General features: G+C 72.3%; 99 protein-coding genes, 1 tRNA gene and 1 pseudogene (2 of these 101 only partly in view). 44 read left to right on the plus strand and 57 right to left on the minus strand.

Annotated elements, in window-relative coordinates; genetic code table 11:
* The 3 genes from OG514_RS35350 to OG514_RS35360 all read right to left on the minus strand — a co-directional run.
* Nucleotides 1-796: the 5' portion of a LacI family DNA-binding transcriptional regulator gene (locus OG514_RS35350; protein WP_266901783.1), read on the minus strand. 239 nt of this gene lie to the left of the window's left edge; the window shows 796 of its 1035 coding nt (coding positions 1-796); the start codon lies at nt 794-796; its stop codon lies beyond the left edge, outside the window.
* A gap of 115 nt (nt 797-911) precedes the next feature.
* Entirely contained in the window at nt 912-1241 is a 330-nt protein-coding gene (locus OG514_RS35355; protein ID WP_266901785.1) for a putative quinol monooxygenase, read from the minus strand.
* 45 nt (nt 1242-1286) lie between these two features.
* On the minus strand, nt 1287-2048 hold the full coding sequence (locus tag OG514_RS35360; protein WP_266901787.1) for an IclR family transcriptional regulator: 762 nt from the start codon (nt 2046-2048) through the stop codon (nt 1287-1289).
* Nucleotides 2049-2166: 118 nt separating this feature from the next.
* On the opposite strand from OG514_RS35360, the gene OG514_RS35365 reads away from it, so the two are divergent.
* The 3 genes from OG514_RS35365 (at nt 2167) to OG514_RS35375 (ending at nt 5572) form a co-directional block, all read left to right on the plus strand.
* The gene (locus tag OG514_RS35365; protein WP_266901789.1) at nt 2167-2427 is read left to right on the plus strand and encodes a hypothetical protein; all 261 of its coding nucleotides are present in this window, start codon (nt 2167-2169) and stop codon (nt 2425-2427) included.
* A gap of 217 nt (nt 2428-2644) precedes the next feature.
* Nucleotides 2645-4420, plus strand: a complete 1776-nt coding sequence (locus tag OG514_RS35370; protein WP_266901791.1) for a VanW family protein — start codon at nt 2645-2647, stop codon at nt 4418-4420.
* A gap of 120 nt (nt 4421-4540) precedes the next feature.
* Nucleotides 4541-5572, plus strand: coding sequence for a serine hydrolase (locus OG514_RS35375; protein WP_266901793.1), 1032 nt, complete (start codon nt 4541-4543; stop codon nt 5570-5572).
* Between the two features lie 166 nt (nt 5573-5738).
* Here the strand turns inward: OG514_RS35375 and OG514_RS35380 are convergent, their stop codons facing one another.
* Nucleotides 5739-6281, minus strand: coding sequence for a hypothetical protein (locus OG514_RS35380; protein ID WP_266901795.1), 543 nt, complete (start codon nt 6279-6281; stop codon nt 5739-5741).
* Nucleotides 6282-6484: 203 nt separating this feature from the next.
* The gene (locus OG514_RS35385; RefSeq protein ID WP_266901797.1) at nt 6485-9484 is read right to left on the minus strand and encodes a BTAD domain-containing putative transcriptional regulator; all 3000 of its coding nucleotides are present in this window, start codon (nt 9482-9484) and stop codon (nt 6485-6487) included.
* A gap of 137 nt (nt 9485-9621) precedes the next feature.
* Here OG514_RS35385 and OG514_RS35390 point away from each other — a divergent pair, with 137 nt between their 5' ends.
* The 5 genes from OG514_RS35390 (at nt 9622) to OG514_RS35410 (ending at nt 14654) form a co-directional block, all read left to right on the plus strand.
* Nucleotides 9622-11067, plus strand: a complete 1446-nt coding sequence (locus tag OG514_RS35390; protein ID WP_266901799.1) for a glyceraldehyde-3-phosphate dehydrogenase — start codon at nt 9622-9624, stop codon at nt 11065-11067.
* A 148-nt stretch (nt 11068-11215) separates the two neighbouring features.
* Nucleotides 11216-12112: a DUF817 domain-containing protein gene (locus tag OG514_RS35395; protein ID WP_266901801.1), complete on the plus strand. Its 897-nt coding sequence runs from the start codon at nt 11216-11218 to the stop codon at nt 12110-12112.
* Nucleotides 12113-12236: 124 nt separating this feature from the next.
* Complete coding sequence (locus OG514_RS35400) at nt 12237-12440, plus strand: cold-shock protein (protein ID WP_030218719.1); 204 nt, start codon at nt 12237-12239, stop codon at nt 12438-12440.
* Nucleotides 12441-12674: 234 nt separating this feature from the next.
* The gene (locus OG514_RS35405) at nt 12675-14120 is read left to right on the plus strand and encodes a DEAD/DEAH box helicase (RefSeq protein WP_266901812.1); all 1446 of its coding nucleotides are present in this window, start codon (nt 12675-12677) and stop codon (nt 14118-14120) included.
* Nucleotides 14121-14294: 174 nt separating this feature from the next.
* Nucleotides 14295-14654, plus strand: a complete 360-nt coding sequence (locus OG514_RS35410; protein ID WP_266901814.1) for a MazG-like family protein — start codon at nt 14295-14297, stop codon at nt 14652-14654.
* On the opposite strand, the gene OG514_RS35415 is transcribed toward OG514_RS35410, so the two are convergent.
* From OG514_RS35415 to OG514_RS35430, 4 genes are read right to left on the minus strand one after another with little or no spacing between them, the layout of a single operon-like run.
* Nucleotides 14641-15834, minus strand: a complete 1194-nt coding sequence (locus OG514_RS35415) for an ABC transporter permease (protein WP_266902299.1) — start codon at nt 15832-15834, stop codon at nt 14641-14643. The two genes, OG514_RS35410 and OG514_RS35415, sit on opposite strands and share 14 nt — an antisense overlap.
* A 32-nt stretch (nt 15835-15866) precedes the next feature.
* Nucleotides 15867-16649, minus strand: a complete 783-nt coding sequence (locus OG514_RS35420) for an ABC transporter ATP-binding protein (RefSeq protein WP_266901816.1) — start codon at nt 16647-16649, stop codon at nt 15867-15869.
* Nucleotides 16646-17743: a peptidoglycan-binding protein gene (locus OG514_RS35425; protein WP_266901818.1), complete on the minus strand. Its 1098-nt coding sequence runs from the start codon at nt 17741-17743 to the stop codon at nt 16646-16648. Before OG514_RS35425 ends, OG514_RS35420 begins: the two co-directional genes overlap by 4 nt.
* Nucleotides 17740-18405 carry a hypothetical protein gene (locus OG514_RS35430; protein WP_266901820.1) on the minus strand — a complete coding sequence of 222 codons (666 nt, stop codon included), beginning with the start codon at nt 18403-18405 and terminating at the stop codon, nt 17740-17742. The genes OG514_RS35425 and OG514_RS35430 overlap by 4 nt, the downstream gene beginning before the upstream one ends.
* A 133-nt stretch (nt 18406-18538) precedes the next feature.
* Here OG514_RS35430 and OG514_RS35435 point away from each other — a divergent pair, with 133 nt between their 5' ends.
* From OG514_RS35435 to OG514_RS35445, 3 genes are all read left to right on the plus strand, one after another.
* The gene (locus OG514_RS35435) at nt 18539-19234 is read left to right on the plus strand and encodes a response regulator transcription factor (protein ID WP_266901822.1); all 696 of its coding nucleotides are present in this window, start codon (nt 18539-18541) and stop codon (nt 19232-19234) included.
* 149 nt (nt 19235-19383) lie between these two features.
* A complete protein-coding gene (locus OG514_RS35440; RefSeq protein WP_266902301.1) occupies nt 19384-20826 on the plus strand; it encodes a HAMP domain-containing sensor histidine kinase in 1443 nt (480 codons plus the stop codon).
* On the plus strand, nt 20823-21317 hold the full coding sequence (locus OG514_RS35445) for a hypothetical protein (RefSeq protein WP_266901824.1): 495 nt from the start codon (nt 20823-20825) through the stop codon (nt 21315-21317). The genes OG514_RS35440 and OG514_RS35445 overlap by 4 nt, the downstream gene beginning before the upstream one ends.
* A gap of 41 nt (nt 21318-21358) precedes the next feature.
* Here OG514_RS35445 and OG514_RS35450 read toward each other — a convergent pair whose 3' ends face one another.
* Nucleotides 21359-21487 (minus strand): hypothetical protein, encoded by a 129-nt coding sequence (locus tag OG514_RS35450; protein WP_266901826.1) that lies wholly within the window; start codon nt 21485-21487, stop codon nt 21359-21361.
* The gene (locus tag OG514_RS35455; protein WP_266901828.1) at nt 21488-21853 is read right to left on the minus strand and encodes a winged helix-turn-helix domain-containing protein; all 366 of its coding nucleotides are present in this window, start codon (nt 21851-21853) and stop codon (nt 21488-21490) included.
* A gap of 136 nt (nt 21854-21989) precedes the next feature.
* On the opposite strand from OG514_RS35455, the gene OG514_RS35460 reads away from it, so the two are divergent.
* Complete coding sequence (locus OG514_RS35460) at nt 21990-22439, plus strand: STAS domain-containing protein (RefSeq protein ID WP_266901830.1); 450 nt, start codon at nt 21990-21992, stop codon at nt 22437-22439.
* On the opposite strand, the gene OG514_RS35465 is transcribed toward OG514_RS35460, so the two are convergent.
* A complete protein-coding gene (locus OG514_RS35465; protein ID WP_323181679.1) occupies nt 22433-22927 on the minus strand; it encodes an ATP-binding protein in 495 nt (164 codons plus the stop codon). The genes OG514_RS35460 and OG514_RS35465 overlap by 7 nt on opposite strands.
* A gap of 246 nt (nt 22928-23173) precedes the next feature.
* Here OG514_RS35465 and OG514_RS35470 point away from each other — a divergent pair, with 246 nt between their 5' ends.
* Nucleotides 23174-23998 (plus strand): SigB/SigF/SigG family RNA polymerase sigma factor, encoded by an 825-nt coding sequence (locus OG514_RS35470; protein ID WP_266902303.1) that lies wholly within the window; start codon nt 23174-23176, stop codon nt 23996-23998.
* A 42-nt stretch (nt 23999-24040) separates the two neighbouring features.
* Here the strand turns inward: OG514_RS35470 and OG514_RS35475 are convergent, their stop codons facing one another.
* On the minus strand, nt 24041-24646 hold the full coding sequence (locus OG514_RS35475; RefSeq protein WP_266901834.1) for an ATP-binding protein: 606 nt from the start codon (nt 24644-24646) through the stop codon (nt 24041-24043).
* 34 nt (nt 24647-24680) lie between these two features.
* A complete protein-coding gene (locus OG514_RS35480; RefSeq protein ID WP_266901836.1) occupies nt 24681-25073 on the minus strand; it encodes an STAS domain-containing protein in 393 nt (130 codons plus the stop codon).
* A gap of 240 nt (nt 25074-25313) precedes the next feature.
* Between OG514_RS35480 and OG514_RS35485 the strand changes: the two genes are divergently transcribed.
* The gene (locus tag OG514_RS35485) at nt 25314-25868 is read left to right on the plus strand and encodes a DUF6328 family protein (protein ID WP_266901838.1); all 555 of its coding nucleotides are present in this window, start codon (nt 25314-25316) and stop codon (nt 25866-25868) included.
* A gap of 62 nt (nt 25869-25930) precedes the next feature.
* A complete protein-coding gene (locus OG514_RS35490; RefSeq protein WP_266901840.1) occupies nt 25931-26257 on the plus strand; it encodes a plasmid stabilization protein in 327 nt (108 codons plus the stop codon).
* 15 nt (nt 26258-26272) lie between these two features.
* Here the strand turns inward: OG514_RS35490 and OG514_RS35495 are convergent, their stop codons facing one another.
* On the minus strand, nt 26273-27691 hold the full coding sequence (locus tag OG514_RS35495; protein ID WP_266901842.1) for an amidase: 1419 nt from the start codon (nt 27689-27691) through the stop codon (nt 26273-26275).
* Nucleotides 27692-28151: 460 nt separating this feature from the next.
* Between OG514_RS35495 and rox the strand changes: the two genes are divergently transcribed.
* From rox to OG514_RS35515, 4 genes are all read left to right on the plus strand, one after another.
* Nucleotides 28152-29579: a rifampin monooxygenase gene (rox, locus tag OG514_RS35500; RefSeq protein ID WP_266901844.1), complete on the plus strand. Its 1428-nt coding sequence runs from the start codon at nt 28152-28154 to the stop codon at nt 29577-29579.
* Between the two features lie 189 nt (nt 29580-29768).
* On the plus strand, nt 29769-30464 hold the full coding sequence (locus OG514_RS35505) for a 4'-phosphopantetheinyl transferase superfamily protein (RefSeq protein WP_266901846.1): 696 nt from the start codon (nt 29769-29771) through the stop codon (nt 30462-30464).
* A 161-nt stretch (nt 30465-30625) separates the two neighbouring features.
* The gene (locus OG514_RS35510) at nt 30626-31297 is read left to right on the plus strand and encodes a HEAT repeat domain-containing protein (protein ID WP_266901848.1); all 672 of its coding nucleotides are present in this window, start codon (nt 30626-30628) and stop codon (nt 31295-31297) included.
* Between the two features lie 3 nt (nt 31298-31300).
* A complete protein-coding gene (locus tag OG514_RS35515; RefSeq protein ID WP_266901850.1) occupies nt 31301-32317 on the plus strand; it encodes a HEAT repeat domain-containing protein in 1017 nt (338 codons plus the stop codon).
* Nucleotides 32318-32333: 16 nt separating this feature from the next.
* Here the strand turns inward: OG514_RS35515 and OG514_RS35520 are convergent, their stop codons facing one another.
* On the minus strand, nt 32334-33533 hold the full coding sequence (locus OG514_RS35520; protein ID WP_266901852.1) for an erythromycin esterase family protein: 1200 nt from the start codon (nt 33531-33533) through the stop codon (nt 32334-32336).
* A 58-nt stretch (nt 33534-33591) separates the two neighbouring features.
* On the opposite strand from OG514_RS35520, the gene OG514_RS35525 reads away from it, so the two are divergent.
* Nucleotides 33592-34341: a TioE family transcriptional regulator gene (locus OG514_RS35525; RefSeq protein ID WP_266901854.1), complete on the plus strand. Its 750-nt coding sequence runs from the start codon at nt 33592-33594 to the stop codon at nt 34339-34341.
* Nucleotides 34342-34391: 50 nt separating this feature from the next.
* Here the strand turns inward: OG514_RS35525 and OG514_RS35530 are convergent, their stop codons facing one another.
* Genes OG514_RS35530 through OG514_RS35550 form a run of 5 tightly spaced genes read right to left on the minus strand, consistent with a single transcriptional unit; the run spans nt 34392 to nt 39212 of the window.
* A complete protein-coding gene (locus OG514_RS35530; RefSeq protein WP_266901856.1) occupies nt 34392-35141 on the minus strand; it encodes an HAD family phosphatase in 750 nt (249 codons plus the stop codon).
* Nucleotides 35138-36229 (minus strand): ABC transporter ATP-binding protein, encoded by a 1092-nt coding sequence (locus OG514_RS35535; RefSeq protein WP_266901858.1) that lies wholly within the window; start codon nt 36227-36229, stop codon nt 35138-35140. Before OG514_RS35535 ends, OG514_RS35530 begins: the two co-directional genes overlap by 4 nt.
* A 3-nt stretch (nt 36230-36232) precedes the next feature.
* On the minus strand, nt 36233-37189 hold the full coding sequence (locus OG514_RS35540) for an ABC transporter permease (protein ID WP_266901860.1): 957 nt from the start codon (nt 37187-37189) through the stop codon (nt 36233-36235).
* Entirely contained in the window at nt 37177-38094 is a 918-nt protein-coding gene (locus OG514_RS35545) for an ABC transporter permease subunit (RefSeq protein WP_266901862.1), read from the minus strand. Before OG514_RS35545 ends, OG514_RS35540 begins: the two co-directional genes overlap by 13 nt.
* Nucleotides 38094-39212: an ABC transporter substrate-binding protein gene (locus OG514_RS35550; protein ID WP_266902305.1), complete on the minus strand. Its 1119-nt coding sequence runs from the start codon at nt 39210-39212 to the stop codon at nt 38094-38096. Before OG514_RS35550 ends, OG514_RS35545 begins: the two co-directional genes overlap by 1 nt.
* A 313-nt stretch (nt 39213-39525) precedes the next feature.
* Here OG514_RS35550 and OG514_RS35555 point away from each other — a divergent pair, with 313 nt between their 5' ends.
* Nucleotides 39526-40260: a GntR family transcriptional regulator gene (locus OG514_RS35555; protein ID WP_266902307.1), complete on the plus strand. Its 735-nt coding sequence runs from the start codon at nt 39526-39528 to the stop codon at nt 40258-40260.
* 58 nt (nt 40261-40318) lie between these two features.
* On the opposite strand, the gene OG514_RS35560 is transcribed toward OG514_RS35555, so the two are convergent.
* Nucleotides 40319-40403 (minus strand) — tRNA-Leu (locus OG514_RS35560).
* Nucleotides 40404-40582: 179 nt separating this feature from the next.
* On the opposite strand from OG514_RS35560, the gene OG514_RS35565 reads away from it, so the two are divergent.
* Nucleotides 40583-41254 carry a DUF2278 family protein gene (locus tag OG514_RS35565; protein WP_266901864.1) on the plus strand — a complete coding sequence of 224 codons (672 nt, stop codon included), beginning with the start codon at nt 40583-40585 and terminating at the stop codon, nt 41252-41254.
* A 159-nt stretch (nt 41255-41413) separates the two neighbouring features.
* A complete protein-coding gene (locus tag OG514_RS35570; protein WP_266901866.1) occupies nt 41414-41569 on the plus strand; it encodes a hydrophobic protein in 156 nt (51 codons plus the stop codon).
* A gap of 15 nt (nt 41570-41584) precedes the next feature.
* Here the strand turns inward: OG514_RS35570 and OG514_RS35575 are convergent, their stop codons facing one another.
* The 5 genes from OG514_RS35575 to OG514_RS35595 all read right to left on the minus strand — a co-directional run bounded on the left by OG514_RS35575 (nt 41585) and on the right by OG514_RS35595 (nt 48786).
* A complete protein-coding gene (locus OG514_RS35575) occupies nt 41585-43081 on the minus strand; it encodes a SulP family inorganic anion transporter (RefSeq protein WP_266901868.1) in 1497 nt (498 codons plus the stop codon).
* 314 nt (nt 43082-43395) lie between these two features.
* Nucleotides 43396-45120, minus strand: coding sequence for an acyl-CoA dehydrogenase family protein (locus tag OG514_RS35580; RefSeq protein WP_266901871.1), 1725 nt, complete (start codon nt 45118-45120; stop codon nt 43396-43398).
* A gap of 56 nt (nt 45121-45176) precedes the next feature.
* Nucleotides 45177-45737, minus strand: coding sequence for a PadR family transcriptional regulator (locus tag OG514_RS35585; protein WP_266901873.1), 561 nt, complete (start codon nt 45735-45737; stop codon nt 45177-45179).
* Nucleotides 45738-45822: 85 nt separating this feature from the next.
* Nucleotides 45823-46902, minus strand: a complete 1080-nt coding sequence (gene zapE, locus OG514_RS35590; protein WP_266901875.1) for a cell division protein ZapE — start codon at nt 46900-46902, stop codon at nt 45823-45825.
* A 57-nt stretch (nt 46903-46959) separates the two neighbouring features.
* A complete protein-coding gene (locus OG514_RS35595; RefSeq protein ID WP_266901877.1) occupies nt 46960-48786 on the minus strand; it encodes a glycoside hydrolase family 15 protein in 1827 nt (608 codons plus the stop codon).
* Nucleotides 48787-49017: 231 nt separating this feature from the next.
* Here OG514_RS35595 and OG514_RS35600 point away from each other — a divergent pair, with 231 nt between their 5' ends.
* Together OG514_RS35600 and OG514_RS35605 are read left to right on the plus strand one after the other, a co-directional pair.
* Entirely contained in the window at nt 49018-50181 is a 1164-nt protein-coding gene (locus tag OG514_RS35600) for a serine hydrolase domain-containing protein (RefSeq protein ID WP_266901879.1), read from the plus strand.
* Nucleotides 50182-50812: 631 nt separating this feature from the next.
* Nucleotides 50813-51730, plus strand: coding sequence for a S1 family peptidase (locus tag OG514_RS35605; protein WP_266901880.1), 918 nt, complete (start codon nt 50813-50815; stop codon nt 51728-51730).
* Between the two features lie 82 nt (nt 51731-51812).
* On the opposite strand, the gene OG514_RS35610 is transcribed toward OG514_RS35605, so the two are convergent.
* Together OG514_RS35610 and OG514_RS35615 are read right to left on the minus strand one after the other, a co-directional pair.
* Complete coding sequence (locus OG514_RS35610; protein WP_266901881.1) at nt 51813-52271, minus strand: PaaI family thioesterase; 459 nt, start codon at nt 52269-52271, stop codon at nt 51813-51815.
* Between the two features lie 31 nt (nt 52272-52302).
* On the minus strand, nt 52303-52932 hold the full coding sequence (locus OG514_RS35615; RefSeq protein WP_266901882.1) for a LysE family translocator: 630 nt from the start codon (nt 52930-52932) through the stop codon (nt 52303-52305).
* Nucleotides 52933-53044: 112 nt separating this feature from the next.
* On the opposite strand from OG514_RS35615, the gene OG514_RS35620 reads away from it, so the two are divergent.
* The gene (locus OG514_RS35620; protein WP_266901884.1) at nt 53045-53497 is read left to right on the plus strand and encodes an Lrp/AsnC family transcriptional regulator; all 453 of its coding nucleotides are present in this window, start codon (nt 53045-53047) and stop codon (nt 53495-53497) included.
* Between the two features lie 48 nt (nt 53498-53545).
* Here the strand turns inward: OG514_RS35620 and OG514_RS35625 are convergent, their stop codons facing one another.
* The 4 genes and pseudogenes from OG514_RS35625 to OG514_RS35640 form a co-directional block, all read right to left on the minus strand.
* The gene (locus OG514_RS35625; protein WP_266902309.1) at nt 53546-54454 is read right to left on the minus strand and encodes a hypothetical protein; all 909 of its coding nucleotides are present in this window, start codon (nt 54452-54454) and stop codon (nt 53546-53548) included.
* Nucleotides 54449-54898 (minus strand): annotated as a pseudogene (locus OG514_RS35630) (cellulose binding domain-containing protein); the annotation flags it as partial. The pseudogene OG514_RS35630 and the gene OG514_RS35625, both read right to left, overlap by 6 nt.
* 39 nt (nt 54899-54937) lie before the next feature.
* Complete coding sequence (locus tag OG514_RS35635; RefSeq protein ID WP_266901886.1) at nt 54938-56281, minus strand: MFS transporter; 1344 nt, start codon at nt 56279-56281, stop codon at nt 54938-54940.
* A 135-nt stretch (nt 56282-56416) separates the two neighbouring features.
* Complete coding sequence (locus OG514_RS35640; protein WP_266901888.1) at nt 56417-57898, minus strand: glutamate--cysteine ligase; 1482 nt, start codon at nt 57896-57898, stop codon at nt 56417-56419.
* 326 nt (nt 57899-58224) lie between these two features.
* Here OG514_RS35640 and OG514_RS35645 point away from each other — a divergent pair, with 326 nt between their 5' ends.
* Nucleotides 58225-60372, plus strand: a complete 2148-nt coding sequence (locus OG514_RS35645) for a DUF4139 domain-containing protein (RefSeq protein WP_266901890.1) — start codon at nt 58225-58227, stop codon at nt 60370-60372.
* A gap of 8 nt (nt 60373-60380) precedes the next feature.
* Entirely contained in the window at nt 60381-61973 is a 1593-nt protein-coding gene (locus tag OG514_RS35650; RefSeq protein ID WP_266901892.1) for a mucoidy inhibitor MuiA family protein, read from the plus strand.
* 133 nt (nt 61974-62106) lie between these two features.
* Here the strand turns inward: OG514_RS35650 and OG514_RS35655 are convergent, their stop codons facing one another.
* A complete protein-coding gene (locus tag OG514_RS35655; RefSeq protein ID WP_266901894.1) occupies nt 62107-62535 on the minus strand; it encodes a Fur family transcriptional regulator in 429 nt (142 codons plus the stop codon).
* A gap of 248 nt (nt 62536-62783) precedes the next feature.
* Between OG514_RS35655 and katG the strand changes: the two genes are divergently transcribed.
* Nucleotides 62784-64973: a catalase/peroxidase HPI gene (gene katG / locus OG514_RS35660; protein WP_266901896.1), complete on the plus strand. Its 2190-nt coding sequence runs from the start codon at nt 62784-62786 to the stop codon at nt 64971-64973.
* Between the two features lie 81 nt (nt 64974-65054).
* On the opposite strand, the gene OG514_RS35665 is transcribed toward katG, so the two are convergent.
* From OG514_RS35665 to OG514_RS35690, 6 genes are all read right to left on the minus strand, one after another.
* Complete coding sequence (locus tag OG514_RS35665) at nt 65055-65639, minus strand: GAF domain-containing protein (protein ID WP_266901898.1); 585 nt, start codon at nt 65637-65639, stop codon at nt 65055-65057.
* A 25-nt stretch (nt 65640-65664) separates the two neighbouring features.
* The gene (locus OG514_RS35670; RefSeq protein WP_266901900.1) at nt 65665-66504 is read right to left on the minus strand and encodes a S8 family serine peptidase; all 840 of its coding nucleotides are present in this window, start codon (nt 66502-66504) and stop codon (nt 65665-65667) included.
* Complete coding sequence (locus OG514_RS35675) at nt 66501-69914, minus strand: adenylate/guanylate cyclase domain-containing protein (RefSeq protein WP_266901902.1); 3414 nt, start codon at nt 69912-69914, stop codon at nt 66501-66503. The genes OG514_RS35670 and OG514_RS35675 overlap by 4 nt, the downstream gene beginning before the upstream one ends.
* Nucleotides 69915-70016: 102 nt before the next feature.
* Complete coding sequence (locus OG514_RS35680) at nt 70017-70262, minus strand: aroma-sacti cluster domain-containing protein (RefSeq protein WP_266901904.1); 246 nt, start codon at nt 70260-70262, stop codon at nt 70017-70019.
* Nucleotides 70259-70921 (minus strand): iron-containing redox enzyme family protein, encoded by a 663-nt coding sequence (locus tag OG514_RS35685; protein WP_266901906.1) that lies wholly within the window; start codon nt 70919-70921, stop codon nt 70259-70261. Before OG514_RS35685 ends, OG514_RS35680 begins: the two co-directional genes overlap by 4 nt.
* The gene (locus OG514_RS35690; protein WP_266901908.1) at nt 70918-72024 is read right to left on the minus strand and encodes a radical SAM protein; all 1107 of its coding nucleotides are present in this window, start codon (nt 72022-72024) and stop codon (nt 70918-70920) included. Before OG514_RS35690 ends, OG514_RS35685 begins: the two co-directional genes overlap by 4 nt.
* 626 nt (nt 72025-72650) lie before the next feature.
* Here OG514_RS35690 and OG514_RS35695 point away from each other — a divergent pair.
* The 6 genes from OG514_RS35695 to OG514_RS35720 all read left to right on the plus strand — a co-directional run bounded on the left by OG514_RS35695 (nt 72651) and on the right by OG514_RS35720 (nt 80792).
* Nucleotides 72651-73856 carry a glycosyltransferase gene (locus tag OG514_RS35695; RefSeq protein WP_266901910.1) on the plus strand — a complete coding sequence of 402 codons (1206 nt, stop codon included), beginning with the start codon at nt 72651-72653 and terminating at the stop codon, nt 73854-73856.
* Nucleotides 73828-74793 (plus strand): hypothetical protein, encoded by a 966-nt coding sequence (locus OG514_RS35700; RefSeq protein ID WP_266901912.1) that lies wholly within the window; start codon nt 73828-73830, stop codon nt 74791-74793. The genes OG514_RS35695 and OG514_RS35700 overlap by 29 nt, the downstream gene beginning before the upstream one ends.
* Before the next feature lie 173 nt (nt 74794-74966).
* Nucleotides 74967-76118, plus strand: a complete 1152-nt coding sequence (locus OG514_RS35705) for a radical SAM protein (RefSeq protein WP_323181683.1) — start codon at nt 74967-74969, stop codon at nt 76116-76118.
* A gap of 2 nt (nt 76119-76120) precedes the next feature.
* A complete protein-coding gene (locus tag OG514_RS35710; protein WP_266901916.1) occupies nt 76121-77074 on the plus strand; it encodes a hypothetical protein in 954 nt (317 codons plus the stop codon).
* Nucleotides 77071-78627: an MFS transporter gene (locus OG514_RS35715; RefSeq protein ID WP_266901918.1), complete on the plus strand. Its 1557-nt coding sequence runs from the start codon at nt 77071-77073 to the stop codon at nt 78625-78627. The genes OG514_RS35710 and OG514_RS35715 overlap by 4 nt, the downstream gene beginning before the upstream one ends.
* On the plus strand, nt 78624-80792 hold the full coding sequence (locus OG514_RS35720; RefSeq protein ID WP_266901920.1) for a prolyl oligopeptidase family protein: 2169 nt from the start codon (nt 78624-78626) through the stop codon (nt 80790-80792). The genes OG514_RS35715 and OG514_RS35720 overlap by 4 nt, the downstream gene beginning before the upstream one ends.
* A 153-nt stretch (nt 80793-80945) precedes the next feature.
* Here the strand turns inward: OG514_RS35720 and OG514_RS35725 are convergent, their stop codons facing one another.
* The 6 genes from OG514_RS35725 to OG514_RS35750 form a co-directional block, all read right to left on the minus strand.
* Nucleotides 80946-82802: a BTAD domain-containing putative transcriptional regulator gene (locus OG514_RS35725; protein ID WP_266901922.1), complete on the minus strand. Its 1857-nt coding sequence runs from the start codon at nt 82800-82802 to the stop codon at nt 80946-80948.
* Nucleotides 82803-83066: 264 nt separating this feature from the next.
* Nucleotides 83067-86270 (minus strand): LuxR family transcriptional regulator, encoded by a 3204-nt coding sequence (locus OG514_RS35730; RefSeq protein ID WP_266901924.1) that lies wholly within the window; start codon nt 86268-86270, stop codon nt 83067-83069.
* Between the two features lie 165 nt (nt 86271-86435).
* Nucleotides 86436-86636 (minus strand): hypothetical protein, encoded by a 201-nt coding sequence (locus tag OG514_RS35735; RefSeq protein WP_266901926.1) that lies wholly within the window; start codon nt 86634-86636, stop codon nt 86436-86438.
* Between the two features lie 107 nt (nt 86637-86743).
* Nucleotides 86744-89926: a type 2 lanthipeptide synthetase LanM family protein gene (locus tag OG514_RS35740; protein WP_266901928.1), complete on the minus strand. Its 3183-nt coding sequence runs from the start codon at nt 89924-89926 to the stop codon at nt 86744-86746.
* 275 nt (nt 89927-90201) lie between these two features.
* The gene (locus tag OG514_RS35745) at nt 90202-90900 is read right to left on the minus strand and encodes a transcriptional regulator (protein WP_266901930.1); all 699 of its coding nucleotides are present in this window, start codon (nt 90898-90900) and stop codon (nt 90202-90204) included.
* Nucleotides 90901-90997: 97 nt separating this feature from the next.
* Nucleotides 90998-93199 (minus strand): SpoIIE family protein phosphatase, encoded by a 2202-nt coding sequence (locus OG514_RS35750; protein ID WP_266902311.1) that lies wholly within the window; start codon nt 93197-93199, stop codon nt 90998-91000.
* Nucleotides 93200-93533: 334 nt separating this feature from the next.
* Here OG514_RS35750 and OG514_RS35755 point away from each other — a divergent pair, with 334 nt between their 5' ends.
* Both OG514_RS35755 and OG514_RS35760 read left to right on the plus strand, forming a co-directional pair.
* The gene (locus OG514_RS35755) at nt 93534-94211 is read left to right on the plus strand and encodes a hypothetical protein (protein WP_266901932.1); all 678 of its coding nucleotides are present in this window, start codon (nt 93534-93536) and stop codon (nt 94209-94211) included.
* Between the two features lie 301 nt (nt 94212-94512).
* Nucleotides 94513-94998, plus strand: coding sequence for a VOC family protein (locus OG514_RS35760; RefSeq protein WP_266901934.1), 486 nt, complete (start codon nt 94513-94515; stop codon nt 94996-94998).
* Nucleotides 94999-95199: 201 nt separating this feature from the next.
* Here OG514_RS35760 and OG514_RS35765 read toward each other — a convergent pair whose 3' ends face one another.
* On the minus strand, nt 95200-95781 hold the full coding sequence (locus OG514_RS35765; RefSeq protein ID WP_266901936.1) for a helix-turn-helix domain-containing protein: 582 nt from the start codon (nt 95779-95781) through the stop codon (nt 95200-95202).
* Nucleotides 95782-95828: 47 nt separating this feature from the next.
* On the opposite strand from OG514_RS35765, the gene OG514_RS35770 reads away from it, so the two are divergent.
* Nucleotides 95829-97595, plus strand: coding sequence for an MFS transporter (locus tag OG514_RS35770; RefSeq protein WP_266901938.1), 1767 nt, complete (start codon nt 95829-95831; stop codon nt 97593-97595).
* A 184-nt stretch (nt 97596-97779) separates the two neighbouring features.
* Complete coding sequence (locus OG514_RS35775) at nt 97780-98808, plus strand: hypothetical protein (protein WP_266901940.1); 1029 nt, start codon at nt 97780-97782, stop codon at nt 98806-98808.
* 117 nt (nt 98809-98925) lie between these two features.
* Here the strand turns inward: OG514_RS35775 and OG514_RS35780 are convergent, their stop codons facing one another.
* The 6 genes from OG514_RS35780 to OG514_RS35805 all read right to left on the minus strand — a co-directional run bounded on the left by OG514_RS35780 (nt 98926) and on the right by OG514_RS35805 (nt 104643).
* Nucleotides 98926-100413 (minus strand): cytochrome P450, encoded by a 1488-nt coding sequence (locus tag OG514_RS35780; RefSeq protein ID WP_266901942.1) that lies wholly within the window; start codon nt 100411-100413, stop codon nt 98926-98928.
* The gene (locus OG514_RS35785; RefSeq protein WP_266901944.1) at nt 100410-101033 is read right to left on the minus strand and encodes an ATP/GTP-binding protein; all 624 of its coding nucleotides are present in this window, start codon (nt 101031-101033) and stop codon (nt 100410-100412) included. Before OG514_RS35785 ends, OG514_RS35780 begins: the two co-directional genes overlap by 4 nt.
* Complete coding sequence (locus tag OG514_RS35790) at nt 101014-101370, minus strand: DUF742 domain-containing protein (protein WP_266901946.1); 357 nt, start codon at nt 101368-101370, stop codon at nt 101014-101016. Before OG514_RS35790 ends, OG514_RS35785 begins: the two co-directional genes overlap by 20 nt.
* Entirely contained in the window at nt 101367-101774 is a 408-nt protein-coding gene (locus OG514_RS35795; protein WP_266901948.1) for a roadblock/LC7 domain-containing protein, read from the minus strand. Before OG514_RS35795 ends, OG514_RS35790 begins: the two co-directional genes overlap by 4 nt.
* Before the next feature lies 1 nt (nt 101775).
* Entirely contained in the window at nt 101776-103059 is a 1284-nt protein-coding gene (locus tag OG514_RS35800) for a sensor histidine kinase (RefSeq protein WP_266901950.1), read from the minus strand.
* Nucleotides 103060-103599: 540 nt separating this feature from the next.
* A complete protein-coding gene (locus OG514_RS35805) occupies nt 103600-104643 on the minus strand; it encodes a hypothetical protein (RefSeq protein ID WP_266901952.1) in 1044 nt (347 codons plus the stop codon).
* A gap of 202 nt (nt 104644-104845) precedes the next feature.
* Between OG514_RS35805 and OG514_RS35810 the strand changes: the two genes are divergently transcribed.
* From OG514_RS35810 to OG514_RS35820, 3 genes are all read left to right on the plus strand, one after another.
* The gene (locus OG514_RS35810) at nt 104846-106234 is read left to right on the plus strand and encodes a rhodanese-like domain-containing protein (RefSeq protein ID WP_266901954.1); all 1389 of its coding nucleotides are present in this window, start codon (nt 104846-104848) and stop codon (nt 106232-106234) included.
* A 127-nt stretch (nt 106235-106361) separates the two neighbouring features.
* Nucleotides 106362-106949, plus strand: coding sequence for a rhodanese-like domain-containing protein (locus tag OG514_RS35815; protein ID WP_266901956.1), 588 nt, complete (start codon nt 106362-106364; stop codon nt 106947-106949).
* Complete coding sequence (locus tag OG514_RS35820; RefSeq protein WP_266901958.1) at nt 106946-107803, plus strand: sulfite exporter TauE/SafE family protein; 858 nt, start codon at nt 106946-106948, stop codon at nt 107801-107803. The genes OG514_RS35815 and OG514_RS35820 overlap by 4 nt, the downstream gene beginning before the upstream one ends.
* A gap of 59 nt (nt 107804-107862) precedes the next feature.
* On the opposite strand, the gene OG514_RS35825 is transcribed toward OG514_RS35820, so the two are convergent.
* The 3 genes from OG514_RS35825 to OG514_RS35835 all read right to left on the minus strand — a co-directional run bounded on the left by OG514_RS35825 (nt 107863) and on the right by OG514_RS35835 (nt 111768).
* Nucleotides 107863-108255 carry a VOC family protein gene (locus OG514_RS35825; RefSeq protein ID WP_266901960.1) on the minus strand — a complete coding sequence of 131 codons (393 nt, stop codon included), beginning with the start codon at nt 108253-108255 and terminating at the stop codon, nt 107863-107865.
* On the minus strand, nt 108252-108554 hold the full coding sequence (locus OG514_RS35830; RefSeq protein ID WP_266901962.1) for a helix-turn-helix transcriptional regulator: 303 nt from the start codon (nt 108552-108554) through the stop codon (nt 108252-108254). The genes OG514_RS35825 and OG514_RS35830 overlap by 4 nt, the downstream gene beginning before the upstream one ends.
* 73 nt (nt 108555-108627) lie before the next feature.
* Nucleotides 108628-111768 carry a phosphocholine-specific phospholipase C gene (locus tag OG514_RS35835; protein ID WP_266901964.1) on the minus strand — a complete coding sequence of 1047 codons (3141 nt, stop codon included), beginning with the start codon at nt 111766-111768 and terminating at the stop codon, nt 108628-108630.
* Nucleotides 111769-112013: 245 nt separating this feature from the next.
* On the opposite strand from OG514_RS35835, the gene OG514_RS35840 reads away from it, so the two are divergent.
* The gene (locus tag OG514_RS35840; RefSeq protein ID WP_266901966.1) at nt 112014-112682 is read left to right on the plus strand and encodes a macro domain-containing protein; all 669 of its coding nucleotides are present in this window, start codon (nt 112014-112016) and stop codon (nt 112680-112682) included.
* 139 nt (nt 112683-112821) lie between these two features.
* Nucleotides 112822-114432 carry an ADP-ribosyltransferase domain-containing protein gene (locus OG514_RS35845; protein ID WP_266901968.1) on the plus strand — a complete coding sequence of 537 codons (1611 nt, stop codon included), beginning with the start codon at nt 112822-112824 and terminating at the stop codon, nt 114430-114432.
* Between the two features lie 193 nt (nt 114433-114625).
* On the opposite strand, the gene OG514_RS35850 is transcribed toward OG514_RS35845, so the two are convergent.
* Nucleotides 114626-115019: the 3' portion of a hypothetical protein gene (locus OG514_RS35850; RefSeq protein WP_266901970.1), read on the minus strand. The gene runs 1754 nt beyond the window's last position; the window shows 394 of its 2148 coding nt (coding positions 1755-2148); its start codon lies off the right edge, out of view — the gene reads right to left on this strand; it ends in the stop codon at nt 114626-114628.

Raw genomic sequence — 115019 nt, forward strand, 5'->3', positions numbered from 1 at the left:
GGGCGCCCGCGGCCATGACGTCGGAGGCGGCGAAGACGGCGTCCAGGTCCGGTCTGCGGTCCAGGAGTTGCCGCATGGCGCGGCGCCCGCCCTCCTCGGTGAAGTCGCCGTTGGCGACGAGCGTCTCGTCGGGGGCGAGCCCGGCCTCTTCCAGGCCGTCCCGGTAGCCGTCGAGGCGGCAGCGGGCCACATACATGTCGAGCGGTCCGGTGACGGTGGCGATGGCGCGGCGGCCGCGGGCGGCGAGATGGGCGACGGCGGCCCGGCCGGCACCGGTGTTGTCGGAGTCGACGAAGGCGACCCGTTCGTCCTCGGTGCGGCGGCCGTTGAGGACGGCGGGCAGGCCGAGGGCGCGGACCTGGTCGGGCAGGGGGTCGGAGGCGTGTACGGAGACGAGGAGGACGCCGTCGACGCGCTGGGCGGCGAGGTACTGCTCGAAGCGCTGCCGTTCCTGCTCGCTGCGGATCAGGGTCAGGAGCAACTGCTTGTCGGCCTCGGCGAGTTCACTGCTGACCCCACGGATGATGTCGAGGAAGTACGGCTCCGCGAAGAGCCGCGCCTCGGTCTCGGGGATCACCAGGGCGACGGCGTCGGTCCGGCTGCCGGCCAGGGCGCGGGCGGCCCGGTTGGGTACGTAGCCGAGTTCGGCGACGGCCTGTTCGACGGCCGCCTTGGCCTGCTCGCTCACCCGGGGCGAGCCGTTGATGACCCGGGACACCGTGCCACGGCCGACTCCGGCCAGGGCCGCGACCTCCTCAAGGGTGGGCCTGCCGGTCTGCCGCCCGCTCACCGCCATGTGCCGCTTCTCCCCTCGGGCCGCCGCCCCGCCTGCGTGTGCACGCGAACCTATCAGGCGGGACGGCGCGCCCCCGGGGTCCCGGGGAAGGGCTCGGGCCGGCGCCGGGAGCGACTCAGGCGTCGGTCGGGGTGAGCTCCGCCATGGCGCCCCAGCCCTGCTGCGGGACCTCGACGTTGATGATCTCGGGGGTGGTGGCGATGGCGCCGGCCATGGTCGCGAGACCGGCCGTGAAGTGTGGGGAGGCGACGTGGGCCGCGCCCGCCTCGGCGTCGGCGAAGGCCTCCAGGAGGACGAAGACGTTCGGGTCGTCGACGCTGCGGGACCAGTCGAAGAAGAGGTTGCCGGGCTCCTCGCGGGTGGCGCGGGTGAAGTCGGCGACCAGGTCGAGCCAGCGGTCGGCGTGGTCGGGGCGGGCGGTGAATCGGACGGCGATGAAGATCATGCGTCAAGCCTGCGGCGCCCCGCCGGGCGCGGCCAGTCGGTCGGGTCAGGATTCCGGCAGGACCGGAAACTCCGGTACGGCGCGGGTGAGCGCGGCCCGGATCTCGCCCTGCCGCCGCCCGAAGTCGGCGGTCGGCAGCGAGACGGAGAGGGCGTGCACGATGCCGTCGCCGCGCTCGGGCAGGGCCACGGCCAGACAGGTGTACGCGAGGTCGGCCTCGCCCACCGAAACGGCGATGCCCTGACCGCGCACCCGGTCGACCTCGGCCTCGAAGCGCTCGGCGCTGGTGATCGTCCGCTCGGTGAAGCGGGCCATTCCGTGCTCCGCCAGATAGCGACGGCGCAGCGGGCGGGGCAGCGCGGCGAGCAGGGCCTTGCCGTGGGCGGTCGCGTGGGCGCGCTGTTCGGGGCCCGGCGTGAAGGGGTGCTCCGTGTCGGTGACCGGGGCGGTGGTGTCGACGACGGTGATGAGGCCGTCCCGGTAGGCGGTGTGGTACGCCTCCGCGCCCGTAGCGCGCCGCAGCCGGCCGAGGAGCTCGCCCGTACCCGCGCCGAGCCCGTGGTGCCGCTGGTGGGAGCGGTGCAGGGCCGGGACTCGGGGCCCGGGTGCGTATCCCTCGGTGGTGCGGACGAGGTAGCCGCGCGCGAGCAGGGGCCCGGTCAGGTGGTAGACGGTCGAGAGCGCGCAGCCGAGGCGCCTGGCCAGTGCCTTCGCTCCGACGGGCCGGTCGGCGTCGGCGACGGCGTCGAGGACGGCGAGGGCCCGGTCGACGGACTGGGGCCCGGGGCCGGAGGGCGAGGCAGGCATCGCTCCAGCTTAAGGCGTGCGCCGGGGAGCCCGTGGGGGTACGGGCGGGCAGCCGCCCGGCGGTGCGGGCGTGCCGCCGGGCCGTAAGCTCTGGGAAGGGATCGGCGGAGGGGCAGGGGTGAAGAACACGAAGGACGTCGCGACGGCGTGGGGCATCTGGGCGGTCGCCGCCCTCCTCGCCGCGGACGAGCCCGGTGGTGACCGGGATCTCCTGGACCACGCGCAGACCGTCGTCGTCGTGGTGTGGGGGCTGTTCGCCCTGTTCGCCACGGGACGTCTCGTCCACCAGCGCGTCACGGCGTGGTGGCACCGCCGACGCACCGCGCGGGCCGGACTCGTCCTCCCCGAGACACCCGTGCAGGCCGACGAAACCGCCTGACGGGACCGACGCCCCCAACGCCTCGGCTCGCAGCGGCGCCGGGCTGCTGCGGCGGGTGCCGACCGCCCAATCCCCGATGTCCGACATGTGCGTACGTTCCGCACACGCTTCGACTCTCTCCGTATCCTCGCAGGTCAAACCACCCTTATGTGCATAAGACACTCTTTCGGCGTACCGTCGAGTGGTTCCCTCGATCCTCGACGCCACGGGAGAGCGTGTGCCCCGCTCCACGACCGACCATGCCCCGACGCCCCGCGAGGGGCGCCGCCCGCGTCTCCGGACAGCGGCGATCGCGACGGGTGTGGTCGCCGTCGCCGCGGGCGGGCTGTACGTGGCGGGACTCGTCGCCACCGGCGACGACATATCCGCCGGCACCCGCGTCGGCGGCGTGGACATCGGCGGCATGAGCCGTGCCGACGCCGAGGCCGAGCTGGCGGCCGAGGCCCCGGCCGCGTGGAGCGCGCCGATACCCGTGCGCGTCGGCGACCGCGCCTCGACCGTGGCGCCGGCGTCCGCCGGCCTCACCGTGGACCTGGCGAAGACCGCCGAGCGCGCGGCCGATCCCTCCCGCGACCCGTTCACCGTCATCGGGCGACTCTTCTCGTCCGGCGAGCGCGAGATCGACCCGGTCTTCGCGTACGACACGGACAAGGCGAACGCCGCCGTGGCCGAGCTGGCCAAGAAGAACGACCGCACGGTGCGCGAGGGGTCCGTGGCCTTCCGCGAGGGCAAGGCCGTCGCGACCCGGCCCGTGACCGGGCAGAAGCTGGACGCCGGGAAGGCGGTCGAGACGCTGCGCGCCGCCTACCCCGCCACCACCGGCGCCGCGCCCGTCACCCTTCCCGTCGCCCTGACCGAGCCGAAGCTGTCCGCGGCCGAGGTGACCCGCTTCCTCGACACGTACGCGAAGCCCGCCGTCTCCGGCCCGGTGACGCTCACCGCGGGCCAGGACCGGCTCCGGATCTCCGCCGCGACCCTCGGCGATCACCTCGCCGTGAAGAACGAGAACGGCCGGCTGACCGCCGCCCTCGACGCCGAGGCGCTGCTGCGCGACCCGGACGTGGCGGACCCGATCTCCTCCCTGACGGGCGCGCCCGTCGAGGCGACCCTCGGCGTACGGGACGGCAAGGCCGTCGTGGAGTCGGAGGGCAGGCCAGGGCACGAGGTGACCGCGAAGGCCCTCGGTGACGCCGTGCGCCCGCTGCTCACCCAGTCGGGTACCGCCGCCCGTACCGCCGCCGTGGCCACGACGGTCACCCAGCCCGAGCTGACGTCCGAGTCCCTCGCGCGGCTCGGGATCACCGAGCAGATGTCGACGTTCACGGTGAACTTCCCGAGCGCTCCCTACCGGACGACGAACATCGGCCGGGCCGCCGAGCTCATCAACGGCTCGATCGTGCAGCCCGGCGAGGTGTGGAGCTTCAACGAGACGGTCGGCGAGCGCACCCCGGACAACGGCTTCGTCGACGGCACGATGATCCTCGACGGCCAGTACCGCTCCGCGCCCGGCGGTGGTGTGTCGGCGATGGCCACCACCATGTTCAACGCCATGTTCTTCGCCGGTGTGAAGCCCGTCGAGTACGGCGCCCACTCCTTCTACATCGAGCGATACCCGGCCGGCCGCGAGGCGACCGTCGCCTGGGGCCAGCTCGACCTGAAGTTCCGCAACGACTCCGGGAAGCCGATCTACATCAAGGCGGGCGCGACGGACTCGTCCGTCACCGTGAGCTTCCTCGGGACGAAGAAGTACGACTCGGTGGAGGCGGTCGCCGGAGAGCGCACCAACCTCACGGAGCCGAAGAAGGCCGAGGGCACCGGCAAGGCCTGTGTGCCGCAGCCGCCGCTGGAGGGCTTCGACATCTCGGTGGACCGGGTGTTCAAGAACGGCGGCGCCGAGGTCAAGCGGGAGACCTTCAAGACCCACTACACCCCGCGCGACGAGGTCACCTGCAAGCCGGTCGACAATCCCGACAAGGAGACGGACGCGAGGTGACCGGCATGCGGCCGGTGGGGAGACAGACACCCGGAAGGGTGTCTTCCCGCACGGCCGGGGCATGACTCCGGAGCACGGCCCACCAGGCCAGGGCCGCCCGCAACCGTCCGGAGGCCCGCCTTGGTGCAGCGCAGCGACCCTTTCGAGCGGCTCCTCGGCGACGCCGTCCGCGCGGGTGTGTGCCCCGGCATGGTCTGGGCCGTGGGTGATGCCCGTACGACGGTGTCCGAAGGGGCGGTCGGCCTGCTCGACCCGGCACGGCCCGGTGAACCGATGCGCCACGACACGCTGTTCGACGTGGCGAGCCTCACCAAGATCCTCGCCGTCTGGGCGGTGATCGGCACCCTCGTCGACGCCGGGAAGCTCGATCCGGCGGCCCCGCTGGGCAGTTACTGGCCCGAGGCGGCGGCACGGCCCCTCGCCCGCGCGACGGCGCACCACCTCCTCACGCACACCGCGGGCCTGCCGCTGCGCGCCAACCTCCGGCACCTGTACGGCTCCGACCCGCAGGACGTCCGGGACGGCGTGCTCGCCGAGCAGCTGCGGCACCGGCCCGGGGAGGCCGTCGCGTACACCGACCGGGCGGCGCTGATCCTCGGCTATCTCGCCGAGCACCTCACCCGCCGTCCGCTCCCCCGACTCGCCGAGGAGCGGGTCTGGACCCCGCTCGCCCTGGTGGAGACCCGGTACGGCCCGCTGCCCGCCGCGCTCAAGGACCGGTGCGCTCCCACCGAGTACGACGAGGAGACCGGAACGCATCTCAAGGGCACCGTCCACGACTTCTCCGCCCGGCTGCTCGGCGGCGCCTGCGGGATCGCGGGGGTCTTCACGACCACGGCCGACGTCGGACGGTTCCTGCGCCACCTCCTCGTCCCGGTGCCCGGTACCTTCTCCGCCGACTGGACGGCCGACTCGCTGCGCGTCCACACCGGCGAACTCGACCCGCCGCGCGGCCTGTTCTGGCATCCGGCGCCGGGCACGGAGCCCCCGGACGACGTCTGGTCGCACTTCGGCTTCACCGGGACGGGCATGTGGGTGTCACCGTCCCGCGGGCGCTGGGCGGTCCTGCTCACCAACCGCCTCCACCTCACCCGCGACCCCGGCCCGCTCGCCCGCGTCAGGGATGTGTTCCGGGCCCTCGCGTTCCCGTGACCGCCCCACGAAATCGACGCGCCTCCCCACGGCGACTCCGCGACTGGCCGCGCCTCCTTCCTGGCCCCGCGCCCGTGGCCCTCCGGTGAGGGACTCTGCGCGATCGAGATCGGCATCCGGGAGCGGCTGCGCCGGGATCAGGGGTAGGGGACACTCCGCCGTCGGCTCAGTGGTAGACGTCGATCACCAGTCGGCTGGGGCTGGTGAGGGTGAAGACGCGGTAGCTGCTGTAGTCGCCCACGGCCAGGCCGAAGCTGAAGTAGCCCTCGTGCCCGCCGGCGAGGCCGTACCCCTTCACAGCGGGGAGGGCGAGCTCCTGCACGGCGGGGCCGGTGAACGACGCCTGACCGGAGGTCGTCCGGTTGTCGACCCCCATCAGCTCGACGTTCAGGTAGGTCTTGCCCTCCAGGGGAAGGCGCCTGGGTTCCCCTTCTGCGGTGTTGGTGTAGATGCCGCTCGTGTTGGTCCACGTCTCCAGGACCGTGGGTACGCCGGGACCGCCGAGGTCGACCACGACCCGGTCGAAGTCCGGGTGGGCGCCGGTCCGTACGGCGAGGAAGCAGCTCGACGCGCACTCCGGCGTGACGGAGACGGCGGCCGGAGCGGCGGTCGAGGCGGCCGTGGCCGTCGGCACGGGGCCGGCGAGCAGGGCGGACGCCAGGGCCCCACCGACGGCGAGGCGGCGCAGGGACGGGGCGGACAGGGGCATGCCTGACTCCGTTAGGTGTAAGGGGGGTTGAGGCGGTGACAGGGGGGGGCTGGACCGCCGACGACCTGAACCCTAGAGCCGGTTTCCCGCCCTCCCCCGTCCCATGCGTCCCCGGGACGTCCCGGGGGTTCCCGCGCGGCTCGCTCGGCCCTCACCACCCGCCCGGCCCTCACCGCCCGCAGGGCCCTCTCGGCCCCCGCGGCTCACTCCGCGTCGGGGAGGGCGGCGAGACCTTCGAGGCTCTCGTCGATCCGTTTGGCCAGGTTGTGCGTACGGGCCAACTCCAGACAGGTCTCCCAGGTCGCGCGGGCGACGTCCCACTCCCCGAAGTGGTGGTGGGCGCGGGCCGTGAAGACCAGGCAGTCGGCCGTCCCTCCGGCGTCCTCCATCCGGTGCCGGATGCCGAGCGCCTCCGCGAGGGCCGCGAAGGCCTCGTCGCGGCGACCGAGACCGCGCTGGATGTCGCCGTACTTGGTGAGGGAGGTCGCCAGGAAGAGCCAGTGGCCGTCGGCGCGCAGCAGCTCGACCACCCGCAGCATGTCCGCGGCCGCCTGCTCGAAGTCTCCGAGCAGCTGGCGGGCGTCCGCGATCCTGCTGAGCACGAGCGCCTCGCCGCGGGTGTTGCCGGCCTCCCGGTAGAGGTCGCGGGAGGCTTCGGCGTACGCGAGTGCCTGCTCGGCGTCCTCGATCTGGGAGTAGAGGGACGACAGGTTGCCGAGGATGGAGGCCCGGGCGAGCACGTCACCGCGCGCGGTGAACAGCTCCAGGGCGATGCGGAGGTGTGCGAGGCAGGCCTCGTTGCGGTAGGCCATGCCGTGGGCGACGGCCATCCGCCGGTGCAGCCACGCCTGGCCGAGCGTGTCGTCGTGGGCGCGGGCGATGTCCATCGCCTGTCCGAGACAGGTGTCCCATTCCGACGTCCACCAATGCGTACCGGCGTATCCGAACAGCCCCACGGCGAGCCGCCACGCCATGCCGGAGCGGCCCAGTTCCCCGGCGAGGGTGAGGGCGTCCCGGATGGCGGGGAGTTCCCTGGCCGTCCATCGGATCGCCTCGTCGTCGTCGGCGAACTCGGGCAGCGACAGGGGTTTCCCGGTCTCCCGCTCCAGCGGCGGCGGGGACTGGGTCTCCCGGGTTGCGGCGCGCGACGCCGCCGCGAGGGCCGTGACGTACCAGGAGAGCAGCCGGAGGGTGGCGGCGAGGAGCTCGGCCTCCGTGTCCTCCTCCTCGCCGCGCTGCCACGCGTACTCGCCGAGGAGGTCGTGGAGCACGTACCGGTCGGGCTCGGGGTTGAGGACGAGGTGGGCGTCGGCCAGGACGTCGAGCACGGCGGCGGCGCGGGGCTCGGTGACGTCGAGGAGCGCGGCGGTGGACTGCGGGGTGACCTGGTGGCCCGACCACGCCCGGCCGAGGAGCCGGAAGGCCCGCGCCGCCTCGCGCTCCAGGGGCTGATCGCTGTCGCGCATGGCCACGTAACTCATGGCGAAGGTCCGCTGGACGTCGAAGGTGCCCATGGTGAGGGTCTCCAGGCGGCCCTGGTGCGGGGTGAGCCGTTTCGCCAGGAGTGCGAGGGGCCAGGAGGGACGGGAGGCGAGCCGGCCGCCGACGATGTGCAGTGCGAGGGGCAGGCCCCCGCAGGCGGCCATGATGTCGGCCAGCGCCTCCGGCTCGTGCCGTACCCGATCGGCGCCCGCGAGTTTGGCGAGGAGCGCGTGCTGGTCGGCCGCGGGCAGCGGGGCCAGCGGGACCCTTACGGAGCCCGGCAGGTCGGCGAGCAGCTGCCGGCTGGTGATGAGGGCGGCGCTCGGCCCGCCGGCCGGGAGGAGGGGCGCCACGTGGTCGGCGTTGCGCGCGTTGTCGAGGACCAGCAGGACACGGCGCTCGGCGAGCGCCGCGCGGAGGAGCAGGGCGCGGTCGTCGGTGTCGTCGGGCAGGGAGTCGTGGTGCACGCCGAGGTCCGAGAGGAAGCGGGCGAGCAGTTCGTGGGCCGTGCGGGCGCCGTGGACGCAGTAGCCGCGCAGGTCGGCGTAGAGGGCCCCGTCGGGGAAGGCCTCGCGCAGGCGGTGGGCCACGTGGACGGCGAGGGCGGTCTTGCCGACACCGCCCATGCCGGAGATGACGACGGGTCTGATGCGGGCGGGTGCGGCAGCGGCGGGTCCGCCGGGGGCGGGCAGCTCGTCGGGGCGGCCGTCGGCCCGGTCGGTCTCGCCGCCGTCCCGCCCGTCGACGTCGCCGCCGGTACGCCCTGCGGTGCCGCCATCGGTGCCGCCGCCCGCGCCCTCCCCTTCGCCGGCGCCCGTCCCGGTCTTCTCCGCCCCGCCGAGCAGCGCTCGTATCGCCGCCGCCTCGGCCTCCCTGCCGGTGAAGGCGTCGCCCTCGCAGGGCAGCTGGAAGGGCGGCCGGGGCGCGGCGAGACGGGTATGGGCGCGCGGGTGGGGCGCCGGTTCGCCGGCGAGGACCTCCTGGTGGGCCCGCTGGACGGCGGCGCTCGGTTCCGTGCCGAGCTCCTCGACGAGGCTGCGGCGCAGCCGGTGGTAGACGGAGAAGGCCTCGGCCTGGCGGCCGGACCGGTACAGCGCCAGCATGAGCCGCCGGTGGAATCCCTCCCGCAGGGGATGCTCGGCCGCCAGCGTGCTGAGCGGGGCGACGGCCTCGTGGTGCCGCCCGAGCCCGAGCTCTGCGTCGAAGCTCCATTCGAGGGCCTGCAGGCGGGCCTCCGCGAGCTGGTGGACGCGGAGCGCGGGCCCCTCGGTGTCGGCGAAGGGGGCCAGGTCGGCGAGGGGCGTGCCGCGCCACAGGGGCATGGCGAGCGCGGTCTCGCGCCGGACCTCCTCCCAGTCCTCCCGGCGGTGGGCGTGCCGTACGGCCCTGACCCGGGCCTCGAAGAGGTCGGCGTCGAGCTCGCCCTCGTCGACGAGCAGCTGATAGCCGGGGGCCACGGTGCGCAGCCGCTCGTCGGTCCCGTCGTCCAGGGCGGCCAGGACGCGGCGCAGCCGGGTGAGGTGGTTGGCGAGGGCGGCGTCGGCGCTGGCGGGCACGGAGGCGCCCCACAGGGCCTCCTTGAGGGCGTCCCGGGACACCGCTCGGTTCGCCTGGAGCAGCAGTGCCGCGAGGAGGACCCGGACCTTGGGTCCGGTCACGGGACGCAGTTCTGTCCCGTCGTGGACGACGAGCGATCCGAGCAGCCCGAACTTCACCACCATGCCCCCGCATCAAGGTAGGCGGGCCGCCCGACCGGAGGCGGATCCCGACGGCCCCATCGTACGGTTCGGCACCCCTTGATTGATCAAACCGGCCGGGGGTTACCATATGAGCGCCGCCTAGCTCGAAAGATAAACTTGTGACTGTCAATGACGACTCGTTCACCAGCTGGAAGAACCGCGAGGAGATCGCGGAGTCGATGATCCCGATCATCGGGAAGCTGCACCGGGAGCAGGACATCACCGTCCTGGTCCACAGCCGCTCCCTGGTGAACAAGTCGGTGGTCAGCATCCTGAAGACCCACCGGTTCGCCCGCCAGATCGCCGGCGAGGAGCTGTCGGTCACCGAGACGCTTCCGTTCCTCCAGACGCTCACCACCCTCGATCTCGGCCCGTCCCAGATCGACATCGGCATGCTGGCCGCCGAGTACAAGACCGACAACCGCGGTCTCACGGTGGAGGAGTTCACCGCCGAGGCCGTCGCCGGGGCCACGGGCGAGAACAAGATGGAGCGCCGTGACGGCCGTGACGTCGTTCTCTACGGCTTCGGCCGCATCGGCCGCCTCGTCGCCCGCCTCCTCATCGAGAAGGCCGGTTCGGGCAACGGTCTGCGCCTGCGCGCGATCGTCGTCCGCGGCGGCGGTGAGCAGGACCTGGTGAAGCGCGCCTCGCTGCTGCGCCGTGACTCCATCCACGGTCAGTTCCAGGGCACGATCACGGTCGACGAGGCGAACAGCACGATCGTCGCCAACGGCAACACGATCAAGGTGATCTACGCCAACGACCCCTCCGAGGTCGACTACACGGCGTACGGCATCGAGAACGCCATCCTGATCGACAACACCGGCAAGTGGCGCGACCGCGAGGGCCTGTCGAAGCACCTGCGCCCCGGCATCGACAAGGTCGTCCTGACCGCGCCCGGCAAGGGTGACGTGCCGAACATCGTGCACGGCGTCAACCACGACACGATCAAGCCGGACGAGCAGATCCTGTCCTGCGCCTCCTGCACCACCAACGCGATCGTGCCGCCGCTGAAGGCGATGGACGACGAGTACGGCGTGCTGCGCGGTCACGTGGAGACGGTCCACTCGTTCACGAACGACCAGAACCTCCTGGACAACTACCACAAGGCCGACCGCCGCGGCCGTTCCGCGCCGCTCAACATGGTGATCACCGAGACCGGTGCCGCCTCGGCCGTCGCCAAGGCGCTGCCGGAGCTGAAGGCCCCGATCACGGGCAGCTCGATCCGCGTCCCCGTCCCGGACGTCTCGATCGCGATCCTGAGCCTGCGCCTGGGCCGCGAGACCACCCGCGACGAGGTCCTCGAGTACCTCCGGGACGTCTCGCTGCACTCGCCGCTGAAGCGTCAGATCGACTTCACCACGGCCCCCGACGCCGTCTCGATGGACTTCGTGGGCTCGCGCCACGCGTCGATCGTCGACGCCGGCGCGACCAAGGTCGACGGCGACAACGCGATCCTCTACCTGTGGTACGACAACGAGTTCGGCTACTCGTGCCAGGTCATCCGGGTCGTCCAGCACGTCTCCGGCGTGGAGTACCCGACCTTCCCGGCTCCGGCGGTCTGATCTTCACTCCGCTCGACAGCACGGCGGCGCGCCGCACTCCCTCCGGGGGTGCGGCGCGCCGCCGTTCCGCGTCCCCCGCTGTCCGCACCCACCCACTCCCCTCACTCCCCCGCGAACCGACCGCTGTCGCCGGGGCGTCCCTCCCCTCATGGACACGTTCACGCACGGGATACGTCAGCTGCTGCGGTTCGCGGCGCTGGAGGCGCGCTGCTGCGCCTTCGCCGTGGCGCTCGTCGGCGGGATCGCGGTCTCGTCGCTGCTGCCCGACCTTCCGGTCGCCCGCTACGACCTGCTGCTGCTGTACGGCATCGGGCTCACCGTCCTGGCGTGGAAGGTCGGGTGGGACAGCGGCCGGGACGTCGCCGTGATCGCCGGCTGCCATGTCATCGGCCTGCTCTTCGAGTTGGTCAAGGTGAGGATGGGCTCGTGGAGTTACCCGGAGGAGGCGTTGACGAAGGTCGGCGGGGTGCCGCTGTACGGCGGGTTCCTCTACGCGGCGCTCGGCAGTTACGTCTGCCGGGCCTGGCGCCTGCTCGACCTGCGGCTGACGGGCTACCGGCCGCGCGTGACGGCCGTCCTCGCCGGTGCCGTGTACGTGAACTTCTTCAGCCACCACTGGCTGCCCGACGCCCGCTGGGCCCTGGCGGCACTGCTCCTCGCGGCGACGGCGGGCACCTGGGTGCGGTTCCGGGTCGGCGAGCGGGACCACCGGATGCCACTGGCCCTGTCGTTCGCCCTGATCGGCTTCTTCCTCTGGGTCGCGGAGAACGCGGCCACGTACGTCGGCGCCTGGAGCTACCCGAACCAGCTGGACGGCTGGCAGCCGGTGTCCCCCGCCAAGTTCGGCGCGTGGGCCCTGCTGATCACGGTCACGTTCGTCCTGACGGCCCACCGCGCCAGGACGCCCGCCGCCGGCCCGCGGGGAAATGCGGCCGCCGACGCGCCGACGGCCTATTCGACAATTTCGTGCATGCCCACAGGGGACGTGGTACAGTCGACAGCAGTTGCAGTCGTGGTTCCCAAAGAAACTTACAAGTGCCTTTGACGATTCGACATCGTCAGGCACTTTCTGTGTTTTCGGTGCAGTTTTCCGGACGGGGCAATCATCACGGCGACTCCGGGTTTCGCACAGTGCGGACCCCTGGGCTACGCCCCGAAGGAGATTTGACATGGCTAACGGCACCGTGAAGTGGTTCAACGCTGAAAAGGGCTTCGGCTTCATCGAGCAGGAGGGTGGCGGCCCGGACGTCTTCGCCCACTACTCCAACATCGCCACCTCTGGCTTCCGTGAGCTCCAGGAAGGCCAGAAGGTGACCTTCGACGTCACGCAGGGCCAGAAGGGCCCCCAGGCGGAGAACATCCTCCCCGCCTGACGTTGACTCGTCCGACGCAGCCGGTGTCCTCACCCGTGTGGTGAGGGCCCCGGCTCGTTGCATTTCCAGATATTTCAAGCATTCCCAGGCTTTTTCACGGACCGGACGCCGGATTTCATCTCCTCGGCTTGGCCGGATCCGCACGCTTGTGGCGTTCGGTACGTTCCTGTAATTCATCGGGCCCCGCGGCCCCTCGCGAATTCCTCGAAGCGCACCGTTTCGAGGAAGGTCCCCATGAACAGCACGAACCACACAGACCGTACGGACAGGGCACGACGCGCCACCCAGGCGAAGGAAGAATTCGCCGCGCCGGCCGCCGGCACCCCGGCGCTGCCCCCCGCCGCCACCTTCGCCGAGCTCGACCTGCCGGCCGAGGTCCTCGACGTCCTCACCCGGCTCGGCGTCGACGAGCCGTTCCCGATCCAGTCCGCCACCCTCCCCGACGCCCTCGCGGGCCGGGACGTCCTGGGACGCGGACGCACCGGATCCGGCAAGACCCTCGCCTTCGGCCTGCCCCTGCTCGTCCGCGTCGCGGGACGCCGCGCCGAGGCCCGTAAGCCGCTCGCACTGGTCCTCGTCCCCACCCGCGAGCTGGCCCAGCAGGTCACGGACGCGCTCGCCCCCTTCGCCCAGGCCCTCAAGCTGCGCCTGGCCACGGTGGTCGGCGGCATGTCGATCGGCCGGCAGGCCACGGCGCTGCGCGACGGGGCCGAGGTCGTGATCGCCACTCCGGGCCGGCTCATGGACCTCGTGGAACGCAAGGACTGCCGCCTGGAGCGAGTGGGCGTCACCGTCCTCGACGAGGCCGACCAGATGGCCGACATGGGCTTCATGCCGCAGGTCACCGAGCTGCTCGACCGGGTGGGCGGCGAGGGCCAGCGCATGCTGTTCTCCGCCACGCTCGACCGCAACGTCGACCTGCTGGTCGAGCGGTACCTCGACGACCCGGTCGTCCACTCCGTCGACCCCTCCTCCGCCACGGTGTCCACGATGGACCACCACGTGCTGCAGGTGCACGGCGCCGACAAGTTCGCCACCGCCACCGAGATCGCCGCCCGCGACGGGCGGGTCATCATGTTCCTGGCGACGAAGGCGGCCGTCGACCGCTTCACCAAGCACCTCCTCGGCAGCGGTGTCCGCGCCGCCGCGCTGCACGGCGGGAAGTCCCAGCCGCTGCGGACCCGCACCCTGGACCGCTTCAGGTCCGGCGAGGTCCCTGTCCTCGTCGCCACCAACGTGGCGGCGCGCGGCATCCACGTCGACGAGCTCGACCTCGTCGTCAACGTCGACCCGCCGGCCGACCACAAGGACTATCTGCACCGCGGCGGGCGCACCGCCCGCGCCGGCGAATCCGGAGTCGTCGTCACCCTGGTCACCTCCGACGAACGGCGAGACGTGGCCCGGCTGATGGCTGACGCGGGCATCCGCGCCCAGGTCACCCAGGTCCGGTCGGGCGAGGCGGAGCTGAGCCGTCTCACCGGCGCCCGCACCCCCTCGGGCGTACCCGTCGACGGCGCCGCCCCCAGCCAGGAGGGCACGAAGCGCGGCGGCGCGGCCTTCCGCGGCATGGGCACCGTCCCGGGCCGCCCCGGCCGCGCCAAGAACGAGTCCCGCAAGGCCGCCGAGGCCCGCAAGACGGCCGAGGCCAGGCAGGCCGCGCGGATCCGCCGCGGCAAGTGAGACCGGCCGGGCCCACGGCTGACGCCGCCGAGGCCGCCCGGTGTCGGCTGTCCCGGCGCCACGGCGCGCCCCGCTGACCACTTCGCTGTTCACCCTCCAGGCGGGCGGCCACCGCCCGCGCGACACTACCGCCGCGGCCCACCACGCCGCCGGTGGCACACCAGAGGAGACCTCGTGAGGGACGACGACCCGTGGAACACGATCCGTTCGCTCGCCACGCGCTTCGCGGAGTTCGACGCGGAGCGGGGTCTCGCGTCGGAGGAGCAGTGGACGCTGCAGGTGCTCAAGCTCTCCGAGGAGGTGGGTGAGGCCGCACAGGCCGTCATCGGGGCCCGGGCGTCGAATCCGCGCAAGGGTCGCAGCCACGACTGGGAGCAGGTGCAGGAGGAAGTGGTGGACACGGTGATCACCGGCATGGTCGCCCTGGCCCGGATGCGCCCCGACGACGCACCCGAGTTCTTCGCGGCCGTACTCGCCCGGAAGTCGGCGAAGTTCCTCCCGCGCGACGGCGACCCGGTGGTCACGTCGCGTTGAGCGCCACCGTCGGATGGAGGCGGGAGGCCCGGACCGCCGGGTAGAGACCGGCGATCACCCCGATCAGGAGGGTGGCCGCCAGGCCGCCGGCGAGGGACCAGGGCGGGACGACCGCCGTCCAGCCCTGGAACCGCGCGAATCCGTACGTCGCCGCCGCGCCGAGGAGCGCGCCGGCCGCCCCACCGAGCGCCGACAACAGCAGTGACTCGGTGAGGAACTGGAGCCGGATCGCATTGCGGGTCGCACCGAGGGAGCGGCGCAGGCCGATCTCCTGACGGCGCTCCAGTACGGAGATGACCATGGTGTTGGCGACCCCGACTCCGCCGACCAGGAGGGCCACGGCGCCCAGGCCCAGCATCAGGGTCGTCAGGCCCTTGTCGGTGGCGGCCTTGGCGGCCAGCGCGTCCGACGGCCGGGACACCTTGACGCCCGCCTCGCCGCCGGGGCTGATCGTGCGGGCCAGGATCGCCCGTACGTCCTCCACCGAGGCGTCCGTGGAGCGCTCGAAGACGGTCGTCGGGTGACCGTCGAAGCCGAAGTGGCGCTCGGCGGCGGGGAATCCGACCATCGCGACCCGGTCGAGGTTCGGGACGAGTTCGATGGGTTTGAGGATGCCGACGACGACCACCCGGGTGTCGTTCATCATGATCGTCTCGCCGGTGCCGGTGACGCCGAGGCGGTCGGCGGCCACCGCTCCGAGGACCGTGACCGGCAGCCGTTCGCCGGCCGGGTCCAGCCAGGCGCCCTTGTCGACCTCGCCGCCGAGCGCGGCAAGGAGGTCGATGCGGACGGCCTGGGTGGTGACGCCCGCCGTGCGTTCCTCGGGAACCAGGTCGCTGCGGCGGATCCGGGCGTCGACGTCACCGGTGCCGGTGGCGTGCTGGACGGGGCCGATGCGCTCGACCATCGCGACCGCGTTCTTGGGGAGTTCGACCTTCTTTCCCAGGGCGTCCTCACCCGCCTCGGCGGTGAGGAGATTGGTGCCGAGCCGATCGAGCCGGGCCATCAGGTCCGCGCGGCTGGACTCGGACAGGCCGACGACCGCGACCATGGTCGCGATGCCGATGGCGATGCCGAGCGCGGACAGCACCACGCGCGCGCGACGCGCGCGAAGACCGACCGCGCCGACCCGGAAGATGTCTCGGGCGGAGAGACGGGAGGGTTTGAGGGTGCCGTTCAATGGGACGGTGCCGTTCCATTCGAGAGTGCCGTTCAAAGCGAGGCTCCTTCTCCGGGAAGGGCGCCGCGGGCGTGTCCGGGAAGAGCACCGCGCGCGTCCCCCGGCCGGGCGGCGCGTTCGTCCGAGACGATCTCGCCGTCCTTGAAGCGGACCCGACGCGGCAGCGAGTCCGCGATCTCGTTGTCGTGGGTGATCACACAGATGGTGGTGCCGGAGGCGTTCAGCTCGTGCAGCAGCTCCATGACGATCTCCCCCGAGGCGGTGTCGAGGGCGCCGGTCGGCTCGTCGGCGAGCAGCAGCCGGGGCTCGCCCACCAGGGCGCGGGCGATGGCCACGCGCTGCTTCTCGCCGCCGGACAGCTCGTTCGGCGTGTGCGCGTGGCGGTGGTCGAGGCGGACCCGGTCGAGCGCGTCCCGCGCCCGCGCCCGGCGTTCCCGCAGCGGCACGCCCGCGTACAGCAGCCCGTCGGCGACGTTGTCGACGGCGTCGCGCCCCGCCGCCAGGTGGAAGTGCTGGAAGACGAAGCCGATGTGGCGGGCGCGCAGTGCGGAGAGCCGGTTGTCGGAGAGGGCGGACACGTCGTACCCGGCGATCCGGACGGTGCCGCTGGTGGGCTTGTCGAGGGTGCCCATGACGTGGAGCATCGTGGACTTGCCGGAGCCCGAGGGCCCGACGACGGCGAGCAGTTCACCCTCGCCGACGGTCAGGTTCACTCCGCGCAGGGCGTGGACTCCACCGGGGTACGACTTGGTGGCGTCCCTCAGCTCCACGACGGGGACCGGGGGCTGGAGTGCCCTGACGGCGGCCGGAGTCATGAGGCCGCCATTCCGACCTTCAGGCCTTCCTTCACGTCCGGGCCGCTGACCTCGATCCGGCCGTCGGCGGTCATGCCCGTCTCCACCCGTATCGTCCTCGTGGTGGTGCCCTGGACGATCTGGAGGCCGTAGCCGCCGTTCTCGCCGCGGAGGGCGAGGACCGCCTCGACGGGGACCGCGAGGACTCCCTTGCGGGCCTCGCTGACGAACTTCACGCTGGCCGGCGCCCTGGAGTCCTCGCCGGACGCGGCGCGCGCCCCGCTGTCGAGGACGACCTCGACGACGATGCCTTCCTGCGCGCCCGCGCCGTCCCCGGAGCCGGTCTCCTCGGGGCGTACGGTTCCGGCGACGCGCCCGGCCACGGTCTTCCCACTGGGCAGGGTGACCTCCACCTTGGTGCCGGACGCCGTGAGCGCGCCGTCGGTCTGGTCCAGGTGGGCCCGGACGACGGGCTTGGTGGAGGCGATCGTCAGGACGGGTTCGCCGGGGCCGACCTGGTCGGCGAGCGCGGCGTCGACGGAGACGACCTTGACCTGGGCGGGCTGGAAGACGACGTCTCCCCTGCCGACCTTGCCGGTGGGCTCGCGGTTCAGGGACTTCTGCCACTGCTTGACGGCGGTCTCGGTGTCCCTGTCGTACCGCGTGTCGACGTAGAGCCCGGTGCCGTACCCCAAGTCGCGCAGGTTGCGCTCCAGTTGGAGTACGTCGCTGCCCCGGTCGCCCGACTTCATCTCGCGGAACATCGGGACGGGCCCGTAGAGCAGGGTGACGGGCTTGTCGTTCAGCTCGTACAGCGCCTGCCCCATGGTGAGCGTTCTGCCTTCGGAGGCTGCCACGGTGACGGTACCGTCGACGGCGGACTTGACGGGGCGGCGCTGGGCGAAGTCGAGCCGGCCGTCGACGGTCTTGGACTGGACGAGGTCGGTGCGTACGACGATCGCGGTGGCGGGCGGCAGATCGCCGCCCTTCCCGGACGCGGCGCCGTCGCCCCGGCCGTCGCCGAGGATGTCGACATCGGCGATGAACACGACTCCCCCGGTGACGGCGGCGGCCGTCACCGCGCCGAGCACGCGGAGGGCGGTGCGGCGCTTCACTGCATGCCGTCCAGACCGTCGAGCAGCTTCGTCTTGCACGCCTCGCGAGCCTGCTTGTACGCCGGCGAGTCGCCGTCGATGGTCGGGGAGGCGGGGTTCGGGTCGCCGCCCGGCTGGGCGTTGCCGCCGCTCATGGTCGGGTTGGTGAACCGGGAGACGCCGTTGTCGCGCATGCACTTGGCGTGCGCGAGCATCGACTCGTAGTCCTTCTGCTGGTCCCGCTTGGGCTCGGCCAGCATGGCCTTCTGGAGTTCGTCGACGCAGACACCGTTCTTGCCACCCTTGGCGGCCTCCATCTGGCCGGGCCGGGAGGAGATCTCCTCGACCTTCCCCCAGTCGAGGTGACCGCTGAGCTTGGGGTCCGGGAAGTCCTTGTAGCCGCCCTTGACGCGCATGCACCGGACGTAGGCCAGCTGGGCGTCGTAGAAGGCGCTCTTCCCGGCGGGCCGGGTGCTGGGGGTGCCGGCGTCGTCGGCGGACGGCGAGGCGGTGGTGGTCTCCGGCACGGAGGCGATGTCGTCGTTCTTCTGGGTTCCACGGGCGCTGTCGTCACCGCTGCCGCAGGCCGCGGAGAGGACGAGGACGGGGAGCGCGGCGAGGGCGGTGAGGCGCAGCCGGGCAGTGGCACGGGAGGTGGCACGGGAAGGTGTCTTCGGGCTCATGACCACCACCCTCGTCAGGCCACGTGATGGCGATTCCATGGCGACATGATGAGAACGTAACAATGCCCCCGACCTGCGCATCGACCCCTGCCGGGAGGACGGAGCGGCGCTCGCGGCACCCATAATCGACCGTATGCCGCATGTACTGCTGATCGAGGACGACGCGTCCGTACGGGACGGAATGGAGCTCGTGCTGCGCCGGCACGGGTACGACGTCGACACGGCGGCCACCGGTGAGGAGGCGCTCGCGCTGCTCGACGCCCCGGGCGGCGGCCAGGTCGAGCTGGCCGTCCTCGACCTGATGCTGCCGGGGATGAACGGCTTCGAGGTGTGCCGCCGCATCCGCGCCCGTACGACCACGCTTCCGGTGATCATGCTGACCGCGCGTGGGGACGACCACGACATCGTGACGGGCCTGGAGGCGGGCGCCGACGACTACGTGGTGAAGCCGGTCACCGCGCCCGTCCTGGAAGCCCGCATCCGGGCGGCCCTGCGGCGGGCGGAACCGGCCGGGCCGTCGCGGACCGGCGACGGCGACCTCGCGGGCCTGGTGATCGACCGCGCCGGTCTCACCGTCACCAAGTACGGTGTCACGATCCCGCTGCCGCCCACCGAACTGCGGCTGCTCCTGGAACTGTCGGCCTCCCCGGGCCGGGTGTTCAGCCGCGAGCAGCTCCTCGAATCGGTCTGGGACCACACGTTCCTCGGTGACTCCCGGCTGGTGGACGCCGCGGTCGGCCGACTGCGGGCCAAGCTGGAGGACGTACCGGCGAGGCCGCGCTACGTCCAGACGGTGCGGGGCTTCGGCTACCGCTTCGGACCGCTGTGAGCCGCGGAAAGGGCGCTGGGCTCACCGATACCGGCACCGGAACCGGCACTCGCACCGGAACCGATTCCGGCCCCGGCAATGGCAAGGGCAATGGCCCCGGCGGGCGTGGCGCGCCCCCGAAGCGGCGCTCCCGGCGGCTCGTCGGCGGGCTGCGGACCCGGCTCGTCGTGACGTTCGTCGTCGTCGCGCTCATCAGCGCGGTCACCGCGACCGCGCTCGCCTACCGGGACGCGCGCACCGCCGTCCTGCGGCGCGCCCAGGACGCCGCCGTGAACGACGTGCGGACGCGGGTCACCGCGGTCGCCGCCGACTTCGACCTGCCGCCCGACCAGCGGTCGCTCTCCCGGTTCGCGTCGAAGGTCTCGGACGGCCTCGGCGCCCGCATCGTGGTCGCCCGCTACCACGACCTCGCCGCGGTGTCCGATGCGCTCGCCGACACGGACGGCAGAATCACCGTCGAGCTGCGCACCGCCGTGCGGGCCGGGGACGGGACCCGGTTCCAGCGGGTGATGTGGCGGGGCGAGCCGTATCTGGTGGTCGGCATGCCCGTGACGTACGCGGACGGGGACCGCCGTTTCTCCGGATTGGAAGTCTTCGTGATCACCGATCTGCGGGCCGAACGCGACGACGCCGCCGCCCTGCTGGACTCGGTGCGGGCGGGCATCCTGCCGGTGGTGGTGCTGGCGGCCGTCCTGGCGTTGCTGGCCGCCGGAACGGTCCTCCGTCCCGTGCGGAAGCTGGGCCGGGCCACGCGCGGGCTCGCGGAGGGCGATCTCGGCAGCAGGGTCGCGGTCACGGGGCACGACGAGCTGGCCGACCTGGCACGGACGTTCAACGAGACGGCGGACGCCCTTCAGGCCTCCGACGCGCGGCTGCGCGAGCAGGAGGCGAAGGCGCGCCGCTTCGTGGCGGACGTGTCGCACGAACTGCGCACACCGCTGGCGGCGATGACGATGGTCGCGACCGTCCTGGAAGAGGACGCCGATCAGCTGCCGCCGGACGCGGCGCGGGCGGCCCGCACCGTGGGCGCGGAGACGGCACGGCTCTCGCGGCTCGTCGAGGACCTGATGGAGATCTCCCGCTTCGACGCGAACGCGGTCCGGCTGAACGCGGCGGAGACGGATCTCGCCGATACGGTACGGGCGTCGCTCGCGGTGCGCGGTTGGACGGACCGGGTGGGGGTCCACCTAGACGAAGGCGTACGGGCGGTGGTCGACCGGCGCCGCGTCGATGTGATCGTGGCCAACCTGGTGGGCAACGCACTGCGGCACGGAGCCCCGCCGGTCACCGTGACCCTCGGCACGACCACGGCAGCGGACGGGGAGTGGGTGACGGTGGAGGTCTCCGACCACGGCCCGGGGCTGCCGGCAGAGGCCCGGGAGCGGGTCTTCGACCGGTTCTACAAGGCGGACACGGCCCGCACGCGGAGTGCGGCCGACACCACCGGGCAGGGCAGCGGCCTCGGCACCGCGATCGCCCTGGAGAACGCGCGGCTGCACGGCGGCACGATCGACGTCGCGGAAGGACCTGAGGGCGGTGCCGTGTTCACCCTGCGGCTGCCCCTGCGGCGTACGGAAGAGGGAGCGGAGTGAAGGGTCGAGCGGGAGCGCTGCTCTGCGTCCTCGGGATCGCCCTGGTGGGGTGCGGTGTGCAGCCGACGGGGGTGATAGGGGCGGGCGAGCCGGCGACCGGGCTGACGCGGGGAGTCCGGCTGTACTTCGCGTCGGACAGCGGACTGCGGGGTGTGCCGGTGCTCGACAGGAAGGTCGAGAGCCTCAACGCGGTGGTGAAACTGCTCGCCGGCGGCCCTCCCCCGGCCGAACAGCGCGACGGCCTCACCAACCTGGTCCAGCTCGGCGGCTACAGGGTGACGGGCGAGGGCGACCGGGTCACGGTGCACCTGGAGGACCCGTACGCGGCGACGGGCCGCGACCAGGGCACGGGGCAGCTGGTGTGCACCCTGGCCCGCGCGCAGTCCGTGCTCGACCCGAAGGTCAGGGCCGACGACGTGAAGGTCACGCTCCACCAGCCGGAGGGCCCGGACCTCGGCCCGTACCGGTGCGCCGAGTTCCTCAACGGGTAGCGCGGACCGAGCCGGCGGCAGGTGCGTCGTGTCCTACCGCTTCACGGAGTGCGGCGCCTCCGCTCGCCACGCGAGAACTGGCCCACCGTCATGACGGCGAAGCCGACGAGGAGCAGGACCCAGCCGCTCAAGGCCCCCCACATCCGGATGTCCGGGTCGCCGGGCAGCATCTAGCTGTCCGCGCGGGACAGAGGGCCCACATCGCCCGCCTCGACAGGGGACACCGGACCGCCGTCGCGGGGGTCGGCCTTCAGGAGATCCAGCAGGCCGGTGATCTCGTAGTCGCCCTCCAGCGGATGTCGGAAGCGCATGCCGGAGGCCAGGCGGTAGCGGTTGCGCCGCCCCTCGCGTGTGTGCGTGAGGTACCCGGCGGCCTCCAGATCGGCGACGATCGCCTGCACCGTCCGCTCGGTCACCCCGCATGCGACGGCGACGTCGCGCAGACGTACATCGGCATCTCGGGCGATCACCACCAGCACTCGGGCGTGGTTCGTCAGGAAGGTCCACGACTGACGATCGCCTGAACTGTCACCCATGCACCCATTATGTGGCGATTCACTCATGAGTCGCAAGACCGGAAATTTTTCTCATGTGATTCTTGACGCATATGCGAGCAAAGGGGACCATAGGGAACGGAAAGACCGGGTTTGGCCGGCCCCTTGGGAGCACACCATGCATCCCCTTCCAGACCGCTCCACCGATCTCCGGACGCCCCTCGGCGACACCACCCCCGGGCGGCCCCCGACCGGGCCTGACGCGCAGATGACCGTGGAGGTCACACCGGGCGGCAGTGTCGTCGTCAGCGGTGAGATCGACCATGTCACCGCCCCCGACCTGTACCAGGACCTTGAGGCTGCGCTGCGTGCGCACCCGGAAGGCGTCACGCTCGACCTGGCGGCCGTCACCTTCTGCGACTGCGTCGGTCTGCGCGCCTTCGTGGCGGCTCGACACGGGCATCTGAAGGGCGGGCGCTGCCCGCTGGCCCTGGGACCCGTGAGCCCGCGGATGAGCCGCCTGCTCCAGCTGACCGGCACGGGGGCACTCTTCGCACCGCCGATCGCTCCGCGGCAGGCGGGCCAAGGGCGGCGAAGGGGCGCGGGTCGAAGGGGCGCGGGTCAGTGAAGGGGCAGCCGCACCTCGATCGTCTTGCCGCCCTCCGGCGGCAGACTCAGCCTGATCTCCTGTGCGAGCAGCTTGATCAGGGGCCAGCCGAAGCCGCCCTCCGCCAGGCCGGTGGCACGCTCCCTCCCGTGGGCGTCCGTGAGGTGCGGCAGCTCGCCGCTCGCGTCCGCGACGGTGATCGTCACCGCGCCCGGGTCGAGGTCCACGCCGAAGCCGGTGAGCCCGCCCCCGTGCCGCAGCGCGTTGGTCACCAGCTCGGACGTCACGAGCAGCGCGTCCCCGACGGCGGTGGTGGACGGCGGGCTCCCGTTCCCCGTCGCGGCCGCCCGGAGCGCTTCCGCCACCTGGGCGCGCGCCTCGGCGGCGTCATGCGGAACGAAGGGCCGGCGGTTCCTGTCCTGCGTGCGATGCCCTGCGGCCACTGTTCTTCCCACCCCGTCTCCGCTCCGTCCCACCCACTTCTCGCCCCCACCGTCTCCTCGACCCACCCTCTTCTCGTCCCCACCCTCTGCTCTCGTCCCTCACCAAGCCCCTGCCCCGACAATCCGTTCGCATTCCCCCGCCTCTCCCCCTCCGGCACCCACGCGGCCCGTGGGACGCGGGAGCGGGCATGAGGCCAGAGGGACCTCTCACGAGGAGCCTTCATGTCGAACAACGGCACCACCGTCCGGAGCAGCCGGTCCGTCCGCGACGATCCCCTCGGGGGGCCGCCCGGACTCCCGGAGATCGCGGACATGGCGGAGATCGCGGATCCCCTGGCGGTGAGCACCGCGGACGCCCGCACCCTCTCGGCGGCCCTGTTCACCCGGCTGCGGTCCCTTGGCGAGGGCACGGCCTCGTACTCGTACGTACGCAACACCCTGGTCGAACTGAACCTCAGCCTCGTCAAGTACGCGGCGACCCGGTTCCGCCGTTCCGGCGAGTCCTGGGAGGACATCGTCCAGGTCGGCACGGTCGGCCTGATCAAGGCGATCAACCGCTTCGACCCCGACCGGGGCAACGAGTTCATGTCCTTCGCCCTGCCGACCGTGCTCGGCGAGATACGGCGGCATCTGCGGGACACCAGCTGGAGCGTCCACGTACCGCGCCGTCTGCAGGAGCTGCGCCTGGACCTCGCGAAGGCCGGCGACGCCCTCGAACAGGAGCTGGGCCGCCCGCCGACGGCCGCGGAGCTCAGTGCCCACCTCCACATCACCGAGGCCGAACTGCGCGAGGGGCGGATCGCCGCGAACGGGTTCACCAGCCGCTCGCTCGACGTTCCCGTGGACGACGAGGACGGCGGGCCGGGGATGCTCGCGCGCCGCCTCGGCACCGACGACGACTCCTTCGAGAAGATCGAGAACCTGGAAGCGCTCAAGCCGCTCGTCGCCGCCCTCTCCGCGCGCGACCGGACGATCCTGGCGCTGCGGTTCGGCGACGAGCTGACCCAGGCGGAGATAGGCGAGCGGCTCGGCCTCTCGCAGATGCACGTGTCCCGACTCCTCAGTCGCATCCTGGGCGGTCTGCGTACGGGCTTGATGGCGGATGACCCACCGAAGACACCTGCGGTCGCGATATGAGCGGACCGGGGAGCAGTCGACCGCTACGGTGCCGTTCCCGCGTCACCGGCCGTGGGGTCCGCCGAGGGAACCAGGCGCCGGGGAGTCGCCCCGCCGCGGCCCTGACGCGCCGCGGCCCGCCGCCCTGGGGGCAGCGGTCCGTCGAGTCGCCGCCGGGACCGGTGTCGCCACCTCCATCCAGAAGGACTTGCCGTCTTCCCCGGGCACGGATCCCCACGCGCGCGCGAGACGGTCGATCACGATCAGGCCGTTGCCACCCGGCTGTCCCGGCGCGCCCCGGGGCCGGAAACCGGGAATCCGGCTGCTCCGGTCGCTCACCTCGATCCGCAGGTCCCCCGCGGGACCGGGCGCCGCGTCGGACTCCGCTCCGGTGCCCCGCGGTTCTGTGGGAGCGAGCCGGATCACCAGCTCCGTCGGCCCCCCGGCGTGGAGGCAGGCGTTGGTCACCGCTTCCGACACCACCAGGAGTACGTCCTCGATCGCGAGGTCCCGCTCCTCCGCGGTGAGCCCCGTGGCCTCCGGAGGGCCGGGCCAGTCCCAGTCGGTGAGCGCCACGCGGCAGAAGTCACGGCACCGTGCGACCACGGACTCCGGGCTCCGCAGGACGAGCCGTCTGATCTGGCCCCTGGACCGGACCGGTTCGCTCATCCCCGCCTCCACCGTGCCCGGTGTCGCGCGGCGCTCACGAGCGCCTCCCTTCGCTCAGGTCCCCGGGCAGCTCGGCGTACACCGTGAACACCGCCACGACTCCGGTGATGTCGAACACCCGGTCGACGGGCGGGCGCAGCGCGGCGAGCTCCAGCGCGCTGCCCGCTTCCCGTGCGTCCAGTCGCGTCGTCAGCAGCAGATTGAGCCCGGTCGAGTCGCAGAAGGTCAGCCGTTCGCAGTCCACGACGATCCGCTCGGGGCGCCGTCCCAGGGCCTCGGTCAGCGCCGTGCGCAGCGGCTCCTGGGTGTCGCGGTCGAGCTCCCCCGCCACCGTGACGACGGCCGTGGCGCCGCTCCACCGGACAGCGGCCGTCAGGCGGGGGCCGACAAGCCCGGCGTCGCCCGTCCCCGTCGCATCCCTTGGCATCCGGCACTCCGGTTCCCGTCGGCGCAGAATTGCGAGCTGAGGCCGACGATACGCCGGGGCCTCCGGGCGCGGCGAGCGGAAGCCGTCCGGCGGCGGAGAGGGGCGGGTGGTGTTCGCCGTGCGGGTTCTCGTGTGATGCGACGAAGAGCCGCCGGGGTACGGATGTGACCGGGCAGGCCGGGCAGACGCGGCGTACGGCCCTCCGCGCCACGCGGGCCCTCGGACCGGAAGGTGAGGCGGATGACTGACCGCGGCACCGGGCGGGGACGCGAGCGGGGGAAGGAGGAACGCCCGGACGGGCCGGGTGGACGCGGGACCAGGCGGGGGCGCGAGGAGACCGCGGACGAACGCGCCGACCGGCAGTGGCAGGACCTCATGCAGGAGATCCGGGTGGTCCAGACGGGTGTCCAGATCCTCCTCGGCTTCCTGCTGACCGTCGTCTTCACCCCGCGGTACGAGAGCCTCGGTCCGGGCGACAAGGCGATCTACGTCCTGACCGTGGTCCTCGGATCGCTGGCGACCGGCGCGCTCATCGGACCGGTGTCCTTCCACCGCCTCGTGGCGGGGCGGCGGATCAAACCGCAGGCGGTCGCCTGGGCGTCCCGGCTGACCTTCATCGGGATCCTTCTCCTGGTCGCCACCCTCACCAGCGCGCTCGTCCTCATCCTCCGCGTGGCCACCGACAACGCGATCGTTCCCTGGCTCGTGGCCGGGGTCCTGGCCTGGTACCTGCTGTGCTGGTTCGCCCTGCCGCTGTGGGCCCGGCGCCGGCACACCGCGAAGCGAAGGGAGTGACGGGAGGAGCGGCGGGTAGCCGCACGGAGGAGACGCCCGGACCACGCGGGAAGGAGCACGTCATGCCTCGCGGATCCAGCCCGAAACGGGAACGGCAGTACGAGCACATCAAGGAGAGCGCGGAACAGCGCGGCGAGAGCGAGAAGCGCGCCAGGGAGATCGCCGCCCGCACCGTGAACAAGGAACGGGCCCGGCACGGCGAGTCCAAGACGGCCGGCCGGCTGTCCCTGGAGGACATGTCCTCCGGTGAGCGCGGCGGCCGGCGCTCCCACAGCGGTGCCCGGGGGCGTACGTACGACCAGCTCTACGAGGAGGCCAGACGCCGCGGCATCGACGGCCGCTCGAAGATGAACAAGGCGCAGCTCCGGCGCGCCCTCGGCGGTGGCTGAGCCGGCCTCCCGGGATCAGGCGTCCTGGATACGCCGGAAGGGGCGGTCCGCCTCCAGCGCGAACGCGACGTCGAGGAGGGTCCGTTCGCTGCCGGGGCGGCCGGAGAACATGACGCCGATGGGCAGCCCGTCATCTGTCGCGCTCGTGGCCGGTACCGAGATCGACGGCGTCCCGACGACGTTGTTGACCGGGGTGAAGGCGACGTACGCGAGGATCCGCTCGATCAGTGTCGCGTACGGCACGGTCGGGCTGAGGTGACCGATCTCCGGCGTGGTGTGCGCCAGTATGGGCGTGAGGACGAGGTCGAGGCCTCGGAAGGCCGCCGCGTACGCCTCCCTCGTCCGCTTCAGGCGCCGCAGGACGCCCGGCGTGCGCCGCCAGCTCTTCAGATAGTCCTCGCGCAGCCCCCGGCTGAGGCCGTCCATCCGGTGGCGGTCGAAGTCGGCGCCGAAGGTCCGGCCCGTGACGCCGAGGAGGAACGACAGCAGGCCCCAGTACGTGAGGAAGTCGTCGGTGAAGCGGGGGTCGAGGTGCAGTTCCACCGGCTCCACGGTGTGGCCGAGCCGTTCGAGCGTCGCGACGGTGTCCGTGACGGCCGTCCGGGTCGCGGTGTCGGCGCGGACGCCGTTCGGGGAGTCGAGCAGGAATCCGATGCGCAGGCGCCGGTCCGAGGGGCCTTCGACCAGGCCGAGCGGCGGCAGCTTCGGGTTGCGCCAGTGGGTCTCGGCGGCGGCGAGGAACGCGGCGGTGTCCCGTACCGACCGGCTCACGATGCCGTCGGAGACGATGTCGAGGGGCAGTTGGCGGCTCTGGGCGTTCGTCACGACCCGGCCGCGGGTCGGCTTGAGACCGACGAGTCCGCAGCAGGCGGCGGGAATGCGGATCGATCCGCCGCCGTCGTTGGCGTGGGCGATCGGCACCGCCCCGGCCGCGACGAGCGCCGCGCTGCCGCCGGACGAACCGCCCGCCGAGTAGCCGGTGTTCCACGGGTTGCGGACCGGTTCGGCGCCCTCGTACTCGGTGGCCGGGCTGAATCCGAACTCGGGCAGCCGGGTCTTGCCGAGGACGGTGACTCCGCTGCTCAGGAGCTGCCGGGCGAAGGGCGCGTGACGCCGCGCGACCCGCGGGGTGAAGGCCGCGCTGCCGTGGCCGGTGGGCAGGCCCAGGTAGTCGGTGTTGTCCTTGACGAAGGTCGGCACTCCGGCGAAGGCACCGCCGCCCGGCCCGGCGGCGGGTACGGGGGAATCGATGTGTACCTGGACCGCGTGGAGCCGCTCCTCGACCTCCCGTACGCGCGCGGCCGCGTCCCGGGCGACCTCGGCGGCGCCGACCTCGCCCCGCCGTATCGCCGCGGCGAGCCCGACGGCGTCGTGCTCCCCCAGCGCGTCGTCCCGGAATGCGTGGACCGTGGCCCGTTCCTCGAAAGTCGTCACCGTTACCTCAGCCCCCGGCCGTTTGGATGGTTGGCCGCCAGCATGCCCTACCAACCAGTAACACGCGAGGGGTCGGGCCAGGTGGAGCCTTCCGGCGGCTCCCGAGCCGAAGCGAGGGCCGCCTGGACAGCCGCCCCCCTTCGACGTGCAGCTGAACGGCTGCCGCTGGAGACCGGCGAACCCCTGCCGACCGCCTGAGGACCGGAGAACCTGAGGACCGGACGCCGGGACCGGACGCAGAGCAAAGAGAAAGGCAAGGAGGTAGTTCCTCTCCTTGCCACTCTCAAGATATAGCGCACGGGGGGCCTTGCGGCAAGGCCCCCGTCGTGGGGCAGAATCTCCAGCCGTAGCCAGTGACCTGCGTAAATCTGTTGTCCGCACGGTACTTGTGCTCGTGGCGGCGTCGAGATCCCGCGACGGGCGGCTGGCTGGATGCGATCTATGAAACGGGGCGGTTCTCATGTTTGACGTGATCGTTGTCGGCAGCGGTCCGACCGGCTTGATGCTGGCCGGCGAACTGCGGCTGCACGGCGTGCACGTGCTCGTACTGGACAAGGAGGCGGAACCGACCCTGCAGTCGCGCGCTCAGGGCCTGCACGTCCGCAGCATCGAGGTGATGGCCCAGCGCGGTCTGCTCGAACGGTTCCTCGCGCTCGGGAAGCAGGTCACGGCCGGCGGCTTCTTCGCCGGTCTCGGCACCTCGTGGCCCGACCGGCTCGACACGGCGCATTCGTACGTCCTCGGCATCCCGCAGACCGTCAGCGATCGCCTGCTGGCCGAGCACGCCGTAGAGGTCGGCGCCGAGATCCGGCGCGGCCGGGAGCTGGTCGGGCTGAACCAGGACGAGGACGGCGTGACCGTCGAACTGGCCGACGGCGAGCAGCTGCGCGCGCGGTACGTCGTGGGCTGCGACGGTGGCCGGAGCACGGTCCGGAAGCTGCTCGGTGTCGCCTTCCCCGGCGAGCCCTCCCGGGTCGAGACGCTGCTCGGTGCGATGGAAGTGAGCGTATCGCCCGAGGAGTTGGCGGAGGTCGTGGCCGAAGTCCGCAAGACCCAGCAGCGGTTCGGGGCCATGCCCATGGGCGACGGGCTCTACCGCGTCGTCGTGCCGGCCGAGGGGGTGGCCGAGGACCGTACGGCCCCGCCGTCCCTCGACGAGTTCAAGGAGCAGCTGCGGGCGTTCGCCGGCACGGACTTCGGTGTGCACTCGCCGCGCTGGCTGTCCCGCTTCGGCGACGCCACCCGGCAGGCCGAGCGCTACCGGGTCGACCGGGTGTTCCTCGCGGGCGACGCGGCGCACATCCACCCGCCGACCGGCGGGCAGGGGTTCAACCTCGGTGTCCAGGACGCGTTCAACCTGGGCTGGAAGCTGGCCGCCGCGATCGACGGCTGGGCACCGGAGGGACTCCTCGACAGCTACCACACCGAGCGGCACCCGGTGGGCGCCGCCGTCCTGGACAACACCCGTGCGCAGATCCAGCTGATGTCGACCGAGCCGGGCGCCCTGGCGGTGCGCCGACTGCTCGCGGAGCTGGTGGAGTTCGAGAACGTCAACCGGTACCTGATCGAGAAGATCACGGCGATCTCGGTCCGCTACGACTTCGGCGACGGGCACGAACTCCTGGGCCGGCGGATGCGGGACCTGGAACTGAAGCAGGGGCGCCTCTACGAGCGGATGCACGAGGGCCGCGGACTGCTCCTCGACCAGACCGGCCGGCTCTCGGTCGACGGCTGGGCCGACCGGGTCGACCACGTGGTCGACGTGAGCGAGGAACTGGACGTACCCGCAGTGCTGTTGCGTCCGGACGGCCATGTGGCGTGGGTCGGTGAGGACCAGCAGGACCTGATCGCGCACCTGCCCACGTGGTTCGGCACCGCGAAGGGCTGAGCGGGCGGAGCGTGCCCGGGACCCCCGGGGAGGCGGGTGAGCCACGCGTGATCAGGTGGCGGCCGGGCCTCCTCGGGGCGCTCCTGCCGAACCCGTTGGGCCGTGGTCGAGGGGGCCTGCGCCCCCCTCCGGGTGCGACGGCCGAGAAGCGACGTCCTCCGGCCGGTGCCACCGGTGCAGAATGGCGGCATGACCTTGAAGATCACCCCCGTGCGGGTGTTGCGCACCGGCGAGGTACCGGAGTCGGCCGTGCTGCCCGTCGCCGACGGGACGGTGACGCTCTGGCGGCTGCCGGTGGCGGAGGATCCCGGCGCGCCCGCCCTCCTGGACGCCGAGGAACGGCAACGGTGGAAGGCACTGATACGGGAGGACCACCGGACGCGGTACCTCGCCGCGCACGGGGGGTTGCGGCGGCTGCTCGGGCAGTACCTGGGGATGCGGGCGGACGAGGTCGTGTTCGTCAGGGAGGACTGTCCCCTCTGCGCCGCCCCGCACGGACGGCCGGCCGTACGGGGCGGCGGGGTTCACTTCTCGCTCTCGCACAGCGAGGACCTGATTCTCGTCGGGCTCGCCGCGACGCCCGTGGGTGTGGACGTCGAGGCGCATCCGAAGGCCGAGGTGTCGGCCCTCGTGGCGGACAGCCTGCACCCGCGGGAGCGGGAGGAGTTCGCCCGGCTGCCCCTGGAGGCCCGGCCGGCGGCCTTCGCCCGGTGCTGGGTACGCAAGGAGGCCTACCTCAAGGGCACGGGAGAAGGGCTGGCCGGCGGGCTCGACCGCACCTACCTGGGACTGGGCCCTGAGCCGGCCGCGATACCCGGCTGGTCGCTGGCCGACGTGAGCGTCGCGCCCTCCTACGAGGCGGCCGTCGCCGTCGCACAGCAGTGACCAGAAGCGGCTTCCGCAGGCCAGACCCCCGGCCGGAGGGCCTCCCGGACGCCGCGGCGCAACACGGCGTCCGAGCCGCGCCGGCCGATCGCCGTGGCGCCTTCCCCGCTTGACCTTGACACGGTGACAAGGTCTTCACTGCGGGCAAGGAGGTGGTCCCGATGACCATGGCGAAACAGGACACGGACGCGACGCGGGCACTCCAGGGCCTTGAGGACGGCCGCTCGTCGGTGCGGCTGCGGGCGGCACTGGCGGCCGGCACGAACCCGGACCCGCGGTTCGTCGACAAGCTCATCGAGCGCTGCGCGATCGAGCCCGAGTTCTCGGTGCGCGAGACGCTCACATGGGCGCTCACCCGTCACTCGCCGTCCCTCACGGTCCCGGAGCTTGTCGACGAGGTCCGCTCGGAGCGGACGCAGGCACGGAGCCAGGCCTTGCACACGCTGTCCAAGATCGGGGACCGGCGGGCCTGGCCGGCGATCACCAGGACGCTGCTGTCCGACGCCGACGACGAGGTGGCGCGGAGCGCCTGGCGGGCGGCGGTCGTCCTCGTACCCGAGGGTGAAGAGGCCGCGCTGGCCGGAGTGTTGGCGACGCAGCTCGGTCGCGGCGGGCGGGAGACGCAGTTGAGCCTCAGCCGGGCGCTGATCGCGCTCGGCGAGGTGATCCTGACGACGCTGCGCACGGCGGCGACGGATCCCGCGCCTCGTGTGCGTCAGCACGCGATCGCGACGGAGCGGCTGTGGCGCGACCCGGATGCGGGATTCGAGTTCGCGGTCGAGGAGGCGAAGCGCGTCGTCGCCCTCGGCGGGAGGGGCCAGGAGGGCGGCTAGGGCATGTTGATCGGTGATGTGGCACGGCGGTCGGGGGTCAGCGCCCGCATGCTCCGGCACTACGAGAAGCTCGGACTGGTGCGTCCGACGGGCCGTACCGGGGCCGGCTATCGCGAGTACTCCGGCGAGGACATCCGGAGGATCTTCCACATCGAGAGCCTGCGGTCCTTGGGGCTGTCGCTGCGTGAGGTCGGGTTCGCACTGGACGACCCCGGCTTCACGCCCACGGAGCTCGTCGACGACCTCATCGGCCGGACGCGAGAACGCATCGCGGCCGAGACGGCGCTGCTCACCCGGCTCCGCCGGATCGGCGCCGCGGAACCGGCCGGCTGGGAGGACGTCCTCCAGACCGTCGCACTCCTCCATGCGCTGGGGTCGGAGAGCGCCGGGAAGCGGCAGCGCGCGGCCCTGTCCTCGGCGTCCTCGGCCGAAGAGCTACCGGTACCGGTGGAAGCGCTGGTCGAGGCGGCGCTGGGCGAGACGGACCCGAACGTCGCCGGAGCCCTCCGCTGGGCTCTGGCACGTTCGGGCGACGGCGGCTCGATCGCGCTGCTGGCGGAGGGCCTCGGCTCACCGGTCGCCGACGTGCGGGAGCGTGCCGTCCGGGCCATCGCCGAGATTCCGGACGACGAGGCAACGGCACTGCTGCGGGTGGCGCTCACGGACACCGACGTCGTGGTCCGCGGGCGGGCGGCTCTCGCGCTCGGGGTACGCGGGGCGGCCGAGGCCGTTCCGACGCTCATCGACATGGTCGTCGAGGAGACGCATGACGTCGACGCGGCGGACGCCCTGAGCGCTCTGGCGAGCGGTCCCGAGGAGGCGGACCGGATCGCCACCGGACTCGTCGACCGCCTGGCCCGCAGCACCGCCGAACCGTCCGCACGTCGACGGCTGACGCAGGCGCTCGCGGACATCCCTGGCGAGGTGGCGTCCCGCGCCCTCGCGGACCTGACACACGACGAAGACCGCGCAGTCGCGCTCACGGCGGGCTACATCCTCACACTGCGCGAGGCGCGATAGCGGACCCCTCCCCCGCCTACTTCGTGACGTCCTTGACGAACACGATGCCGTCGGTGGCCGCCAAGTGAGCTGGGTCCAGCGGGGAGTAGCCGAACCAAGGGGACACCCGGGGCTCGGGACGGGTGTCGCCGAGGGCGGTGGTCAGGTGGCGGGTGTCGATGACGTAGCGGTTCTCCGGGAGTGCGTACAGGGTGCCTTCCAGGGTGGTCGGTGGCGGAGTGTCCACTCCCTGGTGGCCGAGGGTGCCGAGGACCGTGGCCAGGAAGGCGTAGCCCTCGCCCAGACGGGCGTTCACGATCGCGCCGGCGCCCCACCATTCCACCGGCAGGCCGCCCATCCGCATCGTGCTCTTGTTCCGCTGGAGGTGGCCGTTGTGGGCGTGGGCCAGTGCCGGGGCGCGGTCGGCGACGGCGAGGAGGTTGTCGGCCATCATCTGGTCCCGCAGGCCCACTAGGCGGGTGATGCGGCTCGGTGAGGTGTCGGCCATCCAGTGGTGGTAGCGCAGGAGGCCGGTGGCGGTGCGCCCGTAGAGACGTGCCCGGTCCCGGTCCTCCCGCGAGCTCGTCGTGAGCAGGTGCGGGGTCTGCGCGTCGAGCAAGGCCACCAGGTCGTCGGCGATGAGCCGCAGCTTCCCCGCCTCGGCCGACTGCCCCACCGACTGGGACGGGTCCCTCATGGCAGCGGGATGGGTCCACCGGTCGTCTGCGCCGAGCAGCTCGTCGAGCTCTTCGGCGGTGCAGGGGAACAGCCCCGCGTCCACCCGTGCCGAGAGGTAGCCGTGGAGTGCGGTGAGGACCTGGCGGGGGCTCGCGGCGCCGGTGATCTCCAGCGGGCCGTCGAATCCCGCGAAGCGGAGCCGGTCGGACGCGGGGCGGCCCTCGTTGAAGGCGCGCATCCAGCGCACGAGCTCCCGGTTGGCCGCGGACGCGCCCCAACCGTGGCTGAATCCGTGCTCCATGACGTCGTCGAGGGTGCCGGTGCCCGTGGTGACGTAGTCGTCCACGAGCAGGCCCATGACACAGTCGCTCTCGATCGTGATCGTCCGGTAGCCCTCCTGCTCGACGAGCTGCCGGAAGAGTTCGTTGCGTACGTCGAGCAGCATGTCCTCGCCGTGGGTGGGCTCGCCCAGGGCGAGCAGCCGCGGCCTGGTCGGGAGCAGCCTCATGACGGCGGCTGCCTCGACGGCATGGGCGATGTCTTCGATGTCGGTAGCCATGCCTTCAACGGTATCGTTGAAGGCTCGGTTGAAACTTCTGCGTGGTATTGGCGGAGCCATGGGACGAAACCTTCAAAGCGGTGGTCGGCTCAGGCCGGTCGATCTGGCGCGCGAGCACGGCCTTTCCACGCAGGCGGTCAGGAATTACGAGGAGGCCGGCATCCTCCCGGCCGCCGCGCGCACGCCCCACGGCTACCGCACCTACACCTCGTTGCACGCGGGCGCGTTGCGCGCGTTCCTCGCCCTGCTGCCCGGCCACAGCCATCCGACGGCGACGTCGATCATGCGGGCGGTGAACGAGGGCGCGGCGGAGGAGGCGTTCCGCCTCATCGACGAGAGCCATGTGCAGCTCCTCGACGACCGCCGGACCCTCCAGGCCGTGGAGAACGCGCTCCGCGACCTGACGCCCACCACGGCGTCCGAGCCCGGTGCGGGGTCGGATCCGGCCTTGGTGTCCGGGCCGGGCGGTACGTTCATCGGGCCGCTGGCGGGGAAGCTCGGCATCCGGCCGGCGACGCTGCGCGCCTGGGAGCGTGCCGGGCTCGTGCGTCCGCGCCGTGATCCGGTGACCGGGTACCGCGTCTACGACGAGGCGGACGTACGGGACGTACGGCTGGCCCACCAACTCCGGCGCGGCGGCTATCTGTTGGAGCAGATCGCCCCGCTGATCACCCAGGTGCGGGCGGCCGGCGGGCTGGAGCCGCTGGAGGCCGCACTGGGCGACTGGCGGGGCCGGCTGTCCGCTCGGGGGCGGGCGATGCTGACCGGGGCGGCCGAGCTGGAGGCGTATCTGCGCGAGCGCGGCTGAGACCGCTCCCGCCGACCGAGCAGGAGGAGCGGCAGACGCGGGCGCCGATTTCAGGAGCCGGTCTCCATGCCGCCCTCCGTGGGCGTTCCACCGCCACCACTGCCGCCGTCTCCACCTTGGCCGCCACCACCTCCGTCGCTGTCGCCTCCGTCGGCGACATAGCGGCGCAGGCCCGCGAGGGTCACTTCCTCCAGGCTGGCCGCGAAGATCCTGCCCGGGCGTGCGGGCACGGGGAGCATCGAGGGGACGACCAGGACGGTGCAGCCCGCCGCGTCGGCCGAGGCCGCGCCGTCCGGGGAGTCCTCGACGGCCACACAGGCCGCGTCCGGTACGCCGAGGCGCCGGGCGGCCGCGCGGTACGGGTCCGGGTGCGGCTTCGTCCGTACGGTGTCGTCGGCCGAGAGGGTGAAGGCGAAGGGGACGTGCGCGAGCGCGCCTCCGATCACCGAGTCGACCACCGACCGCGGCGATGCGCTCACCAGGGCGAACGGCACTCCTTCCGCCGCGAGTTCGGCCAGGAGTCGCCCCGCGCCGGGGCGCATCGGCGCGCCTCGGTCGACCCGCTCCTGGAAGGCGGCGGTCAGTGCCGTCGCCACGCCGTCCGCGTCGGCTGTGCCGGTGACGCGTACGAGGTGGGCGGCTGTGTCCTCGACGGCGCGTCCGACGACCTCGGGTGCGTCGGCGTCCGTCAGCCGGTGGCCGATCCGTGCGGCGATCTCCACCGTGGCGTCCCACCAGAGGACCTCGGTGTCGACCAGGGTGCCGTCCATGTCGAAGAGGACGGCGGCGAGTTCGGTCACCGCTCCGCCCTCGGCGCGACGAGCGCGGGGTGCGGCGCGAGGCCGAGGGTGACCCGGGAGCCGGGGGCGAGGGTGGTCGCCTCCCGGGACGACAGGTCCGCCTTGACGCGCGTACCGGCGTGGTCGAGGTGGACGCGGGTGACGGAGCCCAGGAAGGAGGTGGAGACGACGGTCGCGTCGCCGTCGGGCGCCTCGGTGACGGTGACGTTTTCGGGGCGGACCAGGACGTCGACCTCGCGGAGATTCGGCGCCTCGCCGTCGACGGGCAGCCGGGTGCCGGCGACCTCGACCTGGCCGGAGTCCGTCAGGACGCCCGGGAGCCGGTTCATGGTGCCGACGAACTCGGCGACGAACGGGGTCGCCGGGCGGCGGTAGAGCTCGGCCGGGGCGGCGCACTGCTCCAGCCTCCCCGCGTTGAGGACGGCGACGCGGTCCGCCATGGACAGCGCCTCCTCCTGGTCGTGGGTGACGAAGACCGTGGTGATGCCGAGGGAGAGCTGGAGGCGGCGGATCTCCTCCCGCAGGCTGAGCCGGACCTTGGCGTCGAGCGCGGACAGCGGTTCGTCGAGGAGCAGGACGCGGGGCCGCAGGGCGAGCGCCCGGGCCAGCGCCACGCGCTGCTGCTGACCGCCGGACATCTGATGGGGGTAGCGGTCGCCGTGCTGGGGCAGTCCGACGAGGTCGAGCAACTCGGCGGCGCGGGCACGCCGTTCGGCCGTCCTGACCTTCCGTACGCGCAGGCCGAAGGCGACGTTGTCGGCGGCGGTCAGGTTGGGGAAGAGGCTGTACGACTGAAAGACCATGCCGGCGTCGCGGCGGTTGGCCGGGACCTGGGTGATGTCGGCGCCGTCGACGAGGACTTCGCCCGCGTCGGGTCGCTCGAATCCGGCGAGGACGCGGAGCGCGGTGGTCTTGCCGCAGCCCGACGGGCCGAGCAGGGCCAGGAGTTCGCCGGGTTCGACGGTGAGGTCGAGGCCGTCGAGGGCGGTGGTGCTGCCGAACGTGCGGCGCAGGCCCCGGAATTCGACGCGGGCCCCGCCGACCGCGACGGGTTCCGTCCGGGCCGCTGTTGCTGTGGACGAGGACATGGGTCAGGACTCCTTGGGCGAGGTGCGGGATCCGCGGGAGGTACGGGCGGAGCGGGCGCTGCCGGGCGTGCTCGTCGGCGCCGTTCCGGCCCTGGACAGGGCGAGCAGCAGGAGCCAGGTGATGACCAGGCTGAGGAGGGAGACGGCCACCGACATCCGGGCGTGGGCCCCGGAGATGGAGACGATCCACACCGCGAAGGGCCGGAAGCCGAGCAGCGAGGCGATGGTGAACTCGCCGAGGACCAGGGCGAGGGTGAGGAAGGCGGCGCCCGCGAGCGAGGAGCGGAGGTTGGGCAGGATGACGCGGAACATCACGTACGGCCAGCTCGCCCCGCAGTTGCGGGCGGCCTCGACGAGGGTCGGGACGTCGACGGCGCGCAGTCCCGCGTCGAGGGAGCGGTACACGAACGGCAGGGCCATGACCGTGTATGCGAGGACCAGGACGAAGGGGAAGCTCTCGTTCTGCACCGCGAGGAAGGTCTGGTAGAGCGGGGTCCGCGAGAGGTGGTCTGGTCCCCAGCGCAGGACGGTGCTGATGCCGGTGACGAGCGCGATCGGCGGTACGACGAGCGGCAGCATGCACATCACCTCGACGACCGGTCGCAGCCGGGGCGCGCCGAGGCGTACGGCCACGAGGGCGGGCACGGCGAGCAGCAGGGCGAAGACGATGGTCGCGGCGGCGAGGCCGAGGGAGAGCAGCAGGCTCTCGGTGAAGCCGTCGGCGGCGAGCAGCGCGGTGTACGCCTCGAAGGAGATGCCCTGGCCGGGCGTGTGCACGGTGAAGACGAACGAGGCGATCAGCGGGATGAGGAAGTAGGCGCCGCCGAGGCCGAGGACGACTCCGCGCCAGACGCGGGGCCGACGACGGGTCCGCCTGCGGGCGGCCGGCGGGGCCGTGTCCGCGTTGTCCGTGCCGGGCTTCGGTGCGGCCTCCCGGGCGGTGGGGGTCATCGCAGCCATCGGGCGCTCCTGCGCTGGAGGGGGAGGTAGACGGCCATGACGAGTCCGGCGATCAGGATCATGTCGAGGCCGAGGGCGAGGGCGACGTTCTCCTGGCCGACGAGGACGTTCCCGGAGAGGGCGTCCGCGATCTTGAGGGTGACCAGGGGGACGGAGCCGCCGACGAGGGCCGCCGCGGTGGCGTGCGCGGCGAAGGCGCTGCCGAAGAGCAGCACGAAGCCGCCGAGCAGGGAGGGCGCGAGGACGGGGATGCCGACGTGGCGCCAGTACTGCCATCCGCCGGCGCCCGCGTTCTGCGCGGCTTCTCGCCACTGGGGCCGCAGTCCGTCGAGGGCGGGAAGGATCACCAGGACCATGAGCGGGATGAGGAAGTACAGGTAGACGACGGCGAGGCCGGTGAACGAGTACAGGTTCCAGCCGAGGCTGCTCAGGTCGGCGAGCTGGGTGACGACGCCCGAGATGCCGACGGTCGCGATGAACGCGAACGCGAGCGGGACGCCGCCGAAGTTGGCGAGGACGCCGGAGGCGGTCAGTACGGCGTTGCGCAGCGCCTGGGAACGGGAGGTGACCACGGCTTGGGCGATGAGGACGCCGAGGACCGAGGCGATGAGGGCGGTGAGGGCGGAGAGCTGCACGCTGCCGACGAGGGAGCCCAGGTATGGGCCCTGGAGCGAGCGGCTCAGGTGCTCGCCGGTCAGGGCGGTGGCGCCGGTGCCGGGGTCGGTGCGGGTCACGGCGCCGTACAGGAGGGCGCCGAGCGGCAGTCCGAAGCACAGTCCGGTGAAGGCGATCAGCGGGAGCGCGGCGAGCCAGGTGCGGGGGGCGCGCCGCCGGCGGCGGGTGCCGCCGGCGGTTCCCTTGACGGGGACGGTCCCCTCGGCGGGGGTGGAGGAGGCGGAGCGCATCAGGAGACGGCCTTGTCCCACTTCTCGGCGAGGGTGGCCTTGGCCTTGTCGAGCTCGGCGGAGGCCGGGAAGGCGGGGGTGCCGGTGACGGCGGGGAGCTTGGCGACGAAGGTCTTGTCGGCGGTGCCGTCGGTGGTCATGGCCGGGAGCAGCACCGGGCGGGCGTAGCCCTTGAGCCAGAGGTTCTGGCCCTCGGCGCTGTAGAGGTACTCCATCCAGAGGCGGGCGGCCGCGGGGTGCGGGGCCTCCTTGTTGATGGCCTGGGAGTAGAACTGGGCGTACACGCCGTCGGTGGGCACGGCGACCTGCCAGTCGACGCCCTTGTCCTTGAACTGGTCGGCGTAACCGGCGTTCAGGTAGTCCCAGTCGATGCTGATGGGCGTCTCGCCCTTCTCGACCGTGGCCGGGGTGGACTCGACGGGGATGAGGTTGCCGCTCTTCTTCAGCGTGCCGAAGAAGTCGATGCCGGGCTGGATGTCGGCGAAGGAGCCCTTGTTGGCGAGGGCGGCCGCGTACACGCCGCCGAAGGCCGAACCGGACTTGGTCGGGTTGCCGTTGAGGGCGACCTTGCCCTTGTACTCGGGCTTGAGCAGGTCGGCGAAGGTCTTGGGGCAGTTCGGGATGCGCTTGGCGTCGCAGCCGATGGAGACGTAGCCGCCGTAGTCGTTGTACCAGCGCCCGGCCTCGTCCTTCTGGGCGGCGGGGATCTTGTCCCAGGCCTCGACCTTGTACGGGGCGAAGAGGCCTTCCTCGGCGCCGCTGCGGGCGAAGGCGATGCCCAGGTCGAGGACGTCGGGGGCGCGCTTCTGGCCCTTGCGGGACTTGACGGCGGCGATCTCGTCGGCGCTCGCGGCGTCCGGGTTCTCGCTCTCGATCTTGATGCCGTACTTCGTCTCGAACGTCTTGATCAGTTCGCCGTAGTTGGCCCAGTCCGGCGGGAGCGCGATGACGTGGAGCGCGCCTTCCTCCTTGGCCGCCTTGACGAGGGCGTCCATGCCGCCGAAGTCCTTGGCGGACGCCGCGGTGGCCGCCTTCGCACCGTCGCCGGCGGCTCCGGCCGCGCCCTCGGGTGCGGCACCACAGGCGGTGACGGTGGTCAGGACGGCGGCGCCGAGCAGTACGGCGGCACCGCGGACGGGGGTTCTGCGCACGGGTTCTCCCAGAGGCGAGTGAAGGAACTTGTCTGAACAAGCCGCCCTTAGTTCGCCCTTACACGCTGTCCGCGAAGTGAACGGAGCATGACCGGCTCCGGGCGCCTCCCGGAAGAACCGGGGGCGGTGAACAGCAGGTGAATGCAGTGAACTTGACGCGAAGGAGGCGACGACCACACACCCTCCCCGTCGGGTTAGGCTGACCCCTGCACAGCACACGCTGTAACCATCTGTGCACAGCCACACACGAACAAAGGGGGATGCCGTGACGGCGCTCTACATGGAGATCGCGGAGGGACTCCGTCGCTCGATCCTCAGCGGCGAGTACGCCGTCGGCGCCCGCCTGCCCTCGGAGAGCGACCTGGCCACCCGCTGGGCCGCCTCGCGCGGCACCGTACGCCAGGCCGTCGCCCTGCTCACCTCCGAAGGACTCATCGGCTCACGCCAGGGCGCCCGCCGCATCGTGCTCCGCCGGGAGCGCCGGCACAGCTTCGCGGAGCTCCACAGCTTCGCCCAGTGGGCGCGGGCCATGGGCTACCGGGCGACGAGCCGCTTCCTGCACCGGGAGCGCCGCCCGGCCACCCCCGAAGAGGCGCGCCGCCTCGTCCTGCCGGAGGGGGCCGCGGTCCTGGACGTCCTGCGCCTGCGGCTCCTTGACGGCGAACCGGTGATGGTGGAGCGCACGGCGTACGCGGGCTGGGTCGCGCCCACGGTCGAGGCGCTGCCCGCCGACTGCGCCTCGATCATGGACAGCATGGCGGAGGAGGCCGGAATCGTCGCCCACTACGGCGAGCACCTCATCGACGCCGTCCCCGCCGGCAGCGACGACGCCCGGCTGCTCCGCGTCCGCCGGGGAAGCCCGCTCCTGCGCCAGCGGCACCTCACCAGCAACCCGGACGGCCGCCCGATCGAATGGACCGAGGACCGCTACCGCGCGGGCAGTGTCACCTTCAACGTGAGCAACTCGGTGGGTACGGCGCCGTTGGTGCGGGACCCGGGATCGCTGCTGATGTGAAACGACGAAGTGGTGGCCGAGATCGCTCTCGACCACCACTTCGTACGACGAGTCGTCGTGTCCGAGGGGGGACTTGAACCCCCACGCCCGATAAAGGGCACTAGCACCTCAAGCTAGCGCGTCTGCCATTCCGCCACCCGGACAAGGTGTGCGTCGCTGTGAGTGATGATCACTCGCGGCGACAAGATGAATATATCAGGGGTCCGACCTGCGGTTCACCCCCGTTTCCGGTGGTCGGCGATCCGGGGCACCCGCACGGAGCGCAGACACGGAGAGTCATCGCGCACGCGCGCAGCGCGGTCATGGGTGCTTCACTGGCGGTATGCCATTCCAGAGCTACGGCGTGCTCGCGGGGACCCTCCACAGCCACTTCCGCGACGATCCGGACGACCAGGGCCGCTGGTTCCACATCAATCTGAAGGTGGACGCGCCCGCGGGGCGGTACCACTGCGCCGTCGACGTCGACAGCCACAAGTCCAACGTCGGGGTGCAGTGGAAGGCCTTCACCCTGAAGGCCTCCGCCGTCGGGCCGGCCGCCGCCCTCGCCCCCGGGTACCACGACCTCGCGTCCGATCCCGACTCCGGCGCGATGGACTATCTGCGGCACCCGGAACTGGTGGACCGCACCGGCGTCCTCTTCGAGCGCCGCCCGCCGTCCTGGCTGCAGGAGCTCCTGGACCTGCTGGGCTCGCGGCCCTGGCACGCGGGCACCAACGTCGACGCCGCCGACGCGCTGGAGCCGATGCTGGTGCCCGGCCGGCGGATCCTCGTCTTCGGCGAACCGTTCGAGAACGATCCCGAGGGAGACCTCGGCATGCACAACATCCACCAGAACCAGGGGGATCCGTTCGGCTCCCAGTGGTGGCCCGAGAACGGCATCTGGCAGGACGGTGCGACCCTCGTGGAGCGCCCCGACGGCCGGTACGACGTCTTCCTGAACAAGTTCTCCAGCCAGGCGGGGCGGACGGACAGCGCGGGCCACCCCGTCGGATGACGGCGCCGGATCCCGGAGCCGGATCCCGATGCCGGAGGAGAACGCCGCATCTCCGGGGTCGGCACCACGCATGAGACCCGGCTTCGCGGGCAAACGCCCTGGTGTCAAGGGCGTGCCCCTGGGACGGGTCCCGCCCCCGCTCCTGTCGGAGGTGTCGTCATGGTCCCGCTGCTGCTCGTACTCCTGCTGATCCTCGTCCTCTTCGGAGCCGGATTCGCCGTCGAGGTGCTCTGGTACATCGCCATCGCCGTCCTGGTGCTCTGGGTGCTCGGCTTCTTCATGCGTGGCTCGAGCGGGCGCTGGTACCGCTGGTGAGCCCCGTCCCGCGTCTCAGCTGCCGGTGAGTTCTCCACTGAGTCTGCCGTGCAGGGCCGCGCTGGGGTCGTTCAGGCCTGTGATCTCCACGGTCTTGCCGCGCTGGGCGTACTTCGTCTCGATCGTGTCGAGTACGGCGACGGACGAGGCGTCCCAGATGTGGGCCGCCGAGAGGTCGATGACCACCCGGTCGGGGTCGGTGGCATAGGCGAACCGGCCGACGAGCTCGTTGGCCGACGCGAAGAACAGCGCGCCGCTCACCTGGTAGACCACGCTCGTGCCGTCGGGGTCGGTCACTGCGGTCACCTCGGCGTGGTGGGCGACGCGCCGGGCGAAGATCACCATGGCGGTGACCGAGCCCGCGACCACACCGACGGCCAGGTTGTGGGTGGCGACCACGCACACCACGGTGATCACCATGACGGCGATCTCCCCGAGAGGCATCCGCCGGAGGGTCCCCGGGGCGATGGAGTGCCAGTCGAAGGTCGCGAAACACACCATGACCATGACGGCGACCAGGGCGGCCATCGGGATGTCGGACACCACGGGCCCGAAGACGATGCACAGCACCATCAGGAAGGCGCCCGCGAGGAACGTGGACAGGCGGGTCCGGGCGCCGGACACCTTCACGTTGATCATCGTCTGGCCGATCATCGCGCAGCCGCCCATGCCGCCGAAGAGGCCGGTGACGATGTTGGCGATGCCCTGACCGATGGACTCGCGGGTCTTGTCGGAGCGGGTGTCGGTGATGTCGTCGACGAGCCTGGCGGTCATCAGTGACTCCATCAGGCCGACCAACGCCATGGCGAAGGCGTACGGCGCGATCGTCGTCAGCGTGTCCCCCGTGAACGGCACGTCCGGCAGGCCGGGCACCGGCAGCGAGGACGGCAGGGCCCCCTTGTCCCCGACCGTGGGTACGGCGATGCCCGCGGCCACCGTGACGGCGGTGAGGGCCGCGATGGCCACCAGGGGCGCGGGGATCACACCGGTGACCTTCGGGAAGAACACCAGCAGGAGCAGGCCGACGGCGAAGAGCGGGTAGACGGCCCAGGGGACGTTCCGCAGCTCGGACACCTGGGTGATGAAGACCAGCACGGCCAGCGAGTTCACGAAGCCGACCATGACCGAGCGCGGGATGAACCGCATCAGTTTCGCCACCCCGAGCGCGCCGAGCACCACCTGGATCACACCGGCGAGAATGACGGCGGCGATCAGGTACCCGAACCCGTACTCACGGTTGAGGGGCGCGATGACGAGCGCGACGGCACCGGTCGCGGCGGAGATCATCGCCCGCCGTCCGCCGACGATCGCGATGGTCACGGCCATGGTGAAGGACGCGAACAGACCGATCGCGGGGTCGACCCCGGCGATGATCGAGAACGAGATCGCCTCCGGAATCAGCGCGAGGGCGACGACCAGACCGGCCAGCACCTCGGTGCGCCAGACCTTCGGATCGGTCAGCCAGTCGGGACGCAGGCGGGCAACGGAAACACGGGCGGGCGAGGAAGACAAAGGAAGGAGAACCTGTCACGCATGGGCACGCCCCACGGTGGACGGGGCCGGGGCATGGTTCGGATCTGTGCCGGGAGCGCCGTCGGCCCCGACATGACAACGGCGAGGTGGCAGACCGCCACCCTCGCCGTCGGCAACTCTACCGGGGCCGGTCACGGGCACGGCGCGGCCGGGACGCCCGTCGACCGCGACGGCCTTGCTCCTCGGCATCGGCCTCGCCCTCGCCGTCACTCTCGCCGGCGCCCCCACCGAATCCTCGCCGTCACTCTCGCCGGCCGGGGCGGATCGCCGCCCCGGCCCCCGTCGACCGATCGTTACGGTGCCATCTCGTACGTGCCCGACAGCGCCTCGACCTGCTGCCAGACCCGGCCCGAGCGGGCCTCGTCGACGACGGGGCGCCGTACGGCCGCCAGCGCCCAGACCTGCTGCTGCTCGGTGGCGGAGTCCTTGCCGTGCAGCTCGATCGCGTGGGCGGAGAAGTCCCGAACGAGCACGGCGAACAGCTCGTCGAGGACGTCCTCGTCGAGGTCCGTCAGGCGGGCCTGCTCCAGGACCAGCTGGCCGTGGACGACGAGCGCGAACAGCTGGCCGACGGCGAGGAGGAGGTCCAGGTCGCGGCTCTGCGCCTCGTCGGGCGCGGCGGTGCGGACGAACTCGCAGAGGGCGTCGGCCTGTTCGCGGAAGCGAGCGACGTTCGCCACTCCGGCGTACGCGTCGTAGGCCGGACGCCAGTCGTGGAAGCGTACGGACCCCAGGCCGCGGGCCGGTCCCTGCTGGAAGAGGAAGGTGTCGTCGGCCGCGTCCAGGCGGGTCGGTACGGCCTCGTAGCCGGCCGGGTCGAGCAGGTGGTTCCGCATGAACTTCAGGATCAGGGCCAGGTTGACGTGGACCGTGCCCTCCAGCTTCGGCAGGCCCCGGATCTCGACGGCCGCCTGGGCGAAGTAGTTGTCCTTCTCGAAGCCCTTGGCGGCGATGACGTCCCACATCAGGTCGATGACCTTCTCGCCCTCCGTGGTCACCTTCATCTTCGTCATCGGGTTGAAGAGGAGGTAGCGGCGGTCGTCGGGACCGGCGGAGCGGAAGTAGTCGACGGCGCGGTCGCTGAACAGCTTCATGCCGACGAGCCGGACGTACGCGTCGGCCAGCTCGCGCCGCACGTGCGGGAAGGCGGTGACGGGACGGCCGTAGAGGATGCGGTTGTGGGCGTGGGTGACGGCCTCGTACATCGCGTGCTCGCAGATGCCGATCGAGGCGGTGCACAGGTTGAACTTGCCGACGTTGACGGTGTTGAGGGCGGCGTCGAAGGCGGCGCGGCCGGTGTGCAGGACGTCCTCGGGGGCGACCGGGTAGTTCTCCAGGCGGAACTCGCTGACGTACTTCGACGAGTCGACGACGTTCTTGACGAGGTGGTACGCCGGGTGGCGGCTGTCGGCGGCGAAGAAGACGTAGCCGTCGGGGCCCTCGACGTCGGTGCGGCGGCCGAAGACGGAGACGAGTCCGGCCGCGTTGCCGTTGCCGATGTAGTACTTGGATCCGGTGGCGCGGAACCCGCCGTCGGCCTCGGGCTCCAGGAGCATGTCGGTGGAGTAGATGTCGGCGCCGTGGGTCTTCTCGGAGAGACCGAAGGCGAACACCTCGCCCTGGGTGAGGAGTTCGGCGGCGCGGGCGCGGGCGGCGGCGTTGTCGCTCTGCCAGACCGGGCCGAGGCCGAGGATGGTGACCTGCCAGGCGTACCAGTAGTCGAGTCCGTAGAAGCCGAGGATCTCGTTGAGGGCGGCGATGCGGGCGGTGTCCCAGCGCTTGTCCCGCTGCCCCTCGGGCGCGTCGGCGGAGGGCGTCAGGAAGGTCTCGAACAGGCCTTCCTTGGCGGAGAAGGCGAGGAAGTCCCCCAGCCAGGCCCGGGTGCGGTAGTCCTCGATCAGCCGACGCTTGCCGCGCTCCTCGAACCAGTCGACGGTGGCGCGCAGCAGCCGCCGGGTCTCGGGGTCGAAGTGCGCGGGGTCGTAGGTGTGCGGGTTGAACAGCAGCGAGTCGGCCATGTGCTCCATCTTTCGGTCCGGTGGACGAGGGGGGTTCGTGACGGTCGGGGCGCGTCTCAGCGCGGGGCGGCGAGTCGGTGGAGGGTGGCGAGGACGTCGTCGAGCCAGGCGAGCGTCATCCGTTCGTACGCGATGCCGCCGCGCAGCACGACGTGCTGGAGCTCTCTCCCCGCGTCGGGCGCCTCCGGCTCCGCTTCGGCCGGCGGGAAGTCGCGTTCCTCGCCGGCGAGGTAGTGGGCGAGCCGCTCCGCGTGGGTGCGCCGGTGCCGCTCCACCTCGTCGATCAGCGCCGCCGGGTCGTCGAAGGCCGCGCCGCGGATCTTCACGGCGAGGTCGTGCCGGAGGCTCTCGGGCTCGACGGGCTCGTGCAGCCAGCTGGACAGGGCGGCCCGTCCCAGGTCCGCGACGGAGTACTCCTTCTTGTCCGGGCGGCCGTGCTGCGGCACGTCCCGGACGTCGACCCAGCCGTCGTTCTCCATCCGCTTGAGCACGCGGTAGATCTGCTGATGGCTGGCGGTCCAGAAGTAGCCGATGGACCGCTCGAATCGCCGGGCCAGCTCGTAGCCGGATCCGGGCTTCTCAAGGAGGGACACAAGAATCGCGTGTTCGATCGCCACACCCGGAATCCTTCTATGCAACTCGTTGCATAGGCAAGCCCACCCGCCCGGGTGAGACGCGGCTCACCGCGGACGGGCGCGGTCACTACCGGGCGAGGTCCGCGCGGCGGAGCATCGCCAGGCGGCTCGCCGTCCGGTCCAGATCGCGCAGGAGGGCGGAGTCCTCGGGCAGCCCGGCCAGCGGGTCGGCGCCGATCAGGAACAGGCGTATGTCGCGGTCGCAGCAGACGTCCACCAGGTTGGCGAAGCGCTGCCGGCCGTCCGACGTGCACGAGGCCAGCGGGGGTACGCCGTCCAGGACCAGGGTGCCGAAACGCTCGGCGAGGGCCAGGTAGTCGGGCACCGCGGTGGTGCCCTCGCAGAGCGTGTCGAAGCCGAACCACACCAGGTCGGCGCGGGCGGCCTTGGCGGGCAGGTCGCGGTGGTGCGCGGGCACGAGGGCGGCCTCACCGGGCCGCGGCGCGTCCAGTCCCGGTTCGTCTCGCAGGGCTTCGGCCCCGTCCGCCAGGCACGCCCCTTCCGCGAACCTCGGTGAGTCGTGGGACGGCGACGGTCGGCGTCGGAAGTCCGTCGGGCCGGACACGTCGAGGACGTCCATCCGCTCCTCGATCCGCTGGATCGTGGGCTCGAAGAGGTGGTGGTACAGCGGGTCGGGCATCAGGCCGGCGGGCGGGTAGTTGGAGGTGGTCACGAGGGTGACGTGCCGGTCGAGGAGCGTCCGGAAGAGGCGGGCGACGAGCATCGCGTCGCCCGCGTCATGGGCGTGGAACTCGTCGAAGACGAGGAGCCGGCAGTCGCCGAGCAGCTCGTCGACGGCACGGTCGACGGCGCTGTGCCCACCCTCGTGGTTCCGGCCTTCTTGGGCCACGCCGTCGTGCAGGGCGCGGAAGAAGTCGTGGAAGTGCAGTCGCCGCTTGCGGGCGATCGGCAGCCCGTCGAAGAAGGTGTCCACGAGCCAGCTCTTGCCGCGCCCGACCGGGCCCCACACGTAGAGGTTGCGTGGCGAGGGGCGGGAGCGGCGGAACAGGCCGCCGGTCACCGCAAGTTCGGCGGCGAGCAGGCTGAGCCGCTCGGCGGCCTGCTCCTGCGCTGCGGAGAGGGTGAAACCCCGCTGGTCGGCGGTCTGTTGGAAGTGGCGTCGCATCGCCGCGCATTGCTGGCGCATCGTGTGATTCACACGCGGCGACGCTAGCAGCGGGCCCGGAGGCGCCCGCCGCCAGGTTCACCTCCGATCGGCGGCCTTGTCGAGTTCCTCGTCGAGGGCCATCGCCGCGGTGATGAGAGCGAGGTGGGTGAACGCCTGGGGGAAGTTGCCGAGTTGTTCGCCGGTGCGTCCGATCTCCTCGGCGAAGAGTCCGACGTGGTTGGCGTACGTGAGCATCTTGTCCATGGCGTAGCGGGCCTGGTCGAGGCGGCCTGCCCGGGCGAGTGCCTCGACGTAGAGGAAGCTGCAGAGCGAGAAGGTGCCCTCGGAGCCGCGCAGCCCGTCGGGGGACGCCTCGGGGTTGTAGCGGTAGACGAGGCTGTCGGTGACGAGTTCGCGGTCCATCGCGTCCAGGGTGGACAGCCACGAGGGCGCCCTGGGCGAGATGAAGCCGACGAGGGGCATGAGCAGCAGCGACGCGTCGAGCACCTCGCTGTCGTAGTGCTGGACGAAGGCCTTCCGCTCGGGGTTCCAGCCCCGCTCCATCACCTGGACGAGGATCGCGTCGCGCTGCGCGGTCCAGCGCGGGACATCGGCGGGACGGGCGTACTCGGTGGCGAGACGGATGCCGCGGTCGAGGGCGACCCAGCACATCATCCGGCTGTAGGTGAAGTCCTTGCGGCCGCCGCGGGTCTCCCAGATGCCCTCGTCGGGGCGGTCCCAGTTGTCGCAGAGCCAGTCGAGGAGTGCGGAGAACCCCTTCCATCCCTCGTAACCGGCGAGTTCGGCGAGGTCCGGGGAGTGGGTCATCGCGTAGGCGAACTCGCCGTAGATGTCGAGCTGGAGCTGGTCGGCGGCCCCGTTCCCGGCCCGTACGGGGTAGGAGTCGCGGTACCCGGACAGGTGCGGCAGGACCTCCTCGGTCAGATGGGGGTCGCCGTCGACCCGGTACATGATCTGCATCGGCTCACTGCCGGGCGGGCGCGGGGCGCGGCCGCGGCCGCCGAGCCAGCGACGGAAGGCGTCGGCCTCCTCGATGTACCCGAGGTCGAGCAGGACCCGCACCGAGAAGGACGCGTCACGGATCCAGGTGTAGCGGTAGTCCCAGTTCCGCTCGCCGCCGACCTGCTCGGGGAGCCCCATGGTGGGGGCGGCGATCGGGGCGCCGGAAGGGGCGTAGATGAGCAGCTTGAGCGTGATGGCCGAGCGGTTGACCATGCTCTGCCAGCGACCCCGGTAGCGGCACCGGCGGATCCATCCGTGCCAGAAGACGCGGGTCTCCTCCAGCGCCGCCTCAACGGCCTCCTCGGCGGCCGGCTCGGGGGCGGCGGCTCCCGGGGAGGAGGTTTCGAGGACGATTCCGGCGGTCTGGCCGTGCCGGAGGGTGACGGTGGCACGCACGTCCTGCCCGTCGCCTTCCAGAGGGACGGAGCTCCGCAGGTGGACGTCGAGGTCGGGGCCGTGGAAGGTGGCGGTGGCGCCGTCGAGCGTGAGGGTGTGCGGCGCGCGCCCGTAGTCGAAGCGCGGCCGGCACGCGACGTCGAAGGTGAGGGTGCCGCGCACCACCCGCAGGGCGCGTACGAGGCGGTGCCGGTCGGTGGGCAGGTCCGGCCGGTCGTTCACCGGCATGAAGTCGACCACCTCGCCCACCCCCTCCGGGGTGAGGAACCTGGTGATCAGGACGGCCGTGTCGGGCAGGTAGAGCTGGCGGACGGTCACGTCGTCGTGGGCGGGAGCGATGGTGAAGTGGCCGCCGCGCTCCTGGTCAAGCAGCGAGGCGAAGATGCTCGGAGAGTCGAACCGGGGTGCGCAGAACCAGTCGACCGCGCCCTCGGCGGAGATCAGTGCGGCGGTCTGCAGGTCGCCGATCAGTCCGTGGTTGGCGATCGGGGGGTACTCGGGCACGAGCGACCTCGATTCTCCCGCGGCTCCGTGCCTTCGGCGCCACTCCTCGCGTCCACGCAAGCCGCAGCCGGCCGCGACGGCAAGGCGAGGGGGCCGACCGGGCGAATCCCGCCGGCGCCCGCACGCATCCGCGCACCCATGGGCGTCCACGTGCACCCTTGCACTCCCTTCCCCGCTGTCCGACCGGTCGGTATGTTGCTTCCGACTGCCGGGCACCCCTTGGAGGACGTCATGCAAGAGACCCCCTCGATCGCAGGGCACTGCGACCCCCGCTTCACCGTCGTACGGGACGCCTTCGAGGCCAACTTCCGTACGCGGGACGAGCTCGGGGCCGCCGTGACGGTCCAGGTCCACGGCGAGACCGTGGTCGATCTGTGGGGCGGCTGGGCGGACGCCGCCCGCACGCGCCGCTGGGAGCGCGACACCGTGGTCAACGTGTGGTCCACGACCAAGGGGGTGACCGCCCTCTGCGCGCATCTGCTCGCGGACCGCGGACTGCTCGACCTGGACGCCCCGGTGGCCTCGTACTGGCCCGAGTTCGCCGCCGCCGGCAAGGAGAAGCTCCCCGTACGCCATCTCCTCTCCCACCGCGCCGGGCTGGCCGGCCTGCGCGAGCCGCTGCCGCTCGCGGAGTTCTACGACTGGGAGGTGACGACCGCCCGGCTCGCGGCGACGGAGCCCTGGTGGGAACCCGGCACCCGGTCCGGCTACCACGCCATGACGTACGGCTTCCTGGTCGGCGAGGTGATCCGGCGCATCACCGGACGACTCCCCAGCAGCTTCCTCCGCGAGGAGATCACCGGACCCCTCGACATCGACTTCACCATCGGCCTGCCGGAGAAGGAGTCCGCCCGGGCGGCGGAGCTCGTCCACCCCCGCACCTCGTCGGCGAGCGAACAGGCGGCGGTCTTCGCCCAGTTGGAGCCCGCCGCCCAGGCCGCCCTGGCCAACCCGCTCGTCGGCGCCGAGCAGGCCAACAGCCCCGAGTGGCGGGCCGCCGAGCTGCCCGCGGCCAACGGCCACGGGACGGCCCGGGCGGTCGCCCAGCTGTACGGCGTCTTCGCCGCGCGCGGCCGGGCCGGTGAGCACCGGATCCTCTCCGAACCGGCCGCCGAGAGGGCCCGCGAGGGGCAGGGCGCCTGCCGGGACCTGGTCCTGGGCGCGGGCTTCGCCCACGACACGGAGTGCGCGCTCGGGCTCTGGCTCAGCGGCCCCAACGCCTCGTACGGCCCCAATCCCCGCGCCTTCGGCCACGACGGCTTCGGCGGCTCCTGCGGACTCGCGGACCCGGAAGCGGGGGTCTCCCTGGGGTACGTCATGAACCGCATGGGCCCCCACATCGCGGACGACCCCCGCAAGACGGCCCTGGTCGAGGCGGTGTACGCGGCGCTCTGACATCGGGCTACGACGGGAACCGGACACCCGGACCACCCGGACGGAGGGCACGATTCCGGCATTGAGGGGCGTCCACGGCTGTACCACGGGGCCGTGGGCGCCCTTCTCTCCGCCGGTGAGGAGACCCCCTCACGCTCCCCGTTCCCGACCGAGGACGCGGCCGGATCTGTGCGCGCGCTACGCCCCGGCGAGCGTCCGGGGATCCGCCGGTCGGACAGTTCGCGACGGCGGGGCGCGAGGTGCGGGAGCGGGTCGACCCGGCGGGTTGAACTGGGGAATCGGTACACAACGTTCCGCTTTCTCGACCCCCTACATCTCCGTCAACTCGGCTCACCACAAGGGGCTCTAAAACCGCGTCAGCACATTTCCGCAAGCGTTTGCGTGACCACGCTCGGCCGCGCCCCTCGCGACCCTTCTCCCGCACCGATGGACACCCGCCACCCCTTGGACCACATGAACGCGCGTAGATAGGCCGAAAGGCGTCCTTGTCGCCAGGCCGCCCGGATTCGAGGATTCCCCTGTCGAGATTGACAGGTCCATGGCGAGTCGACTCCCTCGCTCCGGATCCGCCCGCTCGGCGCCAAGGGATCGCCCACCCAGCGGTTCCCCCACTCCCCCACCGGAGGATCCAGTGAACCTCAAGCGTCTGTCCCCCCTCGGCGGCGCGGCCAAGGGCGCACGGCTGATCGCCGTGGCCTCCGCGCTGGTCGCCGCCTCAGCGCTTGCCGTCCCCGCCTCGTCCGCCGCCACGGCCGTGGAAGGCCGGGCCACCGCCTCCCAGCTCGCCGCAGCCGACCAGGCCGTACGCGGAGCCGACGTGCCCGGCACCGCGTGGTACACCGACCAGGCGACCGGGAAGGTCGTCCTCACCGCCGACTCCACCGTCTCCGCCGCCGAGATCGCCAAGATCAGGACGGCGGCCGGCGACCGCGCCGCCAACCTGGAGATCAAGCGGACGTCCGGCACGTTCAACAAGCTCATCGCGGGCGGCCAGGCCATCTACGCGGGCGGTGGGCGCTGCTCGCTCGGCTTCAACGTCCGCAGCGGCTCGACCTACTACGTCCTGACGGCCGGTCACTGCACCAACATCGGCAGCACCTGGTACACCAACTCGGCCAACACCACGGTGCTCGGCACCCGGGCCGGCACCAGCTTCCCGACCAACGACTACGGCATCATCCGCCACTCCAACGCCTCGGCGGCGGACGGCCGGGTCTACCTCTACAACGGCACCTACCGTGACATCACCGGCGCGGGCAACGCCTCCGTCGGCCAGTCCGTACAGCGCAGCGGCAGCACCACCGGTCTGCACGGCGGAACGGTCACCGGCCTCAACGCGACCGTCAACTACGGCGGCGGCGACATCGTCTACGGCCTGATCCAGACCAACGTCTGCGCCGAGCCGGGTGACAGCGGCGGCGCGCTCTTCTCCGGCACCACGGCCCTCGGCCTCACCTCCGGCGGCAGCGGCAACTGCTCCAGCGGCGGCACCACCTTCTTCCAGCCGGTGACGGAGGCGCTGAGCGCGTACGGCGTGAGCGTCTTCTAAGCAGGTTCCCGGCCCGGACCCGACCGGTCCGGGCCGTGCACCACAGGCCGGCGGCCCCTGGGGACCGCCGGCCCCGCCGCGCTCACGGCGCCTTCACGTCCACGCGGATCAACGTCTGCTGGCCGTTGGCGACCAGTCTCCGCGTGCCGTCCGCCGCGACACCGAACACCTCAAGACCGCAGACGGTCAGAGTCCGCCCGGACTTCAGGACGGTCCCCACCGCCTCAAGGTGGTCGCCGGAGGCCGGCGCCAGGAGGTTGATCTTGTATTCGACGGTGAGGACCTCGGAGTCCGCCGGGAACAGGGTGTACGCGGCATAGCCGCCGGCGCTGTCCGCGATCGCACTGGTGGCACCGGCGTGGACGTAGCCGTGCTGTTGGGTGACCTCGGGCCGGGCCGGGAGCACGATGTGCACGCGACCCGGGCCGATGTGGCTCAGCCGGGCCCCGAGGTGGGCCATCAGCCCCTGCCGGTCGAAACTGTCCTGGACGCGCTTGCGGACCTCGGGGTCCGCCTCTTCCCGCCGCGTCGGGTCCTCCACGTGTCCTCCTCAGCCGCTCAGGCATTCCGTCTCAGCCGCTCAGGCATTCCATCAGACGTTCCACCAGCAGGAATCCGCCGATGGCGATCATCATGGCACCGGAGACGCGGGTGACGGCGCGGGCCGCCGCGGGCCTGGCGCTCAGGACGGTGCGGGCGAGCACGCCGACGGCGAGGTAGACCAGTGCGCAGGCCGTCATGTGGAGCGTGCCGAGCAGTCCCGTCTGGGCGGCGACGGGCCAGCCGCCCGTGCTGTCGATGAACTGCGGGAACAGCGAGAAGTACAGGATCAGGGCCTTGGGATTCAGGCCGCTGATCCCCGCGCCCTTCAGCATGATCCGCCCTCGTGAGGAGGCCATGACCTGTGGGGACGCGCTCGGCACGGCCGGCCGGCGCAGGACGCCCACGCCCAGCCACGTCAGATAGGCGGCCCCGGCGACGGTGAGCGCGGTGAGGGCGGTCGCCGAGCCGGCCACGATCACCACCAGACCGGCCACGGCGAGCAGCGTGTATCCGGCGTATCCCGCTATCAGCCCGGCGACCGCGGGAACGACCGACCGGTCCCGCAGCCCGGCCGAGATCGCGTAGGCCCAGTCCGCGCCCGGCGTGAGCACCAGCAGCAGATCCACCGCCAGGAATGCCGCCAGCGTCGTCGTGTCCATCGATCGTTCCCTCTCGCGTTTCGTGCTTCGAGAGGGAAGATTAGGACCGATACGCCCGAAGGTGTTTCCGCATTTACCCCATGAGTGTGCCTGGAGAGGGAGAATATTCTCCATGGATGCCCTGGACCGGAAGATTCTTACCGAGCTGCAGATGGACGGCCGCCTGACGGTGACCGAGCTGGCGGCCCGCGTGCGGCTGAGCGTCTCGCCCTGCCACCGCAGGCTGCGCGACCTCGAACGCGAGGGCGCCATCCGCGGCTACCGCGCCGTCGTCGACCCGTCGGCGGTCGGGTTGAACTTCGAAGCCCTCGTCTTCGCCACCCTGCGCTGGGAGGACCAGGACACCGTCACGGCCTTCGAAGAGGCCGTGACGGCCATCCCGCACGTCATCCAGGCCCAGCGCCTCTTCGGCGAGCCCGACTACCTCCTGCGCGTCGCCACCACGGACCTGGTCGCCTACCAGCAGCTCTACGACCAGCAGCTGGCCAAGCTCCCGGGGGTCCAGCGGCTGACGTCGACCCTCGTCATGAAGAACGTCATCGACGACCGCCCGTTGCCGGAGTAGACCGTCGCCCCGGCCCCGGCCCCGGCCGTCGCCCTGTCTCGCTCTCGCCTAGTAGCCGTACCGGCTCTTCAGGTGGCGCCAGAAGTCCCGCAGCATCCAGGTGTCGAAGGGGGTGACCTCGGTGGCGCTCCCGGCGTTCATGACGAAGTTCGAGACGCCCGTCGGGGTCCAGTCGTAGAAGTCGTCCAGGCCGAAGGTGTGACCCACCTCGTGCAGGTAGACATGGATGTTCTCCTGGCCGAGGGCGTTGACGAAGTACTCCTGCCCGACCCGCTGGCCCCAGTCCCCGCCGGCCCCGCCCTGGAAGCCCTTGGTGAGCCAGAGCGACTGGTCGTAGTGGGCCGGCTCGCCGCCCGGGCACTGGGAGTAGTCGCCGTTCTGGTGGAAGAAGCGTCCGCAGGGCGGTGCGCACTGCGGGGCGCCCTCGCTGTCGAGGTTCCCCGTGTAGATGTCCACGGAGTCGTCGCTCCACTGGAGGGTGGAGCGGTTCTTGACCGCCCAGCCGACGACGTCGACCTGGACGGTGGCGTACGGCCAGCGGTCGAAGCCCACGAGGCCGCCCGTCCATTTGGCGTACTGCTCCTTCAGGGCGGCGTGGATCCGGTCACGCGTCGCGGCGGTCACGGGGGTGTCGGAGTCCCACCGTACGCAGTAGTTGACCTTGCCCTTGTTGGCGATGACCTGGTCCCAGCCGTAGTTCTTGAAGCCGTACAGGTCGGGATAGGTCGACTCGACGTGGTTCCAGACCTCGTTCAGCGGGCGTACGAGCTCGGCAGGCGGGTTCCAGGTGGTGGTGGGCGGCGCCGTGGTCGGGGGAGTCGTCGGCGTGGCCGTGGCGGTCGGCGTGGCCGTCGCGGTGGGGGTGGGTGTCGCGGTGGGCGTGGCCGTCGCGGTAGGGGTGGGTGTCGGTGTGGGGTTCGGGCCGCCGGTGTCCGTCGCGCAGCTCTCCCCGTTCACCTTGAACGCCGTGGGGGCGGGGTTGGCCCCACCGGACGAGGAGGCCAGGAAGCCCGCGCTCACGAAGGCTCCGGGGGCTACCTCGCCGTTCCAGCCGGCGTTCGTGACGGTCACCGTCGCGCCGGACTGCTTCCAGGTGCCGCTCCAGCCCTGGGTGACTTTCTGACCACCGGCGAAGTCGAACGTGAGGGTCCAACTCCCCCACGCCGTGCTCTTGTTGTTGGTGACGGACACGGCGCCCTGGAAACCGTCGCTCCACTGCCCGGTCACGGCGTACGACACCGAGCAGGGGGCGGCCGCCCCGCTCGCCACCATCGGAACCGCGGCAAGCGTGCCCGCCGCCAGGACACCGGCGAGCACGGACGGAAGCGGTCGGAACCGCCGGGGTCGGCGGTGAAGGCCATGGGATCTCGAATTCATGGACGACTCCTGGTCGGTTGACATCCCCCCGTAGTCGCCGCCCACCACCGGCAGGTTGCCGCCTCAGCGATCCAGTTCCTTGTGGGCGGTCTCCGGCAGCCGGAGGTACACCGCCGAGGAGACGAGGCACAGGACGGCCACGTACCAGGGGAAGAGACCGGGGAGGTCGAGCTCCTTGAAGAGCGTGCCGACGTACGGTGCCGTGCCGCCGAAGAGCGCCACCGTCAGCGAGTACGGGAAGCCGATCCCGGCCGCCCGCACGCGCGCGGGGAACAGCTCGGCGTTCACCGCGGCCGAGATCGAGGTGAAGCCGGTCAGCAGCACCATGCCCGCGCACTGCACGAGCAGGAGGGAGAGGAACGAGCCGTCGAGCGCCCGCAACAGGGGCACGCCGAGGACCGCGAAGCCGATGCCGAAGAAGAGCAGGGACGGTTTGCGGCCGAACCGGTCCGAGAGCAGCCCGCCGACCGGCTGCAGCAGCGCGAAGAACGCCAGGGAGAGGGTCCCGGCGAGCAGCGCGTCCGCCTTGTCGATGCCGGTGTTCAGTTCCGCGTACGTGGGCAGGTAGGAGGTCCACGTGTAGTACGCGAGGGTGCCGCCGGCCGTGATGCCGCAGATCAGCAGCGAGGCGCGGGGGTGGTGGCGCAGTGCGTCGAAGAGCCGCGGCCGGGGGGCTTCCCGCTGTGCGACGCTCCGGGTCTCCTCCGCGCCGCGGCGGATCCAGAAGCCGGCGACGCTGAACACGGCGCCGAGCAGGAAGGGGATCCGCCAGCCCCAGCCGTTCATCCCGTCCTCACCCAGCCGACTGACGAGCAGGGCGGCGATGCCGGAGGCGGCGAGCTGTCCGGCGGAGGTGGAGACGTACTGGAAGGAGGAGAACAGGCCGCGTCGGCCTGGTCCGGCCGACTCGACGAGGAAGGTGGTCGAGGCCGCGAACTCCCCGCCTACCGAGAGGCCTTGGAGGAGTCGGGCGACCACGAGCACGACGGGGGCGAGGATGCCGGCGGCGGCGTACGTCGGGGTCAGACCGACCAGCAGGCTGCTGCCGCCCATGAGGAGGATCGTGACGGTGAGGGCGGTCCGGCGTCCGCGACGGTCCGCGAGCGCGCCCATGAGGAGTCCGCCGACCGGGCGCATGAAGAAGCCGACGGCGAAGACGGCGAAGGTCGAGAGGAGCGGGACCAGGGAGTTCCCGGAGCTCTTGGGGAAGATCTGGTTCGCGAGGTAGGCGGCCAGGAAGGTGTACGCGTACCAGTCGTACCACTCCACCGCGTTGCCGACGGAGGCCGCGAGGAGCTGCCGTAACGGCCGCCGGGACGGGAGCGGTGGCGGGACGGCGGGGTCGGGGGTGCCGCCCGGGGTGCCGTCGGGGGTGGTGTCGAGGTGCGCGGAAGGCGTGTCTGTCATGATCACGCCCTGCCCCGACTCGCCCCTCCCTACGCTTCGGTCACTTCGGGCACTTCAGGTACTCCAGGCCCTTCGACCGGATCAGCTCCTTCAGCCTCTCCAGCCCCATCAGCCCCTTCAGCCTCTCCAGCCCTTTCAGTCGACCGGCCACGTGTGTGCCGGAGCGTTCAGATGCATGTACTCGATGTACTGCTGGGTCATCCGCCGCAGCGCCTGGTGCCGGTCCGCGTGGTCGATGTCGTGGATGTGGTGGAACATCTCGGCCTGCCACACCGCACCGTTGCGGCCGCTGACGCACCGCTGCTCGATCACGCCGAGGAGCGGCTCCCGCGACGACGCCTCCAGGCCCATCCGTTCGAGCCCGCGGTCCGCGAGCGGCAGCAGGCGCCGCAGGACCAGCTCGGTCACCGGGACCTCGCCCATCCCGGGCCAGTACACCTGGGCGTCGATGCCGTGGCGCGCGGCGGCGTGCAGGTTGTCCTCCGCGGCCGAGAAGGACATCCGTGACCAGACGGGCCGGTCCTCTTCGACCAGGGCCCGGATCAGCCCGTAGTAGAGGGCGCCGTTGGCCAGCGTGTCGGCGACCGTGGGCCCCGCGGGCAGCACCCGGTTCTCCACGCGGAGGTGCGGAACGCCGTCGACCACGGCGTAGACGGGACGGTTCCAGCGGTAGACGGTCCCGTTGTGCAGGGTGAGTTCGGACAGTTCGGGGATCCCGCCCCCGTCGAGCGTCTCCTCGGGGTCCTCGTCGTCGCAGAGGGGCAGCAGCGCGGGGAAGTACCGGGCGTTCTCCTCGAAGAGGTCGAAGACGGAGGTGATCCACCGCTCGCCGAACCACACCCGCGGCCGCACTCCCTGCACCTTGAGCTCGTCGGGCCGGGTGTCGGTGGCCTGCTCGAAGAGCGGGATGCGCGTCTCGCGCCACAGTTCCTTGGAGAAGAGGAACGGGGAGTTCGCCGCCAGGGCGACCTGCACCCCCGCCACCGCCTGCGCGGCGTTCCAGTACTCCGCGAACTCGTCCGGGGAGACCTGGAGGTGGAACTGCGTGCTGGTGCACGCCGCCTCCGGCGTGATCGTCTCCGCATGGGTCCGCAGCCTCTCCACCCCGTCCACCGAGATCAGCAGGTCCTCGCCCCGCGCGGCGAAGATCTGCTCGTTCAGGAGGTGGTAGCGGGGGTTCTCGGACAGTGAATCCGGGCCCGCGTCCTTCAGCTCAAGGGTCGGCAGGATGCCGACCATGACCAGATGCGCGCCGATCGTCGCGGCCTTCTCCTCCGCGTGGTTGAGCGCGGCACGGATCTCCTGCTCCCAGGAGTCGGGGCCACCTCCCGCGCTGAGCCGCCGCGGCTCGATGTTGATCTCCAGATTGAAGCGGCCCAGCTCGGTCGCCCAGGAGGGATCGGCGATCGCCTCCAGGACTTGCGTGCTGCGCATGGCCGGTTCGGCGGCGGCGTCCACGAGGTTCAGTTCGATCTCGATGCCGACCTGGGGCCGCTCGAAGTCGAAGCGCGACTCCCGCAGCATCCGCGCGAACACGTCGAGGCACGTGTGCACCTTGTTCCGGAACCGGCGACGGTCCTCACGGGTGAACTCCAGCGCCGGAACGTCACGTCCCATCGGTCCCTCCCGAGTCTCGTCGGCACGGACCCCCACCATCCAGCGTCCCACTCCCGGGGCGGCCCAACCACCGAAGCGGACCGGATCCCCTCACGCGGAGGTCCGCGGTGAGGGCCCCGATATCCCCTCGATGCCTGTCAGTGCTCGGGCGTAGGCTTCGCTTCACTTGACTTCGCCACGCCCCGGGGCGCTCGGCACGGCTACGGCGGTGCGGGGGCCGGGCGGGCGGACGAAACGGTACGGGACGGGGGCGGGGACGCATGACGGCTGGGACGACGGACAAGGCTGGGCCGGTACCGAGGTGGGGATCGGCCCTCGATTCGGTCGTGGTGTACGCGCAGGGGGCGCTCTGCCGCCGCCTGGCCCGGGGCAGCGTGCCGCCGGACGGCCGCGTACGGATCACGGGGCTGCCCCGCACGCTGGACCCCGGCTCACTGCGGGCCCGGGTCCTGGGCGCCTCCGGTGTCCGGGTCACCGAGGCCCGGGTGGAGATCGAGGCCGAGCCGCTCGGTCCGGACACCCGCGCGTCCGAGGGGCTGCGGCACGAGGTCGAGCGGCTGCGTGACGCGGCCGCGTCGGCGGAGGAGCGCCGGGACCGGCAGCAGAAGCTGATCGCGGAGGTCAGCGGTCTGCGTCCGGTGCCGCCGGGCCGCAAGCGCGAGGACCCGCACCGCCGCACCCCGGTCGACGCGTGGCTGGAGCTCGCCGACTTCGTCGACGAGCGGCTGACCGGACTGCACGCCCGTCTCGCCGAGCTGGAGGAGGCGCTGGTCCAGGCGGAGCACGAGCTTTCCGTCGCCGCGGACAGGCTCGACCGCGCTTCCACCGATGCCGCGTCGACGCATGTGGAAACCGTGGTCTCCGCGGTCCTGACCCTCGTGGGCGCGGCTGACGCGGAGGTGGAGACCGAGTCGGGGTCGGAGTCGGGGACCGGGTCCGGGGCCGAGGTCGAACTGGAGCTGGAGTACGGGGTGCCCGGTGCCGTCTGGGTGCCGGCCTACCGCCTGACCCACCGTCAGGGTGACGGCACCGGCCGTCTGGTGCTGCGCGCCTCGGTCGCCCAGCGCACCGGCGAGGACTGGACCGGCGTGCGCATCGCCCTGGCCACGGCCGACCTCCGGCGCCGCACCGACCTGCCCAAGCTCCGCTCGATCCGGATCGGACGCCGCCAGGCGGCCCCCGCTGCTTCCGGCTGGCGCGAGCCCCCTGCGGGGCTCGCCGACCTGTTCGCCGGGTACGCGGGGGCCGGCCCCCGTCCCGTTCGGGTCCGGGCACCCGGGGCTGCCGCCGGCGCCGACGCCCAGCCCGTGGCCGGCGGGGGAAGCTTCATGTCGGATCCCGTGCCTCTCCCGCCGCCGCTGTCTTCCGGTGGACCCCCGTTTCCGTCTCCCCCGCCCGCTCCGCAGGGCTACGGCGCCGCGCCGTCGCCGGAGCTCCCGGTGCCGGGCAGCGCGTACGGCTCCTCCCCGGAGGCCTTCCGGCGCGCGGCTCCCGACGTGGCACGGTCGGGCCCCGCACAGCCGGGCGGCAGGCCGCGTGGCGGCGGCATGCCCTTCGCGGGCGCCCCGGCCCCCGCTGCCATGGCCCCCATGGCTCCCGGCGCGGCCGCGGCACCGCCGCCGCCTCCGCCGCCCGGCCCGCCCCAGCCGAGCGGCGACGAGCTCGACTACGCCGCCCTGCTGCTGAGCGGCCCCGAGGAGCAGGCCGCGCGCAGAGGCCGTCTGTTCCCGGCCTCGTCCTTCGACGCGGTGGCCGTCGAGTACCGCCGTCGCGCCGAGGCGGTGGCGGGGCTGCCGCTGCCCGGACACGCCGTGCGGCCCCGCGAGTCGGCGGGGTCCTTCGACCACCGCTTCGATGCCACCGCCCGCGCAGACGTGCCGTCGGACGGCACCTGGCACACCGTCACCGTCGGGGCGATCCCGGTCGGGCTGCGCACCGAGTACCTGTGCGTGCCGTCCGTGGAGCCGACGGTGTACGCGACGCTGGTGCTCTCCAACGCCACTGATCAGGCGCTGCTCGCCGGCCCGGTGGAGGTCACCGTCGACGACGACTTCCTGCTGACGGCTGCGCTGCCCACGCTCGCCCCGGGCGGGGTACGCCGGGTGGGGCTCGGCCCCGCCGAGGGCATCCGCGTCACCCGGCGCACGAACGTGCACGAGTCGACCGCCGGCCTGCGCAACAACGTCACCGTGCTCGACCACCGCGTCCACGTGGAGCTGGCCAACGGCCTCGCGCGGCCCGCCACGGTCGAGGTCCGCGAGCGCGTACCGGTCTCCTCCGAGTCGGACGTCCGCATCGAGGAGCGGGCCGACTGGACGACTCCCCCGGCGGGCGCCGGGTCCGAGCAGCATGCCCCCGGCACCCGCGTCTGGCGGGTCGACCTGCCCGCCGGTGGCACCGCCGCCCTCGACGGCGGTTACGAGATCCGCATCCCGGCCGGCAAAGCCCTGGTCGGCGGCAACCGCAGGAGCTGAGACACACCATGTCCACCGCCTCGAAGACGATCACCGGCGACGGCACGACCATGCCCGTGACCGCCGCTCCCGTCACCGCCGTCACCTGCCTGGAGGATCGCGCCCATGTCGAGCGCGCCGTCGTGCTCGACCTGGCGGCCGGCGTCCAGCGGTTGCGCCTGGGGCCGGTCAGTGCGCTGGCCGTCGACCGTACCCTGCATGCCGAACTGACCTCCGGTCACCCGGCCACCGTGCTCGACGTACGCCTCGTCCGCAGCTGGGAGCCGCGCCCGCCGCGGCCGCCGGCCGACGACGACTCGGCCCTGCGCCACCGCGTCCACGCCCTGGAGGAGGAACAGCGCACCCTGGAGCAGCAGCGCGATCGGCTGCGGACCCGCCTCGAACTGCTGGGACGCGTCGCCACCGATGTGTTGCGGGACATCGGCGAAGGTACCGGCTTCGGTGAGGCCGAAGGGCCGCGCTGGGCCCGTGAACTCGACCGGGTGGACGCCGAGCGCGACACGTACGGCGAGCGACTCCGTACCGTCGAGGCCCGGTTGGAACGGATCGACACCGAACTCGGTGAGGTCCACCGGGCCGTGTACCTCTCCGAGGAGGAACCCGCCGAGCTGGTCGCCCATGTCGAACTGACCGTGGACGCCACCGCCGCCGGCCGGGCCGGGCTGCGGCTGAGCCACCTCACGCCGTGCGCGCTCTGGCGGCCCGCGTACCGGGCCGTGCTCGACGGCGGTTCCCTGACGCTCGAAACCGAGGCGATGGTCTGGCAGCGCACGGGCGAGGACTGGAGCGACGTACGGCTGACGTTGTCGACGGCCCGGTCGGCACTGGCCACCGAACCGCCGTCGCTGGGCGAGGACCGGCTGACGCTCAAGGACCGCACGGCGGCGGAGCGGCGCACGGTCGACGTCGAGATGCGAGAGGAGGAGATCGGGGACCTCGGCCCGCTCCAGGTCCTCGGCCTGCCGGGTGTGGACGACGGCGGCGAGACGCGGGTGCTGCACGCCCCCGCGCCGGTCTCCGTGCCCTCGGACGGTCGCGCCCACCGGGTGCCGCTCTCCGTCTTCTCCACGGCGGCGAGCAGCGAGTACGCCTGCTCGCCCGAGGTGTCTCCGCTGGTCACGCAGGTGGTGCGGTTCGACAACCGGTCCGGCCATGTGCTGCTCGCGGGGCCCGTGGACCTGGTCCGGGGCAGCGGCTTCAGCGGCCGGGGCACGCTGGACTTCACCACCCCCGGCTCCCCGGTCGAGCTCGCCTTCGGCAGCCGCGACGACCACCGGGTGGTCCGGGAGACCGAGGAGGCCCGCGACACCGCCGGAATCACTCAGCGGACCGTGGTCACCCGCACGGTCCGGCTGCATCTGTCCCGGTTCTCGGCCCCCGGGGAGTCGGACGATCGGACGGTCGTCCTCCGGGAGCGGATCCCGGTCTCGGAGGTGTCGGCGGTGGAGGTACGGCTCCGCAAGGAGGGCTGTTCCCCGGCGCCGGACGCGGTCGACGCCGAGGGCATCGTCCGCTGGGACGTCACCCTGCCGCCGGGCGGCCGCCGCACCGTCACCCTGGTGTACGAGGTGTCGGCGAGCGCCAAGGTCGCCGGCATCTGAGCGACGTGTGGCCGGAGGCCCGGGGCTGCGGGAGGCAGCGCCGGGCCACGGTAGCCCCCCTCGCCCCCGGCACGCGGGCGCCTGATTCAGCGGCCCGCCGGTGGTTCGGGCGCCTGCCGCTGACGCGGATGATTCAGGCGCCGCCCGGACCGGGAAGACAAGCCGGGCACAGTCCCCGGTAGATGACCTCGGCCTCGGTCACGGTGAAGCCGAACCGGTCGTCGGCCGGGAGAGCGGCCAGCGGGTCGCCGGTCGGATGGACGTCCCGGATCGTGCCGCAGCTCTCGCACACCAGGTGCTGGTGCGGGTGGTGCGCGTTGGGGTCGTACCGCTTCGCGCGGCCGTGGGCGGAGACCTCCGCGACCTCGCCGAGTCGGCCCAGTTCGCCCAGGATGTTGTAGACGGCCGCCCGGGAGATCTCGGGCAAGCGCGCCGCCGCGCGGGCGTGCACCTCGTCGGCCGTGAGGTGCACGTGATCGCCGGCGAGGACCTCGGCGACGACACGCCGCTGGGAGGTCATCCGCCAGCCACGTCCACGCAGTCGCCCCAGCAGGTCGCTCATAGGATTTCACCTTTCTCGCATGAATTCCGAGGACGGGAAAGTCTTCGGCCGTCGAACCGGGCCGCCCACGACTTTTCGGATTCCCACCGCTTGTTACGCGACGGCGCCCTGCGTGTTCTCTTAGCAGTGCGGTCCGCAGTGCGCGACCATACGGACGCCGAGTCGCCGTGCTCGACACCTGAAAAGCAGACGACGTCACGAGCAAGCGGCCGGCAGACGGAAACATCGCGACAGGAAGAAGGACGGACGTGTCCGGCAGCGACAGCGAGAACCCGGCGATCTCCTCCCCGGCCCCGAAGGAGACGCGCCCCAGGACGAACCGGGACTGGTGGCCGAACGAGCTGGACCTCCAGGTCCTCCACCAGAACTCGCCCCAGGCCAATCCGATGGACGAGGACTTCGACTACGCGACGGAGTTCGCGACCCTCGACGTCGACGCGCTGAAGCGGGACGTCTTCGAGGTGATGACCGCCTCGCAGGACTGGTGGCCCGCCGACTACGGCCACTACGGGCCGCTCTTCATCCGGATGAGCTGGCACGCGGCGGGAACGTACCGCATCGAGGACGGCCGGGGCGGTGGCGGCTCCGGCGCCCAGCGATTCGCGCCGCTGAACAGCTGGCCGGACAACGCGAGCCTCGACAAGGCACGGCGTCTGCTCTGGCCGGTCAAGCAGAAGTACGGCCGGAAGATCTCCTGGGCAGATCTTCTGGTATTCGCCGGCAACTGCGCCATGGAATCCATGGGATTCAAGACCTTCGGTTTCGGCTTCGGCCGGGAGGACATCTGGGAGCCCGAGGAGGTCTTCTGGGGCCCCGAGGACACCTGGCTCGGAGATGCGCGCTACAGCGGCGACCGGGAACTCAGCGGTCCTTTCGGCGCCGTGCAGATGGGCCTGATCTACGTCAATCCGGAAGGCCCCAACGGAAATCCGGATCCGATCGCGGCGGCCCGGGACATTCGCGAGACGTTCCGTCGCATGGCGATGAACGACGAGGAGACGGCCGCCCTCATCATCGGCGGCCACACCTTCGGCAAGTGTCACGGCGCGGTCGATCCCTCGTGCGTCGGCCCGGAGCCCGAGGCCGCACCCATCGAGCAGCAGGGCCTCGGCTGGCGGAACACGTGCGGCAGTGGCAAGGGCGTCGACACGCTCACCAGCGGCCTTGAGGGCGCGTGGACCACCGCGCCGACGACGTGGGACAACGGGTACCTGGACAACCTGTTCCGCTACGACTGGGAGCTGACGACGAGCCCGGCCGGAGCGCAGCAGTGGACTCCGACGGATCCCGCCGCCCAGGGCACGGTCCCCGACGCCCATGATCCGTCGAAGCGGCACGCTCCGATGATGCTGACGACGGACCTCTCGCTGAAGCTGGATCCAGTCTACGCTCCGATCGCGAAGACCTTCCATGAGAACCCGGACAAGCTCGCGGACGCGTTCGCCCGGGCCTGGTACAAGCTGCTCCACCGCGACATGGGCCCCGTCTCGCGGTACCTCGGGCCGTGGATCGCCGAGCCGCAGCTGTGGCAGGACCCCGTTCCCGCCGTCGATCACGCCCTGGTCACGGACGCGGACATCGCCGACCTCAAGCGCAAGGTCCTCGCCTCGGGGCTCTCCGTCTCCCACCTGGCCACGACGGCGTGGGCGTCGGCGGCGAGCTTCCGCGGCACCGACCAGCGCGGCGGGGCCAACGGCGCACGGATCCGGCTCGCGCCGCAGAAGGACTGGGAGGTCAACGACCTGCCCGAGATCGCCGGGACGGTGGAGGCCCTCGACCGGATCCGGCAGCAGTTCAACGACTCGCAGACGGGCGGAGTGCGGGTCTCGCTCGCCGACATGATCGTGCTCGGCGGCTGCGCGGCCGTCGAACAGGCCGCGAAGGACGCCGGGCACGCCGTCACGGTCCCGTTCTCGCCGGGGCGTACGGACGCCTCGCAGGAGCAGACCGACGTGGAGTCGTTCGCCGTGCTCGAACCCCGGGCGGACGGGTTCCGCAACTACCTCCGGACGGGCGAGAAGCTGTCGCCGGAGACCCTGCTCCTGGACCGCGCCGCCCTGTTGACGCTGACGGCTCCCGAGATGACGGTCCTCGTCGGCGGCATGCGGGCGCTGAGCACGGGCTTCAAGGGCTCCCGGCACGGCGTGTTCACCGACCGGCCGGGGACCCTGACCAACGACTTCTTCGTGAACCTGCTCGACATGGCCACGGAATGGAAGCCGTCGACGGCGACCGAGAACGTCTACGAAGGCCGGGACCGCGCCACCGGCGAGGCCAAGTGGACCGCCACCGCCGCCGACCTCGTCTTCGGCTCGAACTCCCAGCTCCGCGCCCTCTCGGAGGTCTACGGATCCCGGGACGCGGGAGAGAAGTTCGTGCGCGACTTCGTGGCGGCATGGGACAAGGTGATGAACCTGGACAGGTTCGACCTCTCCTGAGCGTGCTGTCCCGGCCGGCCGTCCACCGGCCGGCCGGGACACCGCCCTGCGGGGATCGAGCACCGTCAGGGACCAGGACACTCACTCTCCGAGGAGGCGGCGGGCTTCCGAGAGGAGGCGCAGGAGTTCGGTGCGCGAGGGGTCGTCGGGGGTGTCCGGGGCCGGCCGGCGCGGGGCGTGGGTGGTGAGGACGTGCAGGGCGACGGCCGCCTGGCGGGCGAAGAGGCTCAGCAGGTCGAGCTCGGACAGGCTGGAGCGGGCCTGCGGGGACGGGTCGAGGACTTCCAGCACGCCGAGGACCCGGTCCCCGTGGAGGAGCGGGGCGGCCATCAGCGCGTTCGGGACGTAGCCGGTGGACTCGGCGACGTTCCGGTCGAAGGACGTGCTGTCGTGCAGGTCGTCGACCACCATCGGCTCGCCGGAGGCGGCGACCCAGCCGGCGATGCCCCGGCCCGCCGGGAACCGCCGGCCCACCAGGAACTCCTGGCCCTGCCCGGAGACGGCCTCGAAGACGAGCTCGTCCGCTGCCGCCTCCAGGAGCAGGATGGAGCTCGCCTCGGCGCCGAAGATGGCCCGTGCGGTGTCCACCACCGACTGCAGGAGTTCCGCCATGGCCGGATCGGGCCGGGGCGTGGGTGACATGGCGGGGGCGATCGTCTGAGCCATGGGGGTTCCCTTCCGGCGCCGGTCGTTACCGGCGGCCGTGGACACGGACGTTGGCTGCGGACAGGTACAGGGCGTTCTTCAGCTGGAACGGCGTCAGCCGGGGGCGGCTCGACAGGATCCGCGCGCAGAGCCCGGCGACGAACGGTGTGGCGAAGCTGTTGCCGGACGTGCGGATCGACGTACCGCCGAGCCACGCCACCGGGACCCGCTGGCCGGGGGCGAAGAACTCCACCGGGGGCTCCGGGTTGTAGAGGTGGAGGTCCGGGTCGTCCTCCTGGTGGCTGCCGACCGAGATCACCGAGGAGAAGCGCCAGGGGAAGCTCTCCACGTGCGTGTTGTGCGCGGAGGCGACGATGACGGTCTGCTGGAAGTACGCCTCGTCGGCCAGCCGGCGCAGTTCCTCCACGAACCGGTCGTGGCTGGTGGACAGGCTCAGGTTCACCACGTCGAACCGTTGGCGCACGGCCCACCTGATCCCTTCGAGGAGGATGTCCCCGCTGCCGGAGAACCGTTCGCCGAGCACCCGGACGCTGGACAGCTCGCAGTCCGGGGCCGTGCGCCGGATGATCCCGGCGCAGGCGGTGCCGTGACCACAGGCATCGCCCTCCTCGGTCTCCTCGACGTGGACTCCGTCGTCGTCCTTGAAGACGCGCCACGACTGGGCGACGGGGCCGACCATGGGATGGTCCCGTTCGACACCCGAGTCGACGACGCAGACGCGTACGCCACGCCCGGTCCCACCGGGCAGGCCGCCGACCGGCGGGTCCGGTGGGCTGTCGGCCTCCACGGGTACGTCGGCGGGGCCCCGCCCGCGCAGGCCCCAGGTGAGGCCGGGGGCCGGGGCCGGTCGCTGCCCGGTGGTCATCGCGGTGTCTCCTTTCCGGCTCCGGCGGCCCGCCCGTGGGCAGGGCCGTGTCCCGGCGAGCGGCTCTGGCACTCTTCGGCCACGGCCTCGGCCTGGCGTACGGCGGGGAGGTGGCCCTTGGCGGCGAAGCTCCGGCGGGCACGCGCCGCGGCCTCGGCGGCGTCGGCCGGGCGTCCCAGGGCGAGTTCGGTTCGGGCCGCGTCGAGGGCGGCGAGGCCCTGGACGATGGGCGAGTCGGTGCGGGCTGCGGTGGCGAGCGCCCGGGCGGCGAGGCGACCGGCGGTCGCGGCCTCCCCTCGTAGCGCGGCGACACGGGCGCGCAGTCCGTCGAGATCGGCCGACTCGGCACGCGGCCGGTCGGGGGCCGACCGCTCCCCCGACCGGCGGCCTGCCGGCTCCAGTTCGGCGAGGGTGCCGTGTGCGGTACGCCAGTCGCCGAGGTCGAGGCGGATGCGGGTGGCGTCGAGCAGGGCACTGCGCAGCAGCCCTGTCGCGCCCAGCTCCCGCGCGGCGGACGCGGCCCGCTCCAGGCTGAGCAGTGCCTCCTCCCGGCGGCCGGCCAGGTCGGCCACGGTCGCGGTGAAGATCGGCAGGAAGGCGTCGGCCTCGGCGTAGCCGAGCCGCTGCGCGAGCTGCTCCGCCTCCGCGAGGCAGGCCACGGCCCCGTCACGGTCGTCGTGGAGGGCAAGGACCACGGCCAGCGGGCAGTTGAGCGTCAGCCGGACGGCCCGGCGGCCGGCCCCCTGCTCGGCGAGAAGGGCGCGGCAGCGGGCGACGGCGTCGGCGACGGGCTGGGGCCCGCGCCAGAGAGAGACCCCCATGGCGCCGAGGGCCGCCGCCCGCTCCGGCTCGGCGTCGGCGCTCACGGCGTGGCCGAGGGCCCGTACGAGCAGTTGCTCGGCCTCCCCGTGGCGGCCCTGCTCCTGAGCACGCTGGGCAATCCGCAGACAGGCCTTGGCCTGACCGAGCTCGTCACCGGCCGCGGCGAAGACGGGCAGGGTGGCGGAGGCGGCTTCGGCCGGAGACTCGTCGGTGCCCGGGGAGGGAGCCTCCCGTGGCCCACCGCGCCCGGACCGGCTCGCCTCGACGAGACCGTCCTCGGACCGGCTGCTCTCGGACCGCCTGTCCTCGGATCGAGTTCCGGCGGGTCGACCATCAGCGGATCGGTTTTCAGTGGATCGGTTTTCAGTGGATCGGCCGACGGACGCGAGGCCGAGTCGGGCGTGGGCGGCCTCCACCGCGTCCGGGCCGTCCGCCGGGGCCTCGGCCAGGACCGCTTCGAGCAGCACCCTGCCTTCCTGGACGCGCCCCAGGTCGAGCAGCGTCTGGCCGAGCCGCCGTCGTGTCGCCGTACTTCCCGGTTCGCCCGCCGCGTACCGGGCCGTCGACCTGGCGAGCAGGTCGGCGGCCCACACGGGGTCGGCGTGGGCCAGCGCGAGACGTCCGGCCTCCGCGAGGGCGTCGGCGGCGCGCCGGCGCAGCCCGTCGGTGTGCGCGTCCTGCGCACCCAGCTCGACGCGGTAGCGGTACGCCTGTTCCAGATGGGCCCCGACGGCGGCGCTTCCCCGTTGCCGGACCGTGTCGAGCCGTGCCGCCCGTTCGTGCCGGTCGGCCCGGTCCTGCTTGGACTGGCTGGTGTGGACGACCTCCTGGATCAGCCCTCCGGCGAAGCGGAACGCGCCACCGTCCGGCCTGATCAGACGGTGCCGGACCAGCCGGCGCAGGGTGGTTCCGAGTTCGGCCGCGGTCCACGCCTCGCCGGGAGGTCCGGCGAGAGCCGTGAGTTCGTCGGCGGTGAAGTCGCCGCCGAGGACGGACGCGATGCCCAGGGCGCGCTGTTCGGGCGGTTCGAGCGCGTCGATCCTGGCGCCGATCAGGGCCTGGAGCGGCAGCGGGACGCTGTCCGCGTGGACGGGGTCACCCGCGACCAGCAACTGTTCCAGGTGCAGCGGGTTGCCACCCACTCGCGCCAGGACCTGCGGGGCGAGTGGCCCGCTGTCGGCTGTACGCCCGGTGAGCTCGGCCGCGAGGAGCTGCGCCTCTCCGTCGGAGAGACCGCCGAGCGGTACGGCGCCCAGGGCGAGTTCGGGCCGCGCGTCGAACAGTTGGGGGCGGGTGAGCAGGACGATCAGGACGGCCGCGTCGGCGAGTGCGCGCACCAGTCGGTCGAGGGCGTCGAAGAGCGGCTGCGCGGCCCAGTGGCAGTCGTCGATCACCAGCACGACGGGCTGGGTCTCGGACAGTTCGGCGAGGACCTTGGCGAGTGCCGCGCAGGTGTCCGCCGGGGACGGGTTGGGAGTGCCGTCGAGGAGCAGCCCCTGGTGGAGAAGGTCGAGTTCGGGCGACGGTACGACGGAGCCGACGCTCTTCAGGAGTCCGGCCACGGCATCGGCGAGCGGCCCGAGACTGGGCTGCTCGCCCCGCGCCCGGCAGCGCCCGGCGCCATGACGGAGGCCGGGAGCCGCGGGGGCGGCCGAGGCCGCAGGCCGGTCGGGGGTCGAGCCCGGTGCCGGTACCGAGGCCGAGGCCGGGGACGAAGCCGAGGCCGGGGACGAAGCCAGTGTCGTCGCCCTGGCCCGGTCGAGCCACTCCCGTACGAGGCGCGTCTTGCCCTGGCCCGCCTCCCCGCCGATCACCAGGCGATCCACCCTCCGCGCCCGCACCAGCCGAGCCAACACCTCGTCCATGAGGCCGAGTTCATGCGCACGGCCGACGAAGGCGAGGTCGAAGCGGCGCAGTGTCTCCGGGTCCGTCTCCTCGTCCAGGCCGGTCAGGCGATGGGCCGCGACCCGGTCGCTCTTGCCCTTGAGCAGGAGGGGGCCCGCTTCCGTCGTCCGGATGCCCGGCCCCACGGCCGCCAGGGTGTCGGGCCCGATGAGGATCTCTCCGGCCGCGGCGTTCTGTTCCAGGCGCGCGGCGACGTTGACCATCTCGCCGGAGACCATCGCCTGTCGCTGCGTCGCCGAACCCGTCACCGCCTGACCGGTGTTGATGCCGATGCGCATCTGGAGCCGTACGCCGACGGCTTCCTCCAGACGCGCGTTGAGCCCGGTGAGCGCCTCCCGCATCGCCAGGGCGGCGGCGACCGCACGGCGGGCGTCGTCCTCCCGGACGGTCGGCACGCCGAAGACGGCCATCACGGCGTCCCCGATGAACTTCTCCACGGTGCCGCCCTGCTCCTCGATCCGCAGCCGCATCAGATCGAACCAGCGGAGCGTCACCGATCGCAGGGTTTCCGCGTCGAGCGCCCCGGAGAGCGCCGTGGAGCCCACCAGGTCACAGAAGAGGACGGTCACCACCTTGCGGCCGGTCGCTCTGGCCGTGACCTGCCCGGGGGCGCACGGACTGCCGCAGGAAGGGCAGAACCGGGCACCGGGCGGCAGTGCGCTCCGGCACGAGGCACAGGACATGGATTCCTCCGGTGGACGGCGGACGGGCGACAGCGACGGCGACGGCACCTGCCGGTACGGCTGCCGGTACAGCCGCGGCTGCGGGTACGCGGACGGCCGGCGTCAGAACAGGGCGCCGCCCGCCACGTCCGCGTGGGCCTGCACCTCGGGGGCCGCCGCGTCGAGCCGTCCCCTGATGTCGACGAGCAGCGCGAGTTCCTCGGGGGTCAACGCCCGTACGACTTCCTGTTGTTCTTCGCTGAGCGCGTCGACGTCGAACCCGGCGGCGGCGAGCGCCTCAAGGGTCGGCTCGGGCGTCGCGTCTCCGTCCGAGGCGCTGTTGCCGTACGGAGTGGCGTTGTCGGTCACGGGTGTCCTCCGGGGTCGGCGGCGAGGGAGAGGAAGAGCCGGGTGAGCAGGTTGGCCGTGTGGAGCGCGCTGACGGAGACGGCGGTCTGCCTGGCGGGCGTCGGCGCGAGCGCGTCGAGGACGCGGTGCAGGTCGTCGAGGTGGCCGCCGTCCAGCTCCGCGTGTTCCCGGAGCGTGCGGAACGCGCCGCCGGGCAGCCCGGTGACCTCGGCGAGGCGGTCCGCGAGCCGGGGCCCGGGGGCGTTGCCCTCCAGGACCGCGATGTAGCCGAGGAGGGTGGCGGGGTCCTCGTGCTCGATCCGGTAGTACTGGGCCCCGGCGAGTTCGACGGCGGCCGGGTGCGGCACGGGGGCCGGACCGGCACCGGCGGCGGCCAGGTCGTCGAGCAGCCAGGCGTCGTGGTCACGCTCCTCCTCCGCGTGACGGATGTAGTACGCCGCCAGGCGCCGCGAGGCCGGGTCGTCCCGCTCGGCGCACCGCTCGGCGCCCCGCAGGAGGAGTGGCACCGAGGCCCGTACGAGCGGATGCATGGCGGCGAGATAGCGCACGTACCGCTGCCGCAGCCCTTCCGGTCTCCACAGGGCGGCGGTCGCGGCTCTCAGGACGGGGGTGGTGGGCGTGAGTTTGGTGCGGAGTGCGAGGGATGCGGTGGCGTTCATCGGCAGCTCGTCTCCTCTGTCGCGGGGCCGTTCGGGGCTTCGGGCCGGAGCTCGACCAGGTGCGCGTAGCGTGCGCAGCCCGTCCGTCGCACGAGGGCGGCGGGTCCGGCGGCGAGCTGCTGGACCGTGGTGAGCCGGTCGAGGAGTTCGCCGACCCGGCCGCCGGCGTCGCGGGCCGCGCCCGCGAGGATCTCGGGGCGGTCGGCGAGTGCGTGACAGCTGCGGCAGTAGCCGGCCGGGGCGGGCGAGGTCGCGTGGCGGGCGTGCAGCCGCTGGGGGCCGACGGCGCGCAGCATCCGCAGCACCGGGGAGCCGAGGGAGCGTTCGCGGACGGCCGGCCATTCGTCGTCGGCGATGTGTCCGAGCCGGAGGTGCCGGGGGACGGGGCGCCGGTCGACCGTCCACTGGTTGCAGCAGGCGGCCACGGTGCCGTCGAAGGCGACCACCGGCCAGGCGGCGAGGGCGCACGGTGTCGCGCGGGTGCCGTCGGGTCCCGGCGGTGTCGGCCGGACGAGGCCGGCGGCGCGGCCGAGCGGCCGTACCTCGTTGACGAGCATGGGCAGCCGGGAGCCGAAGACCCGGCGGACGTCAGCGACGACGTCCGCCAGATACGGGTCGTCGGCGTCGGTGCCGGTGAGGTGGATGCTGGCGGCGACTCCGGCGTCGAGTACGGCGCGGAGGGCGCGCAGCACGTCCGCGCGCGGGACCTCGCGCTCGTGGTGGACGTCCAGGCTCGCCGAGAAGTGGTCGAAGGCCGCGATCGTCCGCATGATCCGGTCGGGGACGCGTCCGCCACGGGCGAAGAACATCCCGCTGAGGAGCGCCACCCGGGACCCCTTGGCGCGGGCGAGACCGGCCAGGCGCGCGGCCAGTCCGGGCAGCAGCAGCGGTTCACCGCCGGTCAGCATGACCACTTCGGGGCGGTCCTCCGCACCGAACGAGCCGATGAAGCGCAGGAGTTGGTCCTGGTCGGGCGCTTCGGAGGCCGACGGGGAGGATCCGGTGGAGCAGTGCGCGCAGCTCATGGGGCAGCGGCGGGTGAGCGCCACCAGGAGACCGCCGCAGGGCACCGGCCGCAGGCCGATCAGCTCCGCCAGGTCCATGTCCGTCTCCTCCTCGGTCGCCCCTCCGCGTCTCCTCCGTGCTCGTGCCGCGCGCGGAGCATGCCTGGATCGTGGCCCCGGGCGGCTGACTTCCGGTTCACGAACGCCTGGCGATCGGTTAATTCCCAGGTCCGGGTGGGTGCGGTCGGGTGCCGGGCGGCCGGGTGCGGCTGCCCGGCGGGGGCATCGGCCCACGTCCCGGGGTCGTACCTCGTCGGCGTCGTCGACGTATACCGGCGTCGAACCGACGACCAGGCGTTCCCATACCCGCCCTTCGTACGTTTTTCCCAGCCGGCGCAGCGACGCCGTCAAACGAGGAGGACGAACATGCCCGAGAACACGAACCCGAAGCCGGTCGAGGACGAGGACATCGAGGTCGTGGCGCACGGGGAGGCCGAGGAGGACGAGGCCGGCTGCATCATCAACAACTCCAGCGACATCTCCTGACGCGACTCGTCTCGTCCTGAGTACCTCGCGGGCCACCCGGTTCTCGGCGGATCACGCCAGGAAGCGGGGGGCCCGCGGCCACTCACCGTCCCCACCCTTCTCCCACCGCCCGCCACCGCCTGCCACCCCTCGTCTTCCCCCTTCCCCCACCGGCCCGATCCCGAGGGAGCGCGCACGTCGTGAAGATCCTGCTCTGCCCGCTCAGCGACGGCGGCTACCTCTACCCGGCGATCGCGGCCGGCCGCGAGTTGCGCCGCCGCGGCCATCACGTCAGCGTCCTCGCCAGGTCCTCCGCCGCGCCGGTCGTGGCCGAGGCCGGGCTGCCGTGCGCGGCGGCCGAGGACTTCGGCGGCCGGCGGGCGTTCTCCGCCACGTGGTGGGGGAAGACCGGTGCGGCGCAGTACCGGGCGATCCTGCGCGCGGCCCGGGCTGCACAGGCCGATCTTCTCGTCACCTCGGTGCTGTGCAACGGCGCCCTGCTCGCCGCCGAAGTCCTGGACGTTCCGGTGGTCGTGGTCGGGCTCTCGGTTCATCTGTGGGACTACCGGAGCGGCGGCAACGGGGAGCCGCACCTGGGCAGGACCCGGGAGAGCCGGACCCGTGACAGTCGGGCCCTCCACGCCGCCACTCGGGAGGAAGTCGGTCTGGCCGGGCGTGCCTCCCGCTGGGAGGACGATCCGCTCCTCGGTGACGCGCTGCTGCTCCGCGGGGATCCGGCACTCGAGCACCCGGGCGCGGAACTCCCCGAGCGGGTCCGGTACGTGGGACCGCTGCCCTGGGAACCGGCGCCGGGACAGGGAGAGTTGGATGCGGTCGGGGATCACCTGGAGCGGAAGGGCACGGGCAAGCCCGTCGTCTACGTTCACCTCGGCCGCTTCTTCGGCGGCCGAACCCTCTGGCCGCGGCTCAACGAGGCGTTCACCGGCGGACCGTTCCAGGCGGTGGTCGAGCAGGGGCGGTCCACCGACCCCGCGCCCGCTCCGGAGGCCGACATCCTGCTCGTACGGAAGCCTTGGATGGGACCGCTCGTCGACGCGGCCGACCTGGTGCTGGCCAACGGCACCTCGGCCCCGGTTCTGTCGGCCCTCCTGCGCGGCCGCCCCCTGGCGCTCTCGCCCAACGGGTCCGAGCAGCCACTGCTCACCGGCGCCTGTGTCCGGGCCGGCGTGGCCGTGCGCGACCCGAAGACCCCGTCCGTGGACCTGTCGGCGCTGCTGGAGTCGGTGTCGCGCGACGCAGGCCTGCGGACCCGAGCCCGCGCGCTCGGCGACAGGCTGGCCGCGGTGGACGGCGCGGCCCGCGCGGCCGACCTGATCGAGCGGGTGGCTGTGGCATCCGCAACCCCGAAGGAGAACCATGAGTACGCGATCAGTCGGCCTCGATGAGGCCGTGGCACGTCTGTCCATGGGTGCGCGGCACTGGCTGGCACGGCAGGCGGGGTACCTCGACTCGCCCGCCGGTCACGCGGAGCTGCCGGTGACCCCACGCGTCAAGGCCCTCCTTCAACTCGCGCTGCTCTGCCGCTACTGGGGGAAGTCCGTGCCCGCCGAGGCCGCCCTGGGCCGGGCGACCGCGATCGTGGAACGGGCCTGGCAGCGACCGGACTTCCCGCACCTCCTCACCCTCGACCACCGGTACGCACGGCAGTTCGAGCTGATGTACGCGGGGCTGGCGCCCGCCGGGGCCGCCACCGACGCACCCGGCGCCGTCCTGGCCCGGTTGAAGGGCGACGGCTATCTGGCGGCGCGCCGCAAGGCCCCGTACCTCCACCTTGAGGCCCGGTTCTACGCCGATCTCGCGGGCGCGGAGCACGAGTTCGCCCCGTACGAGCAGCTGTACGCGGCCAGCCTGCCCGCTCGGGCCGCCACCCTGCCCGTGGCCGACCTCGACGTCTGTGTGGTCACGCACACCGTGTTCTACCTCAGCGACTTCGGCTTCCGTGACCCCGGCCTGACCGAGGGCGCCCGTGCACAGGCCCTCCAGGTCGTGGAGCGGCTCACGCACCACTGCCTGGGCCTCGGCGAATGGGACCTGGTCGGCAAGCTGGTGCTCGCCCAGTACTGCCTGGGCGCGGATCCACTGAGTACGCCCTCCGGGGCGGCCGGCATCCGGATGCTCGCCGAGGTCCAGGCGCCGGACGGAGCGATACCCGGGCGGTCCGTCGTCAGACGCGCCCCGGCGGACGCGCCGCCCGTGGAGTACTTCCGGAAGTCCTACCAGGCGACCCTCGTCACGGCCCTCGCGACGCTGATCGTCGCGAACGGCCGGCCCGGCGGGCACTCCCCCGCGGGAACACCGGCAGTACGGGAGGCGGCACGGTGAGCATCGACCAAGCGACGAGCGTCGACCGAACGGCGGGGACCGACGGAGCGACGAGCGTCACCCGAGCGGCGGAGACCGACCGAGCGACGAGCGGCGACCGGGCGGTCAGGACCGACCCGACGGCGCACCTCGACGAGGCCACGGCACACGACCTCGCCGCCTCCGGCGCGCGCCTGCTCCGGGGCGCGCGCGACTGGTGGTTCCTCGGCCCCGGCGGGGTGGCCCGCCTCGGTGCCCGGCACGTCACCGCCGACGGTTCCCTGCGCCCCGAGGCGGAGCGACGGCTGCGCGACAGCGGCATGTTCACCCCTGCCACGGTCCGCGCCTACGCCCTGACCGTCCTCACCAGCACCCACTGCAACCTGGGCTGCGGATACTGCTTCCAGAACACCGCCCAGGACCTGGCGGGCGGCAGCAGGCCGCCCCGGATCGCCCGGACCCGCCTCACCTCGGAGACGATCACCTCGATCCTCGGGTTCACGGAACGCCGGATGGCGGCCGTCGGCCTGGAGAAGCTGAGGATCCTCCTCTTCGGCGGCGAGCCCCTCCTCAATCCGCGCGGCTGTCTCGAACTCCTGGAGCGGGCCGCGGACATCGCTCCCACCTCGGCCTGGATGATCTCCAACGCCACCCTGCTCTCCCCGTCCCTGGCGCGACGGCTCCACGAGCGCGGGCTGACGTCCGTCCAGGTCACCTTCGACGGCGACCGCGACGACCACGACCGGATCCGGGTCGGCAGGGCGGACGGCAGCGGGACCTTCGACAAGATCGTCCGCAACATCGTCAAGGCCTCCGAGGCGACACCACTCCGGTGGACCCTGCGGGTGAACGTCTCCCAGGAGACCTTCCACGGGGTCGACGCGTTGATCGACCGGCTCGCCACCGCGCTCGACCCCGGGCGCTGCACCCTGTACTTCGCCCGGGTCGGCGACGTGGGCGTCGGATTCGCCAACAGTCTGCTGCACACGGGTGAGCTCTCGGCCGCGTTCACCCGGTGGCAGCGCCGGGCACTCGGCCTCGGCTTCACCGTGAACCGCCCCGGCGGCCGGAAGACCTGCGTCACCTGCGGTCACACCGACGGCCGTTACGGCGCGGTCGTCAGCGCCGACGGGACGCTCGCGAGTTGCTGGGAGACCGCGGGCAAACCCGACTGGGAGGTCGGCACGGTCACCGACGGCTATCTGCCCAGCGCCGAGACCGGTGACCGCTGGATCGCCTGCCAGGACCTCTACAGCTACGACGAGGACGCACGGACCCTCGCCAGGTTCCGTGACACCGTCGACACCGCCCTGCTCGACCATCTGCACGAGACGGGGCGCCTGTAGCCATGCCCACACCTCTGGAGCAGCTCTCCGCCGGCGCGCTCGACTGGCTGGGACGGAATCTGGACCACTTCGACCCCTTCTCGGAGAGCACCGGTCCTGCGACACACGGAAAGGCCAAGGCCGCACTGGAGTTGGGGCTGCTCTGTCACCGCGCGGCCCGCCCGAACGACACTCCGGACGCCTTGAGCGGGGCGACCGCCCTCGTACGGAAGCTCTGGCAGGACCCGGACTTCCCGAAACTCTTCGACGCCATCCCCGCATACGCATCCACGTACCGACTGATCTACGCGGCCCTCGCGCCCGACGGCATCGACGGCACGCAAGGCCGGGCGGCGCTCGCGCTTCTGGACCCCGGCTTCCTCTCGCCGCGCGGGAAGTCGCCGTACCGGCGCATCGAGATCCGCTACTACGCGGACCAGGCAGGCGTACGCCACGGCATGGAGCCGTACGCCCGACTCCTGCCACAGAGCCCGGTGGTGACCCTCCGCGCGGCCGGGCCGCCCGAGGGCTCGAAGGACTCGGGGGGACTCGCCCCGGACGCGGTGGAGCCGCTCACCACCCCGCAGGCGTACGCCCTCACGCACACCGCCTTCTACCTCGGCGACTTCGGCCGGACCGACCCCCGGCTCGACGCGGGCGCCGTCGACCACGCACAGGACCTGATCCGCCGGATGCTGCTCCACTGCGTCGCACACGACCGGTGGGACCTGGCCGCCGAGCTCGTCCTCGCGCAGTTCGTCCTCGGGAGCGATCCCCTGCGTACGCCGTCGGGGGCCGCCGCCGTGGAATGCCTGGTCCGGTCCCAGCGCCCCGACGGCGCGATCCCGGGACGGTCCGCGGCGCTCAAGGCGCCTCCGTCGGCCACCGCCGGAGAGTTCTTCCGGAAGGCGTACCACACGACCCTGGTGACCGCCCTGATGGCGACGATCGTCTCCTCCCCGGGGCGGCTGTCATGACGCCGCGCCTCATCCTGATCAACCGCGACTACACCCGGCTGTGGTTCGGTCAGGCCGTCTCGTCCGTCGGGGACGCCGTCTTCAGCACGACGCTGGTGCTGTGGGTGGCCACCGTACTGGCGAAGGGCGAGGCATGGGCGCCGATGGCGGTCAGCGGGGTGCTCATGGCATCCAGCGTCGCCGTCCTGGTCATCGGCCCGCTCGCGGGCGTGTTCGTCGACCGCTGGGACAAGCTCGCGACGCTGCTCCGCACCGAGGTGGTGCGCGGAGCGCTGGTGGTGGTCCTGACCGTCGTCTCCTTCCTGCCGACCGACGCGCTCCCGTCCGGTGCCTGGCTCGCCCTCGTCTACACGACCGTGCTCCTGCTGCACGCCGCCGGCCAGTTCTTCTCACCGGCGCGCTTCGCGATCCTCGCGGACCTCGTGACCGGAGAGGCCGACCGCGCCCGGGCAGCCGGCATCGGTCAGGCGACCGGCGAGACGGCCTGGATCATCGGCCCCCCGATCGCCGCGCCGCTGCTCTTCACCGCCGGGATCCAGTGGGCCCTGCTCTTCAACGCGCTGTCCTACGCGGTGTCCTACGTCGCCATCCGGTCGATCGACGTACGTCCGTCGGCCGGCGCGGCGGAGGCGAAGGATTCGGCGCCGAAGCCGGCCCGCAAGCAGAAGACCAGTCTGCGAAGGGAGTTCGCGGACGGTGTGCGGTTCTTCGCGCGCAGCCGGTTCCTGGTCGCGCTGCTGCTGCTCGCCGTCATCGGACAGTTCGGACTCGGCGCGCTGAGCACCCTCAACGTCTTCTTCACCACCGACAACCTCCACGCGGACGCCCATCTCTACGGCTACATCGGCATGGCCATGGGAGTGGGCGGCATCGCGGGCGCGTTGAGCGGGGGCCGAGTCGTGCAGTGGCTCGGGGCGCGGCGGAGCACCTGGGTCAGTCTGCTGGTGAGCGGCGTCCTGCTGGTGGCCTACTCCCGTCAGACCGGCTTCCTCGGCGGCATCGCGCTGCTCTTCGTCTTCACCGTTCCGCTCACCGTGCTGAACACGGCGATGGCTCCCCTGCTGCTCGCCGCGGCGCCCGCGGAATTCCGGGGGCGCGTGATGGCCGTGTTCTATCCGGTGACGAAGCTGGCGTCGATGCTCGCCGCGGTGTTGTCCGGCTGGCTCGCCGGCTCCGTGCTGCGGGATGTGGCGGGCTCGGTGGGCGGTGTCCGGTTCGGCCCCATCGACACGATCTTCGCGGCGTCCGGGGTGATCGTCGTCCTGGCGGGAGTGTTCGCCTGGCTCGCCCTGCCGGGCACGGAGGAGGCCGAGGTGGCCGCCGGGAAGGCCGCCAAGGGGACCGTCGGCAAGGAAACCGAGGAGATGCCCGCGGAATCGCCCGAGAAGGAGGTCGCCGGGGCTGTGGCCGAGGAGGCGGTCGCCGAGAAGGCTGCTGCCGCCGCGGTGACCGTCGACCGCGCCGCGGGCACCGGCTCCCGGCACGCCACGCCGCCGGCCGGGGCCTACGGCCACCGACCGCCCCCCGACCACGAACGAGGGAGCCCCGAGTGACCACCGACGCCCGAGCGACACGGCGCCGCCCGTACCCGCACGCGGAGCGGCAGGACGTCGTCGAGGAGATCCACGGCTTGCGCGTCCCCGACCCGTACCGCTGGCTGGAGGATTCCGCGGCCCCCTCGACGGTCCGCTGGAGCGCGGAGCAGGAGGCCCTCCACGCGGCCGAGCGCGCGGGCCTGGCCGACCTGGGGCGGTGGGAGGCGGAGGTGGCGGCGCTGAGCGCCGTCGATCGCGTCCGGTCTCCCAAGCTCCGTGGCGACAGGGTCTTCTGGCTCCGGCAGTACGCCGGCCAGGAGCATCCGGTGCTCGTGGTGGCCGACGCCGGGGCAGCGACCGGGGCCGGGACGGGCGCGCCGGAGCGGGTGCTCCTCGACCCCAACGCCCTCGACCCGTCCGGCCGCACCGTGCTCGATGCCTGGGAGCCCTCCGTCGAGGGCGATCTGCTGGCCTGCCAGGTGTCACGGGACGGCACGGAGGACTCGCTGCTCCGGGTGATCGACGTATCCACCGGGAAGGTCGTCGACGGGCCGCTGGACCGGGTGCGGAAGTCGTCCATCGGCTGGCTGCCCGGCGGCGGGGCGTTCTACTACGTCCGGCACCTGGACCCCCGGCTGAACCCCGGAGAGGAGCGCTACCACCGCCGGGTCTGTCTGCACCGGGTCGGGACTCCGGCGGACGCGGACGCCGTGGTCTTCGGGGAAGGGCGGGACAAGACGGAGTTCTACAGCGTCTCCGTGACTGCCGACGGGCGCTGGCTCGGCATCACGGCCACGCTCGGCACCGGCCGTGGGACCGACGTCCACCTGGCCGACCTGTCCGCCGGCCCCCTCGACCGCCCGCCGCTCAGGCCGGTCCAGGAGGGCAGAGGAGCCGCCACCAGGCTGCACGCGATGTCCGGCACCGGTCCGACGGATCCGGTGTGGCTGCGGACCGACCGCGACGCGGCGCGCGGTCGTGTCGTCGCCTGCCGGCCGGACGAGCTCCACCTGGGGCCGGATGCGTGGCGCGAGGTGATCCCGGAGCGGCCGGACGCGGTGCTGACCCACCTGGTCGTGCTCTCGGGACCGGAGCTGAAGCATCCGCTCGGCCTGGCCGCCTGGACCCGCGACACGGTGGCCGAGGTGACCGTGCACGACCTGGTCGAGGGCCGGCACGTGGCCACGGTCCCGCTCCCCGGCACGGGCGCGGTCGGCGACTTCTCGGCGGGGCCGCCCGGCAGTCACGAGGCCTGGTTCGCGTACACCGACTTCGTCACGCCCGTACGAGTGCTCCACTTCGACGCGCGCACGTTTCGCGTGACGCGCTGGGAGCGGGAGGCCCCCGACGCCCCGGCGGTCGACGGGGCGGTCACCCGCCAGGTCGCGTTTCCCTCCCGGGACGGGACGACGGTACGGATGTTCGTGATCTCCCCCACCGGGCGCCCCGACGGGCCGCGGCCGGTGCTGCTCACGGGGTACGGCGGCTTCGGCCGCACGATGTCGCCCCGGTACCGTGCGCAGGTCCTGGCCTGGGTCAGGGCCGGCGGGGTGTTCGCCTGGGCGGGGCTGCGCGGTGGCGGCGAGGAGGGCGAGGCATGGCACCGGGCCGGCAGCGGGGCGCACAAGCAGAACACCTTCGACGACTTCGCCGCCGCTGCCGACCGGCTGATCTCGGAGGGCTGGACGGAGCCGGGCCGGCTCGCGATCATGGGCGGCTCCAACGGCGGGCTGCTCGTCGGCGCGGCGCTCACGCAGGAGCCCGGGAAGTACGCCGCCGTGGTGTGCTCGTCCCCGCTCCTGGACATGGTCCGTTACGAGTTGTCGGGCCTCGGCCCCAGCTGGACACCCGAGTACGGCAGCGCGCAGGACCCGGCGCACCTGCCGGTGCTGCTCGGCTACTCCCCGTACCACCGCGTCACCCCCGGCACCGCGTACCCGGCGGTGCTGCTGACCGCGGCGGACGGCGACACGAGAACCGACCCCCTGCACGCCCGCAAGATGTGCGCCGCCCTCCAACACGCCACGTCGGGCACCGGCCCGGTCCTCCTGCGCCTGGAGCACGGCGTCGGCCACGGCGACCGCGCGGCATCCCGAGCATCGGCACTCCAGGCGGAGTGCCTGGCCTTCCTGGCATCCCGTGTGGGCCTCCGGGCCCCGGGGGCCGGCGCGACGACACCGTGAAGCACCGTCCGACCACCTCGGCCACGGACACCGGGGCCGGCCCGGCGGGGCGACTCGGCATGACGACACCGGGGCCGGCGGGGCCGGCGCGACTCCGCATGACGACACCGCCGCCGCCCACCCGGCCCCGCCGGCCGAAGCCGCCGCTCCGCCCTACGTCAGTACCGGCGTCCCGTATCCCGCGGCCCGCGCGTACAGCCGTATCAGGTGGGGCATGTCGTACTGCGCCGCGTGGGCCATGACCTCGCCGCCCGGTGAGGTGACCATTCCGGCATCGATGAGTGCCTCCACCACCCTTACGGCGTGCCGCTCGTCGCAGCCGAGGGCCTCCGCCGCCTCCGTCAGGCCGAACGGGCCGTCGCCCGTGCCCGCGGCCAGCCGACCCGCATCCCGGCCGCACTCCTCCGGCAGCGTCTCCCGGCCGCGGGCCAGCCAGCGCCGTACGGACACGTCCCCCGAGGTCAGCTCGTCCAGGGCGCCGACGGGGTCGGTGAGCCGGTCCGCGAACTCCCGCAGCGGTACGTGGCGGAGTACCGCGAGCCGCATCCCGCTCACCCGGACCGCGAGCGGCGAGCCGCCGCACGCGCGCACGATCCGCAGCGCGGCGTCCCGGTCCGCCCGCACCCGCTGTTGGCCGACGAGCCCGGCGAGGAGTTGCACGGCCTCGGCGGTGTCGAGCGGGGGGACGGTCACCCGGTGCACGGGTGCCAGGCCGCCCAGTTGGCCCCGTGCGGTGAGCACCACCCTGCTCCGTCCGCCGTACGGGAGCAGCGGGCGTACGGCACGCTCCTCGGGCACGTCGTCCAGGATCACCAGCACCTCGTGGTCCGCCAGCCACTCCCGCCACGCCTCGGGGCTCGAAAGGCCGGTCTCCCGCGTTCGCTCGCCGAGTTCAGCGAGTACGGCGGACAGGGGGCGGGTTCGCCCGTCCGCGTCCCGCAGGGAGACGCAGAGCCGTCCCTCGGCGAACCGGTTGCCGAGCAGGTGAGCGGCCCGTACTGCCAGCGTGGTCTTCCCCGCCCCGGCGGGTCCGGAGAGCAGCACGACATCGGCCGCGTCCCGGCTCTCCAACAAAGCGAGGAGGTACCGGAGTTCGTCCCCATGGCCCGTGAAGTCGGTCAGGTCGGACGGAAGAGCCGTCGCAGCCGACAGGCCGGCGGGGGAGGTCCCGCCCGTCGGCCCGGCACCCGCGTCCGCCCCGGCCCGGGCCCCGGCCTCGACCCCGGCGTCGCCGGCGAGGATCGCCCGATAGCGCGCGGCCATGGCGCCGCTCGGCTCCAGGCCGAGTTCCCGGGCGAGGAGCTGCCGGTAGTCGTCGTACACCGCGAGCGCCTCGGGCTGCCGACCCGTCCTGCCGAGGGCGCACATCCAGGCGGACCGGAGGCGCTCCCGCAGCGGGTGCCGCTCCACCAGGTCGCGCAGCCCCTCGACGACCGCCGGGGCGCCGCCCAGCTCCAACTCCGCCTCCGCCCAGCTCTCGTACGCCGTCAGATGGCGCAGCCGCAGCCGCTCGGCCTCCTCCGCCAGTCTGGGTGACTGCTGCAGGTCATCGCCCAGCGGCGGCCCCTGCCACAGGTCGAGGGCCTGCCGCAGCAGTCGAGCGGCCGAGCCCGGACGCTGTCCCTCGGCGGCCCGTACCAGGAAGCGGAACTCCAGGAGGTCGAGCTCGTCCTCCGCCACGCGTAGTACGTATCCGGCACCGGTGTGGATGAGCCGGGGCCGGGGTGTCCGGTCATGGTCTCCCTCCCCCAACAACGCGCGCAGGGCGCTGACGTACACCTGGATGTTCTTGCGGGCGGTACGAGGGGGCTCCTCCGGCCACACGGCATCGGTCAACGCGTCGACGGAGACGGGACGGTTGGCGGATGCGAGCAGCATCGCCAGCACCACCCGTTGCTTCAACGGACCCAGCGCGAGCGCCCGTTCGTCGCGGTGGGCCGCCAGCGGGCCGAGGACGGAGAACCGGAGTGTGCCGGGTGACGCTGCGGGTTGCGCGGACGGACTCGGCATCGAGCAAACCTCCGTGTGGTGACGGGAGTTGGTCGGTCCGCTCGATGATCCACCGCCCTGGGTCCTCACACATCGGTACCGGACCCTCACAGTCGGGCCCCAGACGGCCGCGCCCTGGGGGACCGGACCCCCATGGAGACGGGCGCGCCCCCCATCCCGGGACCGCCGACCCCCTATGTCCCCTGTCCGCCACCCGTCCGATCGGACCGCACAGGCACGTCGGGCAGGTCGGGCAGGTCGGACCGCTCCGGCGAGTCAGGTCGCTCAGGCCGACGTCGGTCGAGAAGCGGCGCCGGTCGAGCCCTCGTCCTCCGCCCGCTCCGCCGACAGCGCGCAGAGCGCAGAGCGGTCCGCGCACCCGGTCTTGGTCATCAGGCTCGCCATGTGTTTCTCCACCGTCCGGGGCGAGATGCACAGGCGTTGGGCGATCTGCAGGTTGCCCGGTCGCTCCATGAGCAGGACGAACACCTCGTACTCGCGCGGCGTGACGCCCGCGGTGCGCAGCTCCGCGGGGATCCGCTCCCGGCCGCCGCGGCGCTGCGGGACGCTGACTCCCGCCTGCCGCAGGACCGCACGGCAGGCACCGGCCACGGGCTGTACGCCCGCCTCGTGGAAGTACTCCTCGGCGGTCCGCAGCCAGGCGACCGGCTCGCCCCAGGAGTCGGCGAGGGCCGCCTCCGCGACCAGCCGCAGGGCGAGATGCCACGCCTGCGGGAACACCACCGCCGCACGGCCGGCCTCCTCCACGGCGCGCCTCGCGCCGTCCCGGTCGCCGTCCCGGCCGCGCAGCACCGCGTCAGCCATCCCGAGGAACATCCGGTTCCAGGCCAGCTGGCCGCCGGGCGAGGCGAGCGCCTCCTGATACACCGCCCGGCCTCCACCACGACCCCCCGCCGCGCCGCCGTCACCCTCGCCGTCGCCGTCGCCGTCACCCTCGCCGTCGCCGTCGCCGTCACCCTCGCCGTCGCCGTCGCCGTCGCCGTCGCCGTCGAGGATCCGTAACAGCGGGCGGAGCCCGTACCGCCCGCTGAGGTAGAAGAAGCTCGGATGCTCCCGCTCCCAGGCGAGGGCCGCGTCGAGCTCGGCGGTCGCGCGTTTCCGGTCCTCCGCCATCAGCGCGCCCACGGCCTGGCACAGTCCGCGCTGCAGGGGCACGAGCATCGATTCCTCGCCGCCCGCCCTGCGGAACCGGGCGAGGGCTCTGTCCAGCTCGCGGGCCCGCCCCTGGTGGGCGGCGAGCGTGGCGTCCACGAGCAGCAGATAGCGGTGCGCCGACAGGTTCTGCAGGCGGGCGCTGGCTTCCACGGACCGGTCGACGATCTCCCGGGCCCGGTCCCAGCGCCCGCCCAGCACGCTCTGCATGGCCAGCAGCCCGTCGACGGTCTGGAGCACCGCCAGCGAGCCGAGTTCATGGGCCGCCGCACGGGCGGTCTCCAGCTGGGTCGCTTCCCCGGTGCGCATGAACGCGTTGGTGCCGAGCCGCACCAGCGCCTCGGCCCGGGACACCGCGAGCCGGTGCTTCTCCGCGACCTCCAGCATCCGCCCCAGGCAGGCGTCGGCCTCGTCGAAGCCGCGCTCCCGGGACAGGAGGGCGAGGAGCTGCCAGGCCTGGCAGGCCACCACGGGCCGGCCGCGCTGCTCGGCGGTGAGGGCGGCACTCCTGGCGGAACGTTCCGCCTCCTTCAGTCGCTCGCGACCGCCCCGGCCCACCGAGGCGTGTCCCTCGCCCCGGCGGCCGCCACCGTGGGGGCCTTCCCCTTCCCCGGCACCCGGCCCACCGGTTCCGGTGGCACCGCGTCCACGCGTTCCGCCCCGGCCGTCCCGCTCCGGCAGCAGCGCCAGATGACCCTCGACCACCACGAGCGCCGCCTCCTGCTCCGGCCGCGGCTCGGCCCCGAGCAGGGCGCGGGCCGCCCTGATCCGGCGGCGCGCCTCCTCCTGCTGCTCCGCCATGGTCGCGACCCAGGCGACCTGGGTGTGCGCCTGGGCCCGTTCCTCCGCCGCACGCGACCCGACGGGCACCGGCGGCAGATCGTCGAGCAGCACGGATGCCTCGTCGACCCGCCCGGACTCGGCCTGGGCGATCGCCAGTTGTACGGTGACCTCGTCCCGCTCCCCGTCGGCCGCGAGGCCCCGGGCCCGCTCCAGGAGCACGGCGGCCGAGCCCGACGCGCCGGCGTCCAGCATCTGCCGTCCGACCTGGGCGAACTGCCGGGACGCCGCCACCTTGTCACCCGCCGCGAGGCGCAGCGTGGCCACCAACTGACTCTGCTCCCCGGACAGTTCACCGGGGAGTCCGCCGCCGGAGAGATCACCGGCGGACTCCTCGATCGCCGAGGCCGCGCGCCGGGCGAGCGCGGCCTGCTCGGCCGGCGGCAGCGAGGCCCTGAGTGCGTCCGCCGTGAGGACGTGACGGAAGGTGTAGTGGTCGTGGGCGGCACCGTCCGGGGCGATGATCCCCGCCTCGGAGGCGGACCGGAGGTGGGCGAAGAGTGCCCGGTCGTCGAGTCCGGTCACCGCTCTGAGGGCTCCGACCGAGAACCGGCCGCCGAGCGTCGCCGCGATGAGCAGCAGTTCACGGACCGGTTCGTCGAGCCGGCCGAGCCGGCGTGCCCAGCTGCGGACCGCGCCCGTGGGCACCGTCGCCTCGCCGTGATCGACGAGCAGCCACCCGCCGTCCGCCCTGCTCAGCCGCCCCATGTCCAGCAGGTCGGCCAGAAGCACTTCCACGAGGTACGGGTTACCGCCCGCGCGCCGGGCGAGCTGTCGATGCGCGGCCGGGGGCACATCACCCGGACCCGCGTCCAGACACGCGTCCACCATGTTCCGTACCGCCGCCTCGTCCAGCGGTCCGAGTTCCGCCACCGAGGCGGTGTTGCGCAGTTCCGCGGCGAGTGCAAGGTCCGACGCCGGGCCGGGGTCGGGCCGGAGTGTGCCGACCAGCAGGACCGGGAGGTCCGCCACGTTGTCGACGATGTACTCGACGACCGCGATCGTCTCGGTGTCGGAGTCGTGCAGGTCCTCAAGGAGGATCACACAGCCCCGCTCGCGGCCGAGGACCGCGAGCAGCCTGAGCAGCGCCTCGGCCAGTTCGACGAGCGAGATCGTGTATCCGGGCACCGCCGTGGCGGCCCGCCATTCCGGCACGAGACCGGCCAACGCCGGCCGGTAGGGGTCGAGTTCGGGGTCGTCCGGGGCGCCGGCCGCCCGGAAGCGCGAGGCCAGTGCCTCGACCAGTGGCCGGAAGGGCACGACGAGCCCGGTGGACGTGGCGCGGCCGCGCAGCACCGGCATGTCCCTGTCGTACGCACGGAGAGCGCACTCGCCGGCCAGCCGGGACTTGCCGATCCCCGCCTCGCCGACGAGGAACACGGCCCGTCCGGCGCCCCTCCGGACGCTTTCCAGGGCCTCGCCCAGTAACTCGATCTCGGCGTCCCGCCCCACGATGACCGACGACGTCGCACGCATGAACGCAGGCTACTTGAACCCTTTCGTACACGGCAGAGGGCCGGGGAGCCCCCCGGCCCACGCCCATTCCCGCACGGCGTCACCCCTGTGACCTCGCCGGGTCACCCCCGTGATGTCGCCGGTTCATCCCCGGACACGGCGCCGGGTGACGCGCCCGCTCCCCCGTCAGGACACCGTGATGGTGCCGGTGGTGTAGGGCATGTCCCACGAGGCGACCGCGTCCGCATCCGCCGTTCTGAGCAGCCGGCTGCGCCGCCCGAGCATGCCGCCGCAACCGAGCGTCACCTCGCCCACCGGGTCCTCCTGGGCCGCGCTCTCCGCGCCGGCGCCGCCGTTGACGTACCTCACCGAGTCACTGATCTGCATGGTCCTCACTCGTCCTTCGTGTCCGCGGGAGTGGTGGTCGTGCTGAGCTGTGCGGTGGTGCGGGTGGTGCGGTCTTCGGTCCTCGGCCTTCTGCCAGCGGTCAGTGGTCAGCGGTCGTACGTGGTGCGGGTGGGCGGTCCGGACACCCCTTGGGAGCTGCGCAGGAGGAGGAGTGACGGCACGCGCTCCGGGAAGCCCGCGCGGAGGAGTCCGTGCCCGATTCCCGAGAGGCCGGTCAGCAGGCCGGGGTGCGGGACTCCGTCCGGGGCGCCGCTTCGGGCGCCGTGCTCCTCGACGGAGGCGAGGAGTGCCCCGGCCCGGCGGATCCAGTGCGGACGGGCCTCGGGGAGCGCGGTGTGGCCCAGGAGTTCGCACACTCCGGCCTCTCCGTGGCACAGACTGTCGTCGGGAGCCGGCCCGTTCTGGCCCAGCCGCTCGACGGTCGTACGGGCCCAGGCCGCGAGCTGTGGGTCGTCCAGGGCGCCGGGCGCGTCCAGCACCGCGAGCGCGACTCCGGCCTCCCCCCGGCACCAGGCCGAGGCCCGGGCGCCGCCGCCTGCGGATCCGACGCCCGGGGAAGGGGCGGAGGCTCCCCCGTGGCCCCCGCCCTCCCCCCGGTCGCGAGCGGCTTCCGGGACCGCGCCGGCGGCCGCCCGGATCGCGGAAAGGCCCGCGAGCCTGTACCTCTCGGCGGCCCCGACCCCCGCCCCTGCGGTGGCCTCGACCTCGGCGAACCGCAGCAAGGCCCATCCGATCCCGGCGGCCCCGTTCGCGAAGCCCCGCCCGATGGTCGCGAGATCGGCGCCCGCGGGACCGGGTCCCGTCAGATCAGCTCCCGTGAGATCGGCAGCGACCAGTCGGTCCGCGCACGCCCGCGCGGCACGCCGGATCTCCCGTTCCTCGCCCCCGCCGGCGCCTCCGCCGGCCCCACGTCCCTCACTGCCTCCCGCCCCATGACAGGCCACCAACGCGACCAGCCCGCCCGCGAGACCCGCACCCACCCCGCACTCCGGCTCGACCCTCGTCGCCTCGGCGACCAGCCGCAGTGCGCCGGACGCCCATGCGCCGACTTCCGGGTCGTCCAGCAGCCGGGCCGTCTCGGCCAGCGCGTACGCGATGCCGCCGAGGCCGGAGTGGGCTCCCGAGCCCACCGCGCCGAGCTCCTCGGGCCGCGCCCGGAGCGCGTCGAGCAGTCCGGGCATCGGCGCCAGGGCCGTACGGGCCGCCTCTGCGTAGTGTCCGGCGCCGGTGAGGGCCGCCAACTGGGCGAGGAACAGCGCCGGTCCGGTGTAGCCGCCCGCCAGATCTGCCGCCATCGGGCCGATCCGCCAGTAACGGTCGTCGAGGAGTTCCAGGCCGATCCAGTTGCTGCGCGGTCCTTCGCGGTACGCGAGCGAGACCAGCTGGTCCCCGACGGACCGGGCGGCCGAGAGCAGCCGTTCCGGCTCGGGAGCGCGGCCCGCGGTGCGGGTGCGCGGCCCCTCGGCGGGCCGGTGCGCGGGCGTACGGGAGGTCGTCGCCATGGCGGCCCGTACGATCCGTTCCTGGTCCTGCCGGTCGACGGTGTCCAGGACGCCGAGCTTCGCGGCGACGCGGGCGATCCCCGGCAGGTCCATGCGGTCGGCCGGGGGCCGCTCCGGCGCGCCCCACAGATGGTCCTGGCCAGGCCGTGCGGTGAACAACGGCACGTCTCCGGCCCAGAGTTGGATGATCTCCTCGTCGATGAGGCCGGGCGCGAGGACCGGGCCGAACCGATCGGTCCGCAGGGCCTCCAGGACATGCTGCCGTTCGTCGGCGTCCTTCAGGAGATCGGGGTGTGTCGACTCGTCGAGGAGCATGGTGTACACCCAGGTGGGACGCACCACCACTCGCACCTCGTCCTCCGCGAACGCCTTCAACAAGCCGGCTCCGCCGACCAGTTCGCCCCTTGCCGCGCCGATCGCGGTGTACCCGGCCCGGAACCCGGCGCAGAGCGCCTCGATGTGGGCCCCCGGCTCGATGGGCTCGCCGCTCGCCAGTCGCGGCCGGTTGGCGGATTCGCCGAACGTCCCCGCCCTGCGCACCAGGCGCATCCGGTCCGTGCCGGCGTCGGCGAAGTCCGCCCTCTCCACGGGCGACACGCCCTCCCGGCCGCCGCCGACCGCGGACACGTCCAGGGCGCTGTGGTCGCCCACCAGAAGCTGTGGCAGCAGCCCGACCCGGTACACCGAGTCGTGGAGCGCGCGGGCGGCGGGATCCCCCGTGCCGGAGCCGGGCAGGGGCGGGTGGAACAGGGTTTCCACGTCGACGAGCACCGGGTGGGCGCCGACGGCGATCAGGTTCTCGTGGTGCAGGTCGGTCCCGTCGAGCAGATGCAACAACGCGAGCAGTGCGCCCTGGCGGCGGTAGAACTCTTCGACCTCCGCTTCGGCGGCGCAGGGCCGCGCGGCGACGAACTCCACCCAGCCGTACTCGCCCCGGTCGAGCAGTCGCAGAGCACGCAGGTCCACCGAATCGGGCAGGGCGTTGAACCAGGCGACGAGGTCGTTGAAGTGGCGGTGCACGGCGAGGGGGCGTGGCTTGTACACCAGCCGGGCCCCGTCGGCGAAGCGCAGCAGCATGACGCTCCGGCCGCCCCGGTGCCCGTCACCGGCCCCCGGCTCGATGCCCACGAGCAGCCCCGGGTCCCCGCCCGACTCCTTGAGAAGGCCTGCGACCAGCAGGGCGCGATCGTCGGCAAGCCGTTCCAGCATCTCCGCCACCGCGTCCGCCGCGTCGAGCGCCGCCCGCCCGAGGATCCGCGCGAGCACCGGCCGCCCGGCCAGCAGGTCCGAGAGGCCGCGCCGGGACGCGGTACGCGCCAGGAAGTCCCGGAACCGGGCCTGTGTGTCGTCCCCGTCGAGACGCCCGGCGCTCCGCGCCTCGTGCAGCTCAAGGACCAGCGTCCGCGCCGCCGCCCGCGCCAGCCCGCCGCTGAGCTGCCGCTCCAGATCGTTCCGTACGGCGGTCATGTCCACCAGCTCACGCGCCCGGCCCGTGACGCGCCGCTCCAACCGCTCCCCCGCACAGCCGGTCAACGGCCGCAGGGCCCATTCGAATCCGCTCAGCCCGGGATAGTCCCGCGAGGGCGCCACGGCCTCCAGCGGAGCGGCGGCCACCGCTTCCTCGACCAGCACGGCCCAGTCCGGACGACGCCCATCGCCCCCGTGCCCGCCCCCACATCCGTCCCCGCGCACCAGCCCGCTGTCCCACCACCGCTCGACCTCGGACAGCGAAGCCGCAGCCCGCTCGTGTCCGGCCTTCACCGCCATCGCCCCTCCTCGACCCGCCCCGGCCCGGCCCACCCCTCCGGGCCGTGTCCGATCCTGGTACGAGGGACGCCTCCGCGGCATGGGGAACAACCCCCCATGTTTTCCCCCCGGGCGCCGCAGCAGGCACGTCCGCGCGTGGGGGCGCCGGTCCGCGGCCGGTCGGAGGGTGTCCGACACGGTCCACATGCGGGGGCGTACGACGGGGGCGTGCGGGGCGCGCGGATCCATACGAGGTGAGTGACCGTCACAGCGGCGGCCGTACCCCTTGGCGGCGGTCAGGCGAAGTCGTCCTGCGCACGTGGCTTCGGCTCCTCGCCGCGGGCGATGCCGAGGGTGGCGAGGAGGTCCTCGTGGAGTTCCATCCACACCGTGTGGCAGGAGTCCTCCTTGACCCGGTCGACCCATGACAGTTCGCCCCGCCGGACACGCGTGAGCGCGCCGGTGAAGCGTGCGCCGTACCCGCCGAGGCGGACGATCCGCGCCCCCAGCTCCTCGGACAGGGACTCCAGGATCCGGCCCAGTTCGGTGAGCTCGTCGAGCACCCGCCCGTCCCACTCCGCGTCCCCGTGGTCGTTGACGGCGAGCCGCCCCGGACCGTCCGGCCGCAGCTGCCAGTCCGTACAGGCCCTCAGGCAACGGTCGTTGTACGCGAGGAACATCTCGTACCGCTCGCGTACGAAGGGTCCGAGCCCCGTCTCGGCCAGCTCCCCGGCGAGCCGCCGCTCACCCTCGGCGCGTCCGGAGTCGGTGAGGGTCCACCCGCGTGTCCCGGCGAACGCGCGCCGGGACACCCAGCCCCTCGCCTCGTGGTCGAGGAGCGCTTCCCGCACGACCTCCGGGTCGAGCCCGTAGCGCGCGGCAGCCTCGTCGTCGGCGGCCAGGCCCTTGAGCCGTACGGCATGCAGGGCGAGCAGGTCCGGCGCGGAGACGACGGGACCGGCCGAGGGGTCCTGGAGATCACTGGGGTTCGCCACGCGACAGAGCATAGGTCGACGCACCATCACCGCGTCCAGTGACGACGAACCGACGAGCGGAACCACGACGAGCCCGTCGGCCGGTGACGGCGGGGGCTCAGGCCTGTGCCGGCGGGCGGCGTACGAGAAGGAGGGCGACGTCGTCCATGCGGTGAGCGCCGTGCTTGACGTGCAGGGTCAGTTCGTCGGCGAGCCGGTCCAACTCCGCAGCCCGGGACACGGCGAGCCGCTCCGCCAGGTCCGCCATGGATGTACCGATGTCCAGGCCCGGAGCCTCGACCAGACCGTCGGTGTACAGAGCGAGCACGGAGCCCGCGTCCCAGGGCAGCTCCCTGGTGTCGTACGTGACGTCCGGGGCGATCCCGAGGAGGAGCCCCGCGGGCACCTCCAGGATCTCGGCGCTGCCGTCGGGACGGCGTAGGAGGGGCGGTGGATGGCCCGCGCTCGCCAAGCGCAGACGATGCCGGCCGAGGTCGAACTCGGCGACCAGACAACTGGTGAAGCGGTCCGCGTCGAGGTCGTCGAGCAGCCGGTTGGTGCGCGCCAGGATGTCGCCGGGCGACGCACCGGCCGCGGCGTGGGCGTGGACGGCGGTCCGCACCTGCCCCATGAGCGCGGCGGCGGTCGTGTTGTGTCCCTGGACGTCGCCGATGACGGCGACGACGGAGGTGGGAGTCGCGCGGATGAGGTCGTAGAAGTCGCCGCCGATGTCCATGCCTTGACCGGCCGGCAGGTAGCGGGCGGCCACGTCGATGCCGGGCAGCGGGGTCAGTCCGTGCGGCAGCAGGGCCGTCTGGAGGCTGCGAGCGAGGGAGTGTTCGGAGTCGTAGAGCCGGGCCCGGGCCAGGGCCTGGGCGATCAGCCCGGCCAGGGAGGTGAGCAGAGCCCGTTCCGCGGACGGGAAGGGACGCGGTCGTCCGTACGAGAGGACGAGCGAGCCGACCGGACGGCCGGAGGCGATCAGGGGCAGGAACGCCCACGCGTTGCGATCCTTGTAGCGCGGGGCATGGGGGTGGGCGCGGTGGAGGTCCTCGTACGTGGGGAAGAAGACGGGGACGCCGGTGGAGAGCACCTGGGCGTCGGCGACGGGTGCCGTGAGCGGCTTGCCGTCGAAGCGCTCGACGAACTCCTCGCTGTAGCCGCGGTGGCCGATGACACGCAGGCGTCCCTCGTCGGCGCTCATGAGGACGAGTCCGTCCGGACCGAAGGCGGGCACGATCTGGTCGGCGACGAGTTCGACGACATCGCGCACGCCGGCCGCCTCCGTCAGGGACGCCGCCAGATGCATGAGTTGGTAGAGCGCGGTGACACCGAAGGGCTCGCCGGGCCGCGCCGGCGCCGCGGAGACAGGGGTGGGGGCCTGCTCGTCGTCGGCCGAGGGGGCAGCATCGGGCGCGGAGGCCTCGTCGGCACCGGCCCCGGACCCGGCCACGAATCCGGATCCGGGACCCGCCGCGGGACCGGCGTCGGAGACTGCGCCCTCCGTCTTCGGGATGATGAGGACACTGATGCCGGTGGCGTCCGGGTAGAGCTCGAACAGCAGCGATGGCGCAGACCGCCGCACCACGGTGAACGACGTCGGCCGACGGGTGACGACGGCGGCACGGTAGCGGTCCTCGAAGGCGGGGTCGTTGAGCCACAGCACCACCTCCCACGGCCGCCGGCCGAGGAGGGCCGCCGCACCGGCGTTCACCAGCTCGGCGGCGGCGGTGTTGATGAAGGTGATCCGCCCGTCGAGGTCCAGGGCGCAGCACCCCATGGGCAGACGCTCCGCGAGGTCGAGTGCGGCCGTCGCCTCGGCCGGGTCGGGATCGGAGGGGCGCGTCGGATGCACGACGAGCGGCTCCGCGGGGTGGGGCGGCGGCGGATCCTGGTCGGCAGCCCTCCGCAGGAGCCCTGACGACCTGCGGGAGTGCGCGTCGAGAATCCTGTGTTCGCGGGCGTCGAGGACCGGCGGGTGCGAGACCGGCCAGAGGAGGACGACACCGCCCCAGACGGTCGTGGCATCGGCGATGGGGGCGGCCGCGAGCATGAAGTCGTACGGCACCACCATCCCGATCTTGGGGTAGCGGTGGGCGATCTCCTCGCGCCCGCCGAGCCAGATGACCCTCCGATCCCGGACGGCGTCGGCCACCGGTATGGGGGCGTCGGCCGGAATACGTACCCAGGGGGCGGCGATCTCCCGGGACACGCCGGAAATGAGCACCAGGCGCAGCATCCGGTCCCCCGGGACCAAGAGGTAGACGAGCCCCACCGAGGCCTCGGTGTCCCGCATGAGGCCGGTGAGCACGGCGGCCATCCGACCGTCGGCGAAGACGTCTTCGGTCTCCGCGCCGGCACCGGTGTCCGCGGGCCCGTCCACAGGTCTCACCCGCCTGCCGCGGCCGACAAGGCACGGCACGGGTCCGGACCCGGAGCCCGGCGGCGTCCGCCCGGCCACGTGCCGGGGCCCGGCGGCCCGGAACCCGGTCGACGGCGGCACATGTCACGCATATTCGGACGATACTTCGACGGCCCGGCGACCGCGCGGCCAAGCCGAAGCGCCCACCGGAAACGGTGACCGGCCGTGAGCTATCGTGCACAGTCGCCCGCGGCCCCGCTCATGAGGGCAGGTCGGAACCAGGAGAAACCGCATGTCAGAGGCCATACACGGCAGCACGACCAGCCCCGGCACCGGCCATCCGCCCGCCTCGGCGCGCCGGTCGGCCCGGCCGCTCACCGGGGTGGGCCGCACCGTCGCCCTGGTGCTGTACGTCTGGGCCGCGGCCGCCGTCGTGTCCGGCGTCTCCTTCCTCGTCCCGAGCGCGGAATGGGTCGCCATCTCCGCCGGAGTGGTGCTGTGCCTGCTGTTCGGGGGGCTGCTGCACCTGCTGCACCGAGGCATCTGGCTGGTGCTGCTCGCCGCCGTACCGGCGCTGTTCGTCCTGGTCGGGGCGGTTCAGTACGCGCCCGAACTGGCCCTCGAACGGTACGGGGTCCGCGACAGCGTCGTCGTGGCGGCGGACAGCGCCGCCGGCACCGGCAGCAAGAACCACGAGCTCACCCTGCGCGGATCGGACGGCCGGGAGCTGGCGGAAAAGCTGGGCTATCGCGGCAACGGCGCCCCGGACGTCGGCGAACGCCTCGACATCGTGCGCGACGCACGCGGCAAGGTGCCGATGGAGCAGGCCGACCAGGTCGACGCGGCCGGCCGGCTGGAGGAACTGATCGGCGGCCTCGTCGTCTGGACCCTCCTGGTACTCATGGCCGGCTGGCGGGGCCATGTCGCACGCCGCCGCGATCTGGAGCTCTACGTCGGCGCCCGCTCCTGAGTCACCGCGGCCGGCCCGGGTCGGCGAGTCGCCGGGCCCAAGGAGAGCGCGGAGAACCCGCAGAGCGCGAAGGACACCAAGCCGGCCGAGACCGCCCCGGCCGCCCGCTCCCCTGCGATGCCACCGGTCTGCGCACCGCCGCACGCTGAGCGGGGGTGAGCGCCGCGCAGCGGGCTGCCGCTCTTCGGGGCATCCCGTGGTCGGCCGCCGCGCGGCTTCGGCACGTGGCACGGGGGGCGGGATATCTGTGGGCGCAGGTGGCGGTCGACGGCGACCGCCCGCGCCAGGAAGGCGGAAGACGGTGACCGTACAACCCATCCCCGAGGGGTACCCGCGGGTCACGCCGTACCTCTGTGTCGACGGAGCCGAGGCCGCGATCGACTTCTACGTGGCCGTGCTCGGCGCCGAGGAGCGCATGAGGATGCCGGCCCCCGGCGGGGGGATCGGCCACGCGGAGCTGGCGTTCGGGAAGTCGGTCGTCATGCTCGCCGACGAGTTCCCCGACATGGGGTTCCGCTCACCCAAGGCGATCGGCGGTACGCCGGTCACCCTGCACGTGTACGTGGCGGACGTCGACGCGGTCTTCGCCAAGGCCCTCGCCCGGGGCGCGAAGGAACTGTCGCCGGTCAAGGACGAGTTCTACGGCGACCGCACCGGCCAGTTCGAGGACCCCTTCGGGCACCGCTGGAACGTCGCCTCGCACATCGAGGACGTCTCGGAAGAGGAGATGGGGAAGCGGGCACAGGAGGCGTTGGCCGCCATGGAACAGGGGTCGAACGGCGCCTGATCCATCCGCACCTCGCTCGCTCTTGAAGAAATCCCGAAGCGCGGAACGCCATGATCCACGCGCCCGAACTCCGGCGCACGGCTCCCGCCGCCCGGGACGGGACCGACCCCCGGCAACCCCACGGTTCCCGGGGGCCCGGGCGCCCGATCACCGGCCGCGGGTCGGTCGGCCGGAGGCGAGGGAGACCTCGTGCGCCACCGCCTAGGCGGTCCCGGTCGAGTCCTTGTCGCTGCGGTGGCCGCGGCGGGCGTCGCGGTCGAAGATGCCGAGGATCTCGCACGGGCCGCCTTCGGCGCCGATGGCGTGGGGCAACATGGTGGGGAACTCCGCCGCCTGGTTGGTCTCCACGCGGAAGCGGCGGTTTCCGAGGAGCAGGACGGCTGTGCCGGAGAGGACGACGAGCCACTCGCGGCCCGGGTGGGCGCGCAGGCGCGAAGGGTTGTCCGGCGGCGGTTCCGTCACCCGCTGGCGTACGACGGTCATGCCCGGTTCCGCCTTGATCGGCCAGCGCATCAGTCCGTGGGCACCGTCGATCATCGGGCTGGTGACGACGTCGTCGGTGGCCGTCTCGACGAGCTGGTCGAGTGAGGTGTCCAGGGCTCGGGCGAGGGTGACCAACTGGTCGAGGGCCAGGCGGCGTCGGCCGTTCTCGATGCGGCTCAGTGAGGACTGGCTGAGGTTCGCCCGGGTGGCCAGTTCTTCGAGGGACCACCCCTGAGCGACGCGCAGCGCGCGGATCCTCTTGCGCACCAGGCTGTCCAGCTCACCATCTTCTTGCGTCATAGGCATGAATGTATGCCTCCCTGGCAAGCTCTGCCTACCGTCGACGCATGAACACGCACCAGCCCGCCCAGATGGACGCCGACCCGCGCGGCGCCACCGCCGAGGACGCGCCCGATGCCCGTCGGCGTCGCACGATCCTCATCGCCGTCTGCATCGCCCTCATGGCCGTCATCGCTTCCGTGTCGGGCCTGAACGTGGCCCAGCCGGACCTTGCCGTCGCCTTCGGCGCCTCACAGAGCACCATCCTCTGGATCATCAACATCTACACCCTCACGCTGGCCGCACTGCTTCTCCCGCTCGGCGCGATCGGCGACCGTCTCGGCCGCAAGCCCACCCTGCTCACCGGCCTGGCCGTCTTCGGGGTGGCCAACGTGGCCGCCGCACTCGCCCCCTCGGCGGAGGTCGTGCTCGCCGCGCGTCTGCTCAGCGGCGTCGGCGCGGCGATGATCATGCCCATCACCCTTGCCGTGATCACCACGACCTTCCCCGAGGAGGAGCGCGGCCGGGCGATCGGGGTATGGACCGGCGTGGCCGGCGGTGGCGGGATCCTGGGCATGTTCCTCTCCGCCGCGCTGGTCGACGTGGCGACCTGGCGCTGGCTGTTCGTCCTGCCCCTGGTGCTCGTCGTCGTGGCCTTCGCCATGACGCTGCGATCCGTCCCCGACTCCCGCGAGACCTCGGGACGCTCCTTCGACACCGTCGGCGCCCTGACCTCCGTCGTCGCCGTGGTCGGCCTCGTCTTCGTCCTGCAGGAGGGACCCGAGCGGGGCTGGACCGCACCCGCGACGCTGCTCGGCGGCGGCGTCGGCGTCCTCGCCGCCGTCGGCTTCGTGGCCTGGGAACTGCGCCGCCGGGACGCCGCACTCCTGGACGTGCGCCTCTTCGGCGAGCGTTCCGCCGCCGGCGGATCGATCACCCTGCTGGCGCTCTTCGGCGTCCAGGCGGGCATCTTCGTGGCCCTCTTCCCGTTCTTCCAGGCCGTACTCGGCTGGTCCGGGCTGCTGTCCACCCTGGCGCTGATGCCGATGGCCGTGGCCATGATGGCGGCCTCCGGCCTCGCCCCGAAGGCGGTCGCGCGCATCGGTGCCCGTTCGACCATGGCGACCGGCATCCTGCTGGCCGCCGCCGGTCTGGCGTTCATGGCCACCTTCGTCTCCGTGGCCGGCGGCTACCTCTCCGTTCTTCCCGGCATGCTCGCCATGGGCATCGGCATGGGCATGGCGATGACGCCCTCGACCGAGGCCATCACCGGCTCCCTGCCGCGTGAGCGCCAGGGTGTCGCCTCCGCGCTCAACGACGTCACGCGCGAGTTCGGCACCGCGCTCGGCGTCGCCCTGCTCGGCGCGCTGGTGTCCGCCGGCTACCGCAGCACCCTCGGCACCCGCCTCGAAGGCGTCCCCCCGCTCGACGGCCTCCCCCAGGTCGCGGCCGACGCCGCCCGCGAAGGCGTCGCCAACGCCGTCGAGGCGGCGAACGGAGCCGGCTCCCATGCCCCGGCGCTGATCCGCGCGGCCCAGGAGTCCTTCGTCGACGGCTGGCAGCAGGCGATGTGGGCAGGCGTCGCCGTCATGGCCGCCCTCTTCGTCTCCATCCTCTGCATCCTCGCTCGCGGGCCCAAAAGCCCCGGGGTCAGGGTCGGGGGCAGGGTCGGGGGCAAGGTCGGGGTCGGGGTCGGAACACCTGAAGCGCCTGCATCGCCCCCATCGCCTGGAGCCCTTGAAGCGCCAGGCACGCCTGGCACACCCGTAGCGGATGACCACAGCTTGCGCAGTTTTTCGGAAAGTTCCCCAGAGGGATCGATTCCTTCCGCATGAAGCTGTTCTGAACACTGGTCAGGAACGGTTGAGGGGTTGACCATCATCCATGGGGGGCAGGTTTGGAGGGCCGTGGGCCGGGCATCGTCCGGCCTCATGGCAGTGGCGGCCGTCACCACGTGCGGGAGTGGACACAGCCCGACACGTCCCTCTGCGGGTCGAAGAGAGAAGGAGGTTGGTCCCCATGACAGTGCGCGCCCTCGAGCTGCCCCAGCTGTGGATGCCCTATCCGCTGCGGGTGAATCCGTATCTGTCGGCCCTGCGCGAGGAGAGCGAGACGTGGGCGCGCGAGATGGGCATGCTCGACGGCGAGGAAGGACCGTCGGGCCACCGCGCGATATGGACCCGGGCGCAGTTCCATGCCATGACCGTCGACCAGCTCACCGCCTGGGCCCTTCCCGACGCCTCACTCGCCGACCTCCGGCTCAACCACCGGTTCAATATCTGGGCCCTGGCGTGGGACGACTACTTCGCCTCCGCCTTCAAGCAGACCGGTGACCTTGCCGGCGCGCTGGCCTTCACCGTCCGGCTGCACGAGTTCCTGCGACCGGAGTACGGTGCCCGGTTGCCGGAGCCGGCGAATCCCGTCGAGCGGGGAATCGCCGATCTGCAGCGCCAGTTCTTCCCGCCGAGGCTGGCGCACTGGCGGCACGAGTTCAACCGGGCCCTGGTGCGCTACGTCGACGCGGGAGTCGAGGAGCTGGCCAACAGCCGCGGCGGCCGGGTCCCCCACCTGATCGAGTACGCGCCGTTCCGGCGCGAGAGCTTCGCCGCCCACACCGCCCCCTATTCCGTCGAGTTGGCGACCGGCGCTCGCATCCCCGAGCAGATACGGCAGAGCCGGACCGTACGCGCCTTACTCGATGCCTTCATGGACTTCATGGGGCTGGCGAACGACCTCGCCTCCTACGAACGGGAAGTCCACGAGGAGCACGACGTCAACAACCTGGTCGTGGTCCTCGGCACGTCCCTGGGCATCGCCCTCCACGACGCCGTTCCCGCCGCGCTGAATCTGGTGAACACCCGGCTGCGGGACTTCGAGCACCTCCGGCAGAGCGAACTCCCGCAGCTCGTACGGCGATCCGGACTGGACCACGACGAGCGGGCCGAGCTGGAGACATGGCTCCGGGGTGCCTGCGGTTTCCTCTCCGGCCTCCATGCCTGGTACACCGGAGCACCCCGCTACGCCTCCACCGACGCCACGTTCCAGTAGGTACCGTGGCTCCCCTCCGTCCCGAATCCGACTCCCGCTCCGAGGGGGATACCGACGGACACGCGTCGGTATCCCCCTCGTCCGTGGTGCTCGCCACGGAGCCTGGCCGTGCGGGGCCTATCGCCTCCGCAGGAAGCGCCTGACGCGCGCCCGCCAGGAGGGACGGGCTTCGGGACGACGTACGGGCTCGGCTTCGGACTCGGCCGACGGCCCGGACTCGGCCGCGGGCCCGGCTTCGGCCACCGCCCACGGCGGTGCCGACGGCATCCCGGTGCTCGGGGCGGGCGGGGCCGGCAGCGGGCTCGGTACGTCGAAGACCTGGGGGGCGCGGGCGGCGAAGTTCACGGGCAGTGCCGTCAGGTGCCGGGCCCAGGTGGAGGAGCGCCAGCTGAGGCTCTCCTCGGGGATGGACAGGGCGATGTCGGGAAGCCGGGTGAGCAGGATGTCGATGCCGGTGTCGGCGATGATGCGGCCGATGTCCTGGCCGGGGCACTCATGGGTGCCGGCGCTGAAGGACAGGTGCGCGCGGTTGTGGTGCACCGGGGTCGCGGGGTCCGGGCGGATCGCCTCGTCGACGTTTCCGGCGGCCAGGCCGAGCAGGAGCATGTCTCCCGCCTTGATCTGCTGTCCCCCGAGCGTGGTGTCGCCGTTGGCCCAGCGGCCCGGGCACACCATCAGCGGCGGCTCGTCCCAGAGGACCTGCTCGACGGCTTCGGGCAGGGTCATCTGACCGCCGGCCAGCGACCCGCGGAACCGGGGGTCGGTGACCACCATGCGCAGGACGTTGGACATGAGGTTGGCGGTCGTCTCGTAACCGGCGAGGAGGATGAGGCGCAGGTGGTGCTGCACCTCCTCGTCCGAGAGGTTGGCGGGGTGGGCCATCAGCGCGGACGCGATGTCCTGCCCCGGGCGTACCCGCTTGGCGTCGACGAGTTGCGCGAGGCTCTCCAGGACGTAGGCGTTGCTGGCCAGCGACGTCTCGGTGGCCTTGAAGAGGTCACGGGCGGCGTGCACCAGCCGGGGACCGGCCTCGTCCGACATTCCGAGCAGGTGGGTGAGCGTGAGCATGGGCACGTGCTCGGTGAACTGGCCCACCAGTTCGGCCTCGCCGTCCTCGCAGAAGGTGTCGATCACCTGGTGCGCGATGCGGGTGATGGAACGGCGGACTCCGCGGTGGTCGAACTGGCTGAGGCCGGCCGTGACCGCACCGCGCAGCCGCTGGTGCTCCTCGCCGTCCGCGCAGACGCAGTCGGGACGCCAGCCGATCATCGGCACCAGCGGCGAGGTGGCGGGGTCGATCTCCCCGCTCCGCCAGCCGTGCCAGACCCGGGGGTCGCGGGAGAACTGGGTCGGGCGGCTGGCCACGTCACGGTTCTCCAGGTACCCGAGGACGAGCCAGGCGCGTACGTCGCCGTCGAGCAGCACGGGCGCCACCGGACCGTGCTTGGCACGCAACTCCTCGTACAGGCCCATGGGGTCCGTCTCGGCGGCGCCGCCGTAGAGGCGGGTGGCTCCGCCGGGTCCGGTGGAGGCGTGGGCTGGGCAGCCCGGAGGGGGGATCGCCCCGGGCTTCTCGGTGGTGTGTTCGGCGGGTGGGAGGGTCATTCGGACTCCTGGGCGGCGGCGAGGGTACTCAGGTAGACCATCAGCGACAGCAGGGCGTCACGGCAGGACGCCCGGTCACGTGCGTCACAGGTGACGATGGGCACGGATTCGCTGAGGGCCAGAGCAGTGCGCAGGTCTTCCACGGGGTGGTGCGGAGCCTCCGGGAAGGTGTTGACGGCCACGACGAACGGGACGCGGCGGTCCTCAAGGCGGGTGATGACTTCGAAGCAGACTTCGATCCTGCGGGTGTCGACGAGGACGACGGCGCCGAGCGCGCCTTCGAAGATCCCGTTCCACAGGAACCAGAAGCGCTCCTGTCCCGGCGTCCCGAACAGATAGAGGATCAGCTCCTGGTTGATGCTGATCCGTCCGAAGTCCATCGCGACGGTCGTGGTGTTCTTCCCGTGGGCACCGGGGTTGTTGTCGATCCCCACGCCCGCCTGGGTCATGGTCTCTTCGGTGGTCAGGGGCGGGATCTCGCTCACCGCCCCGACCATGGTCGTCTTGCCGACTCCGAAGCCGCCGACGACCACGACCTTGACTCCCCTGGCGCTGTGGGGAAGGGGCATGTCTGTGCCGCGTGGGCCGGCATCGCGAACGTCAGAGCTTGCGTAGTCCATGGATCACCGCCTCCAGCAGGCCGCGTTCGGGGAATGCCGCGACGGGCACGGGTGCGATGGCCTCGACCCGTTCGTCCTCGACGAGTTGGGACAGCAGCGTGGTGACGACGCTGAACGGAAGGCTGAGGTACGCGGACACTTCGGCCACCGAGAGCGGGTACGCGCACATGGTGAGGATGGCCGCCTGCTCGGGCTGCATCGCGGCGTCGGGCTCGGATCTCGTGGCGATGAGGGTGACCAGGTTGAAGGTGTTGGCCGCGGAACCCGTGCCCCCGGTAATGACGTAGAGCGGAACGGGATCGGTTTCATTCCAGGGGTCCTGGTTCTCCGAGGTCACATCGCCTGCCCGACGTCCTCACGAGGAGGGCTGGTCATGTGCTGGCCGATCCGGACCACCAACGTCCGCATGCGGTCGCCCAGGAGGCCGGCGTCGACCTGGTCGTCGGCGAGCACCGCGAGATACGCCCCCGGACCGGCCGCCATCAGGGAGAAGTAGCCGCCGTCGGCCTCGATCCCGACCATCCGTGTCGAGCCGTCGCCCTGCGGGAACCGCTGCGCGATGGCCCTCGCCAGGCTCTGGATGCCGGAGCAGGCCGCGGCGATCGCGTCGGCGGTGTCGGGCTCCGTGTTCGACTGCCCGATGCACAGGCCGTCCGCCGACAGCACGACGACGTGTCGCACGTACGGGACGCCGCCCACGAGCTCCTTGAGCATCCAGTCCATGTTCGGCAGTGGCAGCATGTTACTCGACCTCATCTGACGGCTCGCTGTGTGGAGTGGAAGGTTCGGCGACCGACCTCTTGTCGCCGTTGAAGGCCTCCCACATGAGACCCGGCTGGCGGGACGTGCCGGAGGTTCCCCGGGAGGCGGCCGGGGTGGGGGGTGTGGGGGCCACCTGGACGATCGGTGTCTGGACGGGGGTCTCCCGTCGTCGCTGCGGAAGTCCGTTGACGGTCTTCCTGACCTCGCCGGTGTCCGTCAGGGCGTCGCCCGGCGGCGTCGGCCTGGGCAGGATCGGGCCGCCCGTGCGCCTCCGTGCGGGCGGCGGCGGGTAGCGCACTGCGGACTGCGGCACGGTGGTGATCAGGTTCCTGGGAACCAGCACCACGGCTCGTACGCCTCCGTAGGCGGAGGTGCGCAGGTCGACTTCGCAGCCGTGCTCGCGGGCCAGCCGGCTGACGACGGGCAGACCGAGCTGCGTCACCTCGCCGAGGCCGGCCAGCTGGATGCCCGAAGCCGACTGCTCCATGATGCGTTCGATGCGCTGCCGGACCTCTTCGGTGAGTCCGACTCCGCGGTCCTCGATCTCGATGGCGATACCGGAGGGCACCTCGCTCGCGGACACCTCCACGGGGGTGTGCGGCGGCGAGAACGTCGTGGCGTTGTCGAGCAGTTCGGCGAGGAGGTGCATCAGCGGCTCGGCTCCCGGGCCGACCACGGCCACGGCCGTCACCGACTGCAGCTTCACGCGGGGGAAGTCGACGATGCGCGACATGGCCCCGCGCAGGACGTCGTAGAGCGGGATCGCCTTCGACCACTGCCGGCCGGGGCGCGCGTCACCGAGGACCGCGATGCTGGCCGCGAGGCGGCCGATCAGCGCGGTGCGGTGGTCGACGCCCTGGAGACCGCGGGAGACCACGAGGTCCGTGCCGTGCAGGATCTGCATGGAGTGCAGGTCCTTGGCGAGCTGGTGCACGATCGCCTGCACCCGGCGCGCGACCGCCACGAGTGCCCGCTGGGAGGAGTCACGGGTGAACTCCTCGGCCTCCACGGCTTCCAGGAGCGTCTGCAGAGCACCCCGGACCGCCTCGGTGAACTCCTCGTCGAGGTGCTCCCCGAAGGTGACGGACCGCAGGATCTCCGAGGCGGGGTCACCCTTCTTCATACGAGCCACAGCCGCCGGGAGAAGCTCTTCGGCGAGCCACACGGTGGTGGCGCGCTGATCGGCCAGGCGCCCGAGCAGCGCGGCCTCGCGTTGCGCGTAGTACTCCTGCGCGTCGGCGGTCGCCCGCTCATAGCGCTCCACGTCCCCCGATCGAAGCCGGCGCACGGTCACGGCCGAGGTGACTGCCGTCAGGACGACCGCGGCCAGACCGCACAAGGCGACTGGTGTCCGTATCTGTGCAGGGGAAAAGAGAAACGCTACGGCAAAGGCTCCCGCCAGAACTCCAGGAGGAAGCAGCCAAACCCGATCGACCGCGGGTGGCCTGGCTCTGGAAATTGAACCTGCACGAACCATCAAGGGGTCCCTAATCAGTCTGGAACGAACGGACTGAGGTGATGCGATGCGCCGACAGGAACGAATCGGGCTTCATTCGGGCAAGTGCCACGTTCCGTCCGCGCACATCACAGCGTTCATGACTCGCTGTGACCGCAGCGCAACACACGGGGGAGCATAGTCAGTTCGGGTTCGCCATGTGACCGTGCTGGAAGGGCTGCCTCCAGTGGTCACTCTCGACGCATAAAACGACCAATCACTGCACCGAAAATGCAATGAAGCGATCAGATATTGACCCCTGCTCATCAAATTTCGCGGCCCCCGAACTGACGACCGCCTGGCGACGCGTCACTGGAAGCTGAGCCGGTGCGGGTGGGCAGGATCGGCCGGACAGGTGTGGACGCGGAGGAGCCCACGACCCAGGTAGACACCGACCGGGTCGATCACGCGCGGGTCGATCGCCCACGGGTCGTCCGCCCCCGCATCATCGGCCGCGGCGCGGTCCTCGACCGGAACCCAGCTCCGGGAGGCTCCATCGCACTCCCCCGCGGCGACGGTGAGCAGGGGCGGCATCGGCGTCCCGCACGCCGAGCAGTCGACGGGGGCGGGATCGGTGAGATGCCAGGAGGCGAAACCGCCGACCTTCCAGCCGGGGGCGATGGAGAGGTCGCTCATGTAGTCGATCTCGCCCTCCTCACCGCCGCCCCCGCCCTCGTCCTCCTCGTCAAGGAGGCTCTCCTCCCAGTCGGAGATCTCCTCCTGAAGGCGCTCGCCGAGCAGACCGAAGTACTCGTGCTCGACGACCTGCTCCGGGTGGACGACGCAGGACGTCGGAACGCACTCCTCGCGGCCGGCGACCGGCGGTTCGGGCTGCGGGGCGAGTACCGCGCCGACGTCGGCGGACCGCCGCCACTTCAGCACCACGTCGATGGTCCGGTCCGGACCGTGGACCTCGAAGGGGCACCAGAACACCTGCAGCAGGTCGCACCCCCGGGGTCCGACGAGGTCCGGTACGTCCCGGGCGTAGAGCTGGGCGACGGCCAGCAGCGGCACGGGGTCCGCGTCCCCGAGCGCCGGGACGTGCGTCGCCCGGGTCATCCCGTCGAGCAGCCGCCGCTCCTCCTCGGTGAAGTCCCGCCCCCGCGCCGCGTCCTGGATGCGTCGTCGGAGCCGTACGTCGGACAGCAGATGACCCCTGCCCTTGGGGTGCACGTCGGTGCAGACGGGCCACGGCTCGTCGGCCGGCCACAGCAGCGGGCCCGCCACCGAGCTCTCCTCGGGCTTCGCGGTGCCTTGCCGGGGATGCAGGCGCGTCGCCGTGCGCCGATACGCGGCGAGGCCGGGGAACAGCGCCTCGATGTCGACGGGGCGCGACGGTGTGGTGCGGGTCATGCGGTTCTCCCGGGCGATACGAGGGGGCGCTGGACGCCGTTCCCGGCACGGGCGGCGGGCTGTTTCCGTGCAAGTCTCCCCCGCTATCAGCCAGGGCCGGATACCTAGGGGGGTATTTGACTTGCCGTGTCGAGTCGCCTTACGGTCGAGCCAAAGATACCCAGGGGGGTATCAAAATCCCGGGAGCCCCGAAAGGATTGCCGTGTTCTTCGCGCAGTACTACCTCGACTGCCTCTCCCAGGCGTCCTACATGATCGGCGACGAGACGACCGGTCGCGCGGTGGTCGTCGACCCACGCCGCGACGTCTCCGAGTACCTGAATGACGCCCGAGCCCACGGGCTCACCGTCGTCGGAGTCATCAACACCCACTTCCACGCCGACTTCGTCGCCGGTCATCTGGAGCTCGCCGACAGCACCGGCGCCTGGATCGGGTACGGCCGCCGGGCCGAGACCGAGTACCCGATACGCAAGCTGGCCGCGGGTGAGCGCATCGCTCTCGGGGACGTCACCCTGGAGATCATGGAGACGCCCGGGCACACCCCGGAGTCGATCAGCGTCCTGGTGTACGAACACGGCGCCGACACCGTCCCTTACGGCGTGCTCACCGGGGACGCCCTCTTCATCGGCGACGTCGGCCGCCCGGACCTGCTCGCCTCCGTCGGGGTCACCGCCGAGGAACTCGGCGCGATGCTCCACGACAGCGTCCAGAACAAGCTGATGCGCCTCCCCGACGAGGTGCGGGTCTTCCCCGCCCACGGGGCCGGCTCCGCCTGCGGCAAAAGCCTCTCCACCGAGAAGCGGTCCACGATCGGGGAGCAGCGCGCCACCAACTACGCCTGTGCGCCGACGAGCCGCGAGGCGTTCGTCGCGCTCGTCACCGCCGGCCAGCCCTCCGCACCGGGCTACTTCGCCTACGACGCCGAGCTCAACCGCAAGGACCGGCACCGGTACGACGCCGCCACTGCGGCGCGACCGCTCTCCCGGGCCGAGTTCGTAGAGCTGCGCCGCTCGGGTGCGGTCGTCGTCGACGCGCGTTCCCCGCAGGAGTTCGCGGCCGGTCACCTGCACGGCGCGGTGAACGTACCCGCCGACGGGCGGTTCGCCGAGCAGGCCGGCACCGTCCTCGACCCCGCCGACCGGCTCGTCGTCGTCGCGCCGGAGAGCCGCGAGGAGGAGGTCGTCACCCGTCTCGCCCGGATCGGCTTCGACCGCGCGGTGGGCTACCTGCGGAACCCGGAGGAGGCCCTGGAGGAGCTGGCCGACGAGGTCACCCCGGCGAGCCGGCTGACCGCCACCCAGCTGCGGGCCGCCCTCGCGAGCGACAACCCTCCCGTCGTCGTGGACGTCCGCACCTGCGGCGAGCGCGAGGCGAACGGCTCCATCGACGGCGCCCTGCACATCCCCCTGAGCGAGCTTCCGCGCCGCACGGAGGAGCTGCCCACCGGCCGCCCCCTCGTCGTGCACTGCGCCGGCGGTCACCGCTCCTCCATCGCGGCCAGCCTGCTGCGACACCGTGGCATCGAGGACGTCTCGGACGTCCTCGGCGGGTACGCGGCCTGGGCCCTGCCCACGGCCCCCTCCGCCGCCTGATCCACCCACCGGTCGTCAGGGGGCTCGCCGCCCTGCTCCGCCGGGGTCGCCCCACTCCCCCTCGCCCCTCCCCCATCTCTCACCTATACCCCCCTAGGTATTCCCTCCCTCGATCCGGAGCCCACGCATGAGCGCCAAGTCCAGCCCCACCCCGACCTCCCTCACCCCCGCCGTCCTGCACCGGCTCGTCCAGGAAGGACGCGCACCGCGCCTGCTCGACGTGCGTACGCCCGCCGAGTTCCGTACGGCGCACATCCCCGGCTCGTACAACGTCCCCCTGGACACCCTGCGCGAGCACCGGGCGGAACTCCGTTCCCACCTCGACGAGGACGTCGTCCTCGTCTGCCGGTCGGGGGGCCGGGCCACCCAGGCCGAGCAGGCGCTCGCCGGGGCGGGGCTGTCGAACCTGCGCGTCCTCGACGGGGGCATGAACGCCTGGGAGGCGGTCGGCGCGCCCGTGAACCGCGGCCCCGCGCGCTGGGACATGGAGCGACAGGTACGTCTCGTCGCCGGTTCCGTCGTCCTGACCACCGGCCTCGTCGGCGTCCTGGTGCCGGGCGTCCATCTGATCGGGACGGCGATCGGAGCCGGCCTGACCTACGCGGCCCTCAGCAACTCCTGCGCGATGGGCGTCCTGCTCTCCAAGCTGCCGTACAACCGCGGCCCGCGTGCTGACATCCGTACGGTGATCGCGGAGCTGCGGAGCACGCCGTGACCGTGCTCGTCGTCGCCGCCTCCCTGCTCATCGGCGTCAGCCTCGGCGTGCTCGGGGGCGGTGGCTCGATCCTCACCGTGCCGATCCTGGTCTTTCTGGCCGGTCAGGGCACCAAGGCGGCGATCGCCACCTCGCTCTTCGTGGTCGGCGTCACCAGCCTGGCCGCCCTGCTCCCGCACGCCCGGGCGCGCCGGATCCGCTGGCGCACCGGCCTGCTCTTCGGCGCGTTCAGCATGGTCGGCGCGTACGGGGGTGGGCGGCTGGCGGAGTACGTGCCCGGCACCGTCCTGCTCGTCGCCTTCGCGCTGATGATGCTGGCGACGGCGGTGGCGATGCTCCGGAGGCGCCGCGAGCAGGATTCGGAGGGGCCCGAGCGGGGCGGTCGGCCCCTCGCGGGCATCGCCGCCAAGGGCCTGGCCGTGGGTGCCGTGACGGGTCTGGTCGGCTCCGGCGGCGGATTTCTCGTCGTCCCGGCCCTCGCGATCCTCGGCGGACTGCCGATGGGTGCCGCGGTCGGCACCTCGCTCCTCGTCATCGCGATGAACTCGTTCGCCGGACTCGCCGGGCACCTCTCGGGCGTGTCGGTCGACTGGGCTCTCGCCCTGACGGTCACCGGCACGGCCGTGGTCGGCAGCCTGGCCGGTGCCCGCCTCGCGGGCCGCATCCCGCAGGACACGCTGAGGACGGCCTTCGGCTGGTTCGTCGTCGTGATGGGTGTCTTCGTCCTGGCACAGCAGCTTCCCCATGACGCCTGGGCTCATCCCGCCACCTGGGCGGTCCTCGGCACCGGATTCGGAAGCGGTCTGACGGCCGTGCTCGCCTCCCGCGTACGGCGCGCCCCGCGGCACCCCTGACGGGGCGCGCGGGGCCACTGCGGCGCAACTCGTCGTGGCGCGCGCCACTGCCGTACGTACTACTGCGGCTCGGTGGCGATCTGGATCAGGTTGCCGCAGGTGTCGTCGAGGACGGCGGTGGTGACGGGGCCCATGTCCAGGGGCTCCTGGGTGAAGCGGACGCCGAGGGCGCTCAGGCGCTCGTACTCCGCCCGCACGTCGTCCACGGCGAACTGGGCGAGCGGGATGCCGTCCTGGACGAGCGCGTCGCGGTACGGCTTGACGGCCGGGTGGCCGGCGGGCTCCAGGAGGAGTTCGGTGCCGCCGCGCTCGTCGGGCGAGACGACGGTGAGCCACCGGTCCGTCTCGCCCAGCGGGACGTCGTGCTTCTTCACGAAGCCGAGGATCTCGGTGTAGAAACGCTCGGCCTTGGCCTGGTCGTCGACGAAGACGCTGGTCAGATGGATCTTCATGGGGTGCTCTCCTCCGGTCCGGACGGGTGGGGCGCGAGCCATCGCCGGGCGATCTCCCGCAACGGGGCCGTGTTCAGGTCGTGAAACTTGTAGCGGCCCTCTCGCCTGGTCTCGACGAGCCCGGCGGCCTCCAGCACGGCAAGGTGCTGGGAGACCGCCTGACGCGAGATGCCGAGCTGGTGCTTCATGCTCAGTCGCGAGCAGATCTCGAACAGTGTCTGTCCGGACTTCTGCGTGAGCTCGTCGAGGATGGTGCGGCGGGTGGGGTCGGCCAAGGCTTTGAAAAGGTCGTCGGCCACGACCCCAGGATAGGCAAGCAGTCACTTGCCTATCAAGTCGGGGGCGTCGTGTCGGCCCCACGCGCTCCTGGGATCAGCCCAGACGGATGTGGTCCACCGCCCAGTACCAGTTGTTTCCGGCGTCGTACATCCGGAAGCGGAGTGTCACCGTGCGGGCCGTCGGCGGGACCGTGAGCTCCTGGCTCACCGCCGTGTTCTCGGCGTCGGGCGAGCCGGGGCCGTACCGCAGCACGATCTGCTCCTCGCCGGAGTCGAAGACCGCGCGGACCTCGGCCTTCTGGTTGCCCTCCTGCCGGTAGTGGGAGTCGAAGTCCACCCGGAGGGTCGTCCGCCCGGCCGGAATCGGGACGGCCGGTGAGACCAGGGTCGAGTCGAAGCGGCCCTTGCTCGCGGGTGCGCCGGTGTCGTCCCAGTCGTCCGGGTCGGCGACCGCGACGATGCCGAGGCCCCGGGTGAAGTTCGGGCGGTTCTGGGCGCCGGCCGACCAGGCTCGGCGGGTGTGGAAGGTCCAGCCCTGGAACATCGGCGTGCCCTGTGGCATCCCCGCCGCATTGACGACCGACCAGCCGTCGGGTGCCGCCGCCGTCCAGCCGAGCACCTGGCCCCGGTTGACCAGCTTCCCGGCGAGCGACTGGAAGTCCTCCGCGAGCAGACGCCCGCTCATCGACGGGGCGATCCGGGCCTGGATCTCGCCGTCGGCGAGGCGCAGGCCGTCCGCCGCCCTGCCTCGGGCGACCGCGAGCAGGCGGGCCGAGCCGTACGCCGGGGCGTCGGAGGGGGCGGTGACGTCCCAGCTCGCGGTGCGCGAGGAGTCGGCGGCCACGGTCTGCGGCGGGGTGTCCCCGACCGGCTTCGCCGTCCAGCCGGACGGCACCGTGAAGGCGATGGTCACGTCCTGGAGGTCGACCGGTCCCCGGTTGGTGACGATGGCGGTGAACCGGGCCGTGGTGCCGCCCGCGACGACCGGTTCGTCACCGGCGGCCGTGCCGACCTCGACGGTCAGGGCGTCGGGCAGGCCCATCGCCGGGTCGGTGACGCCCCGGCGCCGATGCCGTTCGCCGGATCGCCCGCCGGAGGGCTCGGCGAAACGGCCGGCGAAGCGGCGCAGGTACCGCGGGTCGTCGGCGGCGCTCACGGCGACGTCGTACCAGCGCTCGGCCGGCACCCTGAGCTTCACGGTCCGTTCGTCCCGTCCGCCGATCCGGACCTCGCGGACCCCGCCGCCATACGCCAGATCGCCGACGAGGACGGTGCGGGAGCGCCGGCCGCGGTTCTCGATCTCGATCACCAGATACGCGCGGTCGTCGTCGCGCTCCTCCTTGAGCCGGGCCTCCAGCGCGTCGTCCGCGTCACCGCGCAGCTGCCACAGCGAGCCGTTGGGGCCGTGGATCCGCAGGTCGTAGCCGTCGCGCTGGAGGGCACGGGCGCCGGAGAGCCGCTCGCCCGCGCCGACCGTGTAGAAGTCGGGGGTGCTGCCGGGCTCCGCGTACACCTGGAAGACGGCGGCCTGGCGACCCCGGTTGCGGAGGTCCAGTTCCACCGTGCCGTCCCGGACCTCGGAGCGCAGCGAGAGGGCGTACGGCACGGGGCGGGCCGGGCGGGTGCCCCGCTGCTGGCGCGGGAAGAACTGCGGCGAGGGGACCGCGATCGACGGCTTCCCCGCCGCCGCCTGCCCCTTCGCCACATTGCCGCTGGTGTCGGGCAGTTCCGGCCAGACGACGTCCTCGCCGGAGAAGTCGAAGACGGAGGTCAGATCGCCGGCGACAGAGCGGCGCCACGGGCTGATGTTGGGCTCGCGGACCCCGAAGCGGCGCTCCAGGAAGCGGATCACGGAGGTGTGGTCGAGCACGGTGGAGTCGACGACTCCGCCGCGGGTCCACGGGGACACGACGAGCATCGGGACCCGGAGGCCGAGGCCCATGGCGTGCGGCCCCGAGACCAGGGTCTCCCCGGCGGGCAGCGTGTCCGACCAGGTCAGGCTGCCGTCGGCGGCGCGCACCCGGTAGCGCCCGTCCTGGGAGACGACCCGCATCGCCGTGGCGCCGTCCGCCTGCTTCACCCGGACGACGACCTCGCCGTCCACGGACATGGTGGCCTTGCCGCGGTCGGCGGAGAGCGGTGGCACGGGCGGCATGCAGTGGTCGAAGAAGCCGCCGTGCTCGTCGTAGTTGAGGATGAAGACGGTCTTGGCCCACACCTCGGGGTGGTCCGCGAGCGCCTCGATCAGCCGGGCGGTGAGGTGCTCGCCGAACGGCGGGGGCCAGCTCGCGTGCTCGGAGAGGGCCTCCGGAGCGACGATCCACGAGACCTGCGGCAAACGATCGGCGGCTACGTCGGCGCGGAACGCCTCGACCAGCGCGTCGCCCATCTTGTGGCCGTCGCCCTGGTCGGCCGGGGCGCCGGCCATCGCCATGCCCTTGTCGTGGAGCGGCTCGCCGGGCTTGGCCTGCTGGAAGGGCCGGAACCAGGCGAGGGCGTTGTCGTCGTAGTTGTCCCGGGCCTGGTACGTCTTCCAGCTGATCCCGGCCCGCTCCAGGCGCTCGGCGTAGGTGGTCCAGGTGTAACCGCCCGGTATGTAGCTGTTGTTGTAGACGACGGTGTCGTTGACGGTGCCGCCGCTGGTGCCGGTCATGAAGTGGTCGCGGTTGGTGTTGGTGTTGCACTGGACCGACGCGTGGTACTGGTCGCAGACCGTGAAGGTGGTCGCGAGCGCGTTGTAGAACGGCATGTCGGCGGGCTCGTAGTACCCGTGGCCGAGCCAGCCGCTGCTGCGGCCGGTGACGTAGCCGTCGGCGCGCCCGTCGTTCCAGAGCGGGAAGGAGTCGACGAAGCCGAACGCGGGGGCGCCGTTGCGGTAGGCGTTGGTGTGGGCCGCGTTCATCGCGAAGGGGACGAGGTGGCCCTCGGCGCGGGAGGGATCGGGCTGGTGGAAGACCGACCTGCCGTTGACGCCGCGGACGGCGGTACGGTCCCCGACGCCTCGGACTCCGGGCAGCGTCCCGAAGTAGTGGTCGAAGGAACGATTCTCCTGCATCAGGACGACGACATGCTCGATGTCTTCCAGTCGGCCGGGGCGGGCGGGCGCGGCAAGTGCCTCGCGCACGCTCAGCGGGAGCGAGGCGAGCACGGCGGCGCCGGCGGCACCACCGAGCAGCGCGCGGCGGGAGACGTCGGGGGAGGGAGGCATGACGGGGAACTCCTTGGTCTTTCGCATCCGGACCTCCTGGTCCAGACCCGTTATGTTTAGGAGATCTCGGAGTCACGCGCCCGGGCTGCCGGTGAACGGAAGACGAACACCCCTGCCGAATCGATGCACTCCACCTGGATCCGGACACCGGCCCCCGCGGCGGCGCGCACACCGGCGCCCTCGGGCCGGAGCGGCCTCCGGAACCGAGGCGTTGTCAGTGCCTCGCGATAGCTTCGATCTTGTTCGATCGGTTGTCCGAGAGGGGCTAATTCGTGGGTGCCGAGCGTACGTTGAGGGTCGTTCTGGTCGATGTCAACGACGAGGTGGTGGCGGCCTGGCGGTCCGCGTTCGCGGACACGCCCGAGGTGGAGATCCGGCGGGGCTCGCTTCTCGATGTGGACGTCGACGCGTGGGTGTCCCCCACCAACGCACGGGGCCGGATGGACGGTGGGGTCGACGCCGTCGTCAAGCGGCACCTCGGCGCCGGTATCCAGGTGCGGGTGCAGCGGGCGATCCGCGACCGGTTCGGCGGGAGCCTGCCGGTGGGCAGCGCGGTGTGCGTCCCGTCCGGGGCGGCCGTACCGCGGTATCTGATCTCCACGCCGACCATGCGGCAGTCCTCGCAGAACGTCAGCGAGACGATGAACGTGGCGCTGGCCTGCGCGGCGGCGTTCCAGGCGGTGCACCTGCAGAACCGGGCGAAGCCCGGCAGCATCAGGTCGGTGGCGCTCGTGGGGATGGGCGCGCAGACGGGTCGGGTGCCCGCGCAGGTGTGCGCCAATCTCATGTGGACGGGCTACTCCCTGTTCCACGATCACGGGTTCGCGGACTACGACGAGTTGCGGGCCGCGGTGCTGGGGCAGCTCGACGACATCGAGGGAGCGGGGTCCGCACGGCGGGTCCGGATCAACGTCCCGCGGCGTCCTTCCTTTCGTCGCTGACGCGAAGGCTCCGCAGACCGGCACCGCACAGGGCGGGAAGGCCGGCGATGACCTCACCGAATCCGTACAGCATGCCGGTGGGCCCGAGGGGGCGGCCGGTTCGAGTTCTGGGAGTTCTGTCCTCGTGAAGGATGTCGACATGACCGCCGCCGGCGGTACGGGTTCCTCCGCAGGGGACCCGCTGGGCCTCGCCGACCTGTTCACCGGGGGCGGCGAGCCGTGGCTTCCGCTGCTGGCTCCGGTGATCGAGGCACAGCCGGGGGCCGCCGACTTCATCGGTCCCCAGCGCAGCCCGGAGGTCGTGCCGGTGCGCGAGTTGACCTTCCAGGCGTTGAAGCCGCATCCGCCGCAGAAGTGGAAGGTGGTCGCGTTCGGGCAGAACCCGTACCCACGGGCGGAGAGCGCGACCGGCATCGCGATGTTCGACAACACCTTCAACGACTGGAAGGACAGCCAGTTCGGCCGGGTGGTCAGCATGCGCTGCATCATCAAGGCGGCGGCGATGTGGAAGTACGGCATCGTGAAGAAGACGCCGATCGCCGACGTCCGCGCCCTGCTGAAGAAGGAGGACACGGTCGCGCCGCCCGAGTGGTTCCAGGCGATGCTCACCCAGGGCGTACTGCTGCTGAACGCGTCCCTGACGGCGAGTGCGGACGGGGCGCTGCCGACCGATCGGCACACCTCCTTCTGGCGGCCCGTGGCCGAGCAGATCGTCGAGGAGATCCTCCGGGCGAAGCAGGACGCCGACGAGGAGGACCGGGGTGTGGTGTTCGCCTGGTGGGGCGCGCACGCACGCAGCCTGAAGAGGGTCGTCCAGCGGCTGGAGAAGAAGTACCCGGGGGTCGCGGTCCGGCACCTCGACCATGCGAATCCGGCGGCCCAGGGGGACATCTTCTGCGAGGGGGACCACCTCGCCCAGGTGAACGACGCCCTGGCGGCGGTGGGGGCCGAGCCGATCGACTGGCTGCCGCGGAAGGGCTGGGACCGGAAGGCGGCTGGGGCGGCCGGCGGTTCGGAGGGCGACGGAGTCGCGGAGCGGATGGGGGCGTTCATCGCTTCGACGATGGAGCTGCACCAGCTGTATCTGGAGCGCCTCACGAGCGTCAAGGACGAGGGACTCGTCCTGCCGGCCGTCACCGGTGTGTTCGACACGCCGCTGATGGACTTCCGCAAGGCCGTCGAGCCGGTGTCGCAGGTCCTCACCCGGCTGGACCGGCACATCGAGCGGTCGAGCCGGTTCGGGGAGGAGGCGTCCGGGGACGGGCTGTCCGCCGACGCGATCTCGGCGCTGCACCTGTACACGTGTGAGTCGGCGTTCTACCGCGAGATCAACGCGGTGCTGCGCTCCCCGGACCGGGAGCGGCTGGTGCCGTACCTGCCGTACCTGCGGCTGCTGTTCTCCGCGATGGAGGCACTGCCGGCGCAGACGCGGCCGTTGTGGCGTGGCGTGGCGCTGGATCTGCGGTCCCAGTATCCGGTCGGGCAGACGGTGACCTGGTGGGGCGTGTCGTCGTGCACGTCCGAGCTGGGCGTGGCCCGGGCGTTCCTCGGGAGCCGTGGCAGGCGGACCTTGTTCGAGGTCACACCGGCGCGGGCGGTGGCGATCCGGCGGTTCTCCGCCTTCACCGGAGAGGAGGAGTTCATCCTCGCACCGGGCACCCAGCTGAAGGTGACGGAGGTGAAGGCCGAGCGTGGGGGGCTGTGCACCGTGCGGCTGACGGAGCTGGAGGGTCAGGGTCTGGTGTCCTAGGCCGTGACCGGAAGGTAGGGCCAGGCGGAACCCTGGGGACACGGCCAAGGGGTGCCTTGTCGATCAGGCCTGATCAGCCGCGAGCCCGGACTGATCGGCAAGGCATCCCTCGGAACGGTCCGGGCTGATCGGCGAAGCACCCCCGGTTCTGCCTGTCGCCGCCATCGGAGCGTCCCGGGCGGGCACTCGTCGATCAGGGAGCTTCAGCGGCCGTGAAGGTGGTCATCAGCGCCCGGGCGCGGGTTCGGAGGGCTTCGTCGTCGTGGATGATGCGGTCTTCGACTCCGGAGCGGACGACCCTGGCGTCGCCGTCGGCCAGCTCGGCGAGTCGGCGCAGGTGGTCCGTGGTCAACGCGGTGGAACCGAGGGCTTCCAGGGCGTCGCACGCTCCTGTCGGATCGGCGTCCTGTTCGGCGGAGCGCAGGGCCGCCTCGGCGAGCGCGGTGCGGTCCAGCGAGGCGGGGTCGGCCACGGCCGTGAGCGCCACCACCGCTGCCGGGGCCTGCACCGGATCGTCGAGGACGGCTTCCAGCCGGGCGGCGAGCGGCCGCCCCGCCGGGCCGAGGAGCGCCGCCGCGCGGGCGGCG

Source organism: Streptomyces sp. NBC_00572 (assembly GCF_026341815.1).
Classification (GTDB): Bacteria; Actinomycetota; Actinomycetes; order Streptomycetales; family Streptomycetaceae; genus Streptomyces.

Excerpts from the sequence above, each read along its gene's own strand:
- OG514_RS35355 (WP_266901785.1), bottom strand. The coding sequence starts at position 1,241 with ATGATCTTCATCGCCGTCCGATTCACCGCCCGCCCCGACCACGCCGAC.
- OG514_RS35360 (WP_266901787.1), bottom strand. The coding sequence starts at position 2,048 with ATGCCTGCCTCGCCCTCCGGCCCCGGGCCCCAGTCCGTCGACCGGGCC.
- OG514_RS35380 (WP_266901795.1), bottom strand. The coding sequence starts at position 6,281 with ATGCCCCTGTCCGCCCCGTCCCTGCGCCGCCTCGCCGTCGGTGGGGCC.
- OG514_RS35385 (WP_266901797.1), bottom strand. The coding sequence starts at position 9,484 with ATGGTGGTGAAGTTCGGGCTGCTCGGATCGCTCGTCGTCCACGACGGG.
- OG514_RS35395 (WP_266901801.1), top strand. The coding sequence starts at position 11,216 with ATGGACACGTTCACGCACGGGATACGTCAGCTGCTGCGGTTCGCGGCG.
- OG514_RS35400 (WP_030218719.1), top strand. The coding sequence starts at position 12,237 with ATGGCTAACGGCACCGTGAAGTGGTTCAACGCTGAAAAGGGCTTCGGC.
- OG514_RS35405 (WP_266901812.1), top strand. The coding sequence starts at position 12,675 with ATGAACAGCACGAACCACACAGACCGTACGGACAGGGCACGACGCGCC.
- OG514_RS35420 (WP_266901816.1), bottom strand. The coding sequence starts at position 16,649 with ATGACTCCGGCCGCCGTCAGGGCACTCCAGCCCCCGGTCCCCGTCGTG.
- OG514_RS35430 (WP_266901820.1), bottom strand. The coding sequence starts at position 18,405 with ATGAGCCCGAAGACACCTTCCCGTGCCACCTCCCGTGCCACTGCCCGG.
- OG514_RS35435 (WP_266901822.1), top strand. The coding sequence starts at position 18,539 with ATGCCGCATGTACTGCTGATCGAGGACGACGCGTCCGTACGGGACGGA.
- OG514_RS35450 (WP_266901826.1), bottom strand. The coding sequence starts at position 21,487 with ATGCTGCCCGGCGACCCGGACATCCGGATGTGGGGGGCCTTGAGCGGC.
- OG514_RS35455 (WP_266901828.1), bottom strand. The coding sequence starts at position 21,853 with ATGGGTGACAGTTCAGGCGATCGTCAGTCGTGGACCTTCCTGACGAAC.
- OG514_RS35460 (WP_266901830.1), top strand. The coding sequence starts at position 21,990 with ATGCATCCCCTTCCAGACCGCTCCACCGATCTCCGGACGCCCCTCGGC.
- OG514_RS35470 (WP_266902303.1), top strand. The coding sequence starts at position 23,174 with ATGGCGGAGATCGCGGATCCCCTGGCGGTGAGCACCGCGGACGCCCGC.
- OG514_RS35475 (WP_266901834.1), bottom strand. The coding sequence starts at position 24,646 with ATGAGCGAACCGGTCCGGTCCAGGGGCCAGATCAGACGGCTCGTCCTG.
- OG514_RS35480 (WP_266901836.1), bottom strand. The coding sequence starts at position 25,073 with ATGCCAAGGGATGCGACGGGGACGGGCGACGCCGGGCTTGTCGGCCCC.
- OG514_RS35485 (WP_266901838.1), top strand. The coding sequence starts at position 25,314 with ATGACTGACCGCGGCACCGGGCGGGGACGCGAGCGGGGGAAGGAGGAA.
- OG514_RS35490 (WP_266901840.1), top strand. The coding sequence starts at position 25,931 with ATGCCTCGCGGATCCAGCCCGAAACGGGAACGGCAGTACGAGCACATC.
- rox (WP_266901844.1), top strand. The coding sequence starts at position 28,152 with ATGTTTGACGTGATCGTTGTCGGCAGCGGTCCGACCGGCTTGATGCTG.
- OG514_RS35505 (WP_266901846.1), top strand. The coding sequence starts at position 29,769 with ATGACCTTGAAGATCACCCCCGTGCGGGTGTTGCGCACCGGCGAGGTA.
- OG514_RS35510 (WP_266901848.1), top strand. The coding sequence starts at position 30,626 with ATGACCATGGCGAAACAGGACACGGACGCGACGCGGGCACTCCAGGGC.
- OG514_RS35515 (WP_266901850.1), top strand. The coding sequence starts at position 31,301 with ATGTTGATCGGTGATGTGGCACGGCGGTCGGGGGTCAGCGCCCGCATG.
- OG514_RS35520 (WP_266901852.1), bottom strand. The coding sequence starts at position 33,533 with ATGGCTACCGACATCGAAGACATCGCCCATGCCGTCGAGGCAGCCGCC.
- OG514_RS35525 (WP_266901854.1), top strand. The coding sequence starts at position 33,592 with ATGGGACGAAACCTTCAAAGCGGTGGTCGGCTCAGGCCGGTCGATCTG.
- OG514_RS35535 (WP_266901858.1), bottom strand. The coding sequence starts at position 36,229 with ATGTCCTCGTCCACAGCAACAGCGGCCCGGACGGAACCCGTCGCGGTC.
- OG514_RS35540 (WP_266901860.1), bottom strand. The coding sequence starts at position 37,189 with ATGGCTGCGATGACCCCCACCGCCCGGGAGGCCGCACCGAAGCCCGGC.
- OG514_RS35545 (WP_266901862.1), bottom strand. The coding sequence starts at position 38,094 with ATGCGCTCCGCCTCCTCCACCCCCGCCGAGGGGACCGTCCCCGTCAAG.
- OG514_RS35555 (WP_266902307.1), top strand. The coding sequence starts at position 39,526 with ATGGAGATCGCGGAGGGACTCCGTCGCTCGATCCTCAGCGGCGAGTAC.
- OG514_RS35565 (WP_266901864.1), top strand. The coding sequence starts at position 40,583 with ATGCCATTCCAGAGCTACGGCGTGCTCGCGGGGACCCTCCACAGCCAC.
- OG514_RS35570 (WP_266901866.1), top strand. The coding sequence starts at position 41,414 with ATGGTCCCGCTGCTGCTCGTACTCCTGCTGATCCTCGTCCTCTTCGGA.
- OG514_RS35580 (WP_266901871.1), bottom strand. The coding sequence starts at position 45,120 with ATGGCCGACTCGCTGCTGTTCAACCCGCACACCTACGACCCCGCGCAC.
- zapE (WP_266901875.1), bottom strand. The coding sequence starts at position 46,902 with ATGCGCCAGCAATGCGCGGCGATGCGACGCCACTTCCAACAGACCGCC.
- OG514_RS35600 (WP_266901879.1), top strand. The coding sequence starts at position 49,018 with ATGCAAGAGACCCCCTCGATCGCAGGGCACTGCGACCCCCGCTTCACC.
- OG514_RS35615 (WP_266901882.1), bottom strand. The coding sequence starts at position 52,932 with ATGGACACGACGACGCTGGCGGCATTCCTGGCGGTGGATCTGCTGCTG.
- OG514_RS35620 (WP_266901884.1), top strand. The coding sequence starts at position 53,045 with ATGGATGCCCTGGACCGGAAGATTCTTACCGAGCTGCAGATGGACGGC.
- OG514_RS35635 (WP_266901886.1), bottom strand. The coding sequence starts at position 56,281 with ATGACAGACACGCCTTCCGCGCACCTCGACACCACCCCCGACGGCACC.
- OG514_RS35640 (WP_266901888.1), bottom strand. The coding sequence starts at position 57,898 with ATGGGACGTGACGTTCCGGCGCTGGAGTTCACCCGTGAGGACCGTCGC.
- OG514_RS35650 (WP_266901892.1), top strand. The coding sequence starts at position 60,381 with ATGTCCACCGCCTCGAAGACGATCACCGGCGACGGCACGACCATGCCC.
- OG514_RS35655 (WP_266901894.1), bottom strand. The coding sequence starts at position 62,535 with ATGAGCGACCTGCTGGGGCGACTGCGTGGACGTGGCTGGCGGATGACC.
- OG514_RS35665 (WP_266901898.1), bottom strand. The coding sequence starts at position 65,639 with ATGGCTCAGACGATCGCCCCCGCCATGTCACCCACGCCCCGGCCCGAT.
- OG514_RS35670 (WP_266901900.1), bottom strand. The coding sequence starts at position 66,504 with ATGACCACCGGGCAGCGACCGGCCCCGGCCCCCGGCCTCACCTGGGGC.
- OG514_RS35675 (WP_266901902.1), bottom strand. The coding sequence starts at position 69,914 with ATGTCCTGTGCCTCGTGCCGGAGCGCACTGCCGCCCGGTGCCCGGTTC.
- OG514_RS35685 (WP_266901906.1), bottom strand. The coding sequence starts at position 70,921 with ATGAACGCCACCGCATCCCTCGCACTCCGCACCAAACTCACGCCCACC.
- OG514_RS35690 (WP_266901908.1), bottom strand. The coding sequence starts at position 72,024 with ATGGACCTGGCGGAGCTGATCGGCCTGCGGCCGGTGCCCTGCGGCGGT.
- OG514_RS35700 (WP_266901912.1), top strand. The coding sequence starts at position 73,828 with ATGAGTACGCGATCAGTCGGCCTCGATGAGGCCGTGGCACGTCTGTCC.
- OG514_RS35710 (WP_266901916.1), top strand. The coding sequence starts at position 76,121 with ATGCCCACACCTCTGGAGCAGCTCTCCGCCGGCGCGCTCGACTGGCTG.
- OG514_RS35715 (WP_266901918.1), top strand. The coding sequence starts at position 77,071 with ATGACGCCGCGCCTCATCCTGATCAACCGCGACTACACCCGGCTGTGG.
- OG514_RS35725 (WP_266901922.1), bottom strand. The coding sequence starts at position 82,802 with ATGCCGAGTCCGTCCGCGCAACCCGCAGCGTCACCCGGCACACTCCGG.
- OG514_RS35730 (WP_266901924.1), bottom strand. The coding sequence starts at position 86,270 with ATGCGTGCGACGTCGTCGGTCATCGTGGGGCGGGACGCCGAGATCGAG.
- OG514_RS35735 (WP_266901926.1), bottom strand. The coding sequence starts at position 86,636 with ATGCAGATCAGTGACTCGGTGAGGTACGTCAACGGCGGCGCCGGCGCG.
- OG514_RS35740 (WP_266901928.1), bottom strand. The coding sequence starts at position 89,926 with ATGGCGGTGAAGGCCGGACACGAGCGGGCTGCGGCTTCGCTGTCCGAG.
- OG514_RS35750 (WP_266902311.1), bottom strand. The coding sequence starts at position 93,199 with ATGGCCGCCGTGCTCACCGGCCTCATGCGGGACACCGAGGCCTCGGTG.
- OG514_RS35755 (WP_266901932.1), top strand. The coding sequence starts at position 93,534 with ATGTCAGAGGCCATACACGGCAGCACGACCAGCCCCGGCACCGGCCAT.
- OG514_RS35765 (WP_266901936.1), bottom strand. The coding sequence starts at position 95,781 with ATGACGCAAGAAGATGGTGAGCTGGACAGCCTGGTGCGCAAGAGGATC.
- OG514_RS35770 (WP_266901938.1), top strand. The coding sequence starts at position 95,829 with ATGAACACGCACCAGCCCGCCCAGATGGACGCCGACCCGCGCGGCGCC.
- OG514_RS35775 (WP_266901940.1), top strand. The coding sequence starts at position 97,780 with ATGACAGTGCGCGCCCTCGAGCTGCCCCAGCTGTGGATGCCCTATCCG.
- OG514_RS35780 (WP_266901942.1), bottom strand. The coding sequence starts at position 100,413 with ATGACCCTCCCACCCGCCGAACACACCACCGAGAAGCCCGGGGCGATC.
- OG514_RS35785 (WP_266901944.1), bottom strand. The coding sequence starts at position 101,033 with ATGGACTACGCAAGCTCTGACGTTCGCGATGCCGGCCCACGCGGCACA.
- OG514_RS35795 (WP_266901948.1), bottom strand. The coding sequence starts at position 101,774 with ATGCTGCCACTGCCGAACATGGACTGGATGCTCAAGGAGCTCGTGGGC.
- OG514_RS35805 (WP_266901952.1), bottom strand. The coding sequence starts at position 104,643 with ATGACCCGCACCACACCGTCGCGCCCCGTCGACATCGAGGCGCTGTTC.
- OG514_RS35815 (WP_266901956.1), top strand. The coding sequence starts at position 106,362 with ATGAGCGCCAAGTCCAGCCCCACCCCGACCTCCCTCACCCCCGCCGTC.
- OG514_RS35825 (WP_266901960.1), bottom strand. The coding sequence starts at position 108,255 with ATGAAGATCCATCTGACCAGCGTCTTCGTCGACGACCAGGCCAAGGCC.
- OG514_RS35835 (WP_266901964.1), bottom strand. The coding sequence starts at position 111,768 with ATGCGAAAGACCAAGGAGTTCCCCGTCATGCCTCCCTCCCCCGACGTC.
- OG514_RS35845 (WP_266901968.1), top strand. The coding sequence starts at position 112,822 with ATGACCGCCGCCGGCGGTACGGGTTCCTCCGCAGGGGACCCGCTGGGC.